The organism is Ewingella sp. C233 (genome assembly GCF_055407225.1).
In genome coordinates, this window is sequence record NZ_JBUZRI010000002.1 from 1 (window position 1) to 115343 (window position 115343).

The window sequence follows — 115343 nt, forward strand, 5'->3', positions numbered from 1 at the left end:
ATCGTCTTGTGAGTGCCCACACAGATTGTCTGATAAATTGTTAAAGAGCATGCCGCAGTTCGCAAGGAATCTTATGCGGCGCGGGAGGCGTATATTACGCTTTCCCGCTGAAGAGTCAAGAGATTATTTATTCGAACTTTCGTCTTTTTCCCTTCCTGGCCGAGCGACTTCTCAATCGTTGTTCCCGGTCAGTGGAGGCGCATTATAGGGAGTTCTCAGAAGGCCGCAACCCTTAATTTCAAATAAATTACTGACCGTTCTTTTTTTGGACAAACCCACCTAAATCGGGTGAATTACATACAAAAAAAGAGGCTCAGATGAGCTCTGAGCCTCTAAAACGCTATTTTGCTGCATTTCGACCGGTTATTGGCGAGCCACGATATGATCATTTTCCACATCTATCGTGATCGGTTTACCCGGAATCAGCTTCCCTGACAATATTTGCTGAGCCAGCGGGTTCTCGATTTCCTGCTGGATTGCGCGTTTAAGTGGCCGCGCACCGTATACAGGGTCGAAACCAGTGTTGCCAATCAGCTCCAGAGCCGCATCGGTTAATGTGGCTGTGTAACCATGTTCTTCCAAGCGCTTGTACAAACGCTCCAACTGGACCTTCGCGATATTTTTGATATGCGCATGAGCCAGTGGATGGAAGACAACCACTTCATCAATACGGTTGATGAATTCAGGACGGAAGTTCTGAATGACCACTTCCATCACTGATGCTTTCATCTGCTCATAAGTCGCTTCACCGAAATGCTGCTGAATAACGTCAGAACCCAGGTTAGAGGTCATGATCACCACAGTATTGCGGAAATCTACCGTTCTACCCTGCCCGTCAGTCAAACGCCCGTCATCCAGAACCTGCAGCAGAATGTTGAAAACATCCGGATGCGCCTTCTCCACTTCATCTAATAAGATGACGGAGTAAGGGCGACGGCGTACAGCCTCCGTTAAGTAACCCCCCTCTTCATAGCCGACATATCCTGGTGGCGCCCCCACCAAACGAGATACAGAGTGTTTCTCCATAAACTCAGACATGTCGATACGCACCATGGCATCATCACTATTAAAGAGGAAGGTCGCCAGCGCTTTACAAAGTTCTGTTTTACCAACCCCGGTTGGGCCAAGGAAGAGGAATGAACCGATCGGACGGTTTGGATCCGATAAGCCAGCACGACTACGGCGAATCGCATTCGATACCGCTTCTACCGCTTCATTCTGTCCAATGACCCGATGATGCAACTCTTCTTCCATGCGCAGCAGTTTTTCACGCTCGCTTTCCAGCATTCTCGCTACCGGAATACCGGTCCAGCGAGCCAGCACGTCCGCAATTTCCACATCAGTTACCCGGTTTCGCAGCAACTTCATGGTTTTGCCTTCTGCCTGAGTTGCCGCAGCCAGTTGTTTTTCCAGTTCTGGAATTTTACCGTACTGCAATTCAGACATACGACCCAGGTCACCGACGCGTCGCGCCTGTTCCAGCGTTATCTTGGCCTGCTCAAGCTCGGTCTTAATATTCTGAGTACCGGTCAGAGAGGCTTTCTCTGCTTTCCACTCTTCATCAAGCTCCGAGAATTCACGTTCTTTCTGATCAAGCTCGGTTTCCAGCATTTCCAGACGTTTAACGCTGGCATCATCAGACTCTTTCTTCAGAGCCTGCTGCTCCAGTTTTAACTGGATAATACGGCGTTCAAGGCGATCCAAAGCTTCTGGTTTTGAGTCCATCTGCATACGGATGCTGGATGCCGCTTCGTCTATCAGGTCAATGGCCTTATCCGGCAACTGACGGTCAGAGATATAACGATGCGACAACGTTGCCGCCGCCACGATAGCCGGGTCAGTGATCTGCACATGGTGATGCAGTTCATAACGCTCTTTCAGCCCGCGCAAAATTGCGATGGTGTCTTCAACTGATGGCTCAGCAATAAAGACTTTCTGGAAGCGACGCTCAAGTGCTGCATCTTTCTCTATATACTGACGGTACTCATTTAACGTCGTGGCACCCACGCAGTGAAGTTCACCCCGCGCCAGTGCAGGCTTGAGCATGTTGCCTGCGTCCATTGCGCCGTCAGCTTTACCTGCGCCGACCATGGTGTGCAATTCATCAATAAACAGGATGACATTACCTTCCTGTTTTGACAGGTCATTGAGCAGGCCTTTCAGGCGCTCTTCGAACTCACCACGGTATTTCGCACCGGCCACCAAAGCGCCCATATCTAATGAAAGTACGCGTTTATTTTTCAGACCTTCAGGCACTTCACCGTTAATGATGCGCTGAGCAAGACCTTCGGCAATCGCCGTTTTACCGACACCAGGCTCACCGATTAATACCGGGTTATTCTTGGTACGACGTTGCAGTACCTGAATGGTGCGGCGAATTTCTTCGTCACGGCCAATCACCGGATCAAGTTTGCCTTGCTCTGCACGTTCGGTCAGGTCGATAGTGTATTTTTTCAAAGCCTGACGTTGGTCTTCAGCTCCCTGATCATCCACTTTATCGCCACCTCTCATTTGATCAATTGCCGCACTGATTTTCTCAACCGTTGCGCCGCTGGCTTTGAGCAGGTCAGTCAAGGTGCCGCGGTCTTTCAGCGCCGCGAGAATAAACAGTTCGGATGAAATAAATTTATCAGCGCGTTGCTGCGCTAATTTGTCACAATGATTTAAAACACGTACCAGTTCACTGGATGGTTGAACATCACCACCGGTACCTTCAACTTGCGGCAATCGCCCCAAAGCCTGTTCTATATCCGTGCGCAGTCGCGGGGTATCTATCCCGGCAGCGGTCAATAACGGACGTACCGTCCCGCCTTCCTGAGTGAGCAAAGCACTCATCAGGTGAACAGGTTCGATAAATTGGTTGTCGCGCCCAAGTGCGAGTGACTGAGCATCGGCGAGGGCAAGCTGGAATTTACTCGTAAGACGATCCAGACGCATAACTCCTCCTATTCTGAACAAAATTGCTACTGGAGAATAGATGAGGTCAACCCTCACGTTTTCAAGGTTATCTTGTCAGTAAATTATGAGTACAACGCCATGCGCCGGCGGATGGTCTTGATAAGGAAGGTTATATAAGCCAAATTAAACTTGCCATTCGTCCGGTGTTAACATCACGTCGGTAAGAGTAAAATTTTGTGCTGTCAGTTACCGTGCAATATTCCCCGCCATAAATGCGAGTCACACCGCAAGAATTCAAGCGCAGTCGTGCCAGATGATAGATATCCGCTAGGAATTTATTCCCTTGGGGCTGGAAGGCGACTTTGGCCAGTGGATCGGCCGACATAAATGCCTCCCGAACCTCCCCCCCCACTTCAAACTGTTGCGGACCAATCGCCGGTCCCAGCCAGGCAATAATGTCTGAAGTTTTCGCAGAGAATTCAGTCACGGTTTTTTCGAGCACGCCCGCATGCAGCCCCCGCCACCCTGCATGTGCGGCAGCGACTTCATCTCCAGCAAGGCTGGAAAAAAGGACCGGCAGACAGTCGGCGGTCATGGCCGCGCAGACGACGCCGCGATGATGAGTGTAAGTGGCATCCGCCACCCGCGTGGGTGAATAAGGAGTCGTAGGCGTGAGCCTGACAACGTCGGTGCCGTGTACTTGTTCGAGCCAGTGTGGTGCTGCGGGAAGCGCGGCTAAATCGATGAGGCGCAGGCGGTTGGCGTTGACGGACTGAGGATCATCACCAACGTGTGAACCCAGATTGAGTGAACCAAAGGGCGGCAAACTGACACCGCCCTGACGCGTCGTCGTACATGACCGCACCGTTAAAGGCTGCGGCCACTGAGGCTGAATGAGCGAACTCATCACCAATTCATCTGATCCTTGAACTCTTCAGTATCGGCCTTGAGCGCATTAATCAGATCGATCATATCCTGTGGAAGTGGCGCGTGCCATTCCATCTCAATACCTGTGACCGGATGATAAAGACGCAACATGGTTGCATGCAGAGCCTGGCGGTCAAAACCGCGCAGCGTAGCAATGAAGGATTCCGAAGCGCCCTTTGGCAAGCGAGGACGCCCACCATAAAGCTGATCGCCTAACAGAGGATGGTTGATATGCGCCATATGTACACGAATCTGGTGTGTACGGCCGCTTTCCAGACGCAGACGCATACGCGTATGAGCACGGAAGTGCTCCATAATGCGGTAATGCGTAGTAGCAGGTTTACCCATTGGGTGAACCGCCATGTGCGTGCGCTTAGTCGAATGGCGGGCAATAGGTTGATCCACCGTGCCTCCAGCCGTCATGGTGCCCATCGCTATCGCTTCATATTCGCGGGTAATTTCGCGCGCCTGTAACGCTTCAACCAGATGTGTTTGTGCGGGTACGGTTTTCGCGACCACCATCAAACCGGTGGTGTCTTTATCCAGACGGTGAACAATGCCACAACGCGGTACGTCCATGATTTCTGGATAATAATGCAATAACGCATTCAGCACGGTACCATCAGGATTCCCTGCACCTGGGTGAACAACCAGATCTCGGGGTTTATTGATGACTAAAATATCGTTATCTTCGTAGACAATGTTTAACGCGATATCCTGTGGCAGCCAACGCGCATCTTCTTCAATTTGCGCATCGATTGCGATAGCCTCGCCACCCAACACTTTTTCTTTTGGTTTGGTCACTTTCTTGCCATTAACTTGCACCCTGTCATCCAGGATCCAATCTTTTATGCGAGATCGTGAATAATCAGGGAACAATTCGGCCAAAGCCTGATCTAACCGTTGACCGAGTTGAGATTCGGCCACCGTTGCGGTGAGTTGTACTTGTTGTGCCATATGCAGCTTCTTGGTTAACGTTGGGTTTTCACGGCGATGCCGTTTAAAATAATGTGCTATTGTAGCTGGTCTTTGTCGGGAGCTTAACGGACAGTCTCCCAGAATAACACCTGAGGATAATCAAAACGTCATGACGCGTGTGAAATATCTGGTGGCAGCAGCCACGTTGAGCCTGGCGCTGGTCGGTTGCTCCGGTTCCAAAGAAACGGTTCCCGATAACCCGCCAAACGTACTTTATGCTACTGCCCAGCAAAAGCTGCAGGACGGTAACTTTAAGGGCGCTATTGCTCAATTAGAAGCGTTGGATAACCGCTATCCATTTGGACCTTACTCACAACAAGTGCAGTTAGATCTGATCTACGCTTATTATAAGTCTGCTGACTTGCCTTTGGCTCAGGCCTCTATTGATCGCTTTATGCGCCTGAACCCGACCCATCCGAACATTGATTACGTCATGTACATGCGTGGTCTGACGGATATGGCGCTGGACGACAGTGCGTTGCAAGGCTTCTTCGGTATCGATCGTTCCGACCGTGATCCGCAACATGCACGTGCCGCTTTCCGTGACTTCAGCCAGCTTATTCATAGCTATCCGAACAGTCAGTATGCAACCGATGCCAATAAGCGTCTGGTATTCCTGAAAGATCGTCTGGCCAAATATGAGCTGTCGGTCGTGCAATACTACACTAAACGTGGTGCTTACGTCGCCGTCGTTAATCGTGTAGAGGAAATGCTGAAGAATTACCCGGATACCAAAGCGACGCGTGATGCGCTGCCACTGATGGAAAATGCCTATCGTGAACTGCAACTGAATAACGAAGCGGACAAAGTTGCTAAAATCATTGCAACCAACAACGCGTCATAATTCAGGGTTAAGGATCACTAAAACTTTGTCCGGAACAAACGGTAGCTCAGGCTGCCGTTTTTTTTGCGTTGAATAAAATAAAGTAATGATTTTTAAAGCAGAGATGATTCTGGAAGGGGCGATCAAGCGGAACATATCTTATCGATATTGCTTTATTCTGACCAAAGTCACAAGCCCTATCCGGCCGATAATTACCCCAAGTCACAGTTTTGTTTCTCTTGACAAAAAGTGACAAAAAAACGTGATTTCCATCACGCATTTTGTCTCAAAGGCAGGTATGCTGAATCCATCCTAGACGGAAAGACAGAGAGGTAAATTACATGACAGTGAACATTACCAGCAAACAAATGGACATCACTACAGCGATTCGGGAACACGTCGAAGACCGTCTAAAAAAACTGGAAAAATGGCAAACTCAGTTAATTAACCCACACATTGTTCTTTCGAAAGAACCTCAGGGATTCGTCGCCGATGCGACCATTACAACCGCCAATGGGCCGCTGGTTGCCAGCGCAACGCATGATGACATGTACGCAGCCGTTAATGATCTGATTGCGAAACTTGAACGTCAGTTGAACAAAGCCCAGCACAAAGGTGAGGCACGCCGCGCAGAAACCTGCGTCAAAGAGATGAACCTGGAACCTGTTGAAGAAGAGGAAGAGGAAAAGTAGTTTCCAGTTTTCACGCTCAAAAACAGCGCGCTCTCCGGAGCGCGTTTTTTATGCCTGCTGGAAATTGTATTGACACAATGAAAACCCAGCGGTTACTTTAGAGCCAGACTTCATCAGAGAAATCACGACGCATGAACACAAAACTGTTTTTCTTCGCATTCTTTTTTACCTTCCCCTGACTGGGAGGCGTTTCGTCGCGAAAGAATGAATGCGAAGACGAACAACAAAGCCTCCTGAAAAGGGGGCTTTTTTTATGCTCATAATTTGGCAAATTCGACAGAAAGAAAGCACATAAAAAAGGGTGACATAATGACCGAGAATCCGTTGCTGGCACTACGTGAACGCATCAGCGCGCTAGACTTAAAATTACTGGCGTTACTGGCAGAAAGGCGCAATCTGGCCGTAGAAGTTGCACAGTCTAAAATGCATTCTCATCGCCCTATCCGCGATAAAGAGCGTGAAAAAGAGCTGATTAACGCCCTGATTATGGAAGGCAAAAAGCAGGGGCTTGATGGTCACTACATCACCCGTGTTTACCAGCTGATTATCGAAGACTCCGTTTTGACTCAGCAGGCATTGTTACAACAACATCTGAATCAGACCAGCTCTGGCTCCGCACGCATCGCTTTTCTGGGGCCCAAAGGGTCCTACTCCCACCTTGCTGCCCGACAGTACGCCGCACGCCATTTCGAACAGTTCATCGAATGCGGCTGCCAGAAATTCCAGGATATCTTCACTCAGGTCGAAACCGGTCAGGCTGACTACGCCGTTCTGCCGATTGAAAATACCAGTTCCGGCGGCATCAACGATGTCTATGACCTGCTGCAACACACCAGCCTGTCGATTGTCGGCGAGATGAATAACCCTATCGACCACTGTGTACTGGTTGCCACAGACACTGATCTGTCGAAAATTGAGACGGTCTACAGCCATCCGCAGCCTTTCCAGCAGTGCAGCCAGTTCATTAACCGCTACCCGCACTGGAAAATTGAATATTGCGAAAGCACCGCCGCTGCGATGGAGAAAGTCGCCGCGGCTAAGTCTCCACACGTTGCCGCACTGGGAAGTGAGGCTGGCGGTGCGTTGTATGGCCTGCAGGTACTGGAACACAATTTGGCGAATCAGGAACAGAACATTACCCGCTTCATTGTGCTGGCCCGTAAAGCCATTGAAGTGACTGAACAGGTTCCGGCGAAAACCACCTTCATTATGGCGACAGGTCAACAGGCCGGTGCTCTGGTGGAAGCCCTGCTGGTACTGCGCGAGCACGGCATCATTATGACCAAGCTGGAATCACGCCCAATCAACGGGAATCCGTGGGAAGAGATGTTTTATATCGATGTGCAGGCTAACCTGCGCGCTGAAGCGATGGAGAAAGCATTGCGCGGCCTGGGTAACATCACCCGTTCACTGAAAGTGCTAGGTTGTTACCCGAGCGAAAACATTGTCCCCGTGAATCCGGGCTGAATGGCCGCTTAAACAACAAAAAAGGCCATACCGTTTAACCGGATGGCCTTTTGTATCGTGTTCATCGCGCAATTAACGTCGGTTATCGTTCGCCTGACGCAGCAACGAGCCACTCTCTTTGAGGAAACGTGGCGCGTAATCGCCAAACCAGTTTTCTACCTGTTTGAATTTGCGGATAAACGCCTGTTTATCGCCACTCTCAAGCAATGCCAGTGCATCACCGAAACGCTGATAATAGCGTTTGATCAGCGCCAGATTACTTTCTGAAGACATAATAATGTCTGCATATAGCTGCGGATCTTGTGCAAACAGTCGCCCGACCATCGCCAATTCGAGGCGGTAAATCGGTGAGGACAGTGCCAGCAGTTGATCAATCTGCACATTTTCTTCGCACAGATGCAAGCCATAAGCGAAAGTTGCAAAGTGGCGCAGCGCCTGAATAAAGGCCATGTTCTGATCGTGTTCAACCGCGCTGATTTTGTGTAACCGGGCACCCCACACCTGTAACTGCTCAAGCAACCACTGATAGGCCTGTGGTTCACGACCATCACAGTAAACCACAACCTGCTTGGCAAGGCTGCCAACATCCGGGCCGAACATCGGATGCAGGCCCAGCACCGGCCCTTCATGCACCGCGAGCATCGCCTGAAGCGGGCGATTCTTCACAGACGCGAGATCGACAAGAATACAGTCTGCTGGCAGTTTCGGTAACCGGCCAATCACCTCTTCGGTCAGATGAATTGGCACGCTGACAATCACCATACCGGCATCAGAAAGCAGAGTTTCGGCCTGCGGCCAATCCTCCTGCTCCAATACTTTGACCTGATAACCCGACAGTTCGAGCATACGGGTAAATAAGCGCCCCATCTGCCCCCTGCCGCCAACAATCACGATTGGTCGTAATTCTGGACGAAGGGTTTTGAAGCCCTTATCGTTTTCACTGGAGTAAGACTCACGCATAACGCGGCGTAAAACATCTTCGATCAAATCGGGAGGAACGCCCAACTGCTGCGCTTCCTGCCGGCGCGAAGCCAGCATGGCGGCTTCCCGTTCTGGAACATAAATGGGCAAACCGTAGCGGCTTTTGACCTCACCCACTTCCGCCACCAAATTCAGGCGACGGGATAGAAGATCCAATAAAGCTTTATCCACTTCATCGATCTGATCACGCAATGCGTTAAGTTCAGCCACCATATAACTACTACTCTCCTGCGATTCGTGCCGCCAGCGACTCGCCCAGTTCCTGGTGCATAGTCCGCAGCAATGTTTCTGTGCTTTCCCAGTTAATGCAGGCATCTGTCACGGAAACCCCGTACTTCATCGTAGAACGGGGTTGTTCAGAAGACTGGTTGCCTTCGTGCAAATTACTTTCCAGCATCAAACCGGTAATTGAGCGGTTACCCGCTTTGATTTGATCGATGACTGACTGTGCCACCACGGTCTGGCGGCGGTAGTCTTTGTTCGAGTTACCATGGCTGCAATCTATCATCAAGGAAGGGCGGAGTCCCGCATCCTGCATCTGTTTTTCACAGACCTGCACATCCTGACTGCTGTAGTTCGGCGTCTTACCGCCGCGCAGGATCACATGCCCGTCCGGATTGCCCTGAGTTTGCAGCAAGCAAACCTGACCTGCCTGATTGATACCCACGAAACGGTGTGGCATTTCAGCAGCGCGCATGGCGTTGATCGCAGTGCCAAGGCTGCCATCGGTACCATTTTTAAAACCCACCGGCATAGAAAGACCGGAAGCCATTTCGCGGTGCGTTTGTGACTCAGTGGTACGCGCTCCGATAGCTGACCAGCTGAACAGGTCACCAAGGTATTGCGGGCTGTTCGGATCCAGTGCTTCCGTCGCCAGTGGCAGACCCATACCGACCAATTGCAGCAGCAGATTACGCGCAATATGCAGGCCCGCTTCCACGTCAAACGTGCCGTCCATGTGCGGATCGTTAATTAAGCCTTTCCAGCCGACAGTAGTACGTGGTTTTTCAAAGTAGACGCGCATAACAATGTACAGACGGTCACTTAACTCATCAGATAAGATTTTCAGGTGACGGGCGTAATCCAGCGCGGCATCCAAATCATGAATGGAGCAAGGACCGCATACCACCAGCAGACGAGGATCGCGACCGTGCACAATATCTGCGATGGTCTTACGTGCCTGGGCAATATTATTTTCGTCATTGATACCTAATGGAAAACGAACTTTCAGCTCTTCAGGAGTGATTAAAATCTGCTCTGCGCTGATATGTACATTATTGAGTGCGTCTTTTTGCATGGTGGCCGTCCGCTGTCAGTAAAAGGGGTGCTGGTTATCAGCATGCCGTGACGATAACACAGGCTGTAAAGATTTCAAACCTAATATGTAAACTTTTACTTACCATAAGCCTACTAAAACCCCAAAATCGTAAATTTAACTTTCCATTATTAAACGGCCAACCTGCTTTGTTACCGCTAGCTTTGTGCGTCATAAACGATAACAACCTGACTAAAACCCCGCTTAGTAAAATCAACACCATCACAGCAATTATGGACATTAATCAAACAAAATCCCCAGAGTCATTAAATTATTAATAACAATTTAAATTAAGAAAATAATAAAACTCGCATAACCACAACATTCATATGGAAAAGGATGATCCCCTTCGCATATTTATTTACACAGTTAATTAACTATTAATTCATCTTTTACCTTGCGTTAATTATCACCCTGAATTTCAAGAACTATTTTGAATTCAACGGAGGGAATATGATCACATTACAATTTGCCATTATTATACTTTGCCTGCTTATTGGTACCCGGTATGGCGGAATGGGCCTGGGCCTCATCAGCGGAATAGGATTATTCTTTCTGACTTTCGTTTTTGGACTGGAACCGGGTAAACCGCCTATCGACGTAATGCTGACGATACTGGCCGTCATCGGCTGTGCCGCCGTATTACAAACGGCTGGCGGGCTTAACGTGATGATGCAATTTGCGGAAAAACTGTTACGCAAACATCCGCAGCACATCACCTTACTCGCACCGTTAACCACCTGGATGCTGACGTTTCTGTGCGGCACCGGACATGTTGTCTACACCATGTTCCCTATCATTGCTGACATCGCACTGAAAAAAGGGATCCGCCCGGAACGTCCGATGGCCGTGGCATCAGTGGCATCGCAAATGGCGATCACCGCCTCGCCAGTCTCGGTGGCCGTTGTTTCATTGGTTTCGATTATCGCCGCAGGCCACGGATATGGTCAGGCGTACAGCATCCTGCAAATACTGGCGATTTCCATTCCGTCCTCGCTGTTTGGCGTGGTGATGGCGGCCTTGTGGAGTTTAAAGCGGGGAAAAGAGCTGGAGAACGATCCGGATTTTCAGCTAAAAATAACCGATCCCAAACAGCGGGAATATATTTACGGCAATACAGAAACCTTGCTCAATCATGTTTTTCCTAAACAAGCCTACTGGTCTACCTGGATATTTTTTGCAGCGATTATTATCGTCGTCTTATTAGGTTCCTTTTCTGAATTACGCCCATCGTTTGACACCGGTGGCAAACTAAAGCCTTTATCCATGAATCTGGTCATTCAGATGATGATGCTGATCGCCGGTGCGGTCATCCTTATCGGCTGCAAAGTGAAATCGGCGGATATCGCCAATGGCCCGGTATTTAAGGCAGGGATGGTGGCGATATTTTCTGTATTTGGCGTGGCGTGGATGAGCGATACGTTCTTTCAGGCCCATCTGGGGGAATTGAAAACCGCATTACAAGGCGTGGTACAGAGCCATCCGTGGGCTTATGCGCTGGTACTTTTTTTAGTGTCAAAGCTGGTGAACAGTCAGGCTGCGGCGCTGACGGCCATCGCGCCAATGGCGCTTCAGCTCGGCATCGACCCCAAAATGCTGATCGCTTTCTTTGCGGCTTCTTACGGCTACTTTGTGCTGCCAACCTACCCCAGCGATCTGGCCTGCATCGGCTTTGACCGCTCCGGCACCACGAAAATCGGCAAATACATAATCAACCACAGCTTTATCATTCCCGGCCTGATTGGCGTGTCGTGTTCCTGTCTGGCAGGCTACCTGCTGGTGACAACATTTATGTAGCAGCCCATAACCGACTAAAAGGGAAAGCGCGACGGCCGGAAAGTTATCTCAGAGATTACGGTCAAGGGTAATGAAGACCTGCCCGAGCGCTTTCACTTCCTCTACGCCACAGTCAAACGTTGTCGCCAGACTGCTTATTTTTAAGCGATTACCGGGAAGCCGTGCCACGTCGTAAACGTCCACGTCGCCATCAATATCCAGCAACCAGCGGCCGTTACCAATGTTGTCGCTGCCCAGATCGATGATCCATGAGTGATGACCTTTCACCACGTAGGCTGGTTGAGTTAACGAGGTATCCAGCAATGAACCGTCTACGACCCACTCCCCTTCCTCCTCCAGCGCCCCACCACGCAATCTCAATTTTGTAAGCTGACTCACTTTTTCAACATCCGCGCCTTGCGTAGGTTGATTATCATGCATCGCACCGTGGCCGGTCGCTAACCAGCGTAAAGAAACACCGGTATCCAATGCGCAGGCTACAACGACATCGCCGGGGAAATAATTTCTTCTTACCCAGGTACTTATCGTGCCCGATGACAGACCGTACAAGTCTCCCAGCTCTTTCTGCATGCTGAATCCGTATGCTTGCAGCATCCGCCCCAGTACTGCTTTACCACCTTCGAGTTCATCCAGCCGCATCTTGCAAAAACCTCTTTAGCTTCGAAAATCGCCTTGACAACTTGCAAAAGCAAGTTTAAATTTCAACTGTAACCTGAAATATGACCGGTAATGATATCAAATTTAGCGCTAAGGAGATCATTATCTATGCATTATCAAATTGCAATGCCCCGGGGCTTGGGAGGACAGCATGTTTATGGGAAGCGAATCCCAGCGTGAGCGCGGTTTACAACATATTGAAGTCATTAAGAAGACCTATTTCCACGCTTCAGGTTGCCGTATGCAGACACTCTTTGATACGGCGCCAGACGAATGGAAAGTCACTCTCTGTTTTCATGCCGGACTGAAGGCCCGACACACCCAGATGACTTTCGATGAGTTATCCGCAGAGGAGAAACGGCGGATCGTCGATGCCATCCTTTCGCTCAAAAGCTTTGGCTACATGCTGAATACGCATTTCAAATAGTCATTAAATGCAGTTCAAACCTAAAAAGACGTTCAACCCGTCAGGCGCTCTATTGCCTGAAAAAGGAAAAACCATGCAACACAACTTTTTTATGGAGGTTCCCGATGCCGGACTGGATCGATGAAGCCCAGGAGAGGCAGGCCAAATTACTGGAGGCACAGATAGCGCAGGCCACCGCCTCTTCACGCCAGCCCGCGGCTTTTATATGTGAGGACTGTGGCGAAAATATTCCCGAAGCACGACGCCGTTTACTGATTGGTGCGCAGCGCTGCATTCACTGTCAGGAACGGATTGAGAAAAATGCCCGGCATTTTCGCACCGGATAAAGGAAAAGCATCATGTCTGATATTCAGCGCGGGCGCTTTGCCCCTGCCCCGCCACCGCCTTTCTCATTAGCCGCCGCCAGCCCCCTTACCGGTGCCTGGTGGTGGAATGCACCGCGTGAAGCGATTTCGCGCCCATTTTTCCTTCCATCTGACCAGGCGGTAAAAAGAACTCAGTACGCTACTGATAAAATGGCGTCACTCCCTCTGTGCCTGAGGGCATCAGTGCAGAGACGCTATCAATATCTGTTAGAGGAGAAGGGGCTGCAGTCAGCCCGGCATTTTCTTCAGAACACCTTTCTTGGGAGTCTGTGGCCACGCATTCAAAAAGTTAACCAGCAAAATAGCCTGAAGCGCCATCTCTCCCTGCGGTTTACCGCCGAAGAGGAGTCGTATAATCGCCTTCCCGATCTCAACGGAAAAAGCCTCACTCGGCTGGCCTGGCAAATCGCAACCGAGTGCCAGGAGGCGTATGAAAATTTGTGTGAAGAACAGCTCGCCCGGTCTTCGCACGCAACTCAAATCCTGTTAAGCGATGCTACACAGAATCAGTTTTTCGCCGCTCTGGCAGGGATGGCGCGGGCGTTGAACGTAACGCCTTTGCATTGGTCACGTTTCTGTAAGGGAAAACTGGATGCCTCGGCCGCTGTCGCCAGTCTCTCACGGCTGGTGAATGCCGACTGGTGGGTCAGGCAACTGCTGTCACAACAAACCCGCTGGCGTGAGGCGCTGATGATCGCCGGAGGTTACGTCAGCCGGGCAAGTTCGGCGTATGCCAGCAAAAATGCATTGCGCGAAATCCGTTCCCGGCGGTTATCCACCCTGAATTATCTGCGCAACTGCGATCTTGAGAACGAGCAGACCGGCGAAAGGATCAGCCTGCTCGACACCGTCATGTCCAGCATTTCAAATCCGGCAATCCGGCGGATGGAACTCATGACGATGATTGCCGGTGTGGAAAAAGTGGCGAGCCTGCAAGGTGACTGCGGTTTGTTTATCACACTGACCACGCCGTCAAAATATCATCCCACCCGCACTGCCGGAAGCACGCGCCAGATAATGTTTAATACCAAATGGGATGATCAGGCCAGTTCCCCCAAAGAGGCTCAACGCTATCTGGTGGCGGTATGGGCGAAAATCCGTACCGCTTTTAAAGATCGTAATATAAAAATCTATGGCGTCAGAGTGGTGGAACCTCACCATGACGGTACGCCGCACTGGCATCTGATGCTGTTCACCGGTGCCTCACAGCAAACCCCCGCCGTCGAGATCATGCGCCGCTACGCATTAGCGGAAGACGGCGACGAGCCGGGTGCCTGCCGTAACCGTTTCGATTGTAAACCGCTCAACCGGGGCGGCGCAGCGGCGTACATCGCTAAGTATATCTCCAAGAATATTGACGGTTATGCCCTTGAAGGTGAGACCGACTTCGATACCGGTAAACTTCTGACTGACACCGCATCGGCGGTGACGGCATGGGCATCAACCTGGCGCATTCCGCAGTTTCACCCTATTGGATTACCCTCGGTTGGCGCATATCGGGAGTGTCGCCGTATCCGCGATATCAGTCTGGCAGACAGTTTTGACCAGCAGGTTGAAGATGTTCGACAGGCGGCGGATTGCGGAGATTATGCCGCCTATATTCAGGCGCAGGGCGGAACCAACGTCTCCCGAAACGGGCAAACTGTCAGGGTGGCGCGACATGCCAGCGGCAGTTTTAACGCTTATCAGGAGGAACGGCTTCAGGTGGTCGGAATTTATGCTCCGCATCTGGGCGCGGAGCATTGCTATTTGACCCGTTCATCGCGCTGGAAAATTGTCCGCCGGGCACCCCAGCCAGATTTTTCAGATAACAGCGTTGCAGAGATTGCCCCTCGGAGTTCTGTTGTTAACTGTGGGAAATCTTATGTAACCTTCACGGTACTCAAAAGCACTAAAGCCCCTGCAGGATGGAAAAAAGGTCACTCTGAACGGAAAGAAGCACCGGCTTTTGCCCTGCAAGCCCCCACCAGCCCACCACGCGATAAAAGGGAAAAAAATGCCAGTAAATCATAGGATTAGTCGTTTTCAAAGATACACAGTATTGACGTGATCCTTTAATTAAATAATACTGTATATAAACACAGTATCAGAGGAATGGCACGGTGGAAAACCTGAATAAACAACAATTAATACTTTCACGAATACAGCTGATTGCGGATATCTCGCAAACGGCACAGTGTAATTCTCAAGAGTTTCTAATCGTCATGTCGCTGATTTCTGAACTGGCGAGCCAGGCCTTACCTGATAATCAAGACGATGCTGTGCCCTGTGAGCTCAACCAAACGGATCCACACTAACGCTTTACTGAACGCGGGTACCTGGCGCTAAGCCTCTCCTTTTCGGGTTCTCCGGATACAGGCTAGCGCGCCCCCGCCACCTCCCCTGCTGACACTTGATTCTTCTTTTTCCTGTTTATCCTCCTCTGTAGACACCAGCACATTTGTACCTTCTGTTGTGCCACAAGGTTCACAACGGTCCTTCATTGCCGCGCCTCCTGACATTCCTGACACTGGATAATCTGAACCGTCCATCCACTTCAATATCAGGGGACCAAAATGAAAGTTTATGCACAACAAGGGGATACCGTCGATTCGATGTGCTGGCGTTTTTATGGCCGCACTGCATCGGTGGTCGAGAAAGTCTATAACGCCAATAAAAACATGGCGGAATGGGGGCCTGTTCTTCCCCACGGAACCGCCGTCGACATGCCCGATATCGCCGAAGCCCCCGTTAAAGAATCGCTAAAACTATGGGACTGAGCACAGGACGTATGACCTCAACCTGCGCCTATCTCATCGCCACTTTTATGGCTTGGCTGGGCGGACTCTCTCTGGAAGACATCGCCTTTCTGGTCGGAACCGCCGTGGGTATCGGAACATTTCTCGTCAACTGGTACTACCGGCGAAAAAGCTATCTGCTGCTCGCCCGTAGCGGACTCAGCAAGGAGACCTATGAACGCCTCAACGATTAAAAAGTGCAGCGCCGCCGTGGTGCTGGGGCTGATGGTGCTTCTGCCGGGATATATGACGTTATCCACCTCGGAAGCGGGCTTAAAGCTGATTGCCGATTTTGAAGGTTGCCAGCTGACACCTTATCAATGCAGCGCGGGTGTCTGGACCAGCGGCATCGGCCACACGGCGGGCGTCACACCAAAGGGGCCGATTACCGATCAAAAAGCCGCGGCCAATTTACTCGCCGATATTAAAACCGTGGAGAAAGGGATGCAGGGCTGTATGAACGTCGCGATGCCGCAAGCGGTGTATGACGCAGTAGCAGCCTTCACGTTTAACGTCGGGGTCAGCGCCTCCTGCCACTCCACGCTGGCGTTTTTTATCAACAAACGTCAGTGGCGCGCCGCCTGCGAACAACTGCCGCGCTGGGTGTTTGTGAAAGGGGTACGCAGCGCCGGTCTTGAACGCCGCCGTGCGGCTGAGCACACCTTGTGCCTGAGTGGAATATGACCCTGCGTGCCCTGCTTTTACTCTCCGGCACGCTGCTGCTGGCCCTGCTGATATTGGTGTTTTATAGCCACGGCCTGCGGCAGGCGAAAAACGCCCTCACCCACGAACGGGACGCCCTGACGGTGCAGATAAAAAGTCGTGACCAGCTGATAGGAAAGCTCAATCAACAGATACAGCTGCGTGAACAGGCCGAGCTGGCGCTGCGTCAGGCGCTGGGTAAAGCCAGCAACCTGACACTGCAACGGGAACAACAATTTCAGAGGAGCCACAATGACAATCCCGCCGTTAAAACATGGGCTGAAAGTCCTCTTCCCCCTGCTGTTAGCCAGTTGCACCAGCGCCCCGATTTCTCCACTGCCACAGATTATTTACGTTGGTTGTCCGGCAGTCAGCCCGTGCCCGATACCCGGCAGCCAGCCAAAAAATAACGGAGATCTCAGCGCCGACGTTCGTCAGCTCGAGTCCGCTCTGCTTACGTGCGGGCTACAGGTTGACGCCATCAAACAATGTCAGGAGGTACAGCGTGTTAAAAACCAATCAGCTTCAACAACGGCTGATTGAGCAGGTTCCACTGCTTAATCAGCACCCCGAAAAACTGGTGATCGTCACCGGCGCAGGCAACGTGGTATCCACACTCGCGCCGTCACTCTCATTCGAATACCACTTTCCTCTCACGCTGACCGTCAGTGATGACGCACTCAGCGACGCGGTGACAGATCTGGTGGTTGTCTCTGTGCTCGACTGGCTGAGAGAAAACCAGCCTGACATCCTGAGCAGCAGTACCCGCAGGCTGACCGATTTTGCCGTCAGCCCGCAGGCTAACGGCCTGACGATAACGCTGCAACTCACCGAACGAGTTCAGGTTGTAGATCGGGATGGAGTACGGACCATCACCCATCTGCCGGAACCATCGCTGCCGGAGGATAACACCAGACCACATCAGGTTTACCTCAACGGTGAACTGATCAGTCAGTGGACTGAATAACCCGGTTTCAGCTGCCGCTCGTTGTGCCACGGCCCGGCGGACGGGCACTGATTGTTGAACACCCCCGTTAAACGGCATCCTTGAATCTATGAATACATACGCTCAACTCAACGACATGCTCCGGCTGCTTAATAATATCGTGCGCATCGGGAAGATTACCGCTGTCGATCTCGACAACGCCCGCTGCCGCGTCACCAGCGGCGATAACACCACCGCCTGGTTGCCGTGGATGACCAGCCGCGCTGGCCGTACCCGCAACTGGTGGGCACCGTCGGTGGGTGAACAGGTTCTGCTGCTGTCGATGGGCGGCGAACTCACGACCGCTTTCGTGCTACCTGCCATTTTCTCAGACGCCAATCCGGCGCCCTCGGCCTCGGCTGATGCGGTGCATCTGAGCTTCCCGGACGGTGCGGTCATCGAGTACGAACCGGCCAGCGGAGCACTGACGGCGATCGGTATTAAGTCCGCCACGGTCAACGCGGCTGACACGATTTCAGTTACCGCTCCGCAGATAACGTGCCATGCCAGCACGCGCATTACCCTGGAATCTCCTGAAGTGGTGTGCAGCGACAAGCTCATCACCGGATCGCTTGAGGTAAAACAAGGCGGCAGCATGACCGGCAATATCAGCCACAGCGGCGGAAGCCTGACCTCTAACGGCATTGTTTTACACACCCACCGTCACAGCGGCGTACAGACTGGCGGCGGTCAAACCGGAGGCCCGCAATGAGTGTTCCCCAATATCTCGGCATGTCGCGTGACAGTGGTCTGGCGATTGAAGATCTCGACCATATTCGCCAGTCCGTCAGCGACATTCTGCAAACACCGGTCGGTTCCCGCGTTATGCGCCGCAACTACGGCTCACTGCTGTCGCAGCTTATCGACCAGCCACAAAACGACGCGCTGCGCCTGCAAATTATGGCCGTTTGCTACACAGCACTGTTGCAGTGGGAACCCCGAATCACGCTGAGCGCCATCACCTTCAATGCCGGTAACGACGGCAAAATGGTGGTGGATATAACCGGAAACCGTAGTGATACGGCAACGGATTTTTCCCTGAGTATTCCTGTGAGCTGAGACTATGGCGACTATCGATTTAAGCCAGTTACCCGCCCCCAACGTGGTGGAGCAACTGGACTATGAAAGCTTATTTGCAGAACGTAAATCCACGCTGATTTCGCTCTATCCGGCCGAGCAGCAGGAGGCGATTAGCCGCACCCTGGCGCTGGAGTCCGAGCCGTTGGTCAAGCTGTTGCAGGAGAACGCTTACCGCGAAGTGATCCTGCGCCAGCGGGTTAACGAAGCCGCGCGCGCCGTGATGGTGGCCTACGCCACCGGCAGCGATTTGGACCAGCTGGCCGCCAATAACGGCGTGCAGCGTCTGGTGCTCAAACCCGCCGACACCACCACCATTCCGCCCACTGACGCCGTGATGGAAAGCGACAGCGATCTGCGCATGCGCATCCCGCAGGCCTTCGAGGGGCTGAGCGTGGCGGGGCCAACAGGGGCTTACGAATACCATGCCCGCAGCGCCGATGGCCGCGTGGCCGACGCTTCCGCCATCAGCCCTGCTCCCGCCGAAGTGACAATTACTATTTTGTCGCGAGATAACGATGGCAAAGCCACACCAGACTTATTGGCCGCGGTGGATAAAGCGCTGAATGATGAAGACGTTCGCCCGGTCGCGGACCGCGTCACCGTGCAGGCAGCCAGCATCGTCCCTTATGAAATCAGGGCGATACTGTTTGTATTGCCAACCCCTGAAATTGAGCCGGTACGCGCCGCCTCTGAAGCCCAGCTAAAGAAATACATCAATACACAAAGCCGGTTAGGCCGGGATATCCGCCTTTCAGCTATCTACGCTGCCCTGCATGTGGAAGGGATTCAGCGCGTGGAACTGGCCTCGCCTGCCGCAGATATCGTGCTGGATAAAACGCAGGCCTCACTGTGCACGGCCTACAGCCTGTCGGTTGGAGGGTCTGATGAATGATCGCCTGCTACCTTCCGGCTCCACGCAACTTGAAATCGCCGCGGCGGAAGCGCTATCGCAGATAGCTCGCCTCCCCGTTCCTCTGCGCCAGTTATGGAACCCTGACACCTGCCCGCTGCCTCTGCTGCCCTATCTGGCCTGGGCGTTCTCCGTCGACAGGTGGGATGAAAAGTGGTCCGAATCGGCAAAACGCGCCGCAGTGCGAGCCGCCTGGTTTATCCATAAACACAAGGGCACCACCGGAGCACTGCGTCGGGTTGTCGAGCCACTGGGCTACCTGATACGCGTCACCGAATGGTGGCAAACCCACGACGTGCCGGGCACATTCCGGCTGGACGTCGGCGTGCTGGAAACCGGCATCACCGAAGAGATGTACCAAGAGCTTGAGCGCCTGATTGCCGACGCCAAGCCGTGTAGCCGCCACCTGATTGGTTTGTCCATCAACCTCGATGTCAGCGGCGATTGCCTGATAGCCGCCGCGACCTACGACGGCGAAGAACTGACGGTTTACCCCTATTTCCCTGAAACCATTACCGCGTCCGGCGCTGCAATGACCGGTTCAGCAATCCACTTAATCGACAACCTGAGAGTAAACTATGACAGCTAAATATTTTGCCTTGCTGACCAATCAGGGCGCAGCCAAACTGGCGAATGCGACCGCGCTCGGTACGCAGTTGAGCCTCACCCAAATGGCGGTGGGCGACGGTGGCGGCGTTCTGCCAACGCCCGATCCTGCGCAAACTAAACTGATTGGTGAAAAGCGCCGTGCCTCGCTGAATTCGCTAAGCGTTGACCCGGCGAATACCAATCAGATCATCGCCGAGCAGATTATTCCCGAGGATCAGGGCGGTTTCTGGATCCGCGAAATCGGCTTATTCGACCAAGACAATACGCTGATCGCTATCGCCAACTGCCCGGAGACCTATAAGCCTCAGCTGCAAGAAGGCAGCGGCCGAACGCAAACCGTGCGCATGATTATCGTGGTCAACAGCACCGACGCGGTCACCCTGAAAATCGACCCGTCGGTAGTACTGGCGACCCGCAAGTATGTCGACGATAAGGTTATCGAAGTTAAAGCCTATACCGATGACCAGTTAGCAAAACACGTCGCGGCGGCGAATCCACATAATCAGTATTTGCAGATCAGCAAATCCCTGGCAGAAATTAAAGCCCTTGGCCCCGATGCCGTTTCAGCGGTTCTTTCAAACCTTGGTATCAAAGAACGCGGTTTTGAATATGCAAATGTGGGTGGTTTTGGAGACAATACCAGTATATCTACCAGTGATTTTGGAAGCATCATCGTCATTGAAGCAAATGGTCGGACTATACAATTACCTACAATGAGTACCGTTCCGGCAGGCAAACTGATCACTATTTACTGTTATGGTGGTAATGGTTCTCAGATAGTTCTTCAGACACAACCGGGAAATTACTTTTCCAATGGGCCAGGGGGAAATAGATCGACATCAATTACTCTTTCATCACAAGAAACATTAACTATTGTCAGTGAGGGCGGCTCAAGCCCTAATTGGGAAATATATGGCAGTGGCGCCATTAAATATTTACCATTGTTTGGTTCAAGTTTATTTTCCAACGGGTATCAACGACTTCCAAGTGGATTAATTATACAGTGGGGGCAGGCAGCAACTAGTCCAAACAACCTGGTATCTCTACCGTTTCCGATTCCGTTCCCTAATAACGCATACCAAGTAACTGGTTCAGCTGTAGACGTAAATAATGCTAACATCGTCATGATAAAACCTTCGGATAGAATTAATTTCGTAGTAGTCGCGTGGGCAACCACCAACGGAGGAACTTTATATCGAGTACAAACCCCTATTAGCTGGATCGCAATTGGAGATTAAACATGCAATATATTTTTAGCGCAAAAACAATGGCATTCTATCCCATCAGTTTAAAGGCTGCTTATATTAGCTCTGGCTCATGGCCTGAGGATGGAGTAGTGGTAACGGATGAAAAATATAATGAATTTATGCAATTAGCACCTAACGAAAGCATACTTGGCGCAGATGATAATGGTTTCCCAATATGGGTACCACGACCACCGCTAACGAGGGATGAGATAACTTCTAAAATTGAAATGGAAAAAATCTCTAAAATATCCGAAGCTAACTCTTTTATTAATAACAAACAGTGGCCTGGGAAAGCAACATTAGGAAGATTGAAGGATGATGACTTTAAAAAATACAACCTTTGGTTGGATTATCTTGATGCATTAGAGGATATTGAAATCCACGTAGACTCAGACATCACATGGCCTAAGAAACCAGAATAATAATTTTTAAGGGGCGGTATATTATGGACAGCGTGAGTTAATACCTCCCCCCTTTTCTTTCAAATTGCACATACAAAATCCAGCAAGTCAAAATAAGAACACTCCGCGCCACTTAATAAATCCGAACAGCTAGCTCAATAAAACGTTCAACACGGCTATACTCCTTTAATAATCACTTGATGTTCTTTATTTTTTAAAGCTTTCTATATTATTGGCAATTTGGATAAAGATACATTTTTAACCAATCCAAGTTACCCCCCCCTCTGTTGTGCCATTCCCCCCACGCCTGCCATCGAGTGCAGGCGTCTCTCTTTGACGGCATCCTTGCTTCACCACCCACAAAAGAGAGAGTCAACCCGATGGCTGATTATCACCACGGCGTACGTGTTGTTGAAATCAACGACGGTACACGCGTTATTTCCACTGTTTCAACTGCTGTTATCGGCTTAGTTTGTACCGCCGAAGACGCGGACAAAACCCTGTTCCCACTCAACACTCCGGTGCTGATCACTGACGTGCTGGCGGCCAGCGGCAAGGCGGGTAAAACCGGTACGCTGGGCCCGGCTTTGCTGGCCATCGCTGACCAATGTAAACCAGTGACCGTGGTTGTGCGCGTTGCTGAAGGCGAAGATGAAGCCGCGACCACCACCAATATCATTGGCGGTTCTGATGCCAATGGCCGCTACACCGGCATGAAAGCCCTGCTTTCGGCACAGGCTGAACTGGGCGTGAAACCGCGCATTCTCGGCATACCGGGGCATGACAATCAGGCCGTTGCCACGGCGCTGGCGGCAGTCTGCCAGCAGCTGCGGGCGTTCGGCTATGTCAGCGTGTATGGCGCAAAAACCATCTCTGACGCCATCAAGTACCGCGAGAACTTCAGCCAGCGCGAATTGATGCTGATCTGGCCTGACTTCGTTAACTGGAACACCACAACCAGCCAGTCTGACATTGCGTTTGCTTCGGCTCGCGCACTGGGCCTGCGTGCCAAAATCGACCAGGAAACCGGCTGGCATAAAACCCTGTCCAACGTCGGCGTCAACGGCGTGACCGGCCTGTCCGCCAGCGTGTTCTGGGATCTGCAAGCTACCGGCACTGATGCCGACCTGCTGAACGAAGCCAGCGTCACCACGCTGGTGCGCAAAGACGGCTTCCGTTTCTGGGGCAACCGCACCTGTAGCGATGACCCGCTTTTCGCCTTTGAAAACTACACCCGCACGGCGCAAATCCTGGCTGACACCATGGCCGAAGCGCATATGTGGGCGGTCGACAAGCCGATGACCCCTTCCCTGATCCGCGACATGATCGACGGCATCAAAGCCAAAATGCGCGAAATGAAATCCGCCGGTCACATCATCGATGGCAACTGCTGGTATGACGAAACGGCTAACACACCGGAGTCACTGAAGGCTGGCAAGTTGTACATCGATTACGACTACACACCGGTCCCACCACTGGAAGATCTGACCCTGCGCCAACGCATCACCGACAAATACCTGGTGAATTTTGCCGCTTCCGTGAACAGCTAAGGAGATTTTGACTCATGGCACTCCCTAAGAAATTGAAATATCTGAACCTGTTCAACGACGGGAACAGCTACCTCGGTGTGGTTTCCTCACTGACCTTACCAAAACTGACCCGCAAGCTGGAGAAATACCGGGGCGGCGGTATGAGTGGTGCTACCTCCGTAGACTTCGGTCTGGATGATGACGCGCTGGCCCTGGAGTGGTCTATCGGCGGCATTGATGAGTTGGTGCTGCAGCAATGGGGCAGTACGGCAGATATTCCCCTGCGCTTCACCGGCTCCTTCCAGCGCGACGACACCGGTGAAATTTCCGCTGTAGAAGTGGCAATGCGCGGCCGTCACAAAGAGTTTGATTTTGGTGAATACAAACAGGGTGAAGATAGCGAAACCAAAATCACCACTGACTGTACTTACTTCAAACTGACCATCGACGGTAAAGAGCTGATTGAAGTCGATACCGTCAACATGCTGGAAATCGTCAACGGTGTTGACCGTCTGGCGGAACACCGCACAGCGCTGGGCCTTTAACTCCCCCAGGCCGGCAAATAATTGCCGGCCGCTTTTCTGACCAAATAGGAATCCTGATGAGCTTCGAAGAAAATAGTGTCGTTCTCGATGTCCCACTTAAACGTGGCGATGTGGAAATCACTGAAATCCAGGTCACCAAACCCAACGCCGGTAGCCTGCGTGGAATTGGTCTGGCTGCGCTGGCCAACGCTGACGTTGATGCGCTGATCACCATTTTGCCGCGTATCACCTACCCGAACCTGACGAAAGAAGAGTGCGCCCGCCTCGAGTTACCCGACCTTATTGCGCTGGCGGGCAAGGTGATCGGTTTTTTATCGCCGAAGCAGGACGGGTAAACATCGATCCCCGCCTGACCGTCGATGATCTAATGGCAGATATCGCGGTGATCTTTCATTGGCCGCCGTCCGAAATGGACGGCATGTCACTCACCGAACTGATGAACTGGCGATATAAAGCGTTGCAACGCAGCGGAGTAAAAACAGATGAGTAATCTCGACAAGATCCCGGCGACGTTGGGGAAAATCATTCAGCAGCTCCAGCCGTTGAAAAAAGCCACCTCTGATGTCTGGAAGCGTTTTACCCAACTACCGCAACAAACCTTGTTTAGCCGGATGTCAGAAGATATCAACGGCACGTCCGGAGAACTACAGGGCTTAGAAGAAAGCTCGCAGGTATTGGAAAACCTGGCTGATGCTAAAAGCAAATTCCCAGCAAACGTTCCCGTCGCCCTGCCCTTTTCTGAGCCTGTGGATAACCGTCGCCAGAAACAACTCACGAGTGGTGCGTTTGAAACGCTTCGCCAACCTCGCCCAGACAGCCCGGTTCTTCAACGATATAAAGACCGTGCGCAGCAAATTGCCACGTTGAAGAATTCCAGCTCAGCGATGGTGGCCTTTGCTCAGCCGAAAATTGAGTTGGCAAAAAATATCCTCCACCCGGGCGCTGAGTTGCAAACAGGGCTATCTGACATTCAGGCAAAACTTGGCCTGAAAAATGGCGATCCGCAGATTACAATATTGCGCCAGCAAAGCCTTTCTATGGCGGCAAGTGGTCATACACCGGCAGATGTTATAGCTAAACAGAGCGAACTGGCAGCAGACGGCCTCAACGCCAATCAAATTCTCGCCCAAACACCGGCGGCGCTAAACGGTGCAACACCGGCCGTACAGACGGAAATCAGGGTTAAAGGTGACAATCTCGACGGTGATATCACCAAACTGTTCGCCACCTGGGACACGATTCGTATCAACCTGTTTGACGGGCAAAGTGCGGCACTTCGCGAACTGACGCAAACGGCGACGGGCTGGCTGACCACGCTCAACACCTGGATAACCGAGAATCCGCAGTTGGTGTCATCCTTGCTGGCATTAGCTCTGGGCGTAACAGGGGTGATAGGAGGGCTGGGCATTCTCGGTTCCGTAATTGCGCCGGTGCTCAGCGGCGTCAGTATGCTGATGGCCGGTGCGGGTTTATTAGGAACCGTGTTTACCGTCGTTGGCGGGGTCATTGGAGCAGCAATCGCCGCCATTGGACTTCCTGTTATTGCGTTAGTGGCTGCGGTTGCCATTGCTATCACAGCCATCATCAAAAACTGGGATTCTCTCAGAAATTACTTCAATGACATGATCGCGGCCATCAGCGGAAAAATTGAGGCATTCAGCAATATCTTCACCAACCTGGGCGCCAATATCTCCTCGGTTATCAATAAATTATTGTCGAAGCTAAATGGATTCAAAGAGAAATACGGCTGGATCCTGGAAAAATTGGGCATGAGCGACAGCGCATCTGATGATCCAGAAACCTCATCATTATCGGGAGAAAGTCTGGACGTCACTCCGGCACTACCGAGTCCGATTTCACCGGGATATGTACCGGCCAAATCGCCACAGTCTGTTGTCAGTAACTTGTCTGATAACAGCGTAAAAACAGTGAACTACACGATAAATACTCCGCCTGGCGCTTCGCCACAAGGCTATATGCAGGCCATGACTGAATTCAATAAAAAACAAGAAAGTCCTGAGGAAGATAGCCTTATGAGCCAATACCTATATCAGAGGGTCTACTCATGATGATGACACTCGGTTTAAATATTTTTAAGTTAAGCACCCTGCCCTATCAAAGCGTAAATCGAACGGTCGATTATAACTGGGCGCAGAACAACCGGCTGGGATCGCGCCCGGCCTCGCAATTTCTCGGCATTCAAAAAGAGTCCATGGTGCTGACCGGTCAGCTAATGTCCGGCGTTACGGGCGGGCAGAGTTCCTTAACAGCGCTGCAGTCAATGGCTGACAGTGGCCGAGCCTGGCCGCTTATTGAAGGGACAGGTATTATCTACGGTATGTTTATTATTGAGACGATAAACAATGTCAGTAGTCAGTTGCTGTCCAATGGCCGCGCACGGGAGATTACTTTTACGATAACGCTAAAACGTGTGGATGAATCTTATACCGCGATGTTTGGCGATCTCCGCGATCAGGGAATGGGTCTGTTTAACAAAGCGGTATCTGCACTTAAAACATCTCCAGCCGGAGGTTTTATCCCATGATCACTGAGCTTAATTTACCGGCTGGCGCGCTAATTGCCCCCGACTTTACCCTGACCCTGAAGGATAAGGTGCTTGAGCGCAGCCTTCGTGAACGGGTTGTCTCAATACAAATGACCGATAACAGTGCCCTGGAGGCCGATGAACTCAAGATTGTCTTCGATGACAGTGACGGACAGTTTGAAATGCCGGAGCGTGGTGCTGTGTTAACCCTGCATCTGGGCTGGAAAGGTCAGTCACTGTATCGCTGCGGGAGTTTTACTGTGGATTCAGTTATCCATTCAGGGGCTCCGGATATATTGACCGTTGTAGCCCGTAGTGCGGATTTACGAGGATCACTGAATAAAGTGCTCTCCTACTCCTACGATGACTGGACGCTGGGCGCCATCGTGAGAATGATTTCCAAAAATAACAATTTGAATCCCCCTGTGCTGCCGAAAGATATCGATGGGATTTACGTTCCTCATATTGACCAAACCAATGAAACAGACTTGCAATTTTTAACCCGCCTGGCGGGTCTGTATGGGGCACAAATGACCGTGAAAGAGGGGGCGATTGGGCTAACCCGACCGGGATATGCGACATCTGCCACCGGCAGGCCACTTCCCGTCGTACACCTTGAACGGCGCGATGGCGATACCCATTCATTCACACTGAACGATCGTCAAGCCTACAGCGGGGTAAGCGCCAGCTGGCTCGATGTCAAAACCATAAAAAATGACCAGGTCGTTGCTCAGCGAAATGCAGGGATGGCGACGAGTCAGGATCCACGGCATCCTGCTGCAAAACCTAATGTGGGTACCTCGTCAGAAACGGCTTATGCCCCTAATTACATGGTCGGAAGTGCCAAAAATGTGCTGACGTTGAAGAAGATTTACCCCGATGAGGCAAGCGCGAAACACGCAGCTGACGCTATCTTTAAGATAATCAGCTCCGGCGTTGCAACGTTCAGTATCAATCTGGCGCTGGGAAGACCCGATCTCTTTACCCAAACTCCGGTTGTCGTATCAGGTTTCAAAGAGGTAATAAACCGACAACAGTGGATCATTACCAAACTGGTACATAGCCTCTCGGCCGGAGGGCTGACCACCCAGCTGTTTCTTGCGGTCATGCTCGAAGAGGGAGGCTACGTGTTGAATAAAAGTCAAAACTAACACATAAATTGCATTTGCAAGTCAAGACTCGCAATGGCATAATAATCTCACATTTTCTCGTCGTGCCGGAGGTTTTTATGATGCATTGTCCACTTTGCGGTAAGGTCGCCCACACTCGTTCAAGCCGCTATCTCAGTGAGTCGACCAAAGAACGCTATCATCAGTGCCAGAATATTGAGTGCAGCTGCACATTCGCTACCCATGAATCGGTGGCACGGGTTATTTCCAAACCTGGCACGAATTTGCAAGCTGGAATGCAAACGGCCTGATTCATCAGCTAATAAAGCGATACCCTCTTTTTTGCTACATCCTTTGCCTGCTCACCCCGCAGGCTTTTTTATGTCGCCAATTTAGTGATTACTGGGCGTAAAAAAAAGGGGCTAGCCATTGGCTAACCCCTTGTTCGATATTAACTAGTCGATGTCGCGTTAGCGATACCTTAGCCAAGACGCTCTTTGATACGCGCAGACTTACCAGTACGCTCACGCAGGTAGTACAGTTTAGCTTTACGAACGGCACCACGACGTTTAACAGCAATGCTGTCGATTACTGGGGAGTGAGTCTGGAATACACGCTCAACACCTTCGCCGTTAGAAATTTTGCGAACAGTGAATGCAGAGTGCAGACCGCGGTTACGAATAGCGATAACCACGCCCTCGAATGCCTGCAGACGTTTTTTAGAACCTTCAACGACCCATACCTTAACTTCCACGGAATCACCCGGACGGAATGCAGGTACGTCTTGCTTCATCTGCTCTTGTTCGATTTGTTTAATGATATTGCTCATAATATGTCTCTTACCCTAGGTAAACTGATATATCGGGAAGGCTCGGCGTAATGCTCAAGCGGTCCCTTCATAGTTTTGTTAACTGAGGCGATGTTCCTTTTGGAACTCTCTCAGTAACACCTCTTGCTCGTCAGTCAGAGCTAGGTTTTCCAGAAGTTCAGGTCTTCTAAGCCAGGTTCGACCCAGCGACTGTTTCAGGCGCCAGCGACGTATATCAGCGTGGTTTCCCGACAGCAAAACTGGCGGTACCTCCATGCCTTCCAACACTTCAGGTCGGGTGTAGTGGGGGCAATCGAGCAATCCATCGGCAAAGGAATCTTCCTCTGCTGAGGCCTGACGACCCAGAACGCCCGGTATAAAGCGGGAGACTGAATCTATCAGCGTCATTGCCGGTAACTCTCCACCACTGAGAACGTAATCGCCAATTGACCATTCTTCGTCAATCTCGGTTTTGATCACGCGCTCATCAATCCCTTCGTAGCGACCACACACCAGAATAATTTTCTGGTAGGTCGCCAGTTCGCAAACACCGGTTTGATCCAGCCTGCGTCCCTGAGGTGAAAGATAAATCACCTTCACACCTTCGCCTGCCGCCGCTTTAGCTGCATGAATCGCTTCCCGTAAGGGTTGCACCATCATCAGCATTCCGGGACCGCCGCCATAAGGCCGCTCATCCACGGTACGATGTCGATCGTATGCGAAGTCACGAGGACTCCAGCAATTTACGCTCAACAGGCCATTCTTTACTGCCCGGCCAGTTACCCCGTAATCGGTGATCGCGCGAAACATCTCAGGAAACAGGCTAATTATACCGATCCACATAGCCCACTCCCGTCAGACAACATTCCACCCAACCTGCCTTTAGCGACTTCAGTATTTAATACGTCAGTAAACGCTACGGAGGTCAAAAACCAGGATCCCAATCTACTTCAATGATTCGAGTAGTGAGATCGACTTTCTTGATAACCTGCCCATCGAGGAACGGAATTAACCGCTCCTTGATTCCGAAGGCATCTTTCAGGTTGGCTTTTACAACAATCACATCGTTAGAACCGGTTTCCATCATGTCGATGATTTTGCCGAGCTCGTAACCCGTGGTTGTGACTACCTGGCAGCCAAAAAGGTCTTTCCAGTAGTAGTCGCCGTCTTCCAGTGATGGAAGTTGCTTTGAATCGACCACAATTTCGCAATTGGTCAGAAGATTCGCAGCTTCCCGATCGTCAACGCCTTTGACTTTGATGATCAGGTCCTGAGTGTGGCGTTTCCAGCCTTCCAGCTCGACAACGTGCCACTTACCGGCTTGTTGGATAAACCAAGGCTGGTATTCGAAGATGCTTTCGGCGTCTTCGGTGGATGAAAACACTCTGAGCCAACCACGAATGCCGTATGTTGACCCCATTTTGCCAAGAACTATCGGCTCAGCGGGCGTCACTGGATTGAGTTGCTTGCTCATTGTTACCACCGCGACAGATTAAGCCGCTTTCTTAGCGTCTTTGATCAGCGAAGATACGCGATCAGAAACGGTTGCACCCAGATCTACCCAATGGGTAATACGATCCAGGTCCAGACGCAGTGCTTCAGCCTGGCCAGAAGCCAATGGGTTGAAGAAACCTACGCGCTCGATGAAACGACCATCACGAGCATTGCGGCTGTCGGTCACTACTACTTGATAAAACGGACGCTTTTTTGCGCCGCCACGTGCTAAACGAATTGTTACCATAACATCCTCTTTAGTTAATAAAACAACCAGACCCCATCGGGGAACGGGGTCTGGTTGCAATATAAAAAGCCCCAAAATTTTACTCATTTTGGCGCAAAAAGCAATCGAAAGCGTAGATTGCCTCCGTCGCTATTTGCCTGAGTACGTTTGGGGCCGTTTATGTGACTGATAATCAGCCAGTGTTGTCGATTAGCGGCCTGGGAAACCCGGTGGCATCATACCTTTCATGCCACGCATCATTTTTGCCATGCCGCCATTCTTCATTTTCTTCATCATGCGCTGCATATCGTCGAACTGCTTGAGTAAGCGGTTAACGTCCTGCACCTGCATACCAGAACCCATCGCGATGCGACGTTTACGGGAACCTTTAATAATTTCCGGCTTGGCGCGCTCTTTAAGCGTCATCGAGTTGATGATCGCTTCCATGCGCACCAACACTTTGTCGTCCATCTGCGATTTAACGTTGTCCGGCAACTGACCCACGCCAGGCAGTTTACCCATCATGCTGGCCATGCCACCCATGTTGCGCATTTGCTTAAGTTGGTCGAGGAAGTCAGTCAGGTCAAAACCACCGCCCTTCTTGAGTTTGCTAGCCAGCTTTTCAGCCTGCGCGCGATCGACTTTGCTCTCGATGTCTTCGATAAGCGTAAGAACGTCGCCCATACCGAGAATACGGGAGGCTACGCGATCCGGGTGGAACGGCTCAAGCGCATCCGTTTTTTCACCCATACCGAGGAATTTAATCGGCTTGCCGGTAATGTGGCGGATAGACAACGCCGCACCGCCGCGAGCATCACCGTCGACCTTCGTCAAAATCACACCGGTTAACGGCAGTGCTTCGTTGAAGGCTTTAGCCGTATTGGCCGCATCCTGGCCGGTCATCGCATCGACAACAAACAGGGTTTCAACGGGATTGATGGCCGCATGAACCTGTTTGATTTCGTCCATCATCGCTTCGTCGACGTGTAAACGACCAGCGGTATCGACAATCAGAACGTCGTAAAATTTGAGTTTTGCCTGTTGCAGCGCGCGGTTAACGATATCGACCGGCTTCTCTTGTGCATCAGACGCGAAGAAATCAACGCCGACCTGCTCGGCCAGCGTCTCAAGTTGTTTGATCGCTGCAGGACGGTATACGTCGGCAGAAACAACCAAGACTTTCTTCTTTTTCTTCTCTTTAAGGAATTTCGCCAGTTTCGCCACACTGGTGGTTTTACCGGCACCTTGCAGGCCGGCCATTAGCACAACGGCCGGGGGCTGAGCAGCAAGATTAAGCTCGGAGTTGGCCTCGCCCATGGCTGTTTCCAGCTCTTTCTGGACGATCTTCACGAACTCCTGACCCGGTGTCAGGCTTTTGTTGACCTCATGGCCAACGGCACTCTCTTTCACCCGGTTAATGAAGTCCCGCACGACCGGCAGCGCAACGTCAGCTTCCAGCAATGCCATTCGAACTTCACGTAATGTTTCTTTAATGTTCTCTTCGGTCAGCCGCCCACGGCCGCTGATATTGCGTAATGTGCGCGACAATCGATCGCTTAAATTCTCAAACATCGTCTCTTGCTCAACGTAATGACAGGCCGCCTTAGCGACACAATTGCGGGATTATAACACGAAGCGTTGACGATCTCTGCTTTGGCATGTCAGATAGGTTGGAGCGTGACGCGCGTGACGTTATACTGACTGTCTCATTCATTTTTGATGCTAATGAAACGCTATGTCAGTTTTTCCCGTTGTCGCCATGTTGGCCTATCTGCTCAGCCTTGCCCTTATCATCCCGAGCATTATCAGGAAGAATGGTGCATACCGGCGTTTAGCATTGATTTCCGTGATCGTCGCACTGATTTGCCACGCTGTGGCACTCCAGCAACGCATCTTCGATGTCAGCACTGGCCAGAACCTCAGCCTGGTGAATATCGGCTCCGTGGTCAGTCTGATTATCTGTACGGTAATGACCATTGTCGCTTCGCGCAACCGTGGCTGGTTTATTTTACCGATCGTTTATAGTTTCGCCCTGATCAATCTGGCGTTTGTCACCTTCCTGCCCGGCGAATTCATCACCCATCTCGAGCAAAGCAAAGGGCTACTAGTGCACATTGGTCTGGCGCTGTTTGCCTATGCCACACTAATTATCGCCGCCCTCTATGCGCTGCAGCTGGCCTGGCTGGACTATCAATTAAAAAATAAACGGCTGACATTCAACAGTGATATGCCGCCGCTGATGACTATTGAGCGTAAACTCTTTCATATCACGCAGGTGGGCGTTATTTTGCTGACGCTGACACTCTGCACCGGCTTGTTATATATGGATAACCTGTTCAGCAGGGAGAACATCGATAAAGCCGTGCTGTCGATTCTCGCATGGTTTGTCTATATCGTTTTGCTGTGGGGCCACTATCATGAAGGTTGGCGCGGACGCCGCGTGGTCTGGTTTAGCATGGCGGGCGCGGTGTTACTGACGCTGGCCTACTTTGGCAGCCGCCTCATTCAGCAACTCATGATTCATCAATAAATTGCAGTTCACACAATAAATAAGGAATTCCCCGTTGGAGCACGTCTCGACAACAACCCTCATCATCACATTGATCATTATGGTGGTGGTTTCGGCTTACTTTTCCGCCTCCGAGACCGGCATGATGACGCTCAACCGCTACCGGTTACGCCACCTGGCTAAACAAGGCAACCGTGGAGCGCGCCGCGTTGAGAAACTGCTGAAACGCCCGGATCAATTGATTAGTCTCGTGCTTATCGGTAATAACCTGGTCAACATCCTCGCTTCCGCTCTGGCAACAATTGTGGGTATCCGTCTGTACGGCGATGCCGGCGTGGCTATCGCGACCGGTATCCTGACCTTCGTGGTTCTGCTGTTTGCCGAAGTGCTGCCGAAAACCTTTGCGGCGCTGAATCCTGAACGCATCGCGTTCCCGAGTAGCCTGCTGTTGCGCCCGCTGCAAACGATCATGATGCCACTGGTGTGGATCCTTAACAGCCTGTCGCGCCTGTTAATGCGCATGTGTGGGGTCAAAACCAACGTCGGGATCAGCGATGCTGTGAGTAAAGAAGAACTGCGTACTATTGTGAACGAATCGCGCTCGCAGATTTCACGCCGCAATCAGGACATGCTGCTGTCGGTGCTTGATCTTGAAAAAGTGACCGTCGATGACATCATGGTGCCACGTAATGAAATCGTGGGGATTGATATCAATGATGACTGGAAATCGATCATCCGTCAGCTCACCCACTCCCCTCACGGTCGCATAGTGCTTTACCGTAACTCTCTGGATGATGCCATTGGCATGCTGCGCCTGCGTGAAGCTTACCGGTTGATGACCGAGAAAAAAGAGTTCACTAAAGAGAACCTGCTGCGTGCAGCCGATGAAATTTACTTCATTCCTGAAGGCACGCCGCTCAATATTCAGCTGGTGAAATTCCAGCGGAATAAGAAAAAAGTTGGCATCGTGGTCGATGAGTACGGCGATATTCAGGGACTGGTCACAGTCGAAGATATTCTTGAGGAGATCGTGGGCGATTTCACCACCTCAATGTCCCCTACGCTTGCAGAAGAGGTCACGCCGCAAAGCGACGGTTCTGTGGTCATCGAAGGTAGCGCCAACGTGCGTGAGCTGAATAAAGCCTTTAACTGGACCTTACCCGAGGATGGCCCGCGTACCGTGAACGGAATGCTTCTGGAGATACTCGAAGAGATCCCGCAAGTGGGAGCCAGTCTGCGCGTTGAAAATTACGCAGTAGAAATCCTCGCCGTGCAGGACAATATGATCAAGCAGGTTCAGGTGCGTCCAATGCAACCGTTACAAAGTACGGTTAACCGTCGCTAAGTTTAAAATGGTTAATTGGTGAAAAAGAAAAAGACGCGATATCGCGTCTTTTTTGTGCTCTGAGTTTCTACACAAAGACTAGATGTGCAGTTCTGTCAGCTTCTCTTTCGGCAACGCCAGATCTTCGTTGTGGTTAACAACCACGTCGTTGTCCAGAATGTGCTTAGCAATTTCCTGGGCTTCTTCCAGAGAGTGCATGTGGTAAGTCCCGCACTGGAACTCGTTCAGCTCTGGGATCTTACGCTGGTCGGTCACTTTCAGAACGTCGGCCATCGCCGCTTTCCAGGAGTCCGCCACCAATTTCTCACTAGGCACGCCAATCAGGCTCATGTAAAAGCCGGTACGGCAACCCATCGGTGAGATATCAATGATTTCTACGCCATTCCCGTTGAGATGGTTACGCATGAAGCCTGCGAACAGGTGCTCCAAAGTGTGGATCCCACGCTCAGGCATAACTTCAATATTCGGGCGGCAGAAACGCAGGTCGAATACGGTGATGGTATCCCCGTGTGGGGTTTTCATGGTTTTTGCGACGCGAACAGCAGGTGCTGCCATACGGGTATGGTCTACGGTAAAGCTATCCAACAGTGGCATATCGTCACCCTCCTAAAGAAAAAATGATTTTTTTATCGAACTCAGGAAACCTTTTCCCACAATGCGAGTCTGAATATATGAAAGACGCACATTTGTTATCATCATCCCTGTAAACAGAGATGTTATTTGGCCACATTAATTGTGGCCTTTTCTTTTTTAACCGCCGTTTACGGCTGCCAAATACTCTTCAAAGCTTAGCTTATCATTCGCTTCAAGATCGCGTTGTCTCTGCCATGACGCTGCGCATTCTGCGGCAAGTTGTTCAGGACTAAGAATTTCCAGCGGTTCCTGTACCAGCATCTGGCGATATTTCTCAGCCAACTCCAGCCCCAGATTACCGACACCCTGTGCTTTCATATCCCGCAAAATACGTGCTGAGTAGGTCAACTCAGGATCGTCGAACCCGACAACCAGCTCGCTACAGACATCCTGATACTGCTGATTGCCATTCTGACTATCCAGAACTTCAGCAACACGCCGCAGGTCATCAAACAGAGCCTTACCAACCTGATCGAGTGGTTTACGCTCGTCATTGCACCCAATGCCAATCGTCTGCCCCGGCTTACGACCTTCAAGAATCACACGATTCCAGTTTTTACGCGTACAAAGCAGTTCATCACTGTTCATCTCTGGTGCATCGGCCAAAGCACACCATATCAAAAACAGGTCCAGGAAACGCGCCTGTGACGCATCAACACCAATTGGCGAGAAGGGGTTCACATCGAGCGAACGAACCTCAATGTATTCGATACCACCGCGCATCAGCGCATCCGAAGGTGTTTCACCTGAGCGGGTCACGCGTTTTGGACGGATAGGAGCATAAAGCTCGTTCTCAATCTGTAACACATTGCTGTTCAGTTGCAGATATTTACCCTCTTTTTTAACGCCCATCCCCGCATATTCTTCAGATGGGGTACGTATAGCCTGCTTAACGCCCGTCACATAAGTTTCAAGATCGTTAAAGGTGATACCCAGGTTACTTTGTGATTTATTGGTATAGCCCAAATCACTCAGTCGCAGCGAGGTGGCATAAGGCAGGTAACACAAGCCGGTATCAGTATGTTCAAACGGCAAATCCGTCTCACGGCCCTGAAGGAACGAAGAACAGATAGCCGGAGAAGCACCAAACAGGTAAGGAATAACCCAGCCAAAACGGTAATAATTACGGATGAGTTTAAAGTAAGCGGCAGAAATCTCATGTTTACCGCTTTCAGCATCAGTGATGCCAAGGCGTGCCTGCCAGAACTCCAACGGCAGTGAGAAATTATAATGAATGCCGGAAATGATCTGCATTAAAGCGCCGTAGCGGTTCTTTAAGCCTTCACGATAGAGCGTTTTTAAACGCCCTATGTTGGAGGAGCCGTATTGCGCAAGTTCGATATCCTGCTCAGCCCCAACGAAGCACGGCATGCTCAGTGGCCACATTCTTTCGTCACCCAGTTCACGGGCAACGTGACGATGAATATCGCGCAGGAACGTCATAAGATGGTCAATATCGCCATCAACCGGAGTAATGAACTCAAGAAGGGATTCTGCGAAATCGGTCGTGATCCAATGATGCGTTAGCGCAGCACCTAAAGCCTCTGGATGCCCTGTCGCCGCGAGTGAGCCATCTGCATTAACACGAAGCGTTTCACGCTCTATGCCCCGACGAATACCTTTTACTGCCTGAGGGTGGGCTTCCAACCAGGAAAGCGCCTGAGATACATCCGGGATCAAATTGACCTCCCGCTATTTGAAATCATTGACTTGCAAGCATACTGAATCTGCATAGACGTAACCATCATGATAAGCGATACCAATCTAACTCCACCATGAGATCCCCTGTAACGTAATGACGGTTAAAATCGCATAACGTATTGTTTTCCCTATACAGAGGAAAAACACCACCGGGCCCCATGGCATGCGCAACCAGCCTGCCAACACACATAAAATATCACCCACTACTGGCAGCCAACTCAGCAGCAGCGCAGCAGGCCCAAAACGATTCAACCACGACGTCGCGATCGTGAGGCCGCGCTGGGGTTTCAGCCCCGGCAGTAACCGACCGATGATAATATTGGTTATCCCGCCTAAGGTATTGCCAAAAGATGCAGCGACGACCAATAAAAGTGGCGATGCGCTACCCGCTGACAGCAAGGCAACCAATAAGATTTCTGAATTTCCCGGCAACAGGGTTGCACTGAGAAAGCTGCTTCCAAAGAGAGAGGCCAGAGCCAGTGTACTGCTCAAAGCTTACGAACATCCACTACGGCCATATTGGCACGCCGGGCTGCCTGAATACCAAAATCTGCGTCCTCAAATACCACGCATTTTTCTGGCGGTACGCCGATTAATTCAGCGCAACGTAAAAAGGTGTCCGGGGCCGGTTTGTGATTTTGTACATCGTTGGCGCCGACAATCGCGTCAAAGCAGTGGCGAAGGCCAAGGTGACGTAGCAAGGCATCAGCCATCCAGTGTTCACTCCCCGTGCCGACAGCCATTGGACGGCGACCATGGTAATACTTCACCACATCAATGAGCGGAAGCGGCTGCACGGTATCAAGCAGCATCTCCTGCACCGCAGTGGTCTTCTCGGCGGCAAGCTGGTGAGGATCCAAATCAACCTGATTATCATCGATAACAAACTGTGCGATGCGCCACGTCGGTGAACCGTTGAGAGCCACCATTGCATCGAAATCATAGTGCATATTGTACTTGGACAATACCTGATGCCAGGCCTTGCGGTGCGTGGGTTCTGTATCCAATATGGTTCCATCCATATCAAAGATCAAACCCTCGTAGAGATCGTACATCTTGTACTCCTGCTCAGGATAAAAACAGGAAACCACTTTAGCGCAAAGTCTGTGGAAAGTCGCATTTTGTCAGGGAGCGTTAGAAGGAGGCAGGCAAAGAAGTGAAGAGAATATTGCAGGTTTAGTACGGGTTAAAAGCAAGAAACTCGCCGAAGCGAGTTTCTTTAATATGGTGCCCTCAGGAAGATGACTCGGCTATCGCCTCGCCCTACGGGCCGTTGCTAAACCAACGTTATCTTCTTGCGTGCTATCTGCATGTTGAGTTCAACATACACAAAATATGGTGCACCCAGGAAGATTCGAACTTCCGACCGCTCGGTTCGTAGCCGAGTACTCTATCCAGCTGAGCTATGGGTGCGTTGGGTCGTGCAGAATTTTGTTTCGGAAAATACTAAGAGAAAGAATGGTGCACCCAGGAAGATTCGAACTTCCGACCGCTCGGTTCGTAGCCGAGTACTCTATCCAGCTGAGCTATGGGTGCATTTTGATTCTTACTGCAGATTTTACCTAACCACTTTTTTCCCTACTGCATCAGCTTTCGCTTCTGCCCGTCACGCTCATTTGATCGCAAATCAACATACGCTCTGGAAAGTATGGTGCACCCAGGAAGATTCGAACTTCCGACCGCTCGGTTCGTAGCCGAGTACTCTATCCAGCTGAGCTATGGGTGCATTTTAAATGGCGGTGAGGCGGGGATTCGAACCCCGGATGCAGCTTTTGACCGCATACTCCCTTAGCAGGGGAGCGCCTTCAGCCTCTCGGCCACCTCACCATACGCCTCTTTCGAGTTGTGCTGACTAACTTTGTTTAAGCTCATCGGCACTGCGTGGCGCACATATTACTTTCCCGCACTTATAAGTCAAACCCTTTTTTCCCAACATCGCCCTGTTTGGACAATTCACGCGCAACATGAGCAGTTTCACGGCAAATAGTGAGGTATGAACGGTAAAAAACACTATTTTTTCTAGAGATAGCCGTCAGCAAAGGAAGTGTCATTTGTCGGAGAAAGCAGAAAAACAGGGGGCAAAGCAGAGAGGGAAAACCAGAATATGCACAAAAGGAGAGATCAGCGCCTCGTCATTAACGAGACGCTTGGTAAATCAGAAACTCGTTTGTTGAGACTTCTCAGCCTGAATACGCTGATAGATCTCTTCACGATGCACAGAGACCTCTTTGGGCGCATTCACACCAATACGCACCTGGTTACCTTTAACGCCTAAAACGGTAACAGTTACCTCATCGCCAATCATGAGGGTTTCACCAACTCGGCGAGTTAGAATAAGCATTCTTTGCTCCTTGAAGAATTAAAAGAGTCGGGTCTCTCAGTTTCCCGGCCATTATCTATTAACCGCGGGTAAAACGTAAGCCATGACCCCCACATTAAGTGTAACGAGCCTGCGACATCAGCCACCAATACTTTAAGCTTAGTTGAAAACAAGAGCTTTGTGGCTTTTCTGGCTTAACCTACCCCACCTGCGATAGTGAAAACGCCATACTGTACAATACATTATGGCGTTTCTTTGTGTAGTGATTTATTTCTTATTACAGCTTATCGTTTACCCAAGCCTCTACACTGGCAAGAGCAGCCGGAAGGGCATGAACATCGCTCCCTCCTGCCTGTGCCATATCAGGACGGCCACCGCCTTTACCGCCAACCTGCTGGGCGATAGGAGCAATCAGCTCACCTGCTTTAACACGGTCTGTCAGATCTTTGGTCACGCCAACGATCAGACTGACTTTATCATCGGCAATCGTCGCCAGAACAATAATGGCTGAACCCAACTGGTTTTTCAGATCATCAACCATGGTACGCAGCATTTTTGGTTCAACGTTATCCAGTTGACTTACCAGCAATTTAACACCTTTGACTTCTTTGGTCTGGCTGGAGAGTGAAGCACTTTCCTGCGCAGCTTGCTGATCTTTCACCTGCTGAAGTTCTTTTTCCAGTAACCGTGAGCGTTCGATGAGCGTACGGATTTTATCCGTCACACTGTTCACATCACCTTTGACTAAATGCGCCACGTCCTGCAACAAATCACTCTGCTGATGCAATGCTGCGATAGCATTTTCGCCCGTGATACCTTCGATACGACGGATGCCCGCAGCAGTGCCTGACTCGCTCTGAATGCGGAACAGACCAATGTCACCGGTACGGCTGGCATGTGTGCCGCCGCAAAGTTCCGTTGAGAAGTCACCCATCGACAGTACGCGCACGCTGTCATCATACTTCTCGCCGAACAGGGCCATTGCACCCTGCTCTTTTGCATCATCCAGCGCCATGATCTTGGTCTGAATGGGCAAGTTACGGCGGATTTGCGCATTCACCAGATCTTCAACCTGACGAATCTCTTCCGGCTTCATCGCTTCAAAATGCGAGAAGTCGAAACGCAGATAATGGTCATTGACCAGAGAACCTTTCTGAGCAACATGCTTGCCCAATACCTGACGCAGTGCGCTATGCAGCAAATGCGTGGCCGAGTGATTCAGGCGGATGCGTTCACGACGGGCGGCATCAACGACAGCGTCAACGGCATCACCGATGCTCAGTTTGCCGACATTCATCGAGCCCTGATGACCAATCGCTTTACCGTATTTCTGTGTATCAGATACTGTAAAGACACCAGTTGTCGATTTCAGTTCACCTTTATCACCGACCTGTCCACCGGACTCAGCATAGAATGGAGTGTCATCCAGCACGACAATGGCGTTATCACCCGCGTTGATTGATTCAACCGGTTGCCCGTCGATAAACAAAGCCACCACTTTTGAATGACGATCCAGGTGCTCATAACCGGAGAACTGGGTAACACCATCAACGCGAATCATACTGTTGTAGTCTGCGCTGAAACCACTGGATTCACGCGCACGACGGCGCTGAATTTCCATGGCTTTTTCAAACCCGACTTCGTCTACTTTGAGATTACGTTCACGACAAACGTCCGCGGTTAAATCCAGTGGGAAACCAAAGGTGTCATACAGACGGAAAGCGATTTCGCCATCGAGCGTATCGCCTTTCAGCGAGGACAACTCGTCGTCCAGCAAGGCCAGGCCGCGCTCTAGCGTACGTGCAAACTGCTCTTCTTCGGTTTTCAGCAACTGCTCAACCATCGCCTGCTGCTGTTTCAGCTCTTCTGCTGCTGGGCCCATCACCTCAATCAGTGGAGCGACCAGTTTGTAGAAGAACGTGTCTTTCGCACCCAGCATATTGCCGTGACGAATCGCACGACGAATGATGCGGCGTAATACATAACCACGGTTTTCATTCGATGGGATAACACCGTCGGAAATAAGGAATGCGCAGGAGCGAATGTGGTCAGCGATAACACGCAGCGATTTGTTGTTTAAGTCTGTCGCACCAGTAACTTGTGCTACGGCGGCAATTAATTTCTTAAACAGATCGATATCGTAGTTCGAATTCACATGCTGCATCACCGCAGTGATGCGCTCCAGGCCCATCCCGGTATCAACTGACGGCTTAGGCAGTGGGAGCATAGTACCGTCTGACTGACGGTTAAATTGCATGAAGACGATATTCCAGATCTCGATATAACGATCACCATCTTCTTCAGCTGACCCCGGAGGTCCGCCCCAGATGTGGTCGCCATGATCGTAGAATATTTCGGTACAAGGACCGCAAGGACCGGTATCGCCCATTTGCCAGAAGTTGTCTGACGCGAAAGCTCCGCCTTTATTGTCGCCGATGCGGATAATGCGCTCTTTAGGTACGCCGACTTCTTTTTCCCAAATGTTGAAGGCTTCGTCATCGGTTTCATAAACCGTAACCCACAGCTTCTCTTTTGGAAGGTTGAACCAGTTCTCACCGGTCAGCAATTCCCAAGCATAGTTAATAGCATCATGCTTAAAGTAGTCGCCAAAACTGAAGTTACCCAGCATTTCAAAGAAGGTATGGTGACGTGCGGTATACCCCACATTTTCCAGATCGTTATGTTTGCCGCCTGCGCGGACACAACGTTGAGACGTGGTCGCGCGGTTGTATTCGCGCTTATCCAGACCCAGGAAAACATCTTTAAATTGGTTCATCCCGGCATTGGTAAACAACAGTGTCGGATCGTTAGTCGGGACAAGCGAACTGCTTGAAACAATGCTGTGTCCCTTACTGTGGAAGAAATCGAGAAACGCTTGTCGGATCTCAGCGGTGCTCTTGCTCATAAATGTCCCGGAATCTGGCTTGAAGAACGGTTCGCGGGCGGTGTAAGTGCCGAATTCAGCATCAGACAGTACATCTCGCGAACAAAAAGTGTGGATAAGATAAATTTTCTTCGCAGGGAAGTAAAATCCCGTATGCGGTCAATCATCAAAATCGCGATAAATGGACTGGATTTCTTCGTTAAAGAAGCCCCGATAGAGTAAATAGCGCATGACTTTTGATTTTTCTTTCCAGTCAGTGGGCAACGGCTCATCGAATTTTCGCACGGCAAGATCACGGGCAATGGCACACCAGTCAACGTCTGTGTTTTCTAATGCAGTCGCGATTATCTCTTTATCTACGCCTTTTTGCTGCAACTCTGACCGAATACGTTGCGCACCGTAGCCTTTGTTACTGCGCCCTGAAATATAACGATCGGCGAACTTAGCGTCATCCAACCAGTTGTGCTGGTAACAGTAATCAATGACGGCCTGCACATGTTCGGGGGAAATATCCTCGGGAATTTGACGCTCTGTTTTTTTCTGTACCTCCGCTTCCTGCCACTCTTGTGAGAAAGAGAGTGTGGATTTACGGGCGCTGGGTTTTGCAGGCTTAGAATAGGAAGGTTTACTGAAGGCGACGGGTGGAGTTTGTAGTTTACGTCGAAGTTCCATTTCGCCATGATCTCGCTGAGATAACAGCCGCATAGCCCGGCTGATCAGCGCATTAATTTTTCCGGCGTCACTCTCTTTTGCTGGCGCAAAAAGCGAGGAATGATCTTTCGTTTCGTCACTCTTGGTGAAATTTTCAAGATTTACCGCGTTGTCATCCGACATTTTGGTCACCTTATATGAGCAAAACGCCAGCCTGAGACTCAGGCTGGCGTTTGGTAGACTGCGTGGACTCCTGAACAACAGGTTCAGGATCTGGCGAAATTAAAATTCTTCGCTGGTTTCAACGCTGTCACCCAGATCTTCAACGGTGGCCGTCGCGCTGATTTCACCAGTGCCGCCGTTAAGCAGCATATCACGCAGCTTTTTGTCGATCTCAGCGGCAACTTTCGGGTTTTCTTTCAGGTAATTGCAAGAGTTAGCTTTACCCTGACCAATTTTTTCACCGTTGTAGCTGTACCACGCACCAGCTTTTTCGATCAATTTGTGCTTAACGCCCAGATCAACCAGTTCGCCGTTAATGTTGATACCCTCACCGTACATGATCTGGAATTCGGCTTGCTTGAACGGTGCAGCGATTTTGTTTTTAACCACTTTCACGCGCGTTTCGCTACCAACCACCACATCGCCATCTTTGATTGCGCCAATACGACGGATATCAAGACGAACCGATGCATAAAACTTCAGTGCGTTACCACCGGTTGTGGTTTCCGGGTTACCGAACATCACGCCAATTTTCATACGGATCTGGTTGATGAAGATCAGCAGGGTGTTGGCGTTTTTCAGGTTACCGGCCAGCTTACGCATTGCCTGGCTCATCATACGTGCCGCAAGGCCCATATGGGAGTCGCCAATTTCGCCTTCAATTTCGGCTTTTGGCGTCAGGGCTGCGACGGAGTCAACAATGATCACATCAACAGCGCCGGAGCGGGTCAATGCATCACAGATTTCTAATGCCTGCTCACCGGTATCCGGCTGTGAACAGAGCAAGTTATCGATATCAACGCCAAGTTTTTTGGCATAAATCGGATCCAATGCGTGTTCGGCATCGATAAACGCACAGGTTTTACCTTCGCGTTGTGCTGCAGCAATAACCTGCAGAGTCAGCGTGGTTTTACCTGATGATTCCGGGCCATAAATCTCAACGATACGGCCCATCGGCAAACCGCCGGCACCCAACGCGATATCCAGAGACAAAGAGCCGGTAGAGATCGTTTCAACATCCATAGAGCGATCTTCACCGAGACGCATGATGGAGCCTTTACCGAATTGCTTTTCAATCTGGCCCAGTGCTGCAGCTAACGCCTTTTGCTTATTCTCATCAATAGCCATTTTTGCTCCTTCGTCTGACGTTAAGTGAATGACCTCACTTACGTCACTGAATGTAATTGGTGTACAGGTAATTGAAGCTAATTATACTGTATGCTCATACAGTATCAAGCCTATTTTTCAAGAAACTCACTTAGCGTTGTTTGTAATGAAAAAACAGCAGCTTGCAGACGAACAGACTCACGGTCACCGGTAAATTGTCGTTTTAATGCCAGGATTCGCCCCTCTCGGTCAGCAAAACCAAACCATACGGTACCGACCGGTTTAGCGGCGGACCCTCCATCCGGGCCTGCTATTCCGCTTATTGACAGCGCCAGATTAGCACCTGCGGCATGCAACGCACCTTGTGCCATTTCACGAACGGTTTCTTCGCTTACGGCGCCAAATTCGTTCAATGTGGCCTCAGCCACACAGAGTAATTCATGTTTCGCAGCATTGCTGTAAGTCACATAGCCACGGTCAAACCAGGCCGAACTGCCCGCAATATCCGTAATAGCTTTTGCCACCCAGCCCCCGGTGCAGGACTCCGCGCAGGTTATCCATAATCCCTTTTCTTTCAGCTTATTACCCACCGACATACTTAACTGGTGTAACTGATGTTCGCTCATAAATCATCCTGTCGGGCGTGGAAGTCGTGAAACGATATTATCACTTAAGCCACGTACAGATCAGCCCGCACACATTTTTTGCGAGATGCATTCAGAGATAAACTCCCCGAGTCGAAATAGCATTGAATCAGGCCAGTGAAACCTGCTCGAAGCGCTGAATCATAGCTAATGCCAGCCCCTGCGCGGGTTTGAAACGCTCAGTAATGAAGGTGAAATGGGTGCGGCTGAAGGGGAAAGGCAGGGTAAATTGCCGTGCTGTAGCGAGGGTTTGTTCAACAAAAGGTGGGGAAACATTGTAGGGACAATCGATCAGTAAGATTTGGGGGTTTACCAGATGGATAATCTGACTCACCGCTTTACCGAGCAGTTCCCCGGCATTCGTCATGACTTCATTCACCTGTTCAGGCGACTGCTGACGGTTGTCCCAACTGAGCCCGGGCTGGCGATGGCTGAGTTGCGTATTGATAGCAGATAAACTGATCAATGACTCCAGACAGCCCTGCTGCCCGCAGGAGCACGTTGGCCCCTGTGGTAAGACGGCTAAGTGCCCAACTTCACCCGCAGTCCAACTGCCCCCGGAATAAACACCTTGTCCGGTCAGCAAAGCACCGCCAATTCCCTCGGCAATACGCAGATAGAAACAGGACTCATTTTCGCCCGGCGTCTCCCCTTGACGCGCAATTAACGCTGTCGCTTTGACGTTATTCCACACATTTACCGGCACTGAAACGGCGGGAGTCAATGCTGCAAGCAGATCCACCTCGCCCCATCCAAGATGAGAAGAGACATGCAGAATCCCGCCGTGTTGATCGATAATGCCCGGAAAACCCACGCCGATACCCACCAGTTCAGGATGACTTTGCTGTAACTTCTGACAGTGGCGGGCAATTTCACTCAACACATCCTGAGGAGTTGAAGTGTCGAGAGTCAGTGTTTGTTCTTCAATGATTTCGCAGAAGTAGTTACACACCATCCAGTGCAGACGGTTGCGTTCAATCATGATCCCTGCAGCCATGATGGCTGCGGGTTTTAGCGCAACATGAATTTTAGGCCGGCCAATACTGTTGGTTTGCGCGACGCCCTGCTCTTCCATGTAGCCGAGCGCCAGCAGGTCATCAACGATCAGTGAAATGGTGTTTTTGCTCAACGCAAGTGCGCGCGAAATATCCAGGCGAGAGCTGATTCGCTGATGGCGCAGATAAGCCAGTACCCGTTTTTCATTGTACTGGCGCAACAGTGCGGGTCCCTTGCCTGAGTCTTTCATGCTGTGATTTTCCATCGCGGTTGACCATGACGCCCGCATTATTACATGACGCCGGATCAGCACGTCAACCTATTCCCCACTCCATACCCTCACACCATTTTTATAGGTTGCCAGCGGGATCAGTGACTCATCGGCAGCAGGCTGCAACAGAACGGCATCAAGGGGCGCCCCCACGGCCAGCCCAAGTTTCACCGGTAAATTCAGACGCGCAGCCGGGCGAACCGAAGCCATCTCCAGTGCCTGAGCACGCGGGACTATTGCATTTTTAATCAACGTATTGACCCCGTGCAGCAAACCCTGTGCAGACCCTGCCAGTAGCGCCGGATTGTCTGCCATAGACAACCGCCCCGTCGGGCTCAGTACCACACTTCCGCCGATATGCGACTGATAACAACCCGGTGGCATACCAGCATGGCTGGTCACATCACTGACTAACATCGCATGGTCACCTTTTGCACGGATAAAGACTTTGAGCACCGACAGTGGCAAGTGCTCACCATCGGCAATCATCGCGCACCACAAATCATCCTGCGCTAATTGCTCCCAGATATAGTTAGGATGCCGCGGCAGCGTCAAATGCGCACCGTTGCCAAGATGGGTGGACATTCCGGCACCGGCGCGTACCGAGGAGGCAATCTGCTCTGCGCTCGCGGAAGTATGTCCGATGGAAACCACCACCTGTTGCTGGCAACAGTAGCGAATAAAATCATCGGCTTGTGGCCATTCGGGTGACAAAGTGATGAGACGGATCCGACCCTCTGCGGCATGCTGCCAACGCTGAAACAGCGCCTTGTCAGGGCCTTTAATATAATCAAGGCTGTGCGCGCCCCGCGGGCCATCTTGCGTAGACAAAAAAGGGCCTTCCAGATGGATGCCGGCGATGCACTGTTCTACCAGAGGGAACTCCCGGCAGGCGCTGGCAAGGGTCTGTACCATCTGCTCAATTTCATGATCGCTGTTAGTGATCACGGTGGGCATAAACGTGGTGACACCCTGTTGCCATAAGAGACGGGCCACCTGCTCTGCGGCCTCTTCAGCAAAAGGGTAGCAGTTGAAGTCGATACCGCCGTAACCATTAACCTGCAGATCGACCAACCCCGGCGCAATCAGCGGTAATGCATCATCTGCCGGCAGGGGCCGGATCTGACGGATGATTCCATCACTCGCACGGATCTCAACCGGCTGGTTGTTACGATAGTCTCTGGCCCGCAAGGTGACATCAGACATGTGGCACCTCGCCATAACCGTCGACATCGGTATAGAGCGTGCAGGCAGGATGGCTCCGCAATACCGTTGCCGGACAGGAAACCGACGTGGGCTGAGACAGAACACCCGCAATGGCCTCACGTTTATTTTTACCCGGTACCATACAAAATAACCGCCCTGCCGCCAGAAGTGTCGGGATGGTCAGCGTAAGGGCATGAGTGGGTACCGCCAGCAATGACGGGAAACAACCATCATTAACCTGCTGCTGGCGGCAAACTGCATCCAGCTCAACAACTTTCATTACGTACGGATCGTTAAAATCCGCCACCGGCGGGTCGTTAAATGCCAGATGACCGTTTTCTCCGATTCCCAGACAAACCATGTCGACAGATGCCTGTTGCAGCAGATACGCATAATCACGACACAACTGCTCAGGTTCTCCCGACGAGGGAATGAGGTGTACTTCTGCCGGATGTACGATATCGAACAGATGCTTTTTCAGGTAATGGCTGAACAGCGCGTCTGAACCGGCAGGCAGGCCGATGTATTCATCCATATGAAAAGCCACAACTCTGGACCAGTCGATATCCTCAGCCCGGCTCAGCGAGGCCAGAAACTCATTTTGTGACGGCGCGGCAGCAAAGATAATCCGGACCTGCTGCTGCTGTTTCAGCAATTGGCGTAGGTGCTGTGCCGCATCGGCGGCGGCTGATTCCCCCATCACCACGCGGTTCGGGAAAACCTCAATCTTCAACTGTTCGACCTGTTGGGTAAAGTAGGGTGATCTCATCTCATAACATCCTGTTGGTTATCGGGATTCAGTTTGATAGGCCGGTTTAACATCCGGCAGCGGTGGCTCTTCGATCTGGTCCTGATTCAGTGCATTTAGCAAAATATCGACCTCCGCACTCACCGGGCTGCGGCGTAACCATCCGCCCAGCGTATATACGGCCAGCGACAGCAACACGGGAATGGCGACGATTTCAGTGGTACTCATGTCAGGGATCACAAACTTCACCAGGAAGAAGGCTGTAACTCCCACCGCCCACGAGGTGATAGCCGCCGTGGCGCCGCATTTTCGAAACCAGGGAAGTAGCCCGAGCAGCATCGGAATCGAGATAGGTCCCACCAGGCCGCCGAACCAGATAATCAATAACGACAGCACACCACCGAAACGGTTGGCATTTATCGCAATAAGTAATGTGGTCAGAATAAACAGCACAACCGTGATCCTCGCCACCAGCAGCGAAGACTGCCCCTGACCGAAGCGGCGCGGAAACAGCACGGGCAGAATGTCGCGGGTCACCACCGCAGTGATGGCATTGGAGTCCGAGGAGGTCATCGATAACGTATGGGTAAACATCGCCACCAGCACCAGACCGATCAGGCCGTTGGGCAGAAGTTGCATCGCCATAATCGAATAAGACTGCGACGGGTCGGCAATATTGGGGAAGAGAACCGGAGCTGCCCACATCGGATAAAACAGAATTAATGGCCAGATCAAATACAATGCCGATGACAACAGTGCCGCTTTACGCGCATCTTTGCCGCGAGGAGAGGCAATAAACCGCTGCGCCAGATTCCATGTTCCCCCGTTGTAACTGAGGGTGTAAATCACAAAATAGGCCAGAATGAAGCCCATCGAATAAGGCCCGGCGACGATATCCGTATGGCCGGTGGGCAGTTTGTCCCAAATGGTCAGCAACTGGCTAAACCCACCGAGATGGAAAGCGACGGCAACCACCATCACGATGGCGGCAATAAACTGCACAATAAACTGGCCGAAATCATTGCAGGCATCCGCCCATAACCCTCCCAGCACGGTATAAAACAGACACAATACGCCAGAGATACCGATACCAACGATGGGATCCAGCCCCGTAAATACATTGATGATAATGGCGATCGCCGCCCATTTTGCGCCAACGTCAAAGGTCTTAAGCAGGACACCACTCCAGGCCAGAATTTGCTGAGTTGGCACGTTATAACGGGTAGCGAGGTACTCCATCGGTGATTCAATATTCATATGGATACGCAGACGTGCCCAGCGTGGAGCGAAAATAATCGACCCAACGAATACCGCAATCGAGATGGGAAAAGCCCACCAGAAATAGATAGTAATGCCGTATTTATAGGCCACGGCAGCATAGGCCACGAACACCGCCGCACTGTAGCCAGACATATGATGTGAAATACCCGACAACCACCACGGCATTTTACCGCCAGCCGCAAAGAAATCCTTGGTACTGCCTACTTTTCGCATTGCCCACAGTGTGATCATTACAATCATCAGCGCATAAAGCGCCATGACAAAATAGTCTATCCCGTTCATCGCTAACTCCGGAGGCGAACCTGCATTGTCGAAGTCCGGCGGGGAAATGTGCCGGCTGAATAATTAATCCTAACTAAGGACAAATTAACCTAGCATGTCGAATCTGATCATTATGTGAACATAGTCACGAAATTTTCGAATAATTATTAATCAGTTATAGGACTTTCTTATGGTTGGGATCCCTGTCATTCAAAAAACAAAAGGGCCACATAATGTGGCCCTTCTCATGACGCGTTCTGGTAACTCAGTTCCCCTGCCTTGCCTTACTCACGGCTTCACCCAACTGCCACACTGCCATCGCATAGTGTGTGCTGTGGTTATAACGGGTGATAGTGTAGAAATTTGGCAGCCCGTACCAGTACTGGAAATTCTGCCCCATATCCAGTCTCAGCAGGCTGGCTTCCTGATAGTTACCCAGTGAACCCAGCGGGCTCAGGCCAGCAGCCTTCAACGTAAACAGCGGATATTTGGTCTTAAAGCCATTCTCAAGCAGTGGTGCCTGACCGGTCGCCGGTACTGCAACCGGCGCGCCTTTGGTCCAGCCGTGCGCTTTGAAATAGTTAGCCACACTGCCAATCGCATCAACCGGGTCCCATAAATTGGCATGCCCGTCACCGTTGAAGTCCACCGCATAGTCTTTGTAGGAAGATGGCATGAACTGGCCATAACCCATTGCCCCAGCAAAGGAGCCACGCAGGCTAAGCGGGTCATCCTGTTCCTGACGGCACATCAGCAAGAAGGTTTCTAACTCACCCTGAAAATAATCGGCACGGCGCGGATAGGCGAATGAAAGCGTTGCCAGCGCATCGATGATGCGGGTTTTACCCATTACGCGTCCCCAGCGGGTTTCCACACCAATAATACCGACGATGATTTCCGGCGGCACACCGTAAACCTGCTCAGCGCGCTTTAGGGCATCCTGATACTGATTCCAGAAAACCACGCCGTTTTGCACATTATCTGGTGTGATGAACTTGGCGCGATAGCGTAACCATGCCCCGTTAGGACCGGATGGTGGCCCGGAGGTTGGTGCTTGCTGATCCATCAATCGCAGTACAAATCCCAGACGCTTGGTCTGAGCTAATACGTCATGCAGTTGCTGGCGGTCAAAACCATGCTCGCGGACCATCTTGTCAACGAACTGGTTCATACCTGCATCGTAGGCAAAATCGCCACTTTGCAACTGGCCGGCATGCTCGGGTTGCAAGATAAACCCGCCGCTCGCCACCGTGGCGGTGCGGGTCCCACCGGAGAACGGGTTCCGGGGGCCTTCCGGAGCTGGCGCAGGTTTGCTACTGCAGGCAGCTAGCAAGGTAATAACGGGAAGAATGGCAGCCAAATGACGCATCGGATATCCATATAGCCATGCAAGAAATAAGTGACGGCTATGTTAAAGCATTGCCCTGCGTGAACAAACTGGAATATGCCGATGAATTACATTCGGGCGTTGCGGCAAGTCTCGAATTTTTACCTGTGACAGCCTCTTGCCGGCTGGGCTAGTATAGTGGGGTAAAAATCCACGACCTCTCACAGAAGCCAGTGTGATTCTGAGTGATAAAACGTGATAACGAATGACAACAATAAAAAATCACAATTAATTTTAAAATCAATGGATTATAAGAATATATCTATGAGCAATAATGTAGCGACAGACGCCCACACTCCGATGATGCAGCAGTATCTGCGCCTGAAAGCGGAGAACCCTGAAATCCTGATGTTTTACCGCATGGGGGATTTTTACGAACTGTTCTATGACGACGCCAAACGCGCTTCGCAGTTGCTGGATATCTCCCTGACCAAGCGCGGAGCTTCTGCCGGTGAGCCAATCCCGATGGCGGGTGTGCCTTACCATGCCGTCGAAGGTTATTTAGCGAAACTCGTGCAACTGGGTGAGTCGGTCGCTATTTGCGAACAAATTGGGGATCCGGCCCTCAGTAAAGGCCCGGTTGAACGTAAAGTCGTGCGTATTGTTACGCCAGGCACCGTCAGCGATGAAGCCCTGCTCAATGAGCGCCATGACAACTTACTGGCGGCTGTCTGGCAGGACGGGCGCGGCTTTGGATACGCCACGCTGGATATCAGCTCCGGTCGTTTTCGCGTAGCACAGCCCGAAGATCTGGAAACCATGGCCGCTGAAATCCAGCGCACCAATCCGGCAGAACTGCTTTACCCGGAAAGTTTTGAAGCCATGCAGCTTATCTCTTCCCGACGCGGCCTGCGCCGCCGCCCGATGTGGGAGTTTGAGCTGGAGACCGCTAAGCAGCAGCTCAATCTGCAATTTGGCACACGCGACCTGAGTGGTTTCGGCGTAGAGCAGGCACCTCAGGCGCTGCGGGCTGCAGGCTGTCTGCTGCAATATGTGAAAGATACGCAGCGCACCGCCTTGCCGCACATCCGCGGTGTGACCATGGAGCGTCTGCAAGACGGTATCATTATGGATGCCGCCACCCGCCGTAATCTGGAACTGACACAAAACCTGTCTGGTGGCGTTGAAAATACGCTGGCAGCGATCCTCGATCACGCCGTAACCCCGATGGGCAGCCGTATGCTCAAGCGCTGGATCCACATGCCAACACGGGATGTAAAAGTGCTGAATCATCGCCAGCTGGCGCTGGGATCATTGCAGGATCTGAGTGCTGATTTGCAACCGGTTTTGCGTCAGGTTGGCGATCTGGAGCGTATACTGGCCCGCCTGGCACTGCGCAGTGCGCGTCCGCGTGATTTGGCCCGTATGCGCCACGCATTGCAGCAACTGCCGGAAATCCGCGCCTTGTTACAGCCGCTTGAGACTGACCATATTCAGACGCTGGTGAAAAAATGCGGTGAATTTAATGAACTGGTCGCTTTGCTGGAACATGCCGTGGTTGAAGCCCCTCCGGTATTGGTGCGTGACGGCGGTGTCATTGCACCAGGCTATAACGTCGAACTGGATGAATGGCGGGCACTGGCCGACGGCGCGACCGATTATCTCGACCAGTTGGAGATCCGCGAACGTCAAAAACTTGGGCTGGATACGCTCAAGGTCGGCTTCAACGGCGTGCATGGCTACTTCATTCAGGTCAGCCGTGGGCAGAGTCACTTAGTACCTATCCATTATGTCCGCCGCCAGACCCTAAAAAATGCGGAGCGCTACATCATTCCTGAACTTAAGGAATATGAAGACAAAGTGCTGACGTCGAAAGGCAAAGCGCTTTCGCTTGAAAAAGCATTATACGAAGAGCTGTTTGATCTGCTGATGCCACATCTTGATGCGCTGCAACAAAGTGCCAGCGCGTTGGCGGAGCTGGACGTGCTGAGTAATCTGGCTGAGCGGGCATACACGCTGAACTACGCCTGCCCGACGCTGAGCGATAAACCCGGAATTCACATCACCGGTGGCCGCCATCCGGTGGTTGAGCAGGTGCTGAGCGAACCCTTTATCTCCAACCCGCTCGCCATGTCGCCACATCGCCGCATGCTGATCATTACCGGCCCGAACATGGGCGGTAAAAGTACCTATATGCGTCAGGCTGCACTGATTGTACTGATGGCGCATATTGGCTGCTACGTTCCAGCCGATCAGGCCGTCATTGGCCCGGTGGACCGCATATTTACCCGCGTAGGTGCTGCAGATGATCTGGCGTCCGGGCGTTCCACCTTTATGGTAGAAATGACTGAAACGGCTAATATTTTGCACAACGCAACAGAAAATAGCCTGGTTCTTATGGATGAAATTGGCCGTGGTACTTCAACCTATGACGGGTTGTCGCTCGCCTGGGCCTGTGCGGAAAGCCTGACCAACCGTATTAAAGCCATGACGCTGTTTGCCACGCACTATTTCGAACTGACCACACTGCCGGAAAAAATGGAAGGCGCGGTGAATGTCCACCTCGACGCCATTGAGCACGGGGACACCATCGCCTTTATGCACAGCGTACAGGAAGGTGCAGCCAGTAAAAGTTATGGTCTGGCCGTCGCCGCGCTGGCGGGCGTGCCGCGTGATGTGATCAAACGGGCTCGACAGAAACTGAAAGAGCTGGAAACCCTCTCCAACAGCGCGGCAGCCAGTAAAGTGGATGGCCCGCAACTGGCACTACTGACAGAAGAAGTATCGCCTGCGGTGGAGGCACTTGAGGCGCTGGATGCTGATTCACTCTCACCACGTCAGGCACTGGAGTGGATCTACCGTTTGAAAGATATGGTCTGATACCAGCACGTTTATCCAACATCATTTGGCGTTCCAGCAAGGCAGCAAGTGAGAGCATCCGATTAGCGGATTCAAGTCAGTGATTCGGGTAAACGAGTACAGCGAACGCAGCAATAGCGTCGAGGATGTTGGATAAAAGGCATAAAAAAACGGTGGGGATAAACCCACCGTTTTTATTGGATACAGACTGTCTGAGTCCTGCATCTGTCCAGTTTTTGCGTTGCTAAGCGGGCAAATTACTCGCGAAACAGGGCTTCAATACTCAGTCCCTGTGCCTGCAAAATCTCGCGCAGGCGGCGCAACCCTTCAACCTGAATCTGACGAACACGTTCACGCGTAAGACCGATTTCACGGCCCACATCTTCCAGCGTTGCAGCTTCATAACCTAACAGGCCGAAGCGACGCGCCAGAACTTCACGTTGTTTTGCGTTCAACTCGAATAACCACTTAACGATACTCTGTTTCATATCGTCGTCTTGGGTGGTGTCTTCAGGGCCGTTTTCTTTTTCGTCGGCCAGAATATCTAACAGCGCTTTCTCAGAGTCACCACCTAGCGGGGTATCTACTGAAGTAATACGCTCATTCAGGCGCAACATACGGCTGACATCATGTACCGGTTTGTCGAGTTGCTCTGCAATCTCTTCAGCACTCGGCTCATGGTCCAGTTTGTGCGCAAGTTCACGTGCAGTACGCAGGTAAACGTTCAACTCTTTAACGATGTGGATTGGCAGCCGGATGGTACGGGTTTGGTTCATGATCGCCCGTTCAATCGTCTGACGAATCCACCATGTAGCGTAAGTTGAAAAGCGGAAACCGCGTTCAGGGTCAAATTTTTCAACTGCACGGATCAGACCAAGATTCCCTTCTTCGATCAAATCCAGCAGTGCCAGTCCGCGATTACTGTAGCGGCGGGCAATCTTAACCACTAAACGCAGGTTACTTTCGATCATACGGCGGCGAGATGGAACATCTCCCCGCAGCGCACGGCGTGCAAAATAAACCTCTTCTTCTGCGGTCAGCAGAGGAGAGTAACCGATCTCACCAAGGTACAGTTGAGTTGCGTCCAGCACTCGTTGGCTTACAGCCTGCGACAACAATTCTTCTTCAGCATCAGCTTCAGCGGTGTCGTTGTCCGCAGTCTCTTCGACTGTATTTTTCTCGTCAAAGGCTTCAGCGCTGTTCTCATCGAAATCTACATCATCATGTAACTCGTTAACTTTCAGCGTATTCTGACTCATAAGCTGCTCCTACCCGTGGTCCCGAGGGCAGAATCAAGACTCTGCCCGAGTTATCGCTGCGGAAGATAACGCAGCGGGTTTACGGATTTCCCCTTGTAACGAATTTCAAAATGCAATCTAACTGAACTGGTTCCGGTGCTACCCATGGTCGCTATTTTCTGTCCCGCCTGTACTTCTTGTTGTTCCCGGACCAGCATTGAATCGTTATGAGCATAGGCGGACAGGTAATCATCATTGTGTTTGATGATGATTAGATTACCGTAACCGCGAAGAGCATTACCTGCGTACACTACACGCCCCGAGGCGGTGGCGACGACAGATTGTCCGCGCGAACCAGCGATATCGATCCCCTTATTTCCCCCTTCGGAAGCTGAGAAATTATCGATAATTTTCCCGTCAGTCGGCCATTTCCATGTGGAAACCGGACCGCCATTATTCGTCGTGCTGGTGACAGGAGTACTGGCTACGGCAACAGGTGCTGTGGTGGAAGCTACACCTGATGAAGGCAACATTTTACCTACATTCTGTTTACCCGAAGAATCAGAATACGTGGTAGTTGGTTGAGATGCAACCACCGTTCCTTGGATTAATCCTACAGACGGCGCTTTCGGAACACCGCCATTTGTGGCGTCCGTCGCGGCTAACATTCCCCCCGTGCTGGCATTGGAAGAGACGTTGTTAATCTGCACAGTCTGACCGACATTCAGATTATACGGAGCCGCGATATTGTTACGCGCAGCAAGGTCCCGGAAGTCATTGCCGGTGATCCAGGCGATGTAAAAAAGCGTATCTCCGCGCTTCACTTCATAGGTGCTTCCGCTGTAACTGCCCTTCGGAATAGAGTTGTAACTGCGGTTATAAACGATGTGCCCTTCAGGGCTGGCAGTGGCATTCACAGGAGCGGAATTAGGAATAGTCTGACCCCCTCCACCGCCGTTAACGCTGCTAATTGGGGCCGAAGTCGAGGCGTTATTCGTACATCCCACCATCCAGGCGCTGACAAATGTACATACCGCAATGCGGCTTAAGGTTTTCATTGGGCTTCCCGTGCTCATATTTCCCCCGTTACGGCAATCTCAGATTCTATCTTTTCACCGCTCACACGCCGCCACATGCGGTCTGAATACCAACTGGCACAGTGTAAGCGGGTAACACATCCGGGCAGAGCGGCAGCCCGCCAGATGGCGACAGTAAAAAACTGTAGGGGATGCTATCAACATCGCCAGTACAGCACCATATAACAGTTGTATTTAAATTTTAAGGGTTTAGTCCCGAACCATACGGTTTGCAGACCGGATTCAGGCCAATTCGCCTTTCACTAATGGGACGAATCGCACCGCTTCGATGTTCTCCACGACAAAATCATTAGCGCGGCGGGTAATACGCTGAAGGATTTGATTTTGCTCCCCGACCGGCAAGATCATCATCCCACCCTCGTCCAGTTGCGAAAGCAGATCCTGAGGAATTTCCGGAGGGGCGGCCGTCACAATGATCGCATCAAACGGACCGCGCGATGGCCAGCCTTCCCAGCCGTCGCCATGACGGGTGGAGACATTGTGCAAATCCAGCTGTTTTAGGCGGCGCTTGGCCTGCCACTGCAGCCCTTTGATACGCTCAACGGAAAAGACATGTTCGACCAGGTGCGCAAGAATGGCGGTCTGGTACCCAGACCCCGTGCCGATTTCCAGCACCCGCGAAGCCGGTGTAAGGCAAAGCAGTTCCGTCATACGCGCGACGGTGTACGGCTGCGAAATCGTCTGTCCGGAGCCGATAGGTAATGCGGTATTTTCGTAAGCCTTGTGTTGAAAAGCTTCATCGACAAAGCGCTCACGTGGCACCTTTTCCATGGCGTGCAGCAAGTTTTCATCCTGAATGCCCTGCTGGCGCAGTTGTTCCAGCAAGTTATACATCGGTTTATTCACCATGCCTGTTGACCCCGGCTTTAACTAACCACGCGTTCACCACGTCCTGAGCCGCATAAGCGGTTAAATCGACCTGAAGTGGTGTGACGGAGACATAGCCTTGCGCGACTGCGGCAAAATCCGTGTCTGGCGCAATATCAAATTTGTCACCCGGCGGGCCAATCCAATACAGATCCTGACCACGCGGATCCTGCTGGCAAAAAACTTGTTCGGCAGGATGACGGCTACCGCATCGGGTAACCCGGATACCTTTAATTTCGGAAAGCGGTAAATCAGGAACATTAATATTGAGAATTTTACCCGTACGCATTGGCTCAGTCGCCAGCGCACGTAAAATTCGGCAGGTAATGGCCGCAGCAGTATCATAATACTGATGACCATCGAGAGAGACAGCCAGCGCCGGATACCCAAGATGGCGCCCCTCCATAGCCGCAGCCACCGTACCTGAATAAATGACATCATCGCCAAGGTTCGGGCCTGCATTGATACCCGACACAACGATTTCCGGGCGCGGTCGCATCAGTGAATTCACACCGAGATACACGCAGTCGGTTGGCGTACCGTTAATTACCGCCGTGTCGCCATTAGGATAGGACTGAATACGTAAGGGGCCATCCAGCGTTAGGGCATTGGAGGCGCCGCTGCGATTGCGGTCGGGTGCCACCAGTTTCACATCGGCAAACTCCCGCAATGCAGCAGCCAGCGTCTGGATCCCCGGCGCCAGAACGCCGTCATCGTTACTCAGTAATATCCGCATCAATATTTTCCTGGCGCATCAGTTCCCGTACCACACTGGTCGCAAAACTGCCGGCAGGAAGCCAGAATTTCAGCTCCAGTGTGACCTCATCCCAACTTTTCCAGCTCATGTCTGAAGGCTGAAGCATGACCGCACGCCGGGCCGGGTCGACCCGTTCACGCTTAACCAGTGATAACAGCTCGGTACAGTGTGTCAGACAATCTTGCTCGAAAGCTTCAGCGACATCCGTTGTACCGAGCGGGCCATCGCCCGGCAAGGGCGCAGTAACCCGCAATTCATTACTATCGACACGCGCCTGGAGAGTGTCAAATTCCGCCTGGGTCGCTACAAACCAGCTTCCCCGTCCGCTCAGTTGCAGGGCATCTCCCAGCATGACCTGACGGTGAGTATCATCGGCAATACGCTGGCTGGCAATAACGTTAAACATGGCGCTGCGACTGGCAGAGAGATAAAAACTGCGCTTAGGCCGCTCTTTAACCCGAATATCGTTATTCGCCCACTTACGCGCCTGCACCAGATTATTACCGCCGCGACCAAAACGCTGTTCGCCAAAATAGTTGGGCACGCCTTGAGTCAGGATCTTTTGCAGACGCGATTCAATATCCGCGAGATCGCTCAACTGACGCAGCACCAGCGTAAAAGCATTGCCTTTCAGGGTACCGATACGCATTTTCTTCAGGTGACGGACAGCGCGGATCACTTCACAACCTTCTAGCGCGAACTGGCTGAGATCCGGATCCTCTTTGCCCGGCAGATGCAGGCAAAACCACTGTTCGGTTACCGCATGACGATCTTTCAACCCGGCATAACTGACCGAGCGCGGGTGGATGCCCGCAAAACGCGCCAGCTGTTCAGCCACAAACTGGGTGTTGCAGCCGTTTTTACGAATACGCACCAGCAGATGTTCGCCTTCGCCGTCAGGCTCAAAGCCGAGATCTTCCTCAACGATGAAATCTTCCGGATTGGCTTTCAGTTTGCCAGTTGACAGCGGTTCACCGTAAAGCCAAGTCAGGCGGGACATATCCATCGGATTATTTTCCACGGCGTCAGTCCTTGATTAAAAGGACGACGGCTTCGCAGGCAATACCTTCGCCACGACCGGTGAAGCCCAGCTGTTCTGTTGTCGTGGCTTTGACGTTCACTTCGTCCATATGGCATTGCAGATCTTCTGCCAGAAATACGCGCATCTGCGGGATGTGCGGCGCCATTTTTGGGGCCTGAGCAATAATGGTGATATCGAGGTTGCCCAGCGTATACCCTTTAGCACGAATGCGGCGGTAAGCTTCGCGCAGCAGTTCGCGGCTGTCCGCGCCTTTGTAAGCCGGATCGGTATCCGGGAACAGCTTACCGATATCCCCTATGGCCGCTGCGCCAAGCAGGGCATCGGTTGCCGCGTGCAAAGCCACGTCACCGTCAGAATGGGCCAGCAAACCTTGCGGATAAGGAATACGCACGCCGCCGATCACCAATGGGCCTTCGCCGCCGAATTTATGCACGTCAAAACCGTGGCCGATACGCATTATGCGTTCTCCTTTTGATACAACTGGGTTAAATAGAATTCTGCCAGGGCCAAATCTTCTGGCCTCGTGACTTTAATATTGTCCGAACGTCCGGCAACCAGCATAGGATGAAAACCGCAGTATTCCATCGCGGAAGCTTCATCAGTGACCGTTGCACCTTCGTCCAGCGCGCGGCGCAGACAGGTTTTCAACAGTGCCAGCGGGAAAAATTGCGGCGTCAGCGCATGCCACAGCTCTTCGCGATCAACCGTATGGGCGATGGCCCCCATGCCGGGTTCACCGCGTTTCATGGTATCGCGTACCGGTGCGGCAAGAATACCGCCGACGTCGCTGAATGCGGAGATTGCCAGCAGACGGTTCAGGTCGTCGATATGCAGGCAAGGTCGGGCGGCATCGTGCACCAGCACCCAGCCGTGAGAGCCTGCCTGTTCGAGGCCGGCCATCACCGAGTCCGCCCGTTGGCTGCCCCCAATCACCACCTGAATACGTGGATCAGCAGCGACAGGCAATTGTGCAAAGCGCACATCATGCGGGCTGAGCGATACCACAATCTTTTTGACCTGTGGGCTTCGCAGTAACGCACGGATCGAATGTTCGATCAGTGTCGTGCCGCCAATTGAAAGATACTGCTTAGGGCATTCTGTCTGCATACGGCTGCCGATACCGGCAGCGGGCAGAACAGCAATAATCTCAGGAGGGGAAGCTGTGATGTGGCTCATAGCTATTGTTTTAGGTTGTTTTGCGAAGTATTGATACCCGCATTACGCTTTGACTGGTCAGGCACCAGGCGATAGAAAGTCTCACCGGGTTTAATCATACCCAGTTCATTACGTGCGCGTTCCTCGATGGCTTCCTGACCGCCGGTCAAATCATCGATTTCTGCAAAGAGTTGATCATTTCGTGACTTGAGTTTGCCGTTGTTGGCCTGCTGTACCTCAACGTCATCATTCACACGAACATAATCGTGAATACCATTCTTACCCAGCCACAGTGAATACTGTAACCAGCCAAGCAAAACCAATAATAGCAGTGTTAGTTTGCCCATCCCCGCCCCCTAAAAAAGCCGGTCAATCATCCCACAACTTTCAGCTGGACTCCACACTGTCGCGGAAATTGCCGGTGAGATTCAGAGTTAAGGCCGTATTTATGGGGAGAATGACACAATGGTTTACATAGAGATAAGAAATTGCCGAGAAATTGGTCGGAAGTTTACCAACCAGACAGAAAAGAGAAGACAGTCCAGAACATGCCAATAACGACAACACCCGTCGCCAGCAGCGTTTGCCACCAGTTCCCTCTGAACAACATACAGAATGCGATGCCAATTAATACGGCAACCGGCATCAGCGCCAGAAAGAACGGCCAGGTATAGAGGAGAAAAAACAGGGTGTTAGAGCCAAAAATGAGGAAAGGAATGGTAAATGCCAGCCAATAGAAAACAAAGCCGCTGCATCCGCCGAAAAAGGAGTACGAGGGATCCTCTGCGTCAGAGGCCAGATCGTCGGACGCAGCCGCTGGGCTGTCTATCCGGATCCGACTGACGATTCTGTGAAGTAATGCCTGCATAGCGCGATCCCCGTTGTAACAGTGTAAACCGGCACGTTCTCTGACGTTTGGCCGGCAACATTCAGGGATTGATAATAGCGTGGTGACGCAGTACATCTAACAATTGCGCAACCAAATGTGTTACCAATTGTTCACCATCAAGATGCACGTCGGGAGCTTGCGGAGACTGATAATCAGAATCAATACCGGTAAAGTTTTTAAGCTCTCCTGCACGGGCCTTTTTGTATAATCCTTTCGGATCACGCGTTTCGCAAATCGCCAGCGGCGTATCGACAAAAACCTCGATGAACTGATCCTTACCGAGCAATTCCCGCACCCTATCCCGCTCAGTGCGATGCGGAGAGATGAACGCCGTCAGTACCACCAGTCCCGCGTCGACCATCAGTTTAGCGACCTCCCCGACACGGCGGATGTTTTCGCGGCGATCATCATCGCTAAAACCTAAATCACGACACAACCCGTGACGGACATTATCGCCATCGAGCAAGTAAGTACTGACGCCTAGCGCGTGCAGGGCCTGCTCCAGCCCACCAGCTACGGTAGACTTCCCAGAACCAGACAATCCGGTAAACCACAGCACGGTAGCTTTATGGCCATGCTGCCGTTCACGATCCTCACGCGTTACCGCGTGAGGATGCCAGACAATGTTCTCGTCTTTTAACTTCGCATCCTGCAATACCATGTCTATTTACCACCTAACAGGTCGCGCGCACCCCAGTGTGGGAAGTGGCGACGGATCAGGCCATTCAGTTCCAGCTCAAATGCACTGAAGGCTCCCTGCTCCTGATAGACGCTTTCCAGCGCTTCACGCACCAGCCCGGCACCGACGGTAACGTTGGTCAGGCGGTCGATAAAGATCATCCCACCGGTCACGGCATTATGTTGGTAGTTATCCAGAACCAGCGGCTCATCAAAGGTCAATTCAACCAGGCCGATACCGTTGAGCGGTAAGCTCTCGACGATGCGTTGGGTCAACGAGTTAATCTCTACCTGATATTCAATATTTTCTACCCGTGCACGGGCTCTCTTACCGCCAATCTTGATGTCGTAGCTCTGCCCGACGCTCAGGGGCTGCTCAGCCATCCAGACAATATCGACTTTGGCGTTCTGTACCGCTTTCACGGTTTCAGCGGCATCGACCAGCAGGTCACCCCGGCTGATGTCGCGCTCATCGGCCAGCACCAGCGTGATCGCTTCTCCTGCCCAGGCCTCCTGCAGGTCACCGTCAAAGGTGACGATGCGTGCAATGGTCGATTCAACACCAGAGGGCAGCACTTTGATTTTTTGCCCGACACGTATCGACCCTGACGCCAGCGTACCGGCGTAGCCACGAAAATCGAGGTTCGGACGGTTCACATACTGCACCGGGAAGCGCATAGGCTGCTGTTCACGGATATTGATGACATTCACTGTCTCCAGTACATCAAGCAGCGTCGGACCGGTGTACCAGCCCATTTTATCGCTCGGGCTCGCCACATTGTCGCCTTCAAGGGCAGAAAGCGGGACGAACTTGATATCCAGGTCAGTCGGCAGTTGTTGGGCGAAATCCAGATAGTCAGCTTTAAACTGCTCAAACACGCTTTCGCTGTAGTCCACCAGATCCATTTTATTTACCGCAACCACCAGATGGCGGATACCTAACAGGGTGGCGATAAAGCTGTGGCGGCGGGTTTGATCAAGCACGCCTTTGCGCGCATCAATCAGCAAAATCGCCAGATCGCAGGTAGACGCACCGGTGGCCATATTGCGGGTGTATTGCTCGTGTCCCGGTGTGTCGGCGATAATAAATTTGCGCTTCTCAGTGGAGAAATAGCGGTACGCCACGTCAATGGTGATGCCCTGCTCACGCTCGGCTTGCAGGCCATCCACCAGCAATGCCAGATCGAGTTTTTCGCCCTGCGTACCGTGACGCTTGCTGTCGTTATGCAGCGAAGAGAGCTGATCTTCGTAAATCTGACGGGTGTCATGCAACAGGCGACCAATCAGGGTGCTTTTACCGTCATCGACGCTGCCGCAGGTTAGAAAACGCAGCAGGCTTTTGTGTTGCTGTGAGTGCAGATAGGCTTCAACACCGCCCTGCTCTTCAATTTGTTGTGCAATTGCATTGTTCATTTTTGGGTCGCTCCTCAGAAATAGCCCTGACGTTTTTTCAGTTCCATCGAACCGGCCTGGTCACGGTCAATTGCCCGCCCCTGCCGTTCACTGGTGGTCGATACCAGCATTTCTTCGATGATCTCAGGAAGCGTCTGCGCTTCTGATTCCACGGCGCCGGTCAACGGCCAGCAACCAAGGGTCCGGAAACGAACCATTTTCTGTTCAATCACTTCGCCCGGTTGCAGGTCGATGCGATCGTCATCCACCATCAGCAACATACCGTCACGCTCCAGTACCGGGCGCGGTGCGGCCAGATAGAGCGGAACAATCTCAATGTTTTCCAGATAGATGTACTGCCAGATATCCAGCTCAGTCCAGTTGGAGAGCGGGAACACGCGGATGCTTTCGCCTTTGTTAATCTGACCATTGTAATTATGCCACAGCTCCGGTCGCTGATTTTTCGGGTCCCAGCGGTGGAAGCGGTCGCGGAATGAGTAAATACGCTCTTTGGCACGGGATTTCTCTTCGTCACGCCGTGCGCCGCCAAAGGCAGCATCAAAGCCATATTTGTTCAGCGCCTGTTTCAGGCCTTCGGTCTTCATGATGTCGGTATGCTTGGCGCTGCCGTGTACAAACGGATTTATACCCATGGCAACGCCTTCCGGATTCTTGTGCACCAGCAGTTCAAAACCGTAGTTCTTTGCCGTGCGATCGCGGAAGTCGTACATTTCGCGGAATTTCCAGCCGGTATCGACATGCAGCAGCGGGAAAGGCAACGTTCCGGGGAAGAAGGCCTTGCGCGCCAGATGCAGCATCACCGACGAGTCTTTACCGATGGAGTACATCATCACCGGGTTGGCGAATTCAGCCGCGACTTCACGGATGATATGGATGCTCTCCGCCTCCAGCTGCCGCAAATGTGTGAGTCGTTTTTCGTCCATAACAGATCCTTAAGCCAAATTCACGACCGACGGGCGTTGAGCACCGTCAGTTTGTGGATGATGCCCAAACCAGGCAAGTTGAGAGTGAAGTGCCACCACTTCACCGATCACCAGCAGCGCCGGCGTCGGCGCCTGTTGAGCTAAGTGTGCAAGATTATCCAAAGTACCCGTAAGGACCTGTTGGTCTGCGCGGGTGCCACGTCCGATAACAGCCACCGGTGTAGAGGCCGCACGGCCATGCGCGATCAGCTGCTGGCTGATGTCGGCCGCTTTTACAGTCCCCATATAAATCGCCAATGTCTGATGCCCTTTCGCCAGCGTTTCCCACTGCAAACTGCTACCATCCGGGCGCAGATGACCGGTAATAAATGTCACACTCTGTGCGTAGTCACGATGCGTGAGTGGGATCCCTGCATAGGCCGTTGCACCCGCTGCCGCGGTAACGCCGGGGACCACCTGAAAAGGTATGCCAGCCGCTTTCACCGCCTGTAATTCTTCACCACCGCGACCAAAAATAAACGGATCGCCGCCTTTGAGACGCACCACTTTTTTGCCCTGCCGGGCCAGTTTCACCAGCAGGTGATTAATATCGTCCTGCGCCATCGAATGGCTGCCGGCACGTTTACCTACGCAAATTTTGTCGGCGTCGCGGCGTACCAGATCTAACACCTCTTCGCTCACCAGGAAGTCATACAGCACCACGTCTGCCTGCTGCATCACTTGCAAACCGCGTAAGGTGAGTAATCCTGCATCACCCGGCCCGGCACCTACCAGCGTCACTTCACCGTTTTGCGCGACGGATTCCAGGTTATCTAATTGTTGCTGCAACACCTGCTCAGCCTGTGGAATCTGTCCCGCAGTGACCAGCGAAGCAAAGCTGCCATCGAAGGCCTGCTCCCAGAATCGGCGACGGGATCTCATCGACGTAAACTGCTGTTTCACACGTTCGCGCCAGCTTCCGGCAATCTCCGCCATTTTGCCAAGACTCGACGGCAGCAGTGTTTCCAGCTTTTCACGCAGCAGACGCGCCAGTACCGGCGCGGTACCGCTGGAGGAGATCGCCACCACAATCGGTGAACGGTCGACAATCGACGGGAAGATAAAGGAACACTTCGGTTGATCATCTACGACGTTCGCCAGCAACTGACGCTGATTCGCCTGCTCGAAGACTTCAGCATTGAGCCCGGCATCATCCGTGGCGGCAATCACCAGAAAGACGTCATCCAGCTGTTGTGGCACAAAACGTTCTGCCAGCCAGCTCACCTGCGAGGCCTGACGGCGTTGTTCAAGTTCAGGAGAGAGTGATTGCGCGACGATGCGAACTGCTGCGCCGGCACGCAGAAGGAGATCAATTTTGCGTGCTGCGACTTCGCCGCCGCCGACAACCAGTACAGGGCGTTGTCTGAGGTCAGCAAAAAGGGGTAGATAGTCCACAACGGCCTTATTTAATAGCGAAGAGAATTCACACGACTATACGTGGTGGTAATAATTGAACTGAAATGACGAAATGGAATGAATAGTTCCAGAATGGAATATAGGCGGTAAAACTCGCTATTAACGTTATGGATATCAGCAACAAAAAGAGCCCTTTGGGATAACGGGAAATTGTCAATTTGGCTGCACAATCGCATACTAGCGCCCAATTAAGACCGCCACACGCGGCCTCCGACACGTCAAGTAAAGAGTCTTTCGGTCTTCCTGACTCACTGATAAGGATTTTTCGGCTATGTTTTCCACTTCACGCATGAAACTCACGCTGCTGGCGATGGTTTTTGGCTGCAGTTTTGCTCATGCTGCTGCGCTTTCGGCAAAGGCGCCAGCACCCGGCACGATCGCAGCGGAACAAATTCGTCATTTCTCCACTTATTTTCCGGGGCGCATGGCAGGCAGTCCGGGCGAACTTATCGCCGCAGAGTATCTGAATCAATATTTCGCCAAGTTGGGTTACCAGAGTGATCTGCGCGGTTTCGACACCCGCTATATCTACAGCAGCAAAGACGGTAAACAGAGCTGGCACAATGTCCATGCGACGTCGGTCATTGCTGCCCGAACCGGCGAAGTGCCACAACAGATTATCGTCATGGCGCATTTCGACACCTATTTGCCGCAGAGCGATGCCGATTCTGACCATAATCTCGGTGGACTGACATTGCAGGGCGTTGACGACAATGCGTCAGGCGTCGGGGTTATGCTGGAGCTGGCCGAGCAGCTCAGCACAGTGAAGACCCACTACAGCTTGCGCTTTGTGGCGCTGAGCGCGGAGGAAACCGGGGCGCAGGGGGCAGAAGATTATGTCAAGCGCATGTCGCCTGAGGAGAAAAAAAATACGCTGCTGGTGGTGAATCTCGATTCGCTGATTGTCGGCGATAAGCTCTATTTCAAAAGCGGTAAAAATACCTCAGCCGCCGTCAGCAAGCTGACCCGCGACCGCGCAGTGAAATTGGCGCACCTTTACGGCATCGCCGCCGAAAGTTATGCGGGTAAAGATTGCTGTAGTGGAATGCAGGCAATGGACGATGCGCATATCCCGCTGCTGATGGTGAGCGCCACCAATTATGCCCTTGGCAAGAAAGATGGCACACAGCAGCGCGCCGTCAGTGCGTATTTCCCGCAAGGCACATCGCGTCATCAGGGGCAGTTGGATAACCTGCAATATCTGGATCGCGTCCTACCAGGGCGCATCGATAAACGCGCGAAAGAGAGCGTGAAGATTTTGCTGCCGCTGCTGAAGGAACTGGCAAAACCAGCTAAATAAGATTCCTTAATTTCGCCTAGCCAATAGCCGTTATCGTTGCAGACAGTTTGGACACGGACAGCGCGGAGAACCCGGAGCGTACACGTAGTACGTGAGGGGTTCGAGCACTGCCCGTGTTCAAAATGGCAAATAAGATAGGCTATTATTCGTGCAGGCCGCACTCGCGTTTCAGACCAAAGAACCGAGTCTCTTCTTCGCTCATGCCCTCTTCCCACTTTTTGGTGGTGTGGGTGTCACCGACGGAGAGATAGCCCTGATCCCAAAGCGGGTGATAGCTCAGCCCGTTCTCTTTGAGATACTGGAAGATCTGCCGGTTATCCCAGTCGATGATCGGAAGGATTTTAAACACCCCGCGCTGCACCGCCAGCACCGGCAGATGAGCACGGCTGCCTGACTGTTCACGGCGTAGCCCCGCAAACCAAGTGTTGGCACCGAGCGTTTTCAGCGCACGGTTCATGGGTTCGACTTTGTTGATGTCGTTGTAGCGCTCAATTCCTTCGACGCCCTGCTCCCACAGCTTGCCGTAGCGCGCTTCCTGCCATGCAGGGGTTTGTGCCGCGCGGAACACCTGAAGGTTGAGGCTCAGTTGTTCAGTAAGCTGGTCGATAAACTGATAGGTTTCTGGAAACAGATAACCGGTATCGGTGAGGATCACCGGGATATCGGCTTTCTGCCTCGTCACCAGATGCAGACACACCGCCGCCTGAATACCAAAACTGGATGAGAGAGCGAACTCGCCCGGCAAATTTGCCAGCGCCCAGCTGACGCGTTCCTGCGCGGACAAAGTCTCCAGTTGGCCGTTAACTTCAGCCAGCGCCAGTGCCTGTCCGGATTTCGGCATCTCATTCAGTTCAGCCAGAGTAAGTAAACTCATAAACTCTTTCTCCTTCAGGTTGCGGTCGTACTGCTAGTCGTAAAAGTCGCGGGCCGGATCGAGAACAGGACGCACGATCCCGGCGCGGATCACGTAGTCGCCGAAACCTTCGTCTGTTTCACGCTCTTTGGCCCAGCGCCCCACCAGTTCGTCAATGATGCTCAGGATCTCGGTATCGGAAATGTTTTCGCGATACATCCGTGGAATGCGCGTACCGGCGCGGTTGCCGCCGAGATGCAGGTTGTAGCGGTTCATCGCTTTGCCGACTAAGCCAATTTCTGCCAGCAGCGCGCGTCCGCAGCCGTTCGGGCAACCGGTCACGCGCAGAACGATATGCTCATCGCCCACGCCATGCCCGTGCATGATGCCTTCAACCTTGGTCACAAATTCCGGCAGGAAGCGTTCGGCTTCAGCCATCGCCAGCGGGCAGGTCGGGTAAGAAACGCAGGCCATTGAGTTTTTGCGTTGTTCGGTGACGCTGTCGTCGATGAGGCCATGACTGCGGGCCAGCGTTTCGATGGCGTCCTTGTCTTTTTCAGCCACGCCGGCGACGATCAGATTCTGATTAGCAGTAAGCCTGAAATCCCCTTTGTGGATCTTAGCGATTTCTGCCAAACCGGTTTTCAACGGTTTGCCGGGGTAGTCCAGAATGCGACCGTTTTCGATAAACAGCGTCAGATGCCACTGTTTGTCGATGCCTTTCACCCAGCCGATGCGGTCGCCGCGGCCAGTAAATTCATAAGGGCGCACGTCGGCAAAATGAATGCCCGCGCGCTTTTCAACTTCGGCTTTGAAGGCCGGAACGCCAACGCGCTCCAGCGTATATTTGGTTTTGGCATTTTTACGGTTGGTACGGTTGCCCCAGTCGCGCTGAGTGGTCACCACCGCTTCGGCCACGGCCAGCGTATTCTCCAGCGGAATGAAGCCCAACTCGCTGGCGGTACGGGCGTAGGTCGCCTTGTCGCCGTGGGCGATGGACAATCCGCCGCCGACCAGCACGTTGAAGCCCACCAGTTTGCCGTTATCCGCGATCGCCACAAAGTTAAGATCGTTAGCGTGCAAGTCCACGTCGTTTTGCGGCGGGATCACCACGGTAGTTTTGAACTTACGCGGCAGGTAGGTCGCCCCGAGGATGGGCTCCTCGTCGGTCGTCTCAACTTTTTCTTGATCCAGCCACACTTCGGCATAAGCACGGGTGCGCGGCAGCAAGTGTTCTGAAAGCTTCTTCGCCCACTCATAGGCTTCACGGTGAAGCTCAGATTCCACCGGGTTCGAGGTACAGAGTACGTTGCGATTCACGTCGTTGGCGGTCGCCAGCGCGTCCAGCCCGAGTTTGTTCAGCAGTTGATGCACCGGTTTGACGTTCGGCTTAAGAATGCCGTGAAACTGGAAAGTCTGGCGGTTGGTAATACGGATACTGCCGTAGATCGTGCTGTCATCAGCAAATTTGTCGATGCCCAACCATTGCGCAGGTGTCATCACCCCGCCCGGCAAACGGCACCGCAGCATCATGGCATGGCGAGGTTCAAGCTTCTGCTCGGCGCGTTCGGCGCGTATATCACGGTCGTCCTGCTGGTACATGCCGTGGAAACGGATCAACAGGAAGTTGTCACCGTTGAAGCCACCGGTCAGGCCCTCCTTCAAATCTTCAGTGATGGTACCGCGCAGGAAATTGCTCTCCTTTTTCAGGCGCTCGGCATCGGTCAGCGGGGCATCAACCACTAACGGGCCAGGACCGGGGTTCAGTTCACTCCACAATTTATTGCTCATCATTTTTTCACTCATAACTTTATGCCCAAAATCATTCAGGTTGCAGGTAGGCGGCAACTGAAGGAATCCCGATGAGCTGACTCAAGTCAGTGATTCGGGTGACAGAAGGAAGCCAACACCCCTGCAATTTGAAGGATGCAGGGCATTAGTAAACGTCACGCTGATAGCGGCGATCCTGACGTAATTCACTCAGGAATTCATCGGCAGTCTCCAGATCCATCGAGCCCTGTTCGGCAATAATGTCCAGAAGTGCCTGCTCGACATCTTTCGCCATGCGGTTAGCATCCCCACACACGTAAATGTGCGCGCCATCCTGCAACCACTGCCAGATTTCCGCGCGGCTTTCGCGCAGCTTGTCCTGAACGTAGACTTTTTCTGCCTGATCGCGTGACCAGGCGAGGGAGATATGGGTCAGCAGCCCCTCTTTGACGTATCGCTGCCACTCCACCTGATACAAGAAATCATCAGTAAAGTGCGGGTTGCCGAAGAACAGCCAGTTTTTCCCGCTGGCACCGTCATTTTCACGCTGCTGCATAAAGGCGCGGAACGGCGCGATGCCGGTTCCCGGACCAATCATGATCACCGGTGCTTCCGGATTAGAGGGCAGGCGGAAGTTATCGTTATGTTCGATAAACACCCGCACCTCACCATCTTCTTCCAAACGGTCGGCCAGATACCCTGATGCACCGCCGCTGCGCGCTCGGCCATCAATCTCATAGCGCACGGCACCCACGGTGATATGCACTTCTGATTCGGTTTCGGCCTGCGACGACGCAATGGAATAGAGGCGCGGTGTCAGCGGGCGCAACAGATCAATCAGCTGCTGCGGGTCCAGTTCGGTCGGTGCCTGACGCACCATGTCAACAAACGGCGTTGTTTGGGCAAACTGCTGCAGGACAGGTTTGTCGGCCAGCAGAGCGATCAGTTTCTCATCGCGGCACAGCGCAGCATATTTTTCGACAATCGGCGTGGTGTTTTGGGTCAGCTCAATGTGGCTTTGCAGCGCGTCACTCAGCTTCAGCGTTTTACCATTCACCTCTACCGGCTCATCGCCTTTCAGCCAAAGCAGTTCCACCAGTTCCTGCACCAGCGCCGGGCAGTTTTCAAACCAGACGCCGAGGGCGTCTCCTGGCTGATAGCGCAGACCGGAATCACCCAGATCAATCTCGATATGGCGTACGTCTTTGTCTGAATCTCGGCCGGTAATTTTCTGGTTCACGGAGAGCAGCGCGGTCAGTGGCTGCTCTTTAGTATAGGGGCTGCTGTCGATTTGATTGACCGCACCGGCCAGCGTTGCAACCGGCTGTCCTGTGGTATCGGCCGGAACGCGCTGTTTAAGCACCTCGACAATCTGTTTACGCCAGGCATCAGCCTGCCCGTGATACTCAACGTCGGCGTCCACGCGGTCAAGCAGTCGCTCTGCACCGAGTTCCCCCAGACGGTTATCAAAGTCTTTACCCGCCTGACAGAAGAATTCGTAAGAGGTATCGCCCAAAGCAAATACCGCAAACGCGGTCTCTTTCATCTGTGGGGCTTTTTTGGATTGCAGGAATTTATGCAGCGCGACGGCCTCCTCCGCCTGTTCGCCCTCACCCTGCGTGGAAGCGACAATCAGCAGCAGTTTTTCCTGACCGATTTGCTTGAATTTGTAATCTCCCGCATTGACCAGATTGACGTTCAGTTTCGCGGCCACCAGATCGTCACGCAGTTGCTCCGCCAGCCGGCGCGCATTGCCGGTCTGAGAGGCAGAGATCAGGGTAATCGACGCGGCTGCAACCGCCGGCGCAGTGGTCGCAATGCCACCCGGTTGCTGGTTAACCATTCCCCAGAAATAACCGGAAAGCCAGGCCAGTTGCGTGGGTGAGTATTCACCAATCGTCGATTGGAGGCGGGCCAGTTGCTCCGCCGTCAGAGGAAGCATAGAAGTTGGAGGAGCCTGAGTCGTCATCGCGGTACGAATTCCCTTATGCAAAAGCCAGTCGTCTGTCCGGCCAACACAGGCCTGGAGAGTTTGTAAGGTTAACCAGCCGGATGATAACAATTAAAGAAGTGATGGAAATAATAAATAACCAAAATGACTAAGTGGTTTTAGAGATAGGAATAACCAGCAAAAGTGGTAAGGATGAATTCTTATCTTACTGAAATGGTTATTAAAAAATCCACGCTCAGGTCAGTTATCCAGAACTCTCTGTTATATAACGAAAACCCCGCCGCAGCGGGGTCTGAATTATTTTTCAGCCGGCTCAGAGATGGAACTCGCCGTGCTGTTCAAACCAGGCAAACTGCCCGGCGGCAAACACCGACATCTTACTGCCGCTGTGGCCGATATCCGGCAGGTCCATAAAGTGCCAGTTGAACGGCGTGTTGTTCTGCTCGGCGCGCTGCTGAGAGGTGGTGAAGTAACTTTCGGCACGTTCCAGACGGTTACTGCCCTGCGCCATCGCCTGCTTGGAACGGCGCAACAGATGGTTTTCCGGGTCATCATCCTCACTACCGACGGCAATCAGCATCGGCTTGGCAAAGTAACTGGCCAGCTGCTGCTGACTGACGGGCACCGGTGATTCGCGTAAACCATACGGCCAGCGCTGGTCGGTATCCGGTAAAGTCCACCAGCCAGCCGCCGCGCAGACCGCCGCTTTCACCTGCGGCTGCGGTAGCAGCGTCAGCATCCGGTGAACAAATTGACAACCGGCACTGTTGCCGAACAGATAATATTGCTGCTGGCTGGTAACACCCTGTTTTTTTAGCTGGCTGAACACCGTATCTACAACGGTAAACGCCCATTGGGATGCGGGTAATTTACGGTGGGTTTTGGCATCCACCAGGTTCCCAAGGTTGTAGCCTGATGCGCCAGGGAAATCCTGCTCGCTAAAACGTGGAACAATCACCCGTAGATGGTATTGATCCGCCACCGTCATCCAGTCATTACGGTAGGTTGCTGCATTACGATCAACACCGGTCATGACGATCACAATCGGTGTTGTGGCATCTGCGCCCACCGGCTGATAGCTGAAGACTTCCAGACTCTTTTTCCCCTGCGCTAGAGGAATACGGAAACTCCCGGATCCTGGTGGAAATGTCAGGACAGCAGATTGAGCAGGAACAGTCGTTTTGGTGGCTTTCACTTCAACGGTGGCTGCTGCCGTTTTAGGCGCAACCGTCAGCGGCAGCGTTTCCGCACTGACGCCCGCAGAGAAAAGCACTGATAATATGGCCCAACGCAGCACAGTAATCATTATTCTCTCAAGAGGTTAGTCTCACTGGGCTCACTTTAAGCCAGTGAAACGGGCTGAGTAAAGCAGTGGTTGGTAACGCCTTGTACAGTCCACAAGCTTCCTAATCTACCCAAAATCATTCACGGTGCAGGCAGGCGGCAACTGAGTGAATCCGGGGAGCTTAGTGAACTCAATGACATGGGTGAATGTCGGCAGCCAACCCTCCTGCAGCGCGAAGGATGAAGGGTATTCGTGGCGTGAAAGGCGGATATCCGGTACTATGCCGCGTTTTTTGAGCAATGAGAAAGTGCTATGACCACCACACTGTTTAAAGATTTCCAGTTCGAAGCCGCGCACCATTTACCGAATGTGCCAGCTGGCCACAAATGCGGCCGTCTGCATGGTCACTCTTTCACCGTGCGTATTGAAATTACCGGTGAAGTGGATCCGCATACCGGTTGGGTGATGGATTTTGCCGATCTGAAGGCCGCGTTCAATCCGACGTTGGATCGTCTTGATCACTATAATTTGAACGACATTCCGGGATTAGAGAACCCGACCAGCGAAGTGCTGGCCGAGTGGATCTGGAATGAGATGAAGCCAAAGCTGCCATTGCTTAGCGCCGTACGCGTAAAAGAGACCTGCACAGCGGGCTGCGTATATAAAGGTAACTAAAATCGAGACATCCAAAATCATTCGCGCTAAATCCCGGCGGCAAGCGAGTAAACCCCCAGTATCTGACATAAGCAGGTGACTGGGGTGAATAAGCGTAGCCAGCACAGAGTTAGCGTGAAGGATGAAGGAGATCAGGCGATGTTTAGGTACTTATGGGTCTGCATCGACAGCCGCCAATTTTTTGCAATGCAGGTCGCAATGCACAATTTGGTGGCTTCTTCTTTTTGGCTGATGGGCTGTAACGCGATGATGCGCGATTTCTCATCGGTCAGCGTAGCGAGTAACGCTTCGAGCGCATCAATGTCGCGCTGACGGGCCACCGGATGTTTCACTTCATCAGCACGTTTCAGCGCCTGCGGCAGAATGTCATAGCCGCCCCGCATATTCACTTTCGGCGATACCGTCACCCAAGTATTGACCGAACAGCGCACTTCATGTGTTCCACTGGTTTCAATCTGGCAGCTGAACCCGTTCTTCTCCAGCAGCATCGTCAATGGCATCAGATCATAAATACACGGCTCGCCGCCGGTGATCACGATATGGCGGGCGGTGTAGCCTTGCTGCACAATGATGTCCAGCAACTGCTCGGAGGTCGCATTGCCCCATGCATCGCTCTCTTCCGTTTTGACCAGAATGCGCTGCATATCGACTTCCCGATCGGCAATTTTATCCCAGGTGTGTTTGGTGTCGCACCAGCTACAACCGACAGGGCAGCCTTGCAGACGCACAAAAATGGCCGGCACGCCGGTAAAATAGCCTTCCCCCTGCAGGGTTTCGAACATTTCATTAATCGGGTACTGCATGGTTTTCTCAGTCATCTCTAAAAAATCAGCGCGCATTATCACAGATAAGCGCGGTCAGGCCAAACCTGTGCTGTAAATGAGTATGGCAGATTTCTGTTGCGGGACCTTTCAGGCATAAAAAAACCCGCCGAAGCGGGTTTTTAGAAAGAGTTTACAGCGCAGTAATTACTGGCCTTTCACTTCTTTCAGACCGTTGAACGGTGCAGGTGTGCCTTGTGCAGCCAGCGCTTCTTCGATACGGATCAGCTGGTTGTATTTAGCAACACGGTCAGAACGGCTCATAGAACCGGTTTTGATCTGGCCCGCTGCAGTACCGACTGCCAGGTCGGCAATCGTTGCATCTTCGGTTTCGCCTGAACGGTGAGAGATAACGGCAGTGTAGCCAGCATCTTTCGCCATTTTGATCGCAGCCAGAGTTTCGGTCAGTGAACCGATCTGGTTGAATTTGATCAAGATGGAGTTAACGATACCTTTGTCGATACCTTCTTTCAGGATTTTGGTGTTAGTTACGAACAGATCGTCACCAACCAGCTGGATTTTGTCGCCCAGAACTTTAGTCTGATATGCGAAACCATCCCAATCAGATTCGTCCAGACCGTCTTCGATAGAGACGATTGGGTACTGTTTGGTCAGGTCTTCTAGGAAGTGAGTGAACTCTTCAGAAGTGAAGGCTTTGTTACCTTCGCCGGCCAGAATGTATTTGCCGTCTTTGTAGAATTCTGATGCTGCACAGTCCATCGCCAGAGTAATGTCTTTACCCAGCTCGTAACCTGCTGCTTTTACCGCTTCAGCGATAACAGCCAGAGCTTCTGCGTTAGAACCCAGGTTTGGCGCATAGCCACCTTCGTCACCAACAGCGGTACCCATGCCTTTAGATTTCAGAACTTTAGCCAGGGTGTGGAACACTTCAGAACCCATACGAACAGCTTCTTTCAGAGTTTTAGCGCCAACAGGCTGAATCATGAACTCTTGAATATCAACGTTGTTATCAGCGTGCTCGCCGCCGTTGATGATGTTCATCATAGGCAGTGGCATTGAATATTTGCCTGGGGTGCCGTTCAGTTCTGCGATGTGAGCATACAGTGGCAGGCCTTTAGAGGCAGCAGCCGCTTTAGCAGCAGCCAGGGAAACAGCCAGAATCGCGTTAGCACCGAACTGAGATTTGTTCTCAGTACCGTCAAGATCGATCATGATCTTGTCGATGTTAGCTTGGTCTTTCGCGTCTTTACCGATCACAGCCTGAGCAATTGGACCATTTACTGCAGCAACGGCTTTCAGAACGCCTTTGCCCAGGAAACGAGATTTGTCACCGTCACGCAGTTCCAGTGCTTCACGTGAACCAGTAGATGCGCCTGATGGTGCAGCTGCCAGACCAACGAAACCGCCTTCAAGATGAACTTCAGCTTCTACGGTCGGGTTACCACGGGAGTCGATGATTTCACGACCGAGCACTTTAACGATTTTGGACATTAGGATTTCCTCAGTACAAGTTAAACTAAAGCTTCAGACAAGTGACGCGAAACCAAAGGCTCCGCATCGCTTCCCCTGTATTTTATTTTACCTGACGCTTCTGATACTCACCGGCAGCCTTCACAAAGCCTGCAAACAACGGATGACCATCACGCGGCGTTGACGTAAATTCCGGGTGGAACTGACAAGCGACAAACCATGGATGGTTCGGTAACTCGATAATTTCCACCAGTTGCTTATCGCCAGAGCGTCCTGCAACGCGTAAACCTGCGGCTTCGATTTGTTTGAGCAGCATATTGTTTACTTCGTAACGGTGACGATGACGTTCAACTATTGTCGGCTCGCCGTACATCTCGCGAACCAGGCTACCGTCGGTCAGGTGACATTGCTGTCCGCCCACACGCATGGTGCCGCCTAAATCACTTTCTTCAGAACGGACTTCTACGTTCCCGTCCTCATCGCGCCATTCGGTGATCAGTGCCACAACCGGGAACTTACAGTCTGGCACAAATTCTGTTGAGTTGGCATTTTCCATACCCACGACGTTGCGGGCAAATTCCATCAATGCCACCTGCATACCCAGGCAAATGCCGAGGTAAGGGATGTTGTTTTCACGCGCATAACGGGCGGTGGTCACTTTGCCTTCCACACCACGGTAGCCGAAGCCACCAGGGATAAGGATCGCGTCCAGCCCTTTAAGCACTTCAACACCACGCGTTTCGACATCCTGAGAGTCGATAAGTTTGATGTTTACCGTCAGGCGATTTTTCAGCCCACCGTGTTTGAGTGCTTCAATCACAGACTTATAAGCGTCTGGTAGCTCAATGTATTTACCCACCATACCGATAGTGACTTCGCCACCCGGATTAGCTTCTTCGTAAACAACCTGCTCCCACTCGCTCAGATTGGCTTCCGGCGGGGTCAGGTTAAAGCGTTTACAAATATAGTCGTCAAGACCCTGAGATTTCAAGAGGGCCGGGATTTTATAAATGGAATCAACATCTTTAAGCGAGATAACGGCTTTTTCGGGCACGTTACAGAACAGCGCGATTTTGGCGCGTTCGTTGGCCGGAACGGCACGATCCGAACGGCAAATCAGTACGTCTGGTTGAATACCAATCGACAGCAGCTCTTTCACCGAGTGCTGGGTTGGTTTGGTTTTTACTTCACCGGCAGCCGCCATATACGGCACCAGCGTCAGGTGCATATACAGCGTGTGCTCACGGCCCACATCAACCGCCATCTGGCGAATCGCCTCCAGGAACGGCAGGGATTCGATATCACCTACGGTACCGCCAATCTCCACCAGCACAACATCATGGCCTTCGCCGCCTTCGATGATGCGTTCTTTGATGTTATTGGTGATGTGCGGGATAACCTGAATGGTTGCGCCGAGATAGTCGCCGCGGCGCTCTTTGCGCAGCACGTCGGAGTAGATACGCCCGGTAGTGAAGTTATTGCGACGGGTCATTTTGGTACGAATGAAGCGCTCGTAGTGACCGAGGTCCAGATCCGTTTCAGCGCCATCTTCGGTTACGAAGACTTCGCCGTGTTGGGTCGGGCTCATGGTACCGGGATCCACGTTGATATACGGGTCCAGTTTCATCATGGTCACGTTGAGGCCACGGGCTTCGAGAATAGCCGCCAGAGAGGCTGCGGCAATGCCTTTACCCAGAGAGGATACGACCCCGCCGGTCACAAAAATATAATTAGTTGTCATGCTGAACCTGAGAGGTTAGGTTTAAAGATGATGGAGTAACCAAGACGGGAAAACAGTATACCGGAACCTTGTGTGCGCCACAAATAAAGGTTTTGCTGTTCATCATCGTTTTCCTTACCGTCAGTTCAGAAGGGTTAACCCTGCCAGCGTCATTCTCTCATTCTTTCAAAAACAATATGTTAGCGAAAGAAACTTTCAATCATGCCGGTATGACTCACTAAAACATCTTAGATATCAATTTGTTGGACTTTACTCTTTTCTCTCAGGCCTTAAGCCGTTTATGGGTACTGAGCTTAACCGTTTCAGCACCCACAGATATTGTCGGCGATCAAAGTCAGAGCGGGGCTTTTACGGCTTCGCCCTGCTTCACCTGCTGCCAGGCTTCTTCCATCTGGTCGAGGGTCGCCTGTTCCATGGTCAGCTCCTGCTCACGGATAATCTGCTCCACCTGACGGAAACGGCGTTCGAATTTACGGTTAGCCGCCTGAAGCGCATCTTCGGCTTTGTGGCCCAGATGGCGGGAAAGATTAACCGTCGCAAAGAGCAGATCACCAATCTCTTCGCCAAGCTTCTCTTCATCGACCACCACCTGTTTGGCTTCAAACATCACTTCGTCGATCTCTTCGTAGACTTTATCCAAAACCGGCCCGAGGGTGGTCCAGTCAAAACCCACGTTGGCACAGCGTTTCTGAATTTTGTGCGCTTTCATCAAGGCAGGCAGCGCCGAAGGAATATCGTCCAGCGCCGAATGCAGAGATTTATCCGCCCGCTCCAGCGCTTTGCGCGCTTCCCATTTTACCAGCACATCTTTGCTGCTGGCCTCTTTTGACCAGGCCGCTTCAGCGCCGAAAATTTGCGGATGGCGGCGTTCGAGTTTGTCGGAGATGGCATGGCAGATATCGTCAAATTCAAACAGCCCCTGCTCGCTGCCCATCTGGGCGTAAAACACCACCTGAAACAACAGATCACCCAGTTCATCGCGCACATCGTCATAGTCATTGCGCGCAATAGCGTCCAGCACTTCGTAGGTCTCTTCCAGCGTATAAGGCGCGATGGTGGCGAAGGTTTGCTCCTTATCCCACGGGCATCCGGCAACCGGATCTCGTAGGGTTTTCATGATAGTGAGCAAACGTTGCAGGGCTGATTCAGTCATGGGTGGATCCGTTTTTAAAAGATTTTGATAAGGCAAAAATAAGAAAGGCCCGACTGGGGGGCCTTACACACTGATAATGCTTAGTTGCCATGAAGACGTTTGGCGTCAATCACGTCCGGTAGCTGGTTAAGTTTGGCAATCACACGGCCAAGCACCTGCGGGTTGTAAATCTCGATATCCATATCGATAGTCGCCAGCTGCTGTTTGGTGTCGCTGCGGCTGGCAACGCCCAGCACGTTGACCTTTTCGTTGGCGAGAATGGTAGTGATATCGCGCAGTAATCCGCTGCGGTCATTGGCCACCACGCGCACGACCAGCGAATAACCACTGGAGTAGCTTTCGCCCCACACGGCATCCACAACGCGCTCCGGTGCGTTCAGCCGCAAATCTTCCAGCTGATCACAATCGGCCCGGTGAATAGAGATCCCACGGCCCTGCGTGATATATCCGACAATCTCGTCGCCCGGTATCGGCTGACAGCAGCGCGCAATGTGATGCATCAGATTGCCCACGCCTTCAACCACTACGCGGCCATTGTCTTTCCCGCTGTTACGCTGGGGTGCCGGTGTGGTTTTTTGCGTCAGCTGGCGCATCGCTTCTTTGTCCAGCTCCTCTGCACTCGGTTTTTTCAACTGAGATTGCAGGAAGTTGATCATCTGATTGAGGCGGATATCACCATTGCCAATCGCGGCCAGAACTTCGTCCAGCGAATTCACGTTGTAGCGCGGCAGCAGTAGTTTCTCAGCATCCTTGAGGCTGATTTCCAACTTGTCCAGCTCGTCGTCGAGGATCTGCTTACCGGCGATAATGTTTTTGTCGCGATCCTGTTTACGGAACCAGTTGTGGATCTTCGACCGCCCGCGGCTGGTGGTAACATAGCCGAGATTCGGGTTCAGCCAGTCGCGGCTTGGGTTCGGGTGCTTCTGGGTGATGATTTCAATCTGATCGCCCATACGCAGCTGATAGGTGAACGGCACGATGCGCCCACCAATTTTGGCGCCGATACAGCGGTGTCCGACATCGCTGTGAATGTGGTAGGCGAAGTCGAGCGGCGTCGAGCCCATTGGCAGATCGATGACATCTCCTTTCGGGGTAAACACGTAAACGCGATCATCAAAGACCTGGCTGCGCACTTCGTCGAGCATTTCGCCCGAATCCGCCATCTCTTCCTGCCACGCGATAAGTTTACGCAGCCACGCAATGCGGCCTTCGTAGCCACCGCTGCGACCCCCCACCACGGCGGTGCCTTCTTTGTATTTCCAGTGCGCCGCGACGCCCAGTTCGGCATCTTCATGCATCTGGCGGGTACGGATCTGCACTTCCAGCGTTTTACCGCGCGGCCCGAGTACCACGGTGTGAATCGACTGATAACCGTTCGGTTTCGGGTTGGCGACGTAGTCGTCGAACTCATCCGGCAGATGGCGGAAATGGGTATGCACGATCCCAAGCGCCGCGTAGCAGTCCTGTAAACGTTCAACCACGATACGCACTGCGCGAACATCGAACAGTTCGTCAAAAGACAGCGCTTTTTTCTGCATCTTGCGCCAGATGCTGTAGATGTGTTTCGGACGGCCATAGACATCAACTTTGATGCCCTCTTCGGCCATCGCACCGCGTACGGTGGAGACGAAATCGTCAATGTACTGCTCACGGTCGATACGACGCTCATGCAGCAGCTTGGCGATGCGTTTGTATTCATCAGGATGCAAATAGCGGAAACTGAAATCTTCCAGTTCCCACTTCAGTTGGCCGATACCTAGCCGGTTTGCCAGCGGCGCATAGATATTGTTGCACTCTTTGGCGGCCAGAACGCGCTCTTCTTCAGGCGCATCTTTCACTTCACGCAGGTGGGCAATTCGCTCGGCGAGTTTAAGCACTACGCAGCGAAAATCTTCCACCATCGCCAGCAACATGCGGCGCACGTTGTCGACCTGCTCGGAAGCCATCGAATCATTTTGCGTGGCTTTCAGCTGGCGGATGGCGTCCATATCGCGCACGCCGTGGACCAGATCGGTGATGCCTTTACCAAACTGTAGGGTGAGCGTCTCTTCGTCGATAATGCCGACATCAACCAGCGGGAACAGCAGCGCAGCACGCATACTGTCGTTGTCCATACTGAGGGTAGAAAGGATCTCAACCATCTCCAGCCCGCGCCACAAAAGCAGCGAGGCATCAGGATGGCCCTGAGTCTGTTGTTCGCAGTAGCGCCAGGTTTCGGCTAAACGCTCACATGATTGCGTGCTGGAGAGGCCTAAACTGGTGATCCAGTCGTCGAGCGCAAACTCGCCTGCCGTGTTCAAATGTGCACTTCTTACCGCAACCATACCCTCTCCCTACAATTCTGCTGCCAGTCGGCGGCAGACGGGTTGATAAAAAAGTCTTCGATATGCGAAGGGCATTATCTTGCCCATTCGCTCCCAGCGTGGCAACACCTTCTGATTCCCCGCTGTTTACCGGGTCGTCACACAACCGTTCTGGGAGTAGAATCTGGCTATTATTTGTCGATTGCACGCTGGTTCATTAAGCTTACGTCAGCCACTGATTCTCCCACATTGGAACCTCATGACCAAATATAGCCTCCGCGCACGGATGATGATCTTAATTTTGGCACCCACTTTGATGATTGGTTTGCTGCTCAGCACTTTCTTTGTGGTGCATCGTTATAATGAGCTGCAAAAACAGTTGATCGATTCCGGTTCCAGTATTATCGAGCCACTCGCGGTGGCCAGTGAGTACGGGATGACCTTCCGGGAGCGTGACCCGGTGAAAAAGTTGATCAGCCGTCTGCACCGTAATCACTCTGAAATTGTCCGGGCCATCAGCGTCTTCGATGCGGACAATAAACTGTTCGCCACCTCCAATTCGCTGCGCGAAGGTGGCATATTGCAGGTGCCATCGCTGAGTAAAATCCCGCGTGAGCTGACCCAAAACCGCGTCGGCGACTCGCTGATTCTGCGTACACCTATTCTCGCAGAGAACCACAATACGCCCGATGATGACGCCGCCAACGATCCGCCGGCGCGTAATCTGGGGTACATCGCCATCGAGCTGGATCTGAGTTCAGTGCGTTTACAGCAATATCAGGAAGCCTTTGTCTCAACGATGTTGCTGCTGCTTTGCCTCGGGATTGCCACCCTGTTTGCCTACCGGCTGATGCGTGACGTGACCGGTCCTATCCGCAATATGGTCAACACCGTTGACCGTATCCGCCGCGGTCAGCTCGACAGCCGCGTCGAGGGCAATATGCTTGGCGAGCTCAGTATGCTGAAAAACGGCATCAACTCGATGGCGATGTCGCTGACGGCTTACCATGAAGAGGTGCAGCAGAATATCGATCAGGCCACCTCAGATCTGCGTGAAACTCTCGAACAGATGGAAATCCAGAACGTCGAGCTGGATTTAGCCAAAAAGCGTGCGCAGGAAGCAGCACGTATCAAATCTGAATTCCTCGCCAACATGTCCCACGAACTGCGTACCCCGCTTAACGGCGTGATTGGTTTTACCCGCCAGACGCTGAAAACGCCGCTGTCGCCGACTCAGGCCGACTATCTACAAACCATTGAGCGTTCAGCGAATAATCTGCTGACCATCATCAACGACGTTCTCGACTTCTCGAAACTGGAAGCCGGTAAGTTAGTACTCGAACACATTCCTTTCTCATTACGTGAAATGCTCGATGAAGTGGTGATTCTGCTGGCACACACCGCTCATGATAAAGGGCTGGAACTGACCCTCAACATACACAACAACGTGCCGGAAAGTGTGCTCGGCGACCCGATGCGCCTGCAACAAGTGGTGACCAATTTACTGGGAAATGCCATTAAATTCACCGAAAACGGCAACATTGATATCAATGTGGAAGTTCGCTCGCAGAACAATTTGCAGGTCGAGCTGGAAGTACAAATCCATGACACCGGGATCGGTATTTCAGAGCGTCAGCAGTCGCAGCTGTTCCAGGCTTTCCGTCAGGCCGATGCCAGTATTTCGCGCCGTCACGGCGGCACCGGGCTCGGGCTGGTGATCACTCAAAGGCTGGTCAAGGAGATGGGCGGTGATATCAGCTTCTACAGCCAGATCAACCGTGGCTCGACGTTCTGGTTCCACATCACGCTGGAGCTGAACGACAACCGTCACATTACGCCGGTTTCCATGTCCTGCCTTGAAGGCAAGCGCATGGCTTATGTGGAATCCAACCCGGCGGCGGCCAAGGCCACGCTGGAAATTCTGCAATCCACGCCTCTGGATGTCGTCCACCGCACCACCATTCAGGCGCTGCCTGATTCGCATTACGACCTGATGCTGTGCAGCATTCCGGTCAAACTGGATCACAGGTTATCGGATTACGACGTGCGCCTGCAAAAAGTGCTGAGCATGACTGACCGCCTGCTGCTGGCGCTGCCGAGTGAGTTTCAGGTCGATGCAGAAAACCTGAAAACGCGCGGCGTTCAGGCCTGCCTGATCAAGCCCGTTTCGAGCCTGCGACTCTTGCCGATGCTGCTGGATGAACGCCCGGCCACAGTGGTGTTAGCCACGGATCCGAGAACCTCACGCCTGCCACTGACGGCCATGGCGGTAGACGATAACCCGGCAAATCTGAAGCTGATTGGTACGTTGCTGGAGGAGCTGGTGGAGACCACCCTGCTCTGCCACAGCGGGGAAGAAGCCATCGACATGGCGCGTAACAACGATCTGGATATCATTCTGATGGATATTCAGATGCCGGATATCGACGGTATCCGCGCCAGTGAAATTATTCACCAGATGCCGCACCACGCCCAAACGCCGATTGTCGCCGTCACCGCCCACTCACTGAGCGGCGAACGTGAGCAATTGCTGAAAGTAGGTATGGATGACTATCTGGCGAAGCCGATTGACGAAAGTATGCTTAAACGCGTGCTGGCACGCCATTATTCACATCACACCCCGCAGGAGTCGCCGCTAAATCAGGTGGCTGACCATCAGCCCGCCAGTACGCTGGACTGGCAGCTAGCCCTTCGTCAGTCGGCTAATAAAGAATCGCTGGCCCGTGATCTGCTGCAAATGCTGGTCGATTTCCTGCCGCAGGTCAGTGAACGCGTGAATGCGGTGGCGCAGGGTGAATCCGATCCGGACATTCTTTCCCTGATCCACAAATTACATGGCAGTTGCAGCTACAGCGGCGTGCCCCGCCTGAAACAGCTCTGTTTTTACATCGAGCAGCAACTGCGTAAAAACGTCGCGGCAGAGGAACTGGAACCTGAGTGGCTCGAATTGCTGGATGAAATAGAGAATGTGACACGCGCGGCGCAATTGCACCTTAGAACCTAAATCTTCTGTGGCCCAGGCTTGCTTGAGATCTCACTTACGGAAAATAGTTTTACATTGCGATAACAATAACTGCATGAATTTGTACATTATTTACTCCTCATATAAAAATCCTATGATCGGGAGGTATTTACAACCCCCGATCACTTTGGTTTAACTCTATCCCATCAGTTGCGCAGTTTTCCGCCATCCCTTTTTGTGCCGGGAACATTTTTTTGCGTCAGCTGATTTTTTTAAACTCAAAAATGAGAGCGCTCTCTTTTTTTTATTTTTATGGCGTGAAATGTAATTTATCTTCCCGACGCTGCCACCAGACGGGCCAGCGCCGGAACACCGCCCGTTAACCGTCATCAATTTGAGAAAGAGGGGAAACGCATGGATCTGGAAAATACGATTATGGAATTGCTGGTACACGCAGGAAGCGCTCGTAGCCACGCCATGATGGCATTGCAGCAAGCGCGCCGCGGCGATTTTTCGGCAGCCGAGCAGGCAATGGTCGAATCCCGCCAGGCCGTTTCACATGCCCATGGCATGCAGACCGAACTGATTGGCATGGATGAAGGCTGCGGTAAAATTCCGGTCAATCTGATCACGGTTCATGCACAGGACCACCTGATGAATGCGATGGTAATTCAGGATTTAGCCATCGATATGATTGAGCTTTATCGCCGTCTGCCCCCCGCCGCTGCGCAACCCGTTGCGGCTGCATGAATGCTTTACCTTTACGCCCGACTTTTAGTTCAGTTAGTTGATTCACGTAACCAGCCATAAACCATATAGGCGTTAATAAAAACAGCCGTTAATAAAAACAGCGCGGAAATCATCCGCTCAGGGGGTGTGTAGTGTCTAAACCGAATGTCCTGCTCGAACGCTATGTTTTGCCTTTTGCTTTAAAAATTGCCTCGCAAAAACACGTCCTATCGGTACGCGACGGCATCATCCTCAATATGCCCTTTATGCTGATTGGATCCTTCTTTCTGATTTTCGCCTACCTGCCCATTCCAAGCTACGCCAACATGATGGGCGAAGTGTTTGGGGCGGCATGGCGCGAAAAATTGCTCTATCCGGTAAAAGCCACCTACGACATCATGGCGATCATCTCCAGCTTTGGTATCGCCTACCGTCTTGCCGAGAAATATAAGACGCTCGATCCGCTGACTACCGGTGCAGTTTCGCTTGTGGCCTTCATCATGACCATTCCGCAAAACACGCTGTTTCAGCCACTGAACGGGGCCACCGAACAGATCGTCAAAGGCGTGTTGCCGATGAACTTTATCGGCAGTCAAGGGCTGTTTGTGGCGATTGTGATTGCCATTCTGTCGACTGAAATCTACCGGTTTGTCCATGACCGCAATTTCGTCATTAATATGCCCGCGGGCGTACCGCCGGCGGTGGCGAAATCCTTCCTGGCGCTGATCCCGGGGTTTGCGGTGATGGCCGTGGTGCTAGCGCTACGCCTGGGCGTGGAAGCCACGCCGTTTGGCAACATCAATAATATGATCGCCACCATTATCGGTATTCCGATGCACCACATTGGCGGCACGTTACCGGGCATGATCTTCTCGGTGATCCTGATTGGCTTACTGTGGATGGTTGGGCTGCACGGCGACGCCATCGTGCTGGTGTTTATCCAGCCGGTTTGGCTGTCAAACATGTCCGAAAACCTGACCGCGTTTCAGGCCGGTCAGCCGGTTCCGCACATTATTACCCAACAGTTCTATGATTTATGGATTGCCCCCGGCGGGACCGGTGCACTGCTTGGACTGGTGATCTTCATGCTGATCCGCGCGCGCAGCGCACAGATGAAACAACTAGGTAAAATTGCCGCGCCGGGCTGCCTGTTTAACATCAGCGAACCGATGGTGTTTGGTATCCCGCTGGTGATGAACCCGTATTTCGCCATTCCGTTTATCCTGACCCCGGTGATACTGGTGATTGTCACCTACACCGCGATGGCAACCGGGCTGGTGACGCCGCCGGTGGGCATCGCCCTGCCGTTTACTACACCAATATTTATCAGTGGCTATCTGGCGACCGGCGGACATATCTCCGGCACGGTGATACAGGTGGTGAATCTGGCGATTTCACTGGTGATTTACTATCCCTTCTTCCGCGCCTGGGACCGCCTGAAATATAAAGAAGAGCATCAGGCAGCGCAGCTTGAAGCTGAAAAAGCGTTGGCCGCTGCGGGACAACTGACCACCCGTTAAGGTTTTATGAGCAATAAAAAGCCCGGCCCTTGATGACGTATCATGGGCCGGGCTTTTTTACAGACCTATTGAACCGATCAGAACCAGGTAGTTACCGCTCCGGTCACATCCCACTGTTCGTTCACCCGCAGCAACTGACGCCATTTATCGAAAGTCAGGCAAGGGTGTGAAATATCAAATAACAGCATATCGCCCACCTGAATATCGGCATCCTGAGGCAGCGACATAAAGGCGTGCTGATCCATCATCTTGGTTATTTCCCAACGCTTATCAGCCGGAACCACCGTGGTATATCCCACCGAATGTGCAGTGACAGGACGGAAATGCCCGGCGGCCACTGGGAAGCCTGCGTCGCCTCCGGCATCACGTTTTCCCAGACCAATAATTGCCCTGCCCGGCTCCGGCAAAGATTGCACATAGGCCCATACCTGCAACGCCGGTTGCAGGCTGCTGTTCATTTCACGTGCCACCGGATTTTGCACCTGAATGCGCCGATTAGCTTTCTCATATATCCCGGCGTCATGTGTCAGGTAGCAACCGGAACGCAGGATAACATCGAGGGTGAAACATTGTGCCTCATCCAGATATTTGTCACTGCGGCTGAACTCTTCGGCCACCACGTCATACCACGCCGAGCCGGCACCGGTCAGGATCACCGTCGGTTCGGCAAACCGGCCAGCCTGCGCCAGCGCTTCAGTGCGGTTCATGACGTGTTGCAGGAAGGCGCGGATCGGTGCTTCTTCGTCAATCACGCCCTCGTAAATCTCCACGCCCACCAGCCGGAGAGACGCCGGCCAGCGCTGGATGGCATCGAGCACCTGTTGCTCCTGTTCGGCATTGCGTATGCCGGTCCGTCCGCCCGTCACGCCATATTCCAGCAGCACGCGTAGCGTTTTGCCACACGCGGAGAAATAGTCGCCCAACGCATCTACGTTAGCGGCAGAGTCCACGATGCAGGTGAAATCAAATTCACTGTCACGGGCCAACAACCCGGCGATAATTGCCATATTAGCTTTGCCGGTCAGCTGGTTCGCCATGATCACCCGCCGCACGCCATGCTGGAACGCGGCGTTGACCTGCGGCGCAGTCGCCAGCGTGATCCCCCAGGCACCGTAGTCCAGCTGTAACTGATACAGTTCCGGGCTCATGGTGGTTTTGCCGTGCGGCGCCAGCTTCAGCTTATAGCGGCTGATAAATTCACGCATCCACGACAGATTATGTTCAATGCGCTCTTCCAGCAGCACCGCCACCGGCAGGCTGACCTCTTCACGCAGAATGTTCCAGCCCTGCTCGCCGATATCCGCCATACAGGGATCTTCAGGCAATACACCCAGACCTTTGGTCTGCGTATTCACGGGTTGAGTGGAAAAGTCATACAGCGAGGATAAATCATAGAGTTCAGAAAAATCATAAGGCTCGGAGAAATCAGGCTTGGACATAATAGGTTTCCATTATCAGCGTCGTCACATATTCAATACCCAAACCTAACGCAGCAAACAAGGCGGGGTAAAGGTACAGATGACAAATAAAAAAACCGGCACAGATTTTCATCTCGGTGCCGGTTCTGCCCGCGCCAAAGCACTGACTACAATTTTTGCGCCAGTCTGATGGTGGCCGCGATGTTCCGCGCCGTCTTACGCAAATTGTCGGTCGCGTTGTCCAGTGCTTCCTCCAGCGTGCAGATGCTGTAAAGCACGCTAAACACGGCGTCCAGACCGTGATCAAACACCACATCGACATCTTTCGTCAGACTGCCGCCGATACCAATCACCGGTTTGTTATAACGCTTGGCGACACGCGCTACGCCGATAGGCACCTTGCCGTTAATACTCTGGCTATCGATGCGCCCTTCGCCGGTGATCACCAGCGTCGCGTCTTTCACCAGTGCATCCAGACCGAGCGCTTCGGTGACGATTTCAATGCCCTGACGCAGGTCTGCTTTGCAAAAAGCATGCAGCGCTGCTCCCATGCCGCCTGCGGCACCGCCACCCGGAATATTACCGACATCAATATGCAAATCGCGGCGGATCACGTCAGCATAGTGACTGAGATAACTGTCGAGCCGCCCGATCATCTCCGGTGTCGCCCCTTTTTGTGGGCCAAATACTGCCGAAGCCCCCTGTTTGCCGGTCAGCGGATTGGTCACATCACAGGCCACCTCAAAGCGGCAGTGTTTAATGCGCGGATCCAGCCTGCTAATATCAATACTGTCGAGTCTCGCCAGTTCGCCGCCACCATAGCCAATCTGTTCGCCCTCTTTGGTCAGCAGTTTTGCCCCAAGCGCCTGCATCATGCCGGACCCGCCGTCGTTTGTCGCACTCCCGCCGATACCAATAATGCAGTGCTTCACACCGTAATCCAGCGCGGCACGGATCAGTTCACCGGTGCCGAAAGAGGTGGTCTTGAGAGGATTACGTTTGCCGCTGGGCACACTTTCCAGTCCGCTGGCTGCCGCCATTTCGATAAAGGCCACAGCCTCATCCCCGGACAAGCCGAAGAATGCCTCCAGAGGATCCCCGAGTGGGCCAGTGACATTAACCTTCACTGTCCGGCCGCCGGTTGCCGCAACCATCGCTTCAACCGTGCCTTCTCCGCCATCGGCAACCGGCAGTTTGACGTACTCGGCATCAGGAAATACTTCGCGAAACCCACTTTCAATGGCTTTTGCCACATCCAAAGCAGACAAACTTTCTTTGTATGAATCCGGTGCGATCACTATTTTCATATAGCTCCTGTTTCAACAAGTCAGGCGTTATCACCGACAATCGCCCACCAGATGTCAGCCTCTTTGTTTGGTTTTACCCTTAATCATAGTCTGCTACGAAGAGGCAGTCAGTCTGCTCCAGTTTTCTGTCTGCATCGGAACCCCTTTTTAGCATAAAAAAAGGCACGCCGAAGCGTGCCTTTTTCAGTGCGGTTAAGCCGCAAAGATTATTGTGCTAACAGGTAAATCGAGGTGTCACCACGTTGCACATCCAGCGCCAACACGGAAGGTTTGCTGTCGAGAATTTTGCGCAGTTCACCCAGGTTAGTGACCTTCTGCTGGTTCACACCGAGGATCACGTCATCCTTTTTCAGGCCAACGCGTGCCGCAGCACTGCCCGCTTTCACCGAGTCCACTTTTACGCCTTTCTGATCGCCGGCCTGACCGTTGCTCAGTTCAGCACCTTCGATGCCGGTGTAAATATTGCCGGAGTCGACTTTCGCGGTCTGCGTGCTCTGCTCAATGGTGACATCAACGTTCACCGGTTTGCCATCGCGCAGCAGGCCCAGCGTCACTTTGGTACCAATTGGCAGCGTACCAATATCGGCGCGGAAGGAGGCAAAGCTGCTGATCGGTTTACCGTTCATACTCAGGATCACGTCGCCCGCTTTAATACCGGCTTTCTGCGCCGCAGACTTCGGCATCACCTGGCTGATAAAGGCACCGCGTTGTGCGTCAACCTTCATGGCTTTCGCCAGTTCAGAGTTCAGCTCGGTACCCATAATGCCCAGTTCACCGCGTTTCACCTGACCAAATTCGATCATTTGCTTGGACAGGTTCTGCACCATGTTACTCGGGATCGCAAAGCCGATACCGATGTTACCGCCGTCCGGCGCGAGGATCGCGGTGTTCAGACCGATCAGTTCACCGTTCAGGTTCACCAACGCACCACCAGAGTTACCACGGTTAATCGCGGCGTCAGTCTGGATAAAGTTTTCGTAGTTTTCGATGTTCAGGCCACTACGTCCCAGCGCTGAAACGATACCGGAAGTTGCGGTTTCGCCCAGACCATACGGGTTACCGATTGCCACAGTGTAGTCACCGACGCGCAGCTGCTCGGAGTCCGCGATTTTAATCGCCGTCAGGTTTTTCGCGTCAATCAGCTGGATAACCGCGATATCTGAGCGCGGGTCTTTACCGATCACTTTCGCTTCGAATTTACGGCCATCGTTAAGTTGTACGGTGATTTTAGTGGCGTTATCCACCACGTGGTTGTTGGTCACCACATAGCCTTTATCGGCATCGATGATCACACCGGAACCCAGTGCACGGAAATCTTCTTTCTGCTGCTGAGGTGCCTGCGGTGCTCCTTCTTGTCCCTGACCCTGGCAGACCGGTGAGCTCTGGAACGGTGAACCGTCCTGACACAGCGGCGAATTCTGGCCGAAGAACTGCTGGAACTGCTGGCCCATGCGTGGCGTTTTCACTTCTGCGCTGCCTTCAACGTTCACACTGACCACAGAAGGCATCACTTTTTCCAGCATAGGAGCCAGACTTGGAACTTGAGTTGTGCTTGAAGAGGCCGTTTCTGCGGCAAACGCCGATGAAACCGGGGCCACAGCCAGTCCAATACTTAACGCTAATGCGCTTAGGAATAGAGTAGATTTTTTCATCAGTCGTAATCTCTTTAATGAGTTCTTAAAATTATACGTGGCAACCGTAGCCGGTTACCTTGCTTGGTAGTCGTGGTACTGAGATATTATTAAAAACGTGAAGTTCATTTTGGTCGAAATTACAATGGTAAAAAATTATTGTGGTTATTTACAAAAGACTACTTTTTAACCAAATCACGTCATGAAATAAATATCTGTCTTGTTGACGGCTATTCAAGTGAACGATCCAAAATAATTCGCATTACCACACGGCGGCCCAAGACGGGCGGGTGACGTTGCCAAAAAACGCCCGACAAACGGTGGCGGATATATTATTCGGCAGCCATCAGGCGACGGTATTCATCGTAAGCGTAAAGATCTGTCATGCCACTGATATAATCCTGAATCATGCGGGCACGGTAATAAAACTCACCAATTTGTTGCTGATTTTCTGGTTGCTGGCTAAGTCTTGTGACGGCCTCGTTATAGGCCAGACGGTGCTTGGCAGATAACTTGTGAAAGAGACGGGTTTCAATCGGATACTGGCGGTGCGTATCGTCGCTAACCAGTTGGCGGAATTCCTGTAACGGCATATCGAGAATCGGACTATAAATATCCAGTAGTCCGCTAATGACCCGATAACCTTGTAATTCCAGCTCTTCGACTTCGTGATGATTAAACACGTGTTTAAACGCCACGCTTTTATATATTTTTAACAATCTATTAGCCTGACTCACATCCTCAAGTAACGCCTGATTAAAGCTCCCTTCAAATATGGCGGGCAGATTATCGATGAAACGAATGGCGGCATGGGGAACCAGATGTTTAACGGTTTGAACCCGCAGCTCCATGAAGAAATAATCTACCGGATTGCGAAAAGTCTTAGCCTTATTCATTTTCTGATAGGCCGTGCGCACCACTTTTTCGAACCAGTCGCCTTTTATCCCTTCGCCCCACTCACGTTCCAGATGGTCAAACAACTGCTCCACGCTGAAAATATTCTTCTCTACGGCATCTTCCAGATCGGCAATGCAGTAAGAAATGTCATCCGCGGCTTCCATAATGTAGGTCAGCGGGAAACGGCTGAACTCCCCCATATCCAGCTCTTCGCGCAACCGTTCAATGAACGGCTCTTCCGCCAGATAAAAGCCCGGTTTTTTCATCAGATATGCATGATTTTCCGGCATCGGTGCGGCCCAGTAGGCCGGGCGGGTATATTTTAGAATGCAGGCGGTTTGTGAGAACGTCAGGTTGAGTTTAAGCAGGGTAAAGACCAGCCGGATAGCCTGCGCATTGCCGTCAAAATTACATAAGTCATGACGGATTTTACTGCGCAACAGGTTGAGCTGATCCTCTCCTTCCAGCAGACGCAGGAAATTGAACGTGCAGCTGTCGGCGCTTTGCGGCACCAGCCCGCAACTAGGGATATCCATCCGTCTGGCGAACCAGTTGTTGATCGCCGATTCGCCAAAATGACCGAACGGCGGATTGCCGATATCGTGCATCAGGCAGGCCATTTCGACCACGCTTTCGAAAGGATCCGTAAAATCGGTTAAACCGAGCGTATCGAGTTTTCCCTGCTTACGCAGGCGGTGCAAAATCTCTTTGGCAATATGACGCCCGACCTGCTGAACTTCCAGAGAGTGAGTCAGGCGGCTGCGCACCGCGGCATTTTTTTCCAGCGGGAAAACCTGGGTTTTCTGTTGCAGCCGGCGGATCGCCGCCGAGTTGATAATGCGCCCGCGGTCGCTTTCAAACTGGCGCACCACATCATATTCATCACGCGCCTCAATCGCAGGACTGAAAGGACGCTGGAAATTGAATTTGTTCTTAAAATCGATCCCGGACATGTTCCCTACCCTTTTCAGCCACCGAGGCACTCTTCTGGCTTCCCGCCAGCAACCCAACGCATGATCACTTGTTAATAGCCATGATAGACTATCGCGTATCGGACTTGTTATAAAACAGTCAATTCCCTCCTCAATCTGCGAGTAAAACTATGAAAGTTGGCATCATTGGCGCAATGGAACAGGAAGTTACCCTGCTGCGCGACAAAATCATCAACCGTAAAACCATCGAACGCGCAGGATGCGAAATCTATACAGGTCAGCTGCATGGCATTGATGTGGCGCTGCTGAAATCAGGCATTGGTAAAGTCTCTGCGGCAATGGGCACAACGCTACTGCTGGAATTGTGTAAACCGGACGTGGTGATCAACACCGGTTCGGCGGGTGGTTTGGCGAAAACCTTGAAAGTGGGCGATATCGTGGTGTCCGAAGAAGTACGTTATCACGATGCTGACGTAACGGCCTTCGGTTATGAGCCCGGCCAGATGGCGGGTTGCCCTGCGGCTTTCACTGCGGATCCGGCGCTGATCGAACTGGCTGAAACCTGTATTCGCCAGCTGGATCTGAACGCCATACGCGGCCTGGTGTGCAGCGGTGATGCCTTTATCAACGGTGCCGCTCCTCTGGCGCGTATCCGTGCGACCTTCCCGACCGTCGCGGCGGTGGAAATGGAAGCGGCGGCCATCGGCCATGTGTGCCATCTATTTGGTACGCCATTCGTGGTCGTGCGCGCCATTTCTGACGTGGCCGACAGCGAGTCTCACTTAAGCTTCGAAGAGTTCCTGGTCGTAGCCGCCGAGCAGTCAACACTGATGATCGACGCCATGTTGCAGGCGCTGGCGAACGGCGACAACGCGTGATCCTTCGTGTTTCAGGCTGGTTGCTCTGTTTATGGCTGCCGCTTGCAGCCATAGCGCAACCGGCACAACGCGTCGTGAGTCTGGCCCCGAATCTGACAGAACTGGCTTACGCCGCCGGGCTGGGCAACCAACTGGTAGGCGTCAGCGCCTATTCTGATTTCCCGCCACAGGCGAAGAAACTGGAACAGGTTGCCAGCTGGCAGGGGGTGAATGTCGAGCGCGTACTGGCATTGAAACCGGATCTGGTGCTGGCGTGGCGTGGCGGCAATCCGCAGCGTCCGCTCGATCAGATAGCGTCGCTGGGGATCCCGGTTTTGTATCTTGATCCGGAAACTATCGAACAGGTGGCCGGGGCACTGGAGCAGTTGGCGGCTTACAGTCCTGACCCGCAAGCCGCTAAACAGGCCGCGTTGCAAATCCTTCAGGAGCGCGACAGTCTGAAGAAGCAATATGCCCGTGCGAATCCGCTGCCGGTATTTATTCAGTTCGGCACGCAACCGCTATTTACTGCCGCTTCAAAAACGCTGCAAAGTGAAATTGTGTCGCTGTGCGGTGCTGAAAACATCTTCGCCGACAGCCGTGCGCCCTGGCCTCAGGTCAGCCGTGAGCAGGTTTTATCCCGTCAGCCACAAGCCATTGTCATAAGTGGCGGAAAACAACAAAAAGAGAGCGTAACGGCTTTCTGGCAACCGGCCCTGAATGTCCCCGTCGTGACCGTCGAAGCCGATTGGTTTAGCCGTGCCGGACCCCGCATTATGCTGGCCGCCGCACAGCTCTGCACACAGCTGCACGCCTTGCCCGCGCGCTAATCCCTTCGCTACCGGCTTCCTGCCCTTTCTGCTGACAGGGTGTAGGCCTTTTCTGATTTGATGGTTTATTGCACAAAATCAAATTCAGGCCTTCCAACTTCTGTTATTATCCCGTCCTGAAATTACATCAGATAATCTATTTTGGTGATGTGATTATTTTCTGGTAATTCAAAGAGTACGCTGATAACAGAAGCCTTTATGAGCCTCTGAACAGAATGAAACCACTTCAGGCCGAAAGTTTGCATTTATGCAAATTTACTAAAGAAGCCGTGGTGAGGATCCGATAACTGTTTTTAATTCTTAGCTTTTTTTGCATTACCTGACGACACCAGGAAACAATTTATGAAACACCTTTTACTCAGTGCGCTTATTGCCCTGAGTCCGCTCTCTGCTTTTGCAGGAACGAGCAGTGGAGAAATCGACATCAGTCTGACCATCATGCCGACCTGCGCAGTCAGCGTGAACGGCAACCAACCTTCTGTCAGTTGCGCGCAGCAAAGCTTCAGCCAGCCGCATATCAGCGAAAGCCCGCTGGCAGATGTTCCGGGCGTATCAGTGGGAAGTAAATTAGTTACGGTAGAGTGGTAACCGTCAAAAAGAAAAGCCCGTGTGCCATTCAAATGGCAGACGGGCTTTTTTGTGCTTGTGCCATTTAGATGCTAAATGACGAACCACAACCACAGGTGGTTTTTGCATTCGGGTTAGTCACGATAAAGCGCGAACCTTCCAGACCTTCGGTGTAATCCACCGAACCGCCTACCAGATATTGCAGGCTCATCGGGTCAACCACCAGAGCAACGCCGGATTTTTCAATGGTCATGTCGCCGTCGTTGACCTTGTCATCGAAGGTGAAGCCATACTGGAAGCCACTGCAACCGCCGCCGGTAATGTAAACGCGCAGTTTCATGTCCGGGTTCTCTTCATCGGAGATAAGGACTTTTACTTTGCGGGCAGCCGCGTCGGTAAATTGCAGCGGCAGTGCGCTGGTTTCTACTTCAGTCGGATCACTCATTGTTGCTTCACTCATCTTTTCACTCCCAATCCGTTTTCTGTTCAGGCCGCCGGATTGACTGTCTGAATAATGAACTGATTATGTAGTACCTAAACCAATACTTCAATTATGAGCGGTTTTGCCGTCGCCGTCCTGCCTATTTATGCTCTCGCCTGCGGACTCCTCAGAGGCTTTAGCCGCACTTTCGCGCTCCTGCCGTTGCAGCGTGCGCGTCAAAATCGCGGAATATAAAGGTTTTCCGCCGAGAAACTGTGCCAGCAGCGTAGCGCCAAGGCAGGTAATAATCATCGGCAAAATCAGCTGATAGTTATCCGTCATCTCCAGCACCAGTACGATACCCGTGAGAGGCGCACGCACGCTGGCAGCAAACAGCGCGCCCATGCCGGCAATGGCAAAAGTAGCCGGTTCAATGCCGTACTGCGGGAACATCGCCAGACTGGCGCTGCCAAAGGCCGTGCCGAGTAATGTCCCCAGCGCCAGCATCGGGGCGAAAATCCCGCCCGGTGCGCCAGAGGCAAAACAGAGCAGCGTGGTGATCACGCGCACGACAAAGATAAACAGCAACATGCCGAGGGTGTATTTTCCGGCCGCCGCCAGCGGGATCAGCGCGAAACCGCCCCCCGTCGCTTCCTGATGAATGAGCCCCAGAATGCCGCACATACCACCGAGCAGCCCGCCGACGATCAGCACTTTGCGTAAATTACCACCATGGAGGCGGGCGAACATATCTTGCGTGCGGAAAATCAGCGCATTGAACCCGACACCGACCATGCCAAATACCATGCCTAAAACCAGATAGAGCCACAGCGTATTGAGCGGTGCGCTAGCCAGTTTGCCGACTTCAATCACCGCCCCTTCGCCGTTGAAAATACGGAATACGATGCTCGACATAATCACGCCGATAAACACCGCTTTAATTGAAATGAGGCTGTAGCGAAACTGCAGACGCATCTCTTCGATGATAAACAAAATTCCGGCCAGCGGCGCATTGAACGCCGCAGAAAGGCCGGCAGCCGCGCCGGTCGCCAGTAATGAATGGCGCGCCTCGGCGCTGCGCAGACGGAAAATATCCACCATCATTTTGCCGATGTTAGCGCCCATCTGCACGGTCGGCCCTTCGCGGCCCAGCACCATGCCTGCGCCCAGCGTGCCCATGCCGCCGAAGAATTTAACCGGGATCACCCGCCACCAGCGCACCGGGCGTAACTCCTCCAGCGCGCCCTCAATTTCAGGGATACCCGATCCGCTGGCTTCGGGGGCAAAGCGGTGGACCAGATAGTAGCCAAACATTGCCAGCAGCGCCGACACCACAAAAGTCAGCGGCCACAGCAGGATCCAGTAATCGCTGAAAAAACCCAAACCGGACAGACGCATGTGCTGAACCCAGTCGACGGCTTTCTCAAAGGCCACGCCAAGCAGGCCCGCCACGGTGCCGACGATAGCCGCGACGATGAGAATCGCCACCGGGGTTTTATCGCGCCGCAGGAACTGACGCAAAATTTCGCTACGTTTATGTGGCCCGCGCATCGTTACAGGTTCGGTCTGTTGTTCGCTCATCATTGGCTTATCAGAAATAGAGAGTATCGGGAAGAAGTGGCAATTTAATCATACAAATCGGCGATCCGGAAAGCGTAATGACCCGCCGATCATGCGTAACGATTTCATAACGCCGCTCACTTCTTTAGAATAGAGGGATCGTTCGTTTCTTTGTTCGCACAATGACCTGCTGTGAGCAGCACAATCCAGGAGCCGTATATGAGTAAGTCAGAAAGTCTGTTTTCACAGGCGCAAGCGCTGATCCCAGGCGGAGTGAATTCGCCGGTACGCGCATTCTCCGGCGTGGGCGGCATCCCTTTATTCATTGAACGTGCCGATGGCGCTTTCTTGTTTGATGCCGACGGCAAAGCCTATATCGATTATGTAGGCTCATGGGGCCCGATGGTACTGGGCCATAACAACCCGGAGATCCGCAACGCGGTGATCGAAGCGGCCCAGCGTGGCCTGAGCTTTGGCGCGCCGACCGAAATGGAAGTCAAAATGGCCGAACTGGTCACCGATCTTGTGCCAAGCATGGATATGGTACGCATGGTGAACTCCGGTACCGAAGCCACTATGAGCGCCATTCGTCTGGCCCGTGGCTTCACGCATCGCGACAAAATCATCAAGTTCGAAGGCTGCTACCACGGCCACGCCGACTGCCTGCTGGTGAAAGCCGGTTCAGGTGCGCTGACCCTCGGTCAGCCAAACTCACCGGGCGTTCCGGCTGATTTCGCCAAACACACCCTGACGTGCACCTATAACGATCTGGATTCGGTTCGCGCGGCGTTCGAGCAATTCCCTGAGGATATTGCCTGCATTATCGTTGAGCCGGTGGCGGGTAACATGAACTGTGTGCCGCCATTACCTGAATTCCTGCCGGGCCTGCGCGCGCTGTGTGACGAATTCGGCGCGCTGCTGATCATCGACGAAGTGATGACCGGCTTTCGCGTCGCACTGGGTGGCGCCCAGGAGTATTACGATGTACTGCCGGACCTCACCTGTTTAGGCAAAATCATCGGCGGCGGTATGCCGGTGGGTGCTTTTGGCGGACGCAGAGAAGTGATGGAAGCGCTGGCACCGACCGGTCCGGTGTATCAGGCGGGTACGCTGTCCGGCAACCCGATTGCGATGGCGGCGGGTATTGCATGCCTGACACAGGTGGCGCAGCCCGGTGTGCATCAGACCCTGACTGAACTCACTACCCGTCTGGCGGAAGGTTTGGTTCACGCAGCGCAAAAAGAGAATATTCCGTTTGTCGTTAACCACGTTGGCGGCATGTTTGGCCTGTTCTTCACCGACGCCGAAACCGTCACCTGCTATCAGGACGTGATGCAGTGCAACGTCGAACGCTTCAAAAAGTTCTTCCACCTGATGCTCGAAGAGGGTGTGTATCTGGCACCGTCCGCGTTCGAAGCCGGTTTCATGTCGCTGGCCCACACGCAGGAAGATATCCAGCGCACCATCGACGCCGCGCGTCGTTGCTTCGCGAAGCTTTGAGTTAACCACAGCGTTTAAAATAAAGGGGGCCATTTGGCCCCTTTTTGCATGGTCAGATAGGCACTACCTGCCCTGCTTTCTCAGCAGATAAACAAAGTACGGTGCGCCGATAAAGGTCGCAAGCAGCCCTGCCGGAATTTGATCCGGGAAGATCACCATACGCCCGCACCAGTCGGCAAAGACCATCAGCAGCCCACCCAACATACTGGCGACCATCCACTGCGGCATCGCCCGGCGGAAACCGAGCATCCGCGCCATATGCGGTGCCATCAGGCCAACAAAGCTCAACGGCCCGATAGTCAGGGTTGCAGCAGCGGTCATGACGGCAGCCAGCAGCAGGATCGCCATACGGCTCGGCGTTAACGCCATGCCGACAGATTTCGCCGTCACACTGCCAAGCGGCAGAATGCTAACCCACCGCCGACACAACGGCACCAACACCAGCAGCACGACGGCGATGGCCGCCGTGCGCCAGGCCTGATCCATCGTCACCGAATAGGTCGAACCAGAAAGCCAGGTCAACAGCCCTCCCATGCGGGGATCGCCGCTGGCCAGCAGCAGCGACACCAACGTACTGAACGCCGTACTTAACGCGATACCGGCCAGCAGCATTCGCTCTGCAGAGAAACGTCGCAGTCCGGAAGAGACCATGATCACCAGCAGCGTGGCGGCGGCACCGGCGCTGCCTGCGGGCAGCAGCCAGACAAAAGCGTCGCCCGGTACAATAAACAGCATCAGTACCACGCCGAAGGCTGCGCCGGAGCTGATCCCCAGCACCTCGGGGCTCGCCATCGCGTTACCGGTCAGCTTTTGAATCAGTACCCCCGATGACGCCAGCATCACACCCGCCGCCAGCGCAGCCAGCATTCGGGGCATTCGCCATGGCAACAGTGCGTCCAGCTGCGCGCCCGTTGACCAGTTCCAGCCGTGCGAATCACGCCCCGCCATCAGCGCCACGGCGATGCCCGCCAGCAACAGCAGCAGTGCCAGTGAAACCCAGCGGACCAGATGATGACGTTCATTGGGCACGTTATCGCCCTGATTCATCGGCGGCGGTGCCATACTGTTACGCAGACGCGGCAGCAGCCACAACAGCAGCGGCGCACCGACCAGCGCCGTGGCGGCACCCGTAGAGATCTCCATCCATACCTGCGTCAGATACTGCATGATCTGATCCGTCAGCCATAGCAACAGTGCACCAATCAGCGGCGCCAGAATCAGCCGCGACGGCAGGCGGCGCGCACCCAGCATTTTCGCCAGCAGCGGTGCAAACAGGCCGATGAATCCGATGATACCGACGGCATTCACCAGTTGCGCACTCATCAAAATGGCGATCGTCAGCACGGTCAGCCGCGCCGCGTTCAGCCCCAGCCCTACGTTTTTCGCCACGCCGTCGTCCAGCCCCAGAAGGGTCATCGGACGTTGCAGCAGAAACGCCAGCAACCAGACGATAATCAGCCGGGGAAGCAGGAAATTCGCGATGCTCCAGTCCTGCTGATTAAGCGAACCGGTGCTCCACATATACAGGCTTTGCAGACTCTGATAATTGAACAGACCGAACAGGCTGTTCACAGCAGCACAATAGAGCCCGAGCACCAGCCCGGCGAGGATCAGCGTCACCGGTGACATGCGTTTGCCCCAGGCGATGCCAAACACCAGCAGTCCAATCACCACCGCGCCCGCCATGGCCGCAAACTGCTGGGTGATGTCTCCGCCCGGCAGCGCCCACAGCGTGGCGACGGTCAGACCGAGCTGCGCCCCGGCTGAGACGCCGAGCGTGGCCGGTTCCGCCAGGGGATTACGCAATACCTGCTGAAACAACAGCCCTACCAGTCCCAGTCCGGCACCGGCCAGCAGCGCAACGGCCACGCGCGGAAGCTGACTGTAATGGAACAGCATCTGGTTAACGTCATCCATATTGGGTTGCCACAACGCTTCCCGCCACAAGCCATAAGGCAGTTGCTGACGTAGGTTATAAAGGGTGAGCACCGCACTGACCAGTGTCAGCAGGGTTAACAGAATAAAGGTCTGGCTCAGTGCGCGACGGTTCATTGCGCGCTCCCCAGCTGTTGATTAAGAATGCGGCAAAAACGCATCGCACTAAAAGTGGAACCGTAGAACCATACGGCTGGCACCACGCTAAGTTGTTTTTCACGCACGAAGGGCAGCGCCTGCCACAGTGGCGTGCGCGATACTTTGGCAAAAATGTCGGCATCGCCGTGGCTGAAACAGAGTGCGCGGGCGTTTTTTATCGACGCTAACCGTTCAATGCCAACGGTCACGCTGCCCCAAAAACTGTCTTCGCCCTGCCAGGCATTGGTCAGCCCGAGGTCCTTCATCACTTCCTGAAACAAACTGCCTTTGCCGAACACCAGCGCGTGGCGGGTATCGAGTAAAGAGAACAGTAAAATCGGTTGCTGCGCCACGGGTTGCAGATTCTGACGGGTCTGGTTCAGCAGGTCATGATAAGCCTGCACATGCTGTGCGGCGCGTTCCTGCAAACCGAGGTAATCGGCCAGTTTATACAGCGAACTGATGGCCCGTTTCAGCGGCTCTGCGCTGCCATCATTTGCCGTCATGCCCAACACCGGCGCAATCGGCGCCAGCTGGCTGACTTTCGGGCCGTAACCTTCAGACACCAGCAACAGCGAGGGTTGAAGCTGTTGCAGCAGCTCCATGTTCGGTTCCATTCTCTGGCCCACGTCAATGACGCTGGCGGGAAGTTTCGGTTCATCCACCCACAAATTATAATTGTGGATATCCGCCACCCCCAACGGCATTACGCCCAACGCGATCAGTAATTCGGCAGGCAACCATTCGAGGGCAATAATTTTTTGCAGATCGGGACGGGAGGCCGCGAATGAAGGCAGTGAAGCCAGTAATGGAGAGAGCGCCAGTGCCTGCAACAGACGACGACGCGTTAAACCGGGATTCAGGAAAATCTCAGACATATCAGTACACAAAGCTCACCGGCGCACCACCGGCCGGATGCGGAAGGATCCCCATCGGGATACCGTAAACCTGCTCCAGAACGTCACCGCGCATCATCTCCTGCGGGGTGCCCTGGGCAATCATCTCGCCGCCGCGCAGCGCCATCAGATAGTCGCAATAGCGGGCTGCCATATTCAGGTCATGCAGCACGGCAATCACCGTCAGCCCTTTATCCTGGCTGAGGCGATGGATCAACGCCAGCACATCCACCTGATGGGCGATGTCCAGCGCGGAGGTCGGTTCGTCGAGCAGCAGACAGCGGCTGTCCTGCGCCACCATCATCGCCAGCCATGCACGCTGGCGCTCGCCGCCAGAGAGGCTGTCGACCAGACGATGCGCGAAAGGCTTCAGCCCCACCAGCGCGATCGCCTCTTCCACTTTTTCTCTATCCTGATGCTTGAAACGCCCCAGCGCGCCGTGCCACGGGTAACGACCTATCGCCACCAGCTCCTGAACCGTCATCCCTTCGGCGGCGGGCAATTGCTGGGGTAGATAGGCCACCTGACGCGCAAACGCCTTGCTGTCCCACTGCGTCAGCGGGGTGTCGTTGAGCAGAATCTGCCCTGACGACGCAGGCTGATGGCGGCCCAGCATTTTCAGTAACGTCGATTTGCCGGAACCGTTATGACCAATCAGGCCACAGACTTTGCCTTTCGGAAAGGTCAGTGAAAGCGGTGCCAGCAGCGTGCGTCCCGGCACAGCAAAACTCACCTGCTGCAAACTGAAGGTGCTGTCCTGCGGATGGCGATACATGGACGACTCTGGCATAGCGTTGTTTGACATAAGATTCTCAGACATCCGGTTAGAGGTTCTTTACCTTGGGTAAAGAAACGGAAAAGGGCACGATATTTCGTGCCCACTTTCCTGCTGTCACTTCAGACTATCAGAAACGGAAAGTCGCGGTGGCGACAACCTGGCGATCGGAGCCCCAGTAACAGGCATAATCGCGGTAGCAGCTGGCAACATACTCGCGGTCCAGCAGATTGTTGATGTTCACCCCGACTGAAGAGCCCGGCATGCCGAAGCGGCCCAGATCATACTTCACGGTGGCATCAACCAGCGTGTACGCCGCGACGTCGAAGGTCTCGTTGTTCTTGTCACCGGTGGTGTAGAAGCTTGAGCTATCACCGACATAACGCACACCGGAACCCACGGTCAGGCCGCTAAGTGCCGTTTCGTGGAAGGTGTAATCCGCCCACAGGGACGCCATATTGCGCGGCACTTCGGTCGGGCGTTTGCCCTGATAGTTGGTATCTTGCGTGTATACCGCATTGGTATAGGTGTAAGACGCCGTCACGTTGATATTGGCGTTAACTGCGGCCTTGGCTTCCAGCTCAACACCACGCGAACGGATTTCACCCGACTGAACGCTGTACAAGCTGTCAGTCGGATCCGCCGTCAGGTTATTGTTTTTAGTCAGTTGATAGACCGCAGCGGTGAGGCTAATCGGTCGATCGTTCGGAATATACTTCACACCCGCTTCGTACTGCTTACCCATTGAAGGATCGAACGGCTGACCCTGTTTGGTCGCACCCGAGTTCGGTTCAAAGGATTCGCTGTAACTGAAATATGGTGAAATACCGTTATCAAACAGATAGTTCAAACCACCACGCCAGGTGAATTGCTCATCGTTAATTTCAGCCGTAGAGCCTGTACTGCGACTTAGCGTTGAGTTTTTAGCAAAGTCATAACGACCGCCGAGAGTCAGGATCCACTGATTCCACTCCGCCTGATCTTGCGCGTACAGGCCTGTTTGTTCCTGACGGTCAACAATCTGATAGGGGGCGTCATATAAAGTAACGCCCGGATTTCCATACTGCGGCGCATTCATGTTCAGCGGATTGGCAGATCCATAATGAGCATCAATGTCATTACGCATACGCATGTAATCGACACCCATCAGCAGAGTGTGATCCACCTGAGCAGTGGCGAATTTTGCCTGTGCCTGCGTATCGACGTCAAAGTTGTTGAGTTTCTCTTTCGACTGCACATATCCACGGCTTATCTGGCCGGGAGCAATATAACCGTTGCCATAAACACTTTTATAATCGGTGTTTAGCTTGGTGTAACGCAGGTTCTGACGAAAAGTCCAGGTATCGTCCAATGCATGTGTGAAGCTGTAGCCCACCATTTTCTGGTTACGCGACATCTTGTTGGATTGCTCGCCTTCATTAAAGTCGGTAGGCAACTTGTGAGCATTACCATTAGCATCGTAATAAGGCACAACGGTACCTTCGCGCGGTAACCATCCATAAAAACCAACATCAGGTTGGTTCTGGAAGTTGCTCAGGAAAGTAAAATCAGTTTTGTCATCAGGGCGCCAGCTAAACGAAGGAGCGATTGCATAGGTTTGCTCTTTTGTCATCTGCTGCTGAGTGTCCTGACTGTGCGCCACGCCGGTCAGTCGGTATGAGTAAACGCCCGCATCATCAATGGCATCGCTGAAATCAAAACCAGTCTGATAGAGGTTGTCCGTCCCCATCTTGAACTGCACTTCTTTCAATGGTTCAGTGGTCGGACGCTTGCTGACCATCGATACCACGCCACCTGGATTGCTCTTACCGTAAAGGACCGAAGAGGGGCCGCGCAACACTTCGACACGTTCGAGGAAGTACGGATCCATCGACACTTCAGAGTAGTTGTCACCCTGCAACTTGATACCGTCGAGATACTGGTTGGTGTTCACCGAGGTGAAACCACGAATAGCCACAGCATCATAAGTTGAAGAACTGCCGCGGCTGGCGTACACGCCTGTCGTATAACCCAGTGCTTCTTTCACCGTGGACGGCTGTTTCATGTCCATCTCTTCACGCGTCACCACCGAAATAGACTGTGGCGTCTTAACGATAGGCGTGTCGGTTTTGGTGCCGGTGGCACTGTGCTTGGCGGCGATAGTCGGTGCCGGCCCCCAGGCAGATTCCGGTGCTACGTCAGCAGACGTTGTACCGGTGACTACAATGGTGTCGTCTTTTGCCGTGGTGGCGGCATTAGCCTGAAAAGCATAAGAACCCAGTGCAGCGGCGATAGTTAACGCCAGTGTGCCACGCTGAAAAGTTCCCTTTGATGAAATCAGTGAAAGAGAGCGCTGAAGTGCCATTTGTTATTCTCTGGAAATGTTTGAATGGGAATGTAAACGATAATTATTATTATGAACGTCGCATAATATGCGCATCGTATAGCCTTCCGCAAGTCTATTTAGACCCGATAAGCTGTGAGTGAATAAAAAATAACCCCATGTGAATCAGGGGTAAATGTGATGGATATATGTTCGAAACGGGTTGTGAACAACCTGAAGATCAAATGTCAGGAATGTTGCGTAAACACAAAAATGAAAAGAAAAAAGAGAGTGTCGCGCTGCGCCGTAACTGATGCCCGACAGTCAGCAGAAAAACAGAGAAACCCGCCTCTCCGCGCTGGCAATATTATTTAACAACCGGAGGCGAATAAGAGAACAACGTTGAGGATACAGCGAAAACAAAATACAGTACGCCCCCTCCCCCTCGTTGAACCGGTCCTCTGACGTCTTCAGATTGACCAGGAAAACAGAGGGATTATGAAGGCTGAAATGGAAAATCGCCGACAAGACAGATATACATATATCACACAATAAAAGTTGCATTAAATGCAGCGCATTACATTGGGAAGAATTATGCAATCCTCTGTTAGCAAAAAAGAAAGCCGGACCTTTCTCGGCCATCCTTATCCACTCAGATCTCTGTTCTTTACCGAAATGTGGGAACGGTTTTCGTTTTACGGCATTCGCCCATTACTGATCCTGTTTATGTCCGCAGCCGTCTACGACGGCGGCATGGGATTAGCGCGTGAAAACGCCTCGGCGATTGTCGGGATTTTCGCCGGCAGCATGTATCTGGCAGCCCTGCCGGGCGGCTGGCTGGCAGATAACTGGCTGGGTCAGCAAAAAGCCGTCTGGTACGGCTCACTTCTGATCGCCCTCGGTCACCTGTCGATCGCGCTGTCCGCCTTTATGGGCGACAACCTGTTCTTTATCGGTCTGATGTTTATCGTGCTGGGTTCCGGCCTGTTCAAAACCTGTATTTCGGTCATGGTCGGAACCCTGTATAAGAAGGGTGACAACCGCCGTGACGGGGGTTTCTCGCTGTTCTATATGGGCATCAACATGGGTTCGTTTATCGCCCCGCTGATCTCAGGCTGGTTGATCCGTTCCCACGGCTGGCACTGGGGCTTCGGCATTGGCGGTATCGGTATGCTGGTCGCGCTGGTGATCTTCCGCGCCTTTGCCGTACCGGCGATGAAACGCTATGACCGCGAAGTCGGTCTGGACTCCACCTGGAACAGCCCGGTCGCGAAGAAAAATGGCGTCGGCGCATGGTTGATTGCACTGGCCATCGGCGTCGCGGTGATCGTCACCCTGATTGCTCAGGGCATTATCGTGATTAATCCGCTGGCCGTCGCCAGTATGCTGGTTTACGTGATTGCCGCCTCGGTAACGCTGTACTTCATTTACCTATTTGTGTTTGCCGGGCTGAGCCGCAAAGAGCGTGCGCGCCTGCTGGTCTGTTTCATCCTGCTGGTGTCCGCCGCCTTCTTCTGGTCGGCCTTCGAACAGAAACCGACCTCATTCAACCTGTTTGCCAACGACTATACCCAACGCATGATCGGCGACTTTGAGATCCCCGCGGTGTGGTTCCAGTCGGTCAACGCCCTGTTTATTATTTTGCTGGCGCCGATCTTCAGCTGGGCATGGCCCGCCCTGGCACGTAACAAAGTCCATCTGAGCAGCATCACTAAGTTTGTTATCGGTATTCTGTTTGCGGCGGCGGGCTTTGGCCTGATGATGCTGGCGGCGCAAAACGTACTGAGCAACGGTGGCGCGGGTGTCTCCCCGTGGTGGCTGGTGGGCAGTATTCTGATGCTGACGCTGGGTGAGCTGTGCCTTAGCCCAATCGGCTTGGCGACAATGACCCTGCTGGCACCGGCAAGAATGCGCGGCCAGATGATGGGCCTGTGGTTCTGTGCCAGTGCGCTGGGTAATCTGGCGGCCGGTTTGATTGGTGGTCATGTGAAAGCCGATCAGTTGGACATGCTGCCTAATCTCTTCGCACGCTGCTCGATTGCGCTGCTGATCTGCGCTGCGGTGCTGACTCTGCTTATTATTCCGATCCGCCGCATGATGGAAAACAGTACTCAGAATCCGACCACGAACAGCTGATCATCTCAATATAAAAGGGCGCGAATGATATCGCGCCCTTCAGACAGACTGCTTGACCCAGAGGGTGATTAAAAGAGCGTAAATCCAGTAAGAATAGTTATCACCAAAACGATACTGGATCACCCCATCACTCTACTTTTCCTCTGATTGATATTTGGCTTTCAGCTTCGCCAATCTATCGCTATCTTTTTGAAAGAAAACAACGTTACTAAAAATGGATTTACTATTCTCATCCCTCAACTCGACTGGGACAAACTGAAGATAAGCGTCTTTGGGGAAACGGATCTTCGCCCATTTTGAGTTTGCGCCAGGTCTAAGAATCCATTGCGCTTTTTCACCAGGCTCGATCCCACCTGGAATTTCGTAACTAAAAAGTTCACTGAACCAGGGAACTTCACGCCCTGGGCTACGAATAGTAGCGATAAAACCGGCGAACGAAACCACGTGGGGTGTGCCATTTTCCACATTCATCGTGATCACAGGTTCAGCGGGTTTATTTTTTGAGATTTCGAGATGGTAATTACCCGTTGCGACGAAGGCTATTATTTTTTCAGCCTTATCGTTGAATGCCACCTTCCTTGCCTCAAGCAACTTAATCTCTTGTAATCCCTGATCTCTTTCCTTTTTTGCTTTCTCTTCTTTTACGGTCTTCGCGTAAGCGATCACTTGTTCTCCGGTTTTACCTTCCAGCGCATCACCAATTTTATGCTGTAATACAGAAGGGTCATCGGAATCTCCCGCCTGCATAAGTTCTTTCATGCTCAATTGGCTAAATGCAGCAACCTTCAACGCATCATCAAACTGCGCACGCTTATCTTCTGGCAGAGCATCACGTACCTTGGCAATGGAGGACTTCATTTTGTCTGCCGTAGAAGCATCTATTTTTGGTTCACCACAGCCAGCCAATACCAACGTAATAAGTAACGCCCCAAAAAACCTTTTCATTTCAATCTTCCCTTTAAGGTAACAAGTGCTTAAAGGGTAGCAGACAGTCATTTCGGTGCAACGAAAACCACACTTAATCAGTCACATGCTCATTTTCATCACCCATGAATGGCAGACACAAAAAGGGCGCGAATGATATCGCGCCCTTCTCTTTTTACTCAGTCTGAGTCAGGAATTACTGACCGGAACCGAACATGTCCTTAATCCAGCCAGCAACACCTTTGCCATCTTCCTGTTGCGATTGCTGTTGTTGCTGCTGTACTGCCGCCTGCGATGCCTTACACAGGCTATCCGGTGAGTCAGTCCAGACCGGAATACTGCGCGAACCACCGCCGTTACAGACGAAGTTTCCGCTGCCGTCGATGTTCATCACGCTGATGCCTTCCGGCACCTGCAGATTCAGCGGTTGCGGCATCTCATTTTCCAGATAGCGGCTGTACAACACCAGCGCACCGGTCGAACCCCAGAGTTTAGACGGACCGTTGTTGTCGCGTCCTACCCAGGTGATCGCCACCTGATTGCCATCGATACCGGCGAACCAGCTATCACGCAGTTCATTCGAGGTCCCGGTTTTCGCCGCCAGATGCAGGTTCGGGAATTTGTTCGCCAGCGCACGCGAAGTCCCTTCAGACACCACCTGCTGCATAGCGTACATAGTCAGGTACGACGCCTGAGCAGGGATGACGCGCACCGCCTGCGGGAAGCTCTGATAGAGCACCGTGCCATCTTCGGCAATCACTGAACGCACCGCCGACAGTGGCGCTTTGTTGCCGCCGCTGGCAATCGTCTGGTACTCCTGCGCCACTTCCATCGGCGTCAGGGCAATCGCCCCAAGCAGCATGGACGGCAGCTGGTTCAGCGACTCTTTCGGTACGCCGAGGTTAATCAGCTGTTTGGTGATGTTATCCAGCCCGACCGCCATACCGAGGTTCACGGTAGGCACGTTCATGGAACGCGCCAGCGCATCGACCAGCAATACCTGACCACGGAACTGATGGTCATCGTTTTTCGGTGACCACGTCTGGCCGTTAGCCAGTTTGATGGTCAGCGGCTGGTCAGCCAGTATCGTGTTCAGGCGGTATTTATCCGGCTGAGACAGCGCGGTCAGATAGGTTGCCGGTTTCGCCAGAGAACCGACCTGACGACGCGCCTGCATCGCACGGTTAAAGCCAGCGAACTGCGTTTCCGCTCCGCCAACCATCGCCCGCACTTCGCCGGTGTAGCGGTCAACAATCACCATCGCCGTTTCGATGTCATTCAGGCCGCTTTTCTTACGCAGCAGCGGAATGCCCTCTTCCACGGCTTTTTCAGCGGAATCCTGCGAGATAGGATCCAGCGTGGTGAAGATTTTCACGCCGGACATGTCCTGCACTTTGTCGCCGAGTTTGGCCTGTAGCTCGTTACGCACCATCTGCATAAAGGCAGGCTGTGGCGAAATCACGCCGCCCTTCGGCTGAACACCGAGTGGACGTGCGCTGAGCATGTCATACAGTTCCTGATCGATAACCTTCTGATTGACCAGTAAACGCAGCACTAAATTACGGCGTTCCAGCGCCAGCTTCGGGTTACGCCACGGGTTATACAGCGATGCGCCTTTCACCATACCGACTAGCAACGCCTGCTGATCCAGGCTCAGTTCATCCACCGGGCGACCGAAGTAATACAGGCTCGCCAGCGGGAAACCGCGGATCTGATCTGAACCGCTCTGGCCGAGATACACCTCATTCAGATAGAGTTCCAGAATGCGGTCTTTGCTGTAATTCGCGTCAACCAGAATCGCCATATAGGCTTCGCGCGCTTTACGGGTAAGGGAGCGTTCGTTGGTCAGGAACAGATTTTTCACCAGTTGCTGCGTCAGCGTACTGCCGCCCTGCACCGCATGACCGGCACTTAGGTTTGCCAATACCGCACGGCCAATCGCCCAGAAGTTGATACCGTCGTGCTCATAGAAATGACGGTCCTCGGTTGCCAGTAACGTGTCCACCAGCAAATCAGGGAAACCGGCACGCGGCACGAACAAGCGCTGTTCGCCGTTTGGTGACTGCAACATGGTGATCAAACGCGGATCGAGGCGGAACAGCCCGAAGTCGCGGTTGTTATCCAGATTTTTAATCTCGTCCAGATGGTCACTGGCGAAGATCAACCGGGCGTTGATCTGCCCTTCTTTGCCCTCAGGGAAATCAAACGGGCGGCGCAGCAAATCGATGCTGTTGGCCGCGACGGTAAACTCGCCCGGACGGGTGATACGCGTGACCTGACGGTATTGCGTCCCTTCCAGCAGGTTAACCATCTCTTTTTTGCTGTACGGCATGTCCGGCTCAAGGTTCACCTGACGGCCATAGACCGCCGCCGGTAACTGCCAGACTTTGCCGTCGATGCGGCCACGGATCTCAGTGTTGAGGTAGAAACCGTAAATCCCCATCAGAATGGCAAAAATAATAAACAGTTTGAACAGCAGCCAGAACCACCAGCGTTTTCTGCTGCGCGGTTTGCCGTTTTTGCCTGATTTCGCGGCTTTGCGCGGTGCAGCTTTACGCGTCATGCGCGCCCCCCGGCGGTTAGCTTGTTCTTCTTCTTCGTCATCATCCGTTTCGTGATCATCTTCGTAGTCGTTATCAAATTCTTCATCATCGTCATCCCGACGATGGCGAACGGGACGGGAGCGCGAAGGCTTGCGCCCTGCGGGTTTGCCTTTACGGCCAATCGGCTCGCGATCATCGTCAGACATGACAATTCTCCATAAAACCTGCTGTGTTCATAAATTGCGGCCTACTCTCTGCCTTGGTTCGTGTGCTGACCAGAAGAAAGGTCTGAAAAATTAAACGATTTCAGCACCTACGCTGTGGGGCGTTATTGTTGCAGCCAGTTTGGAGACGGCCAGCGCGGATGAACCGGAGCGTACACGAAGTACGTGATGATTCAGAGCACTGCCCGAGTTCAAAATGGCAAATAAAATAGCCTCGCCACTCACTGATATTTTTTCGTACGGCGCGTGGGTAATGCAATCGCGGGGTTATCCGGCCACGGGTGCTTAGGATAACGGCCTTTCATCTCTTTTTGCACGTCGCGATAAGTCCCCTGCCAGAACGCCGCTAAATCGGCGGTGATCTGTAACGGGCGCTGCGCCGGTGAGAGCAGCTCCAGCACTACCGGGACGCGGCCTTCGGCCAACATCGGGCTGCGCTCTTCGCCAAACATCTCCTGCATCCTCACGGAGAGGACCGGCGGCTGGTCAGCATGATAGCGGATTGGCAGACGGCTGCCAGTAGGAACGATGTAATGGGTGGGTAATGCGGTGTCCAGACGCTGGCGCTGATTCCAGTCCAGCAGGCGCGAAAGTGCATCGAGCAGATCCACCTGTTGCAGCGCTTTCAGCGAGCGGACGCCGCCAAGCGAAGGCAGTAGCCACTGCTCCAGCCCGTCGAGCAGACTTTCATCATCCATTGCGGGCCAGCCCGCTTCGGGCAGCCATTTCGCCGCGCAGGTCAGCCGTAAGCGCAGCTGTTCAGCGGCAACCGACCACGTAAGCGCCTGCAAGCCCTGATTACGGATCCAGTCGATCAGCGCCTGTTGTAATTCGGCGTCATCCGGCTTGGCCTGCGGATTGGCTTTGAGCACCAGCCGCCCGACCTGCCAGCGCCGCCATGCGCGCAGCGTACCCTTTTCTTCATCCCATTCGACGGCGGTTTGCTCTTTGACAATCTGCGGCAGGCGCTCTGCCAGTTGCGTTGCGTCCAGCGTTACTGCCAGTAAAATACGCGCATCCGGGCTGTTAGTCCCCTGTAGCAGCTGCGGTGCCACCAGCCAGGCGGCGCGGGTTAAGGCATCATCCTGTGGCAGGGAAGCGCCAAGGCCATTGGCCAGCAGATAGCGCCCGTCAGTGCCACGCCGCTGGGCGATGCGATCACTGAACGCGGACGCCAGCAGCCACGGCGTGAGGGAAGCATCTGCCTGACCTTTCTTGCCGGAAACCCGTTGCGCCAGCTGACTGGCGCGTCGCTGCCAGTTTCCCTGTGGGCGACTGAGCCAGTAGTCGATATCCGGCACGCCACCGCGTGGCGGCTCTTCGAGCATCGCGGCCAGCAGTGCGGCAGTGGCGAGTGCATCAGCGCCCTGTGCATCGGCGGCAATCAGCATCGCGGCCAGACGCGGGTCGCAGCCGAGTTTACCCATACGCTGGCCCGCTGCAGTCAGTTTGCCCTGCTTGTCCGTCGCGCCTAGCGAATGCAGCAGCGCTTTAGCTGCCGCCAGTGCCGGAGCGGGTGGTGCATCCAGCCAGGGAAGTTGTGCCGCATCCTGACAACCCCACTGCAATAACTCCAGCCAGAAACTGCTGAGGTCACTTTGTAAAATTTCCGCTTCAGCCTGCGCGCTGGCGCGTTCCGCTTGCTCTTTGGCAAACAGATGCCAGCACAGCCCCGGCTCCAGACGCCCGGCGCGGCCTGCACGCTGGGTCATCGAAGCCTGACTGATGCGCTGGGTGATAAGGCGGGTCAGTCCGCTGCGCGGATCAAACTGCGCACTGCGTTCCAGACCGCTGTCCACCACCAGACGGATACCTTCGATGGTCAGACTGGTTTCGGCAATGTTGGTCGCCAGCACGATTTTACGGCGGCCAGCGGCGGCGGGCTGAATAGCTTTCTGCTGTTGTTCCAGCGACAGCGCACCGTACAGCGGGCAGAGATCCACATCATTCGCCACTTTGCCCGCCAGCAGGTTCTGTACACGGGTGATCTCCCCGACGCCCGGCAGGAACAGCAGCATCGAGCCGTCTTGTTCGCTCATCAGGCGGCTGACCACGCGCGCCACGCCGTCATCCAGCCGTTCATGGCTGGCGAGCGAAAGATAATTGCGTTCAACGGGGAAACTGCGGCCTTCGGAGATTATCACCGGTGCATCCGGCAACAACGGTGCAAGGCGCACATTGTCGAGCGTGGCCGACATGATCAGTATTTTGAGGTCATCGCGCAGGGCATTTTGCACATCAAGCAGCAGCGCCAGCGCCAGATCGGCCTGCAGGCTACGCTCGTGGAATTCATCGAGGATCACCAGCGATACGCCGCTAAGTTCCGGATCAGCCTGCACCATACGGGTCAGAATGCCTTCGGTGACCACTTCGAGCCTTGTGCCAGCGCTGGTTTTGCTTTCCGCACGCATCCGGTAGCCGACGGTCTGGCCGGGCGTTTCTCCCAACTGCTGCGCCAGACGGAACGCCACATTTTTCGCAGCCAGACGGCGCGGCTCAAGCAGCAAGATTTTGCCGGGCAAAGAGGCCTGTTGCAGCAACTGCAACGGCAACCAGGTCGATTTACCTGCACCGGTCGGCGCCAGCAATAACACCTGCGGCGCTTTGCGTAATGCGGCTAATAGCGGTTCAAGTACGGCACTCACCGGCAAAGAAGAAGACAATGAAAAACCCCATATGATTTGATTTAAAGCGCCAGCATTGTAGCATCTGTGCCTGCTTATGCCGCCAGGAACCCGAAATGTCAGCTCAACGTCGACTGTTTTTTGCTCTGTCACTGCCGCCTGAATTACAAAAACAGGTGATTCAGTGGCGGGCCGACACCTTTCCTGCCGATACCGGACGCCCTATTGCCGCCGCCAACCTGCACCTGACGCTGGCGTTTCTGGGAGAAGTGAGCGAGCAGAAAGAAGCCGCTTTGCGCAGCGTCGCAGGGAGAATCGAGGCCAAAGGCTTTAGTTTGCAGGTAGACGACGCCGGACACTGGCCCGGTGCGGGCGTGGTTTGGCTCGGCACCCGCCGCGCACCGCGTGCATTGCTGCAACTGGCCGACGTCCTGCGTTCCCACGCCGCGCGTAACGGCTGCTATCAAAACACCCTGCCGTTTCATCCGCATATTTCATTATTCCGCGCGGCAACGCGTCCGGTGGCGGTTCCACCCGCCACGCCAAACTGGACGCTGGACGCCAAAACGTTCGGGCTCTATCAGTCAATTTATGAGCGTGGCCGCACGCGCTACTCTCTGCTGCAAAGCTGGCCGCTGCCTGCACCGCTTGCCTAATTGGAATCAGGAACCGTCATGCATTTCGATCCCCCGCTGCAATCTGCAACCCTTATCAAACGTTACAAACGTTTTTTGGCCGATGTCGTGACACCGGAGGGCCGGGAGTTGACGCTGCACTGCGCCAATACCGGCGCCATGACTGGCTGCGCCACGCCGGGCGATACCGTGTGGTATTCAACTTCCGATAACCCGAAACGCAAGTATGCCCACAGTTGGGAGATAACCCAGACGCAGGCGGGAGACTGGATTTGCGTGAACACGCTGCGGGCCAACCAGGTTGTGCGGGAGGCGCTGGAAGCCGATAACATTCCAGAATTATCCGCTTACAGTAAGTTGAGCACTGAGGTTAAATACGGCGCCGAAAACAGCCGTATTGACCTTATGTTACAGGCGGATAATCGTTCTGACTGCTATATTGAAGTGAAATCTGTCACCTTGCTGCAACATGGATGCGGCTTCTTCCCCGACGCAGTCACGCTGCGTGGCCAGAAGCATTTACGCGAGCTGCAAGCGATGGCGGAACAGGGACAGCGAGCCGTACTTTTTTTCGCTGTATTGCATTCAGGCATTGAAAGCGTCTCTCCCGCACACCATATTGATCCGCGTTACGCAGAATTGCTGACGCAGGTACAACAAAGCGGTGTCGAAGTGATGTGTTACGGTGCCAAACTTTCTGCAGAGGGTGTCCGCCTCGCAGAAAGTTTACCTCTGGCTAACCGCCAGTTTGTCGGATAACCCCTGTTATAACAGCCATCGGCGGCTATACAAAAGGGTACGCGAATACGCTTTTCCTCACAGTGCTGTCAAGTACCTGCGAGGAATAATTGCTTACCTCGTTACCTTCTGGTATTTATAGCGGCCTGATTTTTTCCCCCTTTTGGGGATCGAAGTACTCAGCATCATTTGAATTACCGCAAAGCGGCTAACGCAGCAGTAACATAAAGGATGATGGGTATAGTGCGTTTTATGTAGGAGAAGCATCATGCAAGAAGGGCAACCCCGTAAGACATCGTCCTTGAGCATTCTCGCCATCGCTGGGGTAGAACCATACCAAGAGAAGCCAGGCGAAGAGTACATGAACAGCGCTCAGCTGACCCACTTCAAAAAGATTCTTGAAGCGTGGCGCAATCAGCTCAGGGATGAAGTTGACCGTACCGTTACGCATATGCAGGACGAAGCTGCAAACTTCCCGGATCCGGTAGACCGTGCCGCTCAGGAAGAAGAATTCAGCCTTGAACTGCGTAACCGCGATCGCGAACGTAAGCTGATTAAAAAGATTGAAAAAACACTGAAAAAAGTGGAAGACGAGGATTTCGGTTACTGCGATTCCTGTGGCGTTGAGATCGGCATCCGCCGCCTCGAAGCACGTCCTACCGCCGATTTGTGCATTGACTGTAAGACATTGGCTGAAATCCGCGAAAAGCAGATGGCTGGTTAAGTCTCGGGTCCCACGCGGTGCGTCATGCATGCACCGCGTTCCCTTTATAGAAGATGTTCCTGTCCTATGTCTGATTCCCGTTCTGTGCTGCGCTACGTTGGCCGCTTTGCACCCTCGCCCTCCGGCGTTCTCCATTTTGGTTCCCTGATTGCCGCCCTCGGCAGCTATCTGCACGCCCGTTCTCTGCAGGGCCGCTGGCTGGTGCGCATTGATGACCTTGATCCTCCACGCGAGATCCCCGGTTCTGCCGACAGCATTCTGGCGACGCTGGACCGTTTCGGGCTGCACTGGGATGGCGAAATCGTCTGGCAGTCAAAACGTCATGACGCTTACCGTGCCGCGCTGGAGATATTACGCCAGCAGGGGTTGAGCTATTACTGCACCTGTACCCGTCAGCGCATCGCCCAACTGGGTGGCAGCTACGACGGGCACTGCCGTGATTTAGCCCTCGGGCCGGAAAACGCCGCTATCCGTTTGCGCCAGACGCGCCCGGTTTATGCGTTTGACGATGATTTTCAGGGACAACTTCACGCCACCGCCGCGCTTGCTGAAGAGGATTTTATCGTGCGGCGCCGCGACGGGCTTTTCGCTTATAATCTGGCGGTAGTGGTGGATGATCACTATCAGGGCGTGAACCATATTGTCCGCGGTGCGGATTTAATTGAGCCCACCGTGCGGCAAATATCGCTTTATCAGCACTTAGGCTACCCGCTGCCGGGTTATTTGCATCTGCCGCTGGCGGTAAATGCAAACGGGGATAAACTCTCCAAACAGAATCATGCTCCCGCCTTACCCGAAGGGGATCCCCGTCCGGTCTTGTTGAAAGCGTTACAATTTTTAGGCCAACCGGTGCCAGAAAACTGGCAGGATCTGCCATTAGATTTATTATTACGCTGGGCGACGAAACACTGGACGCCAGCACAGATGCCGCGCCAGGATGCGAAAGCTCCGGCAGATTTGAGTTCGGCATTCTCAAAGTAGTCAGTGTGAGCTATGATTAGCCGCTGTTTTTGCGTCGCGTCATTTTTATCAGTCACTATCGAGGTGTCCCATTTTTACCCGAGTAGCCAATTTTTGCCGTAAGGTGCTAGTTCGTGAAGACAAAGTCATTCGTGAAGAATCCGCGGTGCCTGAACAGGCCCCTCTTCGTGAAGATAAAACCCGTCGCGATACAACGCCCGTGGCTGAAGGCAACGTGAAAACGGCCCCAGCCCCACGCCGCGAACGCAGCGGCAGCCGTGATAACCGTGGCCGCCGGGATGAAAACGCTCACCGCAGTGATCGGGGTGACCGCCGCAACAATGGCTCATCGCAGAGCACCGGCCCGCGTAACAATGCGAACCGCCGCCCGGCCACCGAATCGCCACGTGGCGAACGTCAGCCCATTATTGAGCGCTATGTCACTGAGCATCCGTCCAAACCGCGTGCGTCATTTGACTACGCCGGTGAGACGCGTGCCATCACCATTATTCCGCGCGACGAGCACAATATTTCCCGTCGTGATATCAGCGAAAACGCCCTGAAAGTCCTCTACCGTCTCAACAAGTCTGGCTATGAAGCCT

General features: G+C 52.8%; 106 protein-coding genes, 4 tRNA genes, 1 pseudogene and 1 other annotated feature (1 of these 112 running past the window's edge). Of the genes and pseudogenes, 47 read left to right on the forward strand and 64 right to left on the reverse strand.

All coding sequences use genetic code 11. From position 1 onward, the window contains the following. Positions 1-363: 363 nt before the first annotated feature. The 3 genes from clpB to rluD all read right to left on the reverse strand — a co-directional run bounded on the left by clpB (position 364) and on the right by rluD (position 4782). Complete coding sequence (gene clpB / locus ACZRKO_RS12230) at positions 364-2937, reverse strand: ATP-dependent chaperone ClpB (RefSeq protein WP_463737551.1); 2574 nt, start codon at positions 2935-2937, stop codon at positions 364-366. Positions 2938-3067: 130 nt separating this feature from the next. Further along, positions 3068-3805, reverse strand: coding sequence for a purine nucleoside phosphorylase YfiH (yfiH, locus tag ACZRKO_RS12235; protein ID WP_463737552.1), 738 nt, complete (start codon positions 3803-3805; stop codon positions 3068-3070). Further along, a complete protein-coding gene (gene rluD, locus ACZRKO_RS12240; protein ID WP_463737553.1) occupies positions 3805-4782 on the reverse strand; it encodes a 23S rRNA pseudouridine(1911/1915/1917) synthase RluD in 978 nt (325 codons plus the stop codon). Before rluD ends, yfiH begins: the two co-directional genes overlap by 1 nt. Before the next feature lie 130 nt (positions 4783-4912). Between rluD and bamD the strand changes: the two genes are divergently transcribed. The 3 genes from bamD (at position 4913) to pheA (ending at position 7785) form a co-directional block, all read left to right on the forward strand. Further along, complete coding sequence (gene bamD, locus ACZRKO_RS12245; protein ID WP_140475966.1) at positions 4913-5647, forward strand: outer membrane protein assembly factor BamD; 735 nt, start codon at positions 4913-4915, stop codon at positions 5645-5647. A gap of 320 nt (positions 5648-5967) precedes the next feature. Next, entirely contained in the window at positions 5968-6318 is a 351-nt protein-coding gene (gene raiA / locus ACZRKO_RS12250; RefSeq protein ID WP_463737554.1) for a ribosome-associated translation inhibitor RaiA, read from the forward strand. A 130-nt stretch (positions 6319-6448) separates the two neighbouring features. Then, positions 6449-6573, forward strand: a sequence feature (Phe leader region). Between the two features lie 54 nt (positions 6574-6627). Next, entirely contained in the window at positions 6628-7785 is a 1158-nt protein-coding gene (gene pheA, locus ACZRKO_RS12255) for a bifunctional chorismate mutase/prephenate dehydratase (protein WP_463737555.1), read from the forward strand. 72 nt (positions 7786-7857) lie between these two features. Here the strand turns inward: pheA and tyrA are convergent, their stop codons facing one another. Both tyrA and ACZRKO_RS12265 read right to left on the reverse strand, forming a co-directional pair. Then, on the reverse strand, positions 7858-8979 hold the full coding sequence (gene tyrA, locus ACZRKO_RS12260) for a bifunctional chorismate mutase/prephenate dehydrogenase (protein WP_463737556.1): 1122 nt from the start codon (positions 8977-8979) through the stop codon (positions 7858-7860). Positions 8980-8986: 7 nt separating this feature from the next. Then, the gene (locus tag ACZRKO_RS12265; RefSeq protein ID WP_463737557.1) at positions 8987-10063 is read right to left on the reverse strand and encodes a 3-deoxy-7-phosphoheptulonate synthase; all 1077 of its coding nucleotides are present in this window, start codon (positions 10061-10063) and stop codon (positions 8987-8989) included. Positions 10064-10534: 471 nt separating this feature from the next. Here ACZRKO_RS12265 and ACZRKO_RS12270 point away from each other — a divergent pair, with 471 nt between their 5' ends. Continuing rightward, positions 10535-11878, forward strand: a complete 1344-nt coding sequence (locus ACZRKO_RS12270) for an anaerobic C4-dicarboxylate transporter (RefSeq protein WP_463737558.1) — start codon at positions 10535-10537, stop codon at positions 11876-11878. A gap of 48 nt (positions 11879-11926) precedes the next feature. Here ACZRKO_RS12270 and ACZRKO_RS12275 read toward each other — a convergent pair whose 3' ends face one another. Further along, on the reverse strand, positions 11927-12517 hold the full coding sequence (locus ACZRKO_RS12275) for a phage repressor protein CI (protein ID WP_463737559.1): 591 nt from the start codon (positions 12515-12517) through the stop codon (positions 11927-11929). Between the two features lie 175 nt (positions 12518-12692). Here ACZRKO_RS12275 and ACZRKO_RS12280 point away from each other — a divergent pair, with 175 nt between their 5' ends. From ACZRKO_RS12280 to ACZRKO_RS12400, 25 genes and pseudogenes are all read left to right on the forward strand, one after another. Then, complete coding sequence (locus ACZRKO_RS12280; RefSeq protein ID WP_463737560.1) at positions 12693-12962, forward strand: hypothetical protein; 270 nt, start codon at positions 12693-12695, stop codon at positions 12960-12962. 104 nt (positions 12963-13066) lie between these two features. Beyond that, positions 13067-13288 carry a TraR/DksA C4-type zinc finger protein gene (locus ACZRKO_RS12285; RefSeq protein WP_463737561.1) on the forward strand — a complete coding sequence of 74 codons (222 nt, stop codon included), beginning with the start codon at positions 13067-13069 and terminating at the stop codon, positions 13286-13288. Positions 13289-13300: 12 nt separating this feature from the next. Continuing rightward, the gene (locus ACZRKO_RS12290; protein ID WP_463737562.1) at positions 13301-15340 is read left to right on the forward strand and encodes a replication endonuclease; all 2040 of its coding nucleotides are present in this window, start codon (positions 13301-13303) and stop codon (positions 15338-15340) included. Positions 15341-15429: 89 nt separating this feature from the next. After that, complete coding sequence (locus ACZRKO_RS12295) at positions 15430-15624, forward strand: hypothetical protein (RefSeq protein WP_463737563.1); 195 nt, start codon at positions 15430-15432, stop codon at positions 15622-15624. Between the two features lie 258 nt (positions 15625-15882). Then, positions 15883-16086 (forward strand): tail protein X, encoded by a 204-nt coding sequence (locus tag ACZRKO_RS12300; protein WP_463737564.1) that lies wholly within the window; start codon positions 15883-15885, stop codon positions 16084-16086. Further along, entirely contained in the window at positions 16077-16298 is a 222-nt protein-coding gene (locus ACZRKO_RS12305) for an HP1 family phage holin (protein ID WP_463737565.1), read from the forward strand. Before ACZRKO_RS12300 ends, ACZRKO_RS12305 begins: the two co-directional genes overlap by 10 nt. Then, positions 16279-16788 carry a lysozyme gene (locus tag ACZRKO_RS12310; RefSeq protein WP_463737566.1) on the forward strand — a complete coding sequence of 170 codons (510 nt, stop codon included), beginning with the start codon at positions 16279-16281 and terminating at the stop codon, positions 16786-16788. Before ACZRKO_RS12305 ends, ACZRKO_RS12310 begins: the two co-directional genes overlap by 20 nt. Beyond that, the gene (locus ACZRKO_RS12315; protein WP_463738115.1) at positions 16785-17216 is read left to right on the forward strand and encodes an Rz-like lysis system protein LysB; all 432 of its coding nucleotides are present in this window, start codon (positions 16785-16787) and stop codon (positions 17214-17216) included. The genes ACZRKO_RS12310 and ACZRKO_RS12315 overlap by 4 nt, the downstream gene beginning before the upstream one ends. Continuing rightward, positions 17107-17349, forward strand: a complete 243-nt coding sequence (lysC, locus tag ACZRKO_RS12320) for an Rz1-like lysis system protein LysC (RefSeq protein WP_463738083.1) — start codon at positions 17107-17109, stop codon at positions 17347-17349. Before ACZRKO_RS12315 ends, lysC begins: the two co-directional genes overlap by 110 nt. Beyond that, positions 17312-17773 (forward strand): phage tail protein, encoded by a 462-nt coding sequence (locus tag ACZRKO_RS12325; protein ID WP_463737567.1) that lies wholly within the window; start codon positions 17312-17314, stop codon positions 17771-17773. The genes lysC and ACZRKO_RS12325 overlap by 38 nt, the downstream gene beginning before the upstream one ends. An 88-nt stretch (positions 17774-17861) precedes the next feature. Beyond that, a complete protein-coding gene (locus ACZRKO_RS12330; protein WP_463737568.1) occupies positions 17862-18503 on the forward strand; it encodes a phage baseplate assembly protein V in 642 nt (213 codons plus the stop codon). Continuing rightward, entirely contained in the window at positions 18500-18850 is a 351-nt protein-coding gene (locus ACZRKO_RS12335; protein WP_463737569.1) for a GPW/gp25 family protein, read from the forward strand. The genes ACZRKO_RS12330 and ACZRKO_RS12335 overlap by 4 nt, the downstream gene beginning before the upstream one ends. A gap of 4 nt (positions 18851-18854) precedes the next feature. Beyond that, positions 18855-19763: a baseplate assembly protein gene (locus ACZRKO_RS12340; RefSeq protein WP_463737570.1), complete on the forward strand. Its 909-nt coding sequence runs from the start codon at positions 18855-18857 to the stop codon at positions 19761-19763. Beyond that, positions 19756-20370 carry a phage tail protein I gene (locus ACZRKO_RS12345; protein WP_463737571.1) on the forward strand — a complete coding sequence of 205 codons (615 nt, stop codon included), beginning with the start codon at positions 19756-19758 and terminating at the stop codon, positions 20368-20370. The genes ACZRKO_RS12340 and ACZRKO_RS12345 overlap by 8 nt, the downstream gene beginning before the upstream one ends. Further along, a pseudogene (locus ACZRKO_RS12350) lies at positions 20360-20919 on the forward strand (phage tail protein); the annotation flags it as partial. The gene ACZRKO_RS12345 and the pseudogene ACZRKO_RS12350, both read left to right, overlap by 11 nt. Positions 20920-21103: 184 nt before the next feature. Continuing rightward, entirely contained in the window at positions 21104-21628 is a 525-nt protein-coding gene (locus tag ACZRKO_RS12355; protein ID WP_463737572.1) for a gp53-like domain-containing protein, read from the forward strand. A 2-nt stretch (positions 21629-21630) separates the two neighbouring features. Continuing rightward, a complete protein-coding gene (locus tag ACZRKO_RS12360) occupies positions 21631-22059 on the forward strand; it encodes a tail fiber assembly protein (RefSeq protein ID WP_463737573.1) in 429 nt (142 codons plus the stop codon). A gap of 359 nt (positions 22060-22418) precedes the next feature. Then, positions 22419-23588 (forward strand): phage tail sheath protein, encoded by a 1170-nt coding sequence (locus tag ACZRKO_RS12365; RefSeq protein WP_463737574.1) that lies wholly within the window; start codon positions 22419-22421, stop codon positions 23586-23588. A gap of 14 nt (positions 23589-23602) precedes the next feature. Continuing rightward, a complete protein-coding gene (locus tag ACZRKO_RS12370; RefSeq protein ID WP_463737575.1) occupies positions 23603-24112 on the forward strand; it encodes a phage major tail tube protein in 510 nt (169 codons plus the stop codon). Between the two features lie 56 nt (positions 24113-24168). Next, a complete protein-coding gene (locus ACZRKO_RS12375; protein WP_463737576.1) occupies positions 24169-24447 on the forward strand; it encodes a phage tail assembly protein in 279 nt (92 codons plus the stop codon). 32 nt (positions 24448-24479) lie between these two features. Then, entirely contained in the window at positions 24480-24602 is a 123-nt protein-coding gene (locus tag ACZRKO_RS12380; protein WP_034787693.1) for a GpE family phage tail protein, read from the forward strand. Beyond that, positions 24595-26181 carry a phage tail tape measure protein gene (locus ACZRKO_RS12385; protein ID WP_463737577.1) on the forward strand — a complete coding sequence of 529 codons (1587 nt, stop codon included), beginning with the start codon at positions 24595-24597 and terminating at the stop codon, positions 26179-26181. Before ACZRKO_RS12380 ends, ACZRKO_RS12385 begins: the two co-directional genes overlap by 8 nt. Then, positions 26178-26657, forward strand: a complete 480-nt coding sequence (locus ACZRKO_RS12390) for a phage tail protein (protein ID WP_463737578.1) — start codon at positions 26178-26180, stop codon at positions 26655-26657. Before ACZRKO_RS12385 ends, ACZRKO_RS12390 begins: the two co-directional genes overlap by 4 nt. After that, positions 26654-27808: a contractile injection system protein, VgrG/Pvc8 family gene (locus ACZRKO_RS12395; RefSeq protein ID WP_463737579.1), complete on the forward strand. Its 1155-nt coding sequence runs from the start codon at positions 26654-26656 to the stop codon at positions 27806-27808. Before ACZRKO_RS12390 ends, ACZRKO_RS12395 begins: the two co-directional genes overlap by 4 nt. Positions 27809-27885: 77 nt before the next feature. Continuing rightward, positions 27886-28077 carry an ogr/Delta-like zinc finger family protein gene (locus ACZRKO_RS12400; protein ID WP_463737580.1) on the forward strand — a complete coding sequence of 64 codons (192 nt, stop codon included), beginning with the start codon at positions 27886-27888 and terminating at the stop codon, positions 28075-28077. Positions 28078-28247: 170 nt separating this feature from the next. Here ACZRKO_RS12400 and rplS read toward each other — a convergent pair whose 3' ends face one another. From rplS to ffh, 5 genes are all read right to left on the reverse strand, one after another. Continuing rightward, positions 28248-28595 (reverse strand): 50S ribosomal protein L19, encoded by a 348-nt coding sequence (gene rplS, locus ACZRKO_RS12405; RefSeq protein ID WP_463737581.1) that lies wholly within the window; start codon positions 28593-28595, stop codon positions 28248-28250. 78 nt (positions 28596-28673) lie between these two features. Next, positions 28674-29417: a tRNA (guanosine(37)-N1)-methyltransferase TrmD gene (gene trmD, locus ACZRKO_RS12410; RefSeq protein ID WP_463737582.1), complete on the reverse strand. Its 744-nt coding sequence runs from the start codon at positions 29415-29417 to the stop codon at positions 28674-28676. Between the two features lie 82 nt (positions 29418-29499). Then, on the reverse strand, positions 29500-30048 hold the full coding sequence (gene rimM, locus ACZRKO_RS12415; RefSeq protein ID WP_463737583.1) for a ribosome maturation factor RimM: 549 nt from the start codon (positions 30046-30048) through the stop codon (positions 29500-29502). 18 nt (positions 30049-30066) lie between these two features. Then, positions 30067-30315 carry a 30S ribosomal protein S16 gene (rpsP, locus tag ACZRKO_RS12420; protein ID WP_104924471.1) on the reverse strand — a complete coding sequence of 83 codons (249 nt, stop codon included), beginning with the start codon at positions 30313-30315 and terminating at the stop codon, positions 30067-30069. Positions 30316-30504: 189 nt separating this feature from the next. Then, positions 30505-31866, reverse strand: coding sequence for a signal recognition particle protein (gene ffh / locus ACZRKO_RS12425; protein WP_463737584.1), 1362 nt, complete (start codon positions 31864-31866; stop codon positions 30505-30507). A 163-nt stretch (positions 31867-32029) separates the two neighbouring features. Between ffh and ACZRKO_RS12430 the strand changes: the two genes are divergently transcribed. Beyond that, entirely contained in the window at positions 32030-32824 is a 795-nt protein-coding gene (locus tag ACZRKO_RS12430; RefSeq protein WP_463737585.1) for a cytochrome C assembly family protein, read from the forward strand. A gap of 34 nt (positions 32825-32858) precedes the next feature. Beyond that, positions 32859-34148 (forward strand): HlyC/CorC family transporter, encoded by a 1290-nt coding sequence (locus ACZRKO_RS12435; protein ID WP_463737586.1) that lies wholly within the window; start codon positions 32859-32861, stop codon positions 34146-34148. 78 nt (positions 34149-34226) lie between these two features. Here the strand turns inward: ACZRKO_RS12435 and luxS are convergent, their stop codons facing one another. The 18 genes from luxS to mltB all read right to left on the reverse strand — a co-directional run bounded on the left by luxS (position 34227) and on the right by mltB (position 50442). Then, positions 34227-34742, reverse strand: a complete 516-nt coding sequence (gene luxS, locus ACZRKO_RS12440; RefSeq protein ID WP_463737587.1) for an S-ribosylhomocysteine lyase — start codon at positions 34740-34742, stop codon at positions 34227-34229. Between the two features lie 156 nt (positions 34743-34898). Next, the gene (gene gshA, locus ACZRKO_RS12445; protein ID WP_463737588.1) at positions 34899-36461 is read right to left on the reverse strand and encodes a glutamate--cysteine ligase; all 1563 of its coding nucleotides are present in this window, start codon (positions 36459-36461) and stop codon (positions 34899-34901) included. 84 nt (positions 36462-36545) lie between these two features. Beyond that, a complete protein-coding gene (locus ACZRKO_RS12450) occupies positions 36546-36974 on the reverse strand; it encodes a YqaA family protein (protein WP_463737589.1) in 429 nt (142 codons plus the stop codon). Next, on the reverse strand, positions 36971-37537 hold the full coding sequence (yqaB, locus tag ACZRKO_RS12455) for a fructose-1-phosphate/6-phosphogluconate phosphatase (protein ID WP_463737590.1): 567 nt from the start codon (positions 37535-37537) through the stop codon (positions 36971-36973). Before yqaB ends, ACZRKO_RS12450 begins: the two co-directional genes overlap by 4 nt. A 281-nt stretch (positions 37538-37818) precedes the next feature. Then, positions 37819-37895 (reverse strand) — tRNA-Arg (locus tag ACZRKO_RS12460). A gap of 46 nt (positions 37896-37941) precedes the next feature. Further along, a tRNA-Arg gene (locus ACZRKO_RS12465) sits at positions 37942-38018 on the reverse strand. A gap of 113 nt (positions 38019-38131) precedes the next feature. Further along, a tRNA-Arg gene (locus ACZRKO_RS12470) sits at positions 38132-38208 on the reverse strand. Between the two features lie 8 nt (positions 38209-38216). Next, positions 38217-38309: transfer RNA gene (locus ACZRKO_RS12475), tRNA-Ser, on the reverse strand. A 328-nt stretch (positions 38310-38637) separates the two neighbouring features. Then, a complete protein-coding gene (csrA, locus tag ACZRKO_RS12480) occupies positions 38638-38823 on the reverse strand; it encodes a carbon storage regulator CsrA (protein WP_009639031.1) in 186 nt (61 codons plus the stop codon). Between the two features lie 256 nt (positions 38824-39079). Further along, positions 39080-41707, reverse strand: a complete 2628-nt coding sequence (gene alaS, locus ACZRKO_RS12485) for an alanine--tRNA ligase (protein ID WP_463737591.1) — start codon at positions 41705-41707, stop codon at positions 39080-39082. A 138-nt stretch (positions 41708-41845) separates the two neighbouring features. Further along, positions 41846-42415 carry a recombination regulator RecX gene (gene recX / locus ACZRKO_RS12490; protein ID WP_463738084.1) on the reverse strand — a complete coding sequence of 190 codons (570 nt, stop codon included), beginning with the start codon at positions 42413-42415 and terminating at the stop codon, positions 41846-41848. Positions 42416-42619: 204 nt separating this feature from the next. Next, a complete protein-coding gene (recA, locus tag ACZRKO_RS12495; protein WP_463737592.1) occupies positions 42620-43687 on the reverse strand; it encodes a recombinase RecA in 1068 nt (355 codons plus the stop codon). A gap of 110 nt (positions 43688-43797) precedes the next feature. Beyond that, a complete protein-coding gene (gene pncC, locus ACZRKO_RS12500) occupies positions 43798-44292 on the reverse strand; it encodes a nicotinamide-nucleotide amidase (protein WP_463737593.1) in 495 nt (164 codons plus the stop codon). A 127-nt stretch (positions 44293-44419) separates the two neighbouring features. After that, positions 44420-45556, reverse strand: coding sequence for an ROK family protein (locus ACZRKO_RS12505; RefSeq protein WP_463737594.1), 1137 nt, complete (start codon positions 45554-45556; stop codon positions 44420-44422). Between the two features lie 69 nt (positions 45557-45625). Beyond that, positions 45626-46783: an N-acetylglucosamine-6-phosphate deacetylase gene (locus ACZRKO_RS12510; RefSeq protein ID WP_463737595.1), complete on the reverse strand. Its 1158-nt coding sequence runs from the start codon at positions 46781-46783 to the stop codon at positions 45626-45628. Further along, positions 46776-47552, reverse strand: coding sequence for a 6-phosphogluconolactonase (locus tag ACZRKO_RS12515; protein WP_463737596.1), 777 nt, complete (start codon positions 47550-47552; stop codon positions 46776-46778). The genes ACZRKO_RS12510 and ACZRKO_RS12515 overlap by 8 nt, the downstream gene beginning before the upstream one ends. An 18-nt stretch (positions 47553-47570) precedes the next feature. Further along, complete coding sequence (locus tag ACZRKO_RS12520; RefSeq protein ID WP_463737597.1) at positions 47571-49094, reverse strand: sodium:solute symporter family protein; 1524 nt, start codon at positions 49092-49094, stop codon at positions 47571-47573. 244 nt (positions 49095-49338) lie between these two features. Further along, on the reverse strand, positions 49339-50442 hold the full coding sequence (mltB, locus tag ACZRKO_RS12525) for a lytic murein transglycosylase B (RefSeq protein ID WP_463737598.1): 1104 nt from the start codon (positions 50440-50442) through the stop codon (positions 49339-49341). Positions 50443-50724: 282 nt separating this feature from the next. On the opposite strand from mltB, the gene mutS reads away from it, so the two are divergent. Continuing rightward, positions 50725-53280, forward strand: coding sequence for a DNA mismatch repair protein MutS (gene mutS, locus ACZRKO_RS12530; RefSeq protein ID WP_463737599.1), 2556 nt, complete (start codon positions 50725-50727; stop codon positions 53278-53280). Between the two features lie 236 nt (positions 53281-53516). On the opposite strand, the gene rpoS is transcribed toward mutS, so the two are convergent. The 13 genes from rpoS to cysG all read right to left on the reverse strand — a co-directional run bounded on the left by rpoS (position 53517) and on the right by cysG (position 64752). After that, positions 53517-54518, reverse strand: a complete 1002-nt coding sequence (gene rpoS, locus ACZRKO_RS12535) for an RNA polymerase sigma factor RpoS (protein ID WP_463737600.1) — start codon at positions 54516-54518, stop codon at positions 53517-53519. Positions 54519-54568: 50 nt separating this feature from the next. Then, entirely contained in the window at positions 54569-55573 is a 1005-nt protein-coding gene (gene nlpD / locus ACZRKO_RS12540) for a murein hydrolase activator NlpD (RefSeq protein ID WP_463737601.1), read from the reverse strand. Between the two features lie 243 nt (positions 55574-55816). Next, on the reverse strand, positions 55817-56443 hold the full coding sequence (locus ACZRKO_RS12545; protein WP_463737602.1) for a protein-L-isoaspartate(D-aspartate) O-methyltransferase: 627 nt from the start codon (positions 56441-56443) through the stop codon (positions 55817-55819). Next, complete coding sequence (gene surE / locus ACZRKO_RS12550; protein WP_463737603.1) at positions 56433-57197, reverse strand: 5'/3'-nucleotidase SurE; 765 nt, start codon at positions 57195-57197, stop codon at positions 56433-56435. The genes ACZRKO_RS12545 and surE overlap by 11 nt, the downstream gene beginning before the upstream one ends. Beyond that, positions 57178-58224 (reverse strand): tRNA pseudouridine(13) synthase TruD, encoded by a 1047-nt coding sequence (gene truD / locus ACZRKO_RS12555; protein ID WP_463738085.1) that lies wholly within the window; start codon positions 58222-58224, stop codon positions 57178-57180. Before truD ends, surE begins: the two co-directional genes overlap by 20 nt. Positions 58225-58243: 19 nt before the next feature. Next, entirely contained in the window at positions 58244-58717 is a 474-nt protein-coding gene (ispF, locus tag ACZRKO_RS12560; RefSeq protein ID WP_463737604.1) for a 2-C-methyl-D-erythritol 2,4-cyclodiphosphate synthase, read from the reverse strand. After that, a complete protein-coding gene (gene ispD / locus ACZRKO_RS12565; RefSeq protein WP_463737605.1) occupies positions 58717-59436 on the reverse strand; it encodes a 2-C-methyl-D-erythritol 4-phosphate cytidylyltransferase in 720 nt (239 codons plus the stop codon). The genes ispF and ispD overlap by 1 nt, the downstream gene beginning before the upstream one ends. A 2-nt stretch (positions 59437-59438) precedes the next feature. After that, a complete protein-coding gene (gene ftsB, locus ACZRKO_RS12570) occupies positions 59439-59762 on the reverse strand; it encodes a cell division protein FtsB (protein WP_463737606.1) in 324 nt (107 codons plus the stop codon). Positions 59763-59926: 164 nt separating this feature from the next. Continuing rightward, positions 59927-60283 (reverse strand): DUF3561 family protein, encoded by a 357-nt coding sequence (locus ACZRKO_RS12575; protein WP_463737607.1) that lies wholly within the window; start codon positions 60281-60283, stop codon positions 59927-59929. Positions 60284-60344: 61 nt separating this feature from the next. After that, positions 60345-60965, reverse strand: a complete 621-nt coding sequence (gene cysC / locus ACZRKO_RS12580; protein ID WP_463737608.1) for an adenylyl-sulfate kinase — start codon at positions 60963-60965, stop codon at positions 60345-60347. A 2-nt stretch (positions 60966-60967) separates the two neighbouring features. Further along, the gene (gene cysN, locus ACZRKO_RS12585; RefSeq protein ID WP_463737609.1) at positions 60968-62395 is read right to left on the reverse strand and encodes a sulfate adenylyltransferase subunit CysN; all 1428 of its coding nucleotides are present in this window, start codon (positions 62393-62395) and stop codon (positions 60968-60970) included. Positions 62396-62409: 14 nt separating this feature from the next. Next, positions 62410-63318 (reverse strand): sulfate adenylyltransferase subunit CysD, encoded by a 909-nt coding sequence (gene cysD, locus ACZRKO_RS12590; RefSeq protein WP_463737610.1) that lies wholly within the window; start codon positions 63316-63318, stop codon positions 62410-62412. Between the two features lie 9 nt (positions 63319-63327). Then, positions 63328-64752 carry a siroheme synthase CysG gene (cysG, locus tag ACZRKO_RS12595; protein ID WP_463737611.1) on the reverse strand — a complete coding sequence of 475 codons (1425 nt, stop codon included), beginning with the start codon at positions 64750-64752 and terminating at the stop codon, positions 63328-63330. A 292-nt stretch (positions 64753-65044) separates the two neighbouring features. On the opposite strand from cysG, the gene ACZRKO_RS12600 reads away from it, so the two are divergent. After that, positions 65045-66073, forward strand: a complete 1029-nt coding sequence (locus tag ACZRKO_RS12600; protein WP_463737612.1) for an aminopeptidase — start codon at positions 65045-65047, stop codon at positions 66071-66073. 142 nt (positions 66074-66215) lie between these two features. Here the strand turns inward: ACZRKO_RS12600 and ACZRKO_RS12605 are convergent, their stop codons facing one another. From ACZRKO_RS12605 to ACZRKO_RS12620, 4 genes are all read right to left on the reverse strand, one after another. After that, positions 66216-66947: a phosphoadenylyl-sulfate reductase gene (locus ACZRKO_RS12605; protein WP_463737613.1), complete on the reverse strand. Its 732-nt coding sequence runs from the start codon at positions 66945-66947 to the stop codon at positions 66216-66218. Between the two features lie 33 nt (positions 66948-66980). After that, on the reverse strand, positions 66981-68717 hold the full coding sequence (gene cysI, locus ACZRKO_RS12610; RefSeq protein ID WP_463738086.1) for an assimilatory sulfite reductase (NADPH) hemoprotein subunit: 1737 nt from the start codon (positions 68715-68717) through the stop codon (positions 66981-66983). 145 nt (positions 68718-68862) lie between these two features. After that, on the reverse strand, positions 68863-70665 hold the full coding sequence (gene cysJ / locus ACZRKO_RS12615; protein ID WP_463737614.1) for an NADPH-dependent assimilatory sulfite reductase flavoprotein subunit: 1803 nt from the start codon (positions 70663-70665) through the stop codon (positions 68863-68865). A gap of 295 nt (positions 70666-70960) precedes the next feature. After that, a complete protein-coding gene (locus ACZRKO_RS12620) occupies positions 70961-71953 on the reverse strand; it encodes a hypothetical protein (RefSeq protein ID WP_463737615.1) in 993 nt (330 codons plus the stop codon). A 291-nt stretch (positions 71954-72244) separates the two neighbouring features. Here ACZRKO_RS12620 and queD point away from each other — a divergent pair, with 291 nt between their 5' ends. Next, complete coding sequence (queD, locus tag ACZRKO_RS12625) at positions 72245-72607, forward strand: 6-carboxytetrahydropterin synthase QueD (RefSeq protein ID WP_463737616.1); 363 nt, start codon at positions 72245-72247, stop codon at positions 72605-72607. A 131-nt stretch (positions 72608-72738) separates the two neighbouring features. Here queD and queE read toward each other — a convergent pair whose 3' ends face one another. The 5 genes from queE to relA form a co-directional block, all read right to left on the reverse strand. Next, complete coding sequence (gene queE, locus ACZRKO_RS12630; protein ID WP_463738087.1) at positions 72739-73410, reverse strand: 7-carboxy-7-deazaguanine synthase QueE; 672 nt, start codon at positions 73408-73410, stop codon at positions 72739-72741. Between the two features lie 165 nt (positions 73411-73575). Then, positions 73576-74880 carry a phosphopyruvate hydratase gene (eno, locus tag ACZRKO_RS12635; protein WP_463737617.1) on the reverse strand — a complete coding sequence of 435 codons (1305 nt, stop codon included), beginning with the start codon at positions 74878-74880 and terminating at the stop codon, positions 73576-73578. 82 nt (positions 74881-74962) lie between these two features. Further along, on the reverse strand, positions 74963-76600 hold the full coding sequence (gene pyrG, locus ACZRKO_RS12640) for a glutamine hydrolyzing CTP synthase (protein WP_463737618.1): 1638 nt from the start codon (positions 76598-76600) through the stop codon (positions 74963-74965). Positions 76601-76934: 334 nt separating this feature from the next. After that, positions 76935-77753, reverse strand: a complete 819-nt coding sequence (gene mazG / locus ACZRKO_RS12645) for a nucleoside triphosphate pyrophosphohydrolase (protein ID WP_463737619.1) — start codon at positions 77751-77753, stop codon at positions 76935-76937. Positions 77754-77833: 80 nt separating this feature from the next. Continuing rightward, a complete protein-coding gene (gene relA, locus ACZRKO_RS12650; protein ID WP_463737620.1) occupies positions 77834-80077 on the reverse strand; it encodes a GTP diphosphokinase in 2244 nt (747 codons plus the stop codon). Positions 80078-80315: 238 nt separating this feature from the next. Here relA and barA point away from each other — a divergent pair, with 238 nt between their 5' ends. From barA to celB, 3 genes are all read left to right on the forward strand, one after another. Next, positions 80316-83060, forward strand: a complete 2745-nt coding sequence (gene barA / locus ACZRKO_RS12655; protein WP_463737621.1) for a two-component sensor histidine kinase BarA — start codon at positions 80316-80318, stop codon at positions 83058-83060. A gap of 372 nt (positions 83061-83432) precedes the next feature. Next, a complete protein-coding gene (locus ACZRKO_RS12660; protein ID WP_463737622.1) occupies positions 83433-83768 on the forward strand; it encodes a PTS lactose/cellobiose transporter subunit IIA in 336 nt (111 codons plus the stop codon). A 149-nt stretch (positions 83769-83917) separates the two neighbouring features. Continuing rightward, entirely contained in the window at positions 83918-85267 is a 1350-nt protein-coding gene (celB, locus tag ACZRKO_RS12665) for a PTS cellobiose transporter subunit IIC (protein WP_463738088.1), read from the forward strand. A 77-nt stretch (positions 85268-85344) separates the two neighbouring features. Here the strand turns inward: celB and ACZRKO_RS12670 are convergent, their stop codons facing one another. The 4 genes from ACZRKO_RS12670 to dgt form a co-directional block, all read right to left on the reverse strand. After that, positions 85345-86706 carry an amino acid deaminase gene (locus tag ACZRKO_RS12670; RefSeq protein ID WP_463737623.1) on the reverse strand — a complete coding sequence of 454 codons (1362 nt, stop codon included), beginning with the start codon at positions 86704-86706 and terminating at the stop codon, positions 85345-85347. Positions 86707-86852: 146 nt separating this feature from the next. Next, a complete protein-coding gene (locus ACZRKO_RS12675) occupies positions 86853-87992 on the reverse strand; it encodes a glycerate kinase (RefSeq protein WP_463737624.1) in 1140 nt (379 codons plus the stop codon). Positions 87993-88198: 206 nt separating this feature from the next. Next, a complete protein-coding gene (gene degP / locus ACZRKO_RS12680) occupies positions 88199-89644 on the reverse strand; it encodes a serine endoprotease DegP (protein WP_463737625.1) in 1446 nt (481 codons plus the stop codon). Between the two features lie 311 nt (positions 89645-89955). Then, complete coding sequence (dgt, locus tag ACZRKO_RS12685; protein ID WP_463737626.1) at positions 89956-91473, reverse strand: dGTPase; 1518 nt, start codon at positions 91471-91473, stop codon at positions 89956-89958. Positions 91474-91622: 149 nt separating this feature from the next. Between dgt and mtnN the strand changes: the two genes are divergently transcribed. The 3 genes from mtnN (at position 91623) to ACZRKO_RS12700 (ending at position 93727) form a co-directional block, all read left to right on the forward strand. Next, the gene (gene mtnN, locus ACZRKO_RS12690; RefSeq protein ID WP_463737627.1) at positions 91623-92330 is read left to right on the forward strand and encodes a 5'-methylthioadenosine/S-adenosylhomocysteine nucleosidase; all 708 of its coding nucleotides are present in this window, start codon (positions 91623-91625) and stop codon (positions 92328-92330) included. Further along, entirely contained in the window at positions 92330-93139 is an 810-nt protein-coding gene (gene btuF, locus ACZRKO_RS12695) for a vitamin B12 ABC transporter substrate-binding protein BtuF (protein WP_463738089.1), read from the forward strand. Before mtnN ends, btuF begins: the two co-directional genes overlap by 1 nt. Before the next feature lie 342 nt (positions 93140-93481). Next, positions 93482-93727, forward strand: a complete 246-nt coding sequence (locus tag ACZRKO_RS12700; protein ID WP_463737628.1) for a hypothetical protein — start codon at positions 93482-93484, stop codon at positions 93725-93727. A gap of 64 nt (positions 93728-93791) precedes the next feature. Here the strand turns inward: ACZRKO_RS12700 and erpA are convergent, their stop codons facing one another. Both erpA and clcA read right to left on the reverse strand, forming a co-directional pair. Next, the gene (gene erpA, locus ACZRKO_RS12705) at positions 93792-94151 is read right to left on the reverse strand and encodes an iron-sulfur cluster insertion protein ErpA (protein WP_463738090.1); all 360 of its coding nucleotides are present in this window, start codon (positions 94149-94151) and stop codon (positions 93792-93794) included. Positions 94152-94253: 102 nt separating this feature from the next. Then, positions 94254-95708, reverse strand: a complete 1455-nt coding sequence (gene clcA, locus ACZRKO_RS12710; RefSeq protein ID WP_463738091.1) for a H(+)/Cl(-) exchange transporter ClcA — start codon at positions 95706-95708, stop codon at positions 94254-94256. Between the two features lie 198 nt (positions 95709-95906). Between clcA and hemL the strand changes: the two genes are divergently transcribed. Beyond that, positions 95907-97187, forward strand: coding sequence for a glutamate-1-semialdehyde 2,1-aminomutase (gene hemL, locus ACZRKO_RS12715; protein ID WP_463737629.1), 1281 nt, complete (start codon positions 95907-95909; stop codon positions 97185-97187). Positions 97188-97250: 63 nt separating this feature from the next. Here the strand turns inward: hemL and fhuB are convergent, their stop codons facing one another. From fhuB to fhuA, 4 genes are all read right to left on the reverse strand, one after another. After that, complete coding sequence (fhuB, locus tag ACZRKO_RS12720; protein ID WP_463737630.1) at positions 97251-99239, reverse strand: Fe(3+)-hydroxamate ABC transporter permease FhuB; 1989 nt, start codon at positions 99237-99239, stop codon at positions 97251-97253. Then, entirely contained in the window at positions 99236-100138 is a 903-nt protein-coding gene (fhuD, locus tag ACZRKO_RS12725; RefSeq protein ID WP_463737631.1) for a Fe(3+)-hydroxamate ABC transporter substrate-binding protein FhuD, read from the reverse strand. Before fhuD ends, fhuB begins: the two co-directional genes overlap by 4 nt. A gap of 1 nt (position 100139) precedes the next feature. Further along, the gene (fhuC, locus tag ACZRKO_RS12730) at positions 100140-100931 is read right to left on the reverse strand and encodes a Fe3+-hydroxamate ABC transporter ATP-binding protein FhuC (RefSeq protein ID WP_463738092.1); all 792 of its coding nucleotides are present in this window, start codon (positions 100929-100931) and stop codon (positions 100140-100142) included. Between the two features lie 130 nt (positions 100932-101061). Continuing rightward, positions 101062-103275 carry a ferrichrome porin FhuA gene (fhuA, locus tag ACZRKO_RS12735; protein WP_463737632.1) on the reverse strand — a complete coding sequence of 738 codons (2214 nt, stop codon included), beginning with the start codon at positions 103273-103275 and terminating at the stop codon, positions 101062-101064. 552 nt (positions 103276-103827) lie between these two features. Here fhuA and ACZRKO_RS12740 point away from each other — a divergent pair. Beyond that, positions 103828-105369: a peptide MFS transporter gene (locus ACZRKO_RS12740; RefSeq protein WP_463737633.1), complete on the forward strand. Its 1542-nt coding sequence runs from the start codon at positions 103828-103830 to the stop codon at positions 105367-105369. Between the two features lie 132 nt (positions 105370-105501). Here the strand turns inward: ACZRKO_RS12740 and ACZRKO_RS12745 are convergent, their stop codons facing one another. The 3 genes from ACZRKO_RS12745 to hrpB all read right to left on the reverse strand — a co-directional run bounded on the left by ACZRKO_RS12745 (position 105502) and on the right by hrpB (position 111723). Beyond that, positions 105502-106314 (reverse strand): DUF6694 family lipoprotein, encoded by an 813-nt coding sequence (locus ACZRKO_RS12745; RefSeq protein ID WP_463737634.1) that lies wholly within the window; start codon positions 106312-106314, stop codon positions 105502-105504. Positions 106315-106489: 175 nt separating this feature from the next. Beyond that, positions 106490-109042, reverse strand: a complete 2553-nt coding sequence (gene mrcB, locus ACZRKO_RS12750) for a bifunctional glycosyl transferase/transpeptidase (protein WP_463737635.1) — start codon at positions 109040-109042, stop codon at positions 106490-106492. Positions 109043-109281: 239 nt separating this feature from the next. Continuing rightward, entirely contained in the window at positions 109282-111723 is a 2442-nt protein-coding gene (gene hrpB / locus ACZRKO_RS12755; RefSeq protein ID WP_463737636.1) for an ATP-dependent helicase HrpB, read from the reverse strand. A 77-nt stretch (positions 111724-111800) separates the two neighbouring features. On the opposite strand from hrpB, the gene thpR reads away from it, so the two are divergent. From thpR to pcnB, 5 genes are all read left to right on the forward strand, one after another. Next, positions 111801-112340, forward strand: coding sequence for an RNA 2',3'-cyclic phosphodiesterase (gene thpR / locus ACZRKO_RS12760; RefSeq protein WP_463737637.1), 540 nt, complete (start codon positions 111801-111803; stop codon positions 112338-112340). 18 nt (positions 112341-112358) lie between these two features. Continuing rightward, positions 112359-113078, forward strand: coding sequence for a DNA/RNA nuclease SfsA (sfsA, locus tag ACZRKO_RS12765; RefSeq protein ID WP_463737638.1), 720 nt, complete (start codon positions 112359-112361; stop codon positions 113076-113078). Between the two features lie 247 nt (positions 113079-113325). Beyond that, the gene (gene dksA, locus ACZRKO_RS12770) at positions 113326-113781 is read left to right on the forward strand and encodes an RNA polymerase-binding protein DksA (protein WP_463737639.1); all 456 of its coding nucleotides are present in this window, start codon (positions 113326-113328) and stop codon (positions 113779-113781) included. Between the two features lie 66 nt (positions 113782-113847). Beyond that, positions 113848-114762 carry a tRNA glutamyl-Q(34) synthetase GluQRS gene (gene gluQRS / locus ACZRKO_RS12775; protein WP_463737640.1) on the forward strand — a complete coding sequence of 305 codons (915 nt, stop codon included), beginning with the start codon at positions 113848-113850 and terminating at the stop codon, positions 114760-114762. Between the two features lie 478 nt (positions 114763-115240). Continuing rightward, positions 115241-115343 carry the start of a polynucleotide adenylyltransferase PcnB gene (gene pcnB, locus ACZRKO_RS12780; RefSeq protein ID WP_463738093.1) on the forward strand. 1223 nt of this gene lie beyond the right edge of the window, so 103 of the gene's 1326 nt are visible here — the first part of the coding sequence; its start codon is at positions 115241-115243; its stop codon lies off the right edge, out of view.

Coding starts and splice junctions, on each gene's coding strand:
- clpB (WP_463737551.1), bottom strand. CDS start 2,937: ATGCGTCTGGATCGTCTTACGAGTAAATTCCAGCTTGCCCTCGCCGAT.
- yfiH (WP_463737552.1), bottom strand. CDS start 3,805: ATGAGTTCGCTCATTCAGCCTCAGTGGCCGCAGCCTTTAACGGTGCGG.
- rluD (WP_463737553.1), bottom strand. CDS start 4,782: ATGGCACAACAAGTACAACTCACCGCAACGGTGGCCGAATCTCAACTC.
- bamD (WP_140475966.1), top strand. CDS start 4,913: ATGACGCGTGTGAAATATCTGGTGGCAGCAGCCACGTTGAGCCTGGCG.
- raiA (WP_463737554.1), top strand. CDS start 5,968: ATGACAGTGAACATTACCAGCAAACAAATGGACATCACTACAGCGATT.
- pheA (WP_463737555.1), top strand. CDS start 6,628: ATGACCGAGAATCCGTTGCTGGCACTACGTGAACGCATCAGCGCGCTA.
- tyrA (WP_463737556.1), bottom strand. CDS start 8,979: ATGGTGGCTGAACTTAACGCATTGCGTGATCAGATCGATGAAGTGGAT.
- ACZRKO_RS12265 (WP_463737557.1), bottom strand. CDS start 10,063: ATGCAAAAAGACGCACTCAATAATGTACATATCAGCGCAGAGCAGATT.
- ACZRKO_RS12270 (WP_463737558.1), top strand. CDS start 10,535: ATGATCACATTACAATTTGCCATTATTATACTTTGCCTGCTTATTGGT.
- ACZRKO_RS12275 (WP_463737559.1), bottom strand. CDS start 12,517: ATGCGGCTGGATGAACTCGAAGGTGGTAAAGCAGTACTGGGGCGGATG.
- ACZRKO_RS12280 (WP_463737560.1), top strand. CDS start 12,693: ATGGGAAGCGAATCCCAGCGTGAGCGCGGTTTACAACATATTGAAGTC.
- ACZRKO_RS12285 (WP_463737561.1), top strand. CDS start 13,067: ATGCCGGACTGGATCGATGAAGCCCAGGAGAGGCAGGCCAAATTACTG.
- ACZRKO_RS12290 (WP_463737562.1), top strand. CDS start 13,301: ATGTCTGATATTCAGCGCGGGCGCTTTGCCCCTGCCCCGCCACCGCCT.
- ACZRKO_RS12300 (WP_463737564.1), top strand. CDS start 15,883: ATGAAAGTTTATGCACAACAAGGGGATACCGTCGATTCGATGTGCTGG.
- ACZRKO_RS12305 (WP_463737565.1), top strand. CDS start 16,077: ATGGGACTGAGCACAGGACGTATGACCTCAACCTGCGCCTATCTCATC.
- ACZRKO_RS12310 (WP_463737566.1), top strand. CDS start 16,279: ATGAACGCCTCAACGATTAAAAAGTGCAGCGCCGCCGTGGTGCTGGGG.
- ACZRKO_RS12315 (WP_463738115.1), top strand. CDS start 16,785: ATGACCCTGCGTGCCCTGCTTTTACTCTCCGGCACGCTGCTGCTGGCC.
- ACZRKO_RS12330 (WP_463737568.1), top strand. CDS start 17,862: ATGAATACATACGCTCAACTCAACGACATGCTCCGGCTGCTTAATAAT.
- ACZRKO_RS12335 (WP_463737569.1), top strand. CDS start 18,500: ATGAGTGTTCCCCAATATCTCGGCATGTCGCGTGACAGTGGTCTGGCG.
- ACZRKO_RS12340 (WP_463737570.1), top strand. CDS start 18,855: ATGGCGACTATCGATTTAAGCCAGTTACCCGCCCCCAACGTGGTGGAG.
- ACZRKO_RS12345 (WP_463737571.1), top strand. CDS start 19,756: ATGAATGATCGCCTGCTACCTTCCGGCTCCACGCAACTTGAAATCGCC.
- ACZRKO_RS12355 (WP_463737572.1), top strand. CDS start 21,104: ATGAGTACCGTTCCGGCAGGCAAACTGATCACTATTTACTGTTATGGT.
- ACZRKO_RS12360 (WP_463737573.1), top strand. CDS start 21,631: ATGCAATATATTTTTAGCGCAAAAACAATGGCATTCTATCCCATCAGT.
- ACZRKO_RS12365 (WP_463737574.1), top strand. CDS start 22,419: ATGGCTGATTATCACCACGGCGTACGTGTTGTTGAAATCAACGACGGT.
- ACZRKO_RS12370 (WP_463737575.1), top strand. CDS start 23,603: ATGGCACTCCCTAAGAAATTGAAATATCTGAACCTGTTCAACGACGGG.
- ACZRKO_RS12375 (WP_463737576.1), top strand. CDS start 24,169: ATGAGCTTCGAAGAAAATAGTGTCGTTCTCGATGTCCCACTTAAACGT.
- ACZRKO_RS12380 (WP_034787693.1), top strand. CDS start 24,480: ATGGCAGATATCGCGGTGATCTTTCATTGGCCGCCGTCCGAAATGGAC.
- ACZRKO_RS12385 (WP_463737577.1), top strand. CDS start 24,595: ATGAGTAATCTCGACAAGATCCCGGCGACGTTGGGGAAAATCATTCAG.
- ACZRKO_RS12390 (WP_463737578.1), top strand. CDS start 26,178: ATGATGATGACACTCGGTTTAAATATTTTTAAGTTAAGCACCCTGCCC.
- ACZRKO_RS12395 (WP_463737579.1), top strand. CDS start 26,654: ATGATCACTGAGCTTAATTTACCGGCTGGCGCGCTAATTGCCCCCGAC.
- ACZRKO_RS12400 (WP_463737580.1), top strand. CDS start 27,886: ATGATGCATTGTCCACTTTGCGGTAAGGTCGCCCACACTCGTTCAAGC.
- rplS (WP_463737581.1), bottom strand. CDS start 28,595: ATGAGCAATATCATTAAACAAATCGAACAAGAGCAGATGAAGCAAGAC.
- trmD (WP_463737582.1), bottom strand. CDS start 29,417: ATGTGGATCGGTATAATTAGCCTGTTTCCTGAGATGTTTCGCGCGATC.
- rimM (WP_463737583.1), bottom strand. CDS start 30,048: ATGAGCAAGCAACTCAATCCAGTGACGCCCGCTGAGCCGATAGTTCTT.
- rpsP (WP_104924471.1), bottom strand. CDS start 30,315: ATGGTAACAATTCGTTTAGCACGTGGCGGCGCAAAAAAGCGTCCGTTT.
- ffh (WP_463737584.1), bottom strand. CDS start 31,866: ATGTTTGAGAATTTAAGCGATCGATTGTCGCGCACATTACGCAATATC.
- ACZRKO_RS12430 (WP_463737585.1), top strand. CDS start 32,030: ATGTCAGTTTTTCCCGTTGTCGCCATGTTGGCCTATCTGCTCAGCCTT.
- luxS (WP_463737587.1), bottom strand. CDS start 34,742: ATGCCACTGTTGGATAGCTTTACCGTAGACCATACCCGTATGGCAGCA.
- yqaB (WP_463737590.1), bottom strand. CDS start 37,537: ATGTACGATCTCTACGAGGGTTTGATCTTTGATATGGATGGAACCATA.
- csrA (WP_009639031.1), bottom strand. CDS start 38,823: ATGCTTATTCTAACTCGCCGAGTTGGTGAAACCCTCATGATTGGCGAT.
- alaS (WP_463737591.1), bottom strand. CDS start 41,707: ATGAGCAAGAGCACCGCTGAGATCCGACAAGCGTTTCTCGATTTCTTC.
- recA (WP_463737592.1), bottom strand. CDS start 43,687: ATGGCTATTGATGAGAATAAGCAAAAGGCGTTAGCTGCAGCACTGGGC.
- pncC (WP_463737593.1), bottom strand. CDS start 44,292: ATGAGCGAACATCAGTTACACCAGTTAAGTATGTCGGTGGGTAATAAG.
- ACZRKO_RS12505 (WP_463737594.1), bottom strand. CDS start 45,556: ATGAAAGACTCAGGCAAGGGACCCGCACTGTTGCGCCAGTACAATGAA.
- ACZRKO_RS12510 (WP_463737595.1), bottom strand. CDS start 46,783: ATGTCTGATGTCACCTTGCGGGCCAGAGACTATCGTAACAACCAGCCG.
- ACZRKO_RS12515 (WP_463737596.1), bottom strand. CDS start 47,552: ATGAGATCACCCTACTTTACCCAACAGGTCGAACAGTTGAAGATTGAG.
- ACZRKO_RS12520 (WP_463737597.1), bottom strand. CDS start 49,094: ATGAACGGGATAGACTATTTTGTCATGGCGCTTTATGCGCTGATGATT.
- mltB (WP_463737598.1), bottom strand. CDS start 50,442: ATGCGTCATTTGGCTGCCATTCTTCCCGTTATTACCTTGCTAGCTGCC.
- mutS (WP_463737599.1), top strand. CDS start 50,725: ATGAGCAATAATGTAGCGACAGACGCCCACACTCCGATGATGCAGCAG.
- rpoS (WP_463737600.1), bottom strand. CDS start 54,518: ATGAGTCAGAATACGCTGAAAGTTAACGAGTTACATGATGATGTAGAT.
- nlpD (WP_463737601.1), bottom strand. CDS start 55,573: ATGAGCACGGGAAGCCCAATGAAAACCTTAAGCCGCATTGCGGTATGT.
- ACZRKO_RS12545 (WP_463737602.1), bottom strand. CDS start 56,443: ATGGTGAATAAACCGATGTATAACTTGCTGGAACAACTGCGCCAGCAG.
- surE (WP_463737603.1), bottom strand. CDS start 57,197: ATGCGGATATTACTGAGTAACGATGACGGCGTTCTGGCGCCGGGGATC.
- truD (WP_463738085.1), bottom strand. CDS start 58,224: ATGGATATGTCCCGCCTGACTTGGCTTTACGGTGAACCGCTGTCAACT.
- ispF (WP_463737604.1), bottom strand. CDS start 58,717: ATGCGTATCGGCCACGGTTTTGACGTGCATAAATTCGGCGGCGAAGGC.
- ispD (WP_463737605.1), bottom strand. CDS start 59,436: ATGAGCCACATCACAGCTTCCCCTCCTGAGATTATTGCTGTTCTGCCC.
- ftsB (WP_463737606.1), bottom strand. CDS start 59,762: ATGGGCAAACTAACACTGCTATTATTGGTTTTGCTTGGCTGGTTACAG.
- ACZRKO_RS12575 (WP_463737607.1), bottom strand. CDS start 60,283: ATGCAGGCATTACTTCACAGAATCGTCAGTCGGATCCGGATAGACAGC.
- cysC (WP_463737608.1), bottom strand. CDS start 60,965: ATGGTATTGCAGGATGCGAAGTTAAAAGACGAGAACATTGTCTGGCAT.
- cysN (WP_463737609.1), bottom strand. CDS start 62,395: ATGAACAATGCAATTGCACAACAAATTGAAGAGCAGGGCGGTGTTGAA.
- cysD (WP_463737610.1), bottom strand. CDS start 63,318: ATGGACGAAAAACGACTCACACATTTGCGGCAGCTGGAGGCGGAGAGC.
- ACZRKO_RS12600 (WP_463737612.1), top strand. CDS start 65,045: ATGTTTTCCACTTCACGCATGAAACTCACGCTGCTGGCGATGGTTTTT.
- ACZRKO_RS12605 (WP_463737613.1), bottom strand. CDS start 66,947: ATGAGTTTACTTACTCTGGCTGAACTGAATGAGATGCCGAAATCCGGA.
- cysI (WP_463738086.1), bottom strand. CDS start 68,717: ATGAGCAATAAATTGTGGAGTGAACTGAACCCCGGTCCTGGCCCGTTA.
- cysJ (WP_463737614.1), bottom strand. CDS start 70,665: ATGACGACTCAGGCTCCTCCAACTTCTATGCTTCCTCTGACGGCGGAG.
- ACZRKO_RS12620 (WP_463737615.1), bottom strand. CDS start 71,953: ATGATTACTGTGCTGCGTTGGGCCATATTATCAGTGCTTTTCTCTGCG.
- queD (WP_463737616.1), top strand. CDS start 72,245: ATGACCACCACACTGTTTAAAGATTTCCAGTTCGAAGCCGCGCACCAT.
- queE (WP_463738087.1), bottom strand. CDS start 73,410: ATGCAGTACCCGATTAATGAAATGTTCGAAACCCTGCAGGGGGAAGGC.
- eno (WP_463737617.1), bottom strand. CDS start 74,880: ATGTCCAAAATCGTTAAAGTGCTCGGTCGTGAAATCATCGACTCCCGT.
- pyrG (WP_463737618.1), bottom strand. CDS start 76,600: ATGACAACTAATTATATTTTTGTGACCGGCGGGGTCGTATCCTCTCTG.
- mazG (WP_463737619.1), bottom strand. CDS start 77,753: ATGACTGAATCAGCCCTGCAACGTTTGCTCACTATCATGAAAACCCTA.
- relA (WP_463737620.1), bottom strand. CDS start 80,077: ATGGTTGCGGTAAGAAGTGCACATTTGAACACGGCAGGCGAGTTTGCG.
- barA (WP_463737621.1), top strand. CDS start 80,316: ATGACCAAATATAGCCTCCGCGCACGGATGATGATCTTAATTTTGGCA.
- ACZRKO_RS12660 (WP_463737622.1), top strand. CDS start 83,433: ATGGATCTGGAAAATACGATTATGGAATTGCTGGTACACGCAGGAAGC.
- ACZRKO_RS12670 (WP_463737623.1), bottom strand. CDS start 86,706: ATGTCCAAGCCTGATTTCTCCGAGCCTTATGATTTTTCTGAACTCTAT.
- ACZRKO_RS12675 (WP_463737624.1), bottom strand. CDS start 87,992: ATGAAAATAGTGATCGCACCGGATTCATACAAAGAAAGTTTGTCTGCT.
- degP (WP_463737625.1), bottom strand. CDS start 89,644: ATGAAAAAATCTACTCTATTCCTAAGCGCATTAGCGTTAAGTATTGGA.
- dgt (WP_463737626.1), bottom strand. CDS start 91,473: ATGTCCGGGATCGATTTTAAGAACAAATTCAATTTCCAGCGTCCTTTC.
- mtnN (WP_463737627.1), top strand. CDS start 91,623: ATGAAAGTTGGCATCATTGGCGCAATGGAACAGGAAGTTACCCTGCTG.
- ACZRKO_RS12700 (WP_463737628.1), top strand. CDS start 93,482: ATGAAACACCTTTTACTCAGTGCGCTTATTGCCCTGAGTCCGCTCTCT.
- erpA (WP_463738090.1), bottom strand. CDS start 94,151: ATGAGTGATCCGACTGAAGTAGAAACCAGCGCACTGCCGCTGCAATTT.
- clcA (WP_463738091.1), bottom strand. CDS start 95,708: ATGAGCGAACAACAGACCGAACCTGTAACGATGCGCGGGCCACATAAA.
- hemL (WP_463737629.1), top strand. CDS start 95,907: ATGAGTAAGTCAGAAAGTCTGTTTTCACAGGCGCAAGCGCTGATCCCA.
- fhuB (WP_463737630.1), bottom strand. CDS start 99,239: ATGAACCGTCGCGCACTGAGCCAGACCTTTATTCTGTTAACCCTGCTG.
- fhuD (WP_463737631.1), bottom strand. CDS start 100,138: ATGTCTGAGATTTTCCTGAATCCCGGTTTAACGCGTCGTCGTCTGTTG.
- fhuC (WP_463738092.1), bottom strand. CDS start 100,931: ATGTATCGCCATCCGCAGGACAGCACCTTCAGTTTGCAGCAGGTGAGT.
- fhuA (WP_463737632.1), bottom strand. CDS start 103,275: ATGGCACTTCAGCGCTCTCTTTCACTGATTTCATCAAAGGGAACTTTT.
- ACZRKO_RS12740 (WP_463737633.1), top strand. CDS start 103,828: ATGCAATCCTCTGTTAGCAAAAAAGAAAGCCGGACCTTTCTCGGCCAT.
- ACZRKO_RS12745 (WP_463737634.1), bottom strand. CDS start 106,314: ATGAAAAGGTTTTTTGGGGCGTTACTTATTACGTTGGTATTGGCTGGC.
- mrcB (WP_463737635.1), bottom strand. CDS start 109,042: ATGTCTGACGATGATCGCGAGCCGATTGGCCGTAAAGGCAAACCCGCA.
- thpR (WP_463737637.1), top strand. CDS start 111,801: ATGTCAGCTCAACGTCGACTGTTTTTTGCTCTGTCACTGCCGCCTGAA.
- sfsA (WP_463737638.1), top strand. CDS start 112,359: ATGCATTTCGATCCCCCGCTGCAATCTGCAACCCTTATCAAACGTTAC.
- dksA (WP_463737639.1), top strand. CDS start 113,326: ATGCAAGAAGGGCAACCCCGTAAGACATCGTCCTTGAGCATTCTCGCC.
- gluQRS (WP_463737640.1), top strand. CDS start 113,848: ATGTCTGATTCCCGTTCTGTGCTGCGCTACGTTGGCCGCTTTGCACCC.